Genomic DNA, 115,343 nt, shown 5'->3' on the forward strand with positions numbered 1-115,343 from the left:
CTTTATGTACATTTTTTTTTTCATATTTATAAAATAGTTTATGAAAACAGCCATAAATATTTTTTTCATTATCAAAATCAAAATTATAATAAATTAATTTATAAGAAAAAATTTTTTTTAACCACAAAAATATTACTAAAGAATGGGTGTTACAGGCGATTACATATTTTGGATTGTTTCTGTACAAATATAAAAAGTTGATAAAAAAAAAAAGAAATAAAATTTAATTTATTTAATAAATTATATTTTTTTTGAGGAATTGAATAATTTGATTTGTAGAGGTCTTTTCTTTTTATTAATTTTTTAATTGGCCTTTGATATACAAAATCAAATTTAATTTTTTTAACTTTAAAATAATTAGCTAAGTTTAATAAATTAATATATTGATCAGGATCTGACCAAATACTTATTAAAAAACTACCTTTTTGCATTAGACTTATTAATTTTAAAATAAATTGATGACTTGCAAATATCATCCAAGCTATATTTTGGTTTCCAGTTATTTAAAAACTTGCTAATTTTATTAAAACTTGCATACACAGAGGGCACATCTCCAACTCTTCTTGGATTTTTTTGCAAACTAACTTTTTTTTTTAATATTTTCATTGCATGATAATTAAATTTTTGGCAAAGTTTTTTAACAGAATAGCCTTTCCCAGAACCGATGTTAAAACAATAATAACCGGGTTTTGTTTTTTTTTCTAATAATAGACTGTGGATTTTTGCTAAATCCATTACATGAATGTAATCCCTTACTGGAGTACCATCTTTAGTTTTAAAATTGTTTCCATAAATTTTAAACTTATTTTTTTTATGATATAGTGCAGAAATTAATTGAGGAATTATATTTGATTGATTTGTTTTAGGATTTTCTCCTATTTTAAATGATGGATGCGCTCCTCCTGGATTAAAATATCTTAGAATGAAACATGAAATATTTTTTTTCTTTTTTTGAAAATCCTCAATAATTGTTTCAATCATTAATTTTGAACTTCCATAGGGATTAGTTGGTTTTTGAATTGGATGTTTTTCTGTTATGGGTAATCTTTTTGGATTACCATATACTGTAGCGCTTGAACTAAAAATAATTTTATTAACTTTGCTATTTTCTATTGCATCTAAAAGATTTAAAGTTCCCAATATATTTATTTTATAATATTTATTTGGTTGTGAAACAGACTCCTCTACAGACTTTAAACCTGCTAAATGAATTACTGTATCAATTTTATTTTTGAAAAAAAAATTAACTAATTTTTTTTTATTTAAAATATCACATTTGATAAAGTAAATTTTTTTTGATTTGGAAATTGTTTTTAAAATTTTAAAATTTGATATATAGCTATTCGTCAAATTATCTAATATAAATATTTTATTATTTTTTGAAATTTCACTTGCGATGTGAGTTCCCAGATAGCCCAGCCCCCCTGTTATTAATATATTCATAGTTTATCTCTCTATTATCCAATTATTCATAACTAACACGTCCATATTTGTTCTTAAAAAACAATTAATAGCCTCGGATGGAGTATTGACTATGGGCTCGTTTTCATTGAAAGAGGTATTTAGTAAAATAGGAACATTAGAAAAATCATAAAATTTTTTAATTAAATCATAATATTTTGAATTTGTTTCTCGTGAAACAGTCTGTAATCTTCCTGTGCCATTTACATGAACTACTGCTGGAATAATTTTTTTTTTTTCACTTTTTACCTTAAATACCATACTCATATATGGAACATCATAATCTACTTCGAACCAATCTTTGACATGCTCTCTTAATATTGATGGCGCAAATGGTCTAAAACTTTCTCTTCTTTTTATTTTGAGATTTATAATGTCTTTGATATTTTCAGCTGCTGGATTAGCTAAAATTGATCTATTGCCTAACGCTCTTGGTCCCCATTCCATATTGCCTTGATACCAGCCGACAATTTTCTTATTTAATATTAATTTAGCAGTTTTCTCAAGTAGCTGCTTATCATCATAATTATTAATCGTACCCAATGAACTTAAATCAAATCTATGTATCGCGCTTTTTATAATATCATTTGGATAACCTGGACCAAGGTAGGCATAGTTTTGTTTTTTCAAAGATTTTTTAGAAAGTTTATGATGTAAATATAATGCTGCTCCAGTTGCTCCACCTGCATCACCCGGGGCAGGAGGTATATAAATATTTTTGAATTTAGTAAATTTTAATATTTTTCCATTCGCACTTGAATTCATCGCGCAACCACCAGACAAAGTTAAATTCTCACAATTATATTTTTCATAGATCCTATTTAGTAAATTAAAAAGAGCTTTTTCATATAAATACTGCACAGTATACGCTATGGACTTGTGATAATCAGTTATAGGTTCGTCTACTAGTCGTTGTTTACCAAGTCTGTTTTCAAGCTCAGAAGAAAAAATATCTGATATGAACGGAGAACAATCGTTCCATTCATAATTAATTTTTTTTTTATGATGTTGAAAATATTTTAAGTTTAATTCAAATTTACCATCCTGCTTAATATTGATTAAATCGAAAATTTTTTTTTCTAAATTATTAGAATAAGCAGCTAAACCCATGACTTTGTACTCATCTCCATAATTCTTAAATCCTAGATATTGGGTTATAGCCTGATAAAAGATACCCAAAGAATGAGGGAAAAAAATTTTGCCATCAATATTAATTTTTTTTTTGTTTGCGTATCCCCAGGATGTACTGACAAAATCACCGAATCCATCAATTGATACATTTACCGCTTCTTCAAACTCGCTCGGATAAAAGGATGATGCTAAGTGGCTTAAATGATGCTCTAGATTTATCACTTTTATTTTTTTTAAATCACGGTCTGCTATTTGATTTAATTTTGAGTGTATATTTGTTTTTTTTTTTCTATTTTTAATTTTATCAATTAAGAAACTTTTTTCTGGAATTTTAGTAATTACGTAAAATATTTTTTTTAATATATTTGCATAATTATTATTATTTGTTGCGATATAATCTATATCAGATAAATTTAAATCCATCTCCTTCAGACAAGTTTGTATTGATCTAATTGGAAAACCTGCCCAATGTTTTTCCCTATTAAGTCTTTCTTCTTCAATGGCACAAACTATTCGCCCATCTACCATCAAGCAAGCACTTGAGTCTCCATGGTACGAGTTTATTCCAATAATTTTCATTTTTTTTTAAAAATAATATTTAAACATTTAAAAGTTTTATACACATTTTTCTTAACAGAGTATTGTGGGTATTTTTGATAAGATAGTTTAGAATATTTATTTCTTAATTTCGAGTTTGAAACAAATTTTAATATTTTTAAATAAGCTTTGTGGCTATCCTTAATATTAAAATAATAAGCTGATTTGCCTAGTATTTCTCTTACAACTGGAATATCATTTATTATAATTGGTAATTTTGCTGCTAAAGCATCCAGGATTGAAACTGCAAAACTTTCGCAACTAGATGCAAATAAAAAAATATCATATTCCTTAATTTTTTTTATTATCAGATGCCTGTCTTTTAAACCTTTGTATTCGACATAACTATTGGGCAGACAGAGTTTCCTTTTTATTTTGATAAACTTTTTATAATAATCGAAATCATAAGAACCATAAAAATCTAACTTAAGTTTTATTTTTTCAGAATAAAACTTTTTAAAAATATTTAATAACTCGATTTGATTTTTATAATAATCTAAATTTGATAGATATATAATTTTGATTTTTTTATTTGATTTCTTTGCGATAAAATTATTTTTTTTTATTCCATGCGGTATTATAAAAAAAAAATTTTTTTTAATTTGATATTTTTTTGGTAATTGTTTTATTATTATTTTCTTAACATAATTTGTCAAAAAAAATACTCCACTAGCATTTCTTATTGAATAAAAAAAAGCAAATCTTAATAATAATAATCTAATAATACTAGGAGAAAAAAAATATTTTCTTAAGTTTTGATAATCAAAAGGTAAAAAATTTTGGTTAAGCAGAACATATTTATAGCCTTTTATAAAAAAAGCACCTGATAAACAAAAAATTAAATTAACATTGTGCTTTTTTAAAATTTTTTTTAAAAAAAAAATTTGCCACAAGAATCTTATAAAATAGTGCTTATTAGCAACCTTATTTTCAATTTTTAGAATATGTTTATTTTTTGGTATTAAGGATAAAGTTTTTTTAGATGATAAAATAATTATTTTTTTAAAATTATTTTTTTTAGGATCGGCAGCTTCAACTAAATTTATTAAATGTGATAAGGCTCCTCCTTCTTTGATATTTGTTGCTTCAAAAAAAATATTCATGAGATTAGACTATTTAGCTTTAACACACTGTTTTTAGAAGAGCATATAGATTTATTTATTAAATTTTTAGAATTTTTAGAGTGTATCTCGATAAGTTTTTTATTTTTAATATATTTATTTAAGCTCAAGAAAATTGATTTTGCATTTGGCCTGCACAAAAAACCATTTTTTTTTGACACTAAATATTTAGCTGCATTTGTTTCTTTTGTAGCAATTATCGGAAGTCCTGATGCCATAGCCTCACTAATTACCACGCCCCAACCGTCATATTTAGATGGGAGGATAAAAATATCTGAATTAGAATATTCATGAAATAATTTTTTTTCTTGTAAAAAATTTTTATATTTTATTTTATTATTATTATTAATTTTTTTTATTATATCGTTCTTTAGTGGGCCGTTACCACAAATAATTAATTCTATCTTTTCTTTCTTAAAATTGTCAAAAGCTTTTAATAACTCTAATATTCCTTTTCTTTTTATTAATTGACCTACAAATAAAACCTTTATTGTTTTTTTTGTTTTTTTTTTTATTTTATATTTATCTACATTAATTGAGTAAGGGAAATTGACAGTTTTTTTTTTTAATAACTTTAGATAAAATTTTTTTGCCGATAAACCAACGCATAAGATAATTTTAGCTCTAAAAGTAATAATTTTTATGTATATTTTTTTTAAAAAATTAATTATTAATTTTTGATTTCTAGGAATTTCCAGCCAATATATAATTTTAGTTTTTTTAAACAGAAAAAAAAAATTTATTCTAAAAATATATTTTAACTTATAGCCTCCAATTATAACTATATCAGGATCAAAATTATTAATTTTCTCTTTAATTTCTTTAAATTTTTTATTTTTTAAAATAGGAAAATATTTTGTCGTAAACTTCCACTCATTATTTTTTAATGTTTTTTCGGTAAATATAGATAATATTTTATGAAACTTATTTAATTCTTTTAAAAAATCAATTTGATATGGTGTTAATGTATTTGAATAAAATAGTATTTTCATATTATATTTACAATCTTATCTGAAAAATTAAATTCATTATCATGTGTAATAAGAATAACTGTTTTATCCTTAATTTTTTTAATATTTTCAAGAATTTTAGATCTAGATTCTCTATCAATCGCGTTTAACGATTCATCTAAAATTAATAAAGGTTTTTTTCTAATTAACGCCCTGGCAATTATAATCTTCTGTTTTTGGCCACCGGATAATAAATTACCATTTTCCCCTGCGGTAAAATTTATACCTTGATTTAAACTATTTATTAAAGGCTCCAATTCACAAATCTCAATACATTTTTTTAAATCATTTTCGGAATAAGATTTTATTCCAAATAAAATATTATTTAAAATCGTATCATCTAATAAGAATGCATTTTGAGGAACATAGGCAATGTTTTGGTGCCATGAGTCAAGGTTTTGTTTAATATTTATACCGTCTACTTTAATTACTCCAGTTTTTGGTTCAATCAGACCAAGGATTAATTTAATTAGAGTACTTTTGCCAACTCCACTCTTGCCAGCTATAACTATTTTTTCTCCATACTTAATATCTAAACTAAAATTTTTAATAATATTAACTTTAGTATCATACCCAAAGAATAAATTTTCAATATTTATATTACGAGAAAAATTAATGTTATCACTTAATCTATCTTTGTTTAAAGTATTTTGAGCCTTTGAATCGTTTATCTCATTTTTTAACTTCTCAATTATTGGATTTATAAATCTTATTTGTTGTTTTGAAGAAATTATTCTTGTTATAGATGGGATAATCTTAAATGTAGAGGCTGTGAATAAGCCTAAGATAGGAATAATTTCACTGTTTTGCGAAGTAAAAGCTAAAAAAATTAATAAAGTAATAATTGATATAATAGCAAGTATTTCTATTATAAGTTTTGGTAACGATTGATAAAAATGATGACTCAATAAACTACTTGAGTATTTATTATTAATATCATTAAATTTTTTTATAAAAATTTTATGAGCATTATATATTTTTATTTCTAGAATTGATGAAAAGATATCTTTTAAGAGACTAAATTTTTTTTCTTCATTAATAGATCTATTTTTCCCCCACATTAATATTTTTTGCTTATAAATTTTTAAATACATTAAGGCAAAGAAACCAAATAATAATAATATTAATAAGGTCATCCAAGGGATATAAAAGATTAGAAGTACTGAAATTAATAATATTATAAACGTTTCAAATAAAACTATAGCAAAAGCATTAAGAGTTGTTGTTAAATAAACAACATCAGTATTAATATCTTTAGAATATTGATTGCTATTATTTTGATTGAATAATTTTACACTTTTTTTCAAATGTATTTTTAAAATTTTTTCTGATGTATATAAAATAAACTTTTTTTGAAAATTTGACTGAAGCCAGGAAATAAAAGCTAAATATAAATTTTTTATTAAAAATAATAAAATTATGATGCACGATAAAATAATAAGTTGAAAATTATAACTTAAACTTAAAAAATACATTTCAATAAAATAAATATCGTTAAATTTTTCAACTATTGTATTATCGACCACAAATGACAACAATGGAATAACCATTCCTACACCTAACATTTCAAACAAAGCAGCAAAAAACATTAAGAAAGTTAATAAGATTGATTGAAATTTTAGGCGATCATCAATTATACTGTAAAGGTTAACAATATTTTTTTTACTTATCATTACTAAATATATTTTGGATTTTTTTTAATACTAATTTTATTTTACTGTCACTCGACAAATTTACTTTACAAAAAGTTCCATTAAAATCATCTATGGGTTTATAAAATTTATACTTAATTCCAAAGTTTAAAAAATACCAACCAAATTTTAACATTTTTTTTTTATCAATAATTTTTGGTTTAAACCGTTTACTTAACAGTTTTTTAAGCTCCTTTGAATTTTTGGGTTCGTAAATATAATTACCATCTGAAAATATTCCTTTTCTTAAGGAAATAGTAAATTTTCCCCAATATGTGGACTCTATTGCAATATTGCCTCCATATGAAATAATTATATCTGATGAATCTAGAAGCGCATAGCTGTCATATTTATCTTTGGCACCTATCACTTTAGTATTACAATCTTCTAATGTGTGCCATTTATCTTCGTCAAAATTATTTTTTTTATTTTGACTAACTGGATGCACTCTAATAATTAATTCAATATCTTTTTGTTTTTTTATTAGTATTTTAAGTTTTTTAACAACATCAAATTGATTTGACCAAATTAAATTTTTTATTTGATATTTAACTGACTCGTGCTCATCCTCACTTGCCGTAAAGAAAGTTATCCTTCTTTTTTTTTGTTTTTTAATATCAAGTCCTGATATTTGAAATTTTTTATGATTTTTTTTCAAATCCCACGCAAGCGGCTTACCCAGTCTTCTGTAATTAAAATATTTTTTTGCTTCTTTTATTTTTTTTTCTGTTTTTTGCTTTGAACTATCCCAAAAAGATTTTACTTTTCTATATCTGTAATCTAAATCATGAATATCTTCAGTGAAAATTTCGTATTTATTATAACTTGATCCCCTATCATGTCGCCAAACTTGTTTATTTGCTTCTAAACCAGCTGAAACTATTGGATATGTGGTTGCAAATCTATTATTAAATGTCACAATTATATCTGGATCAATTTTTTTTATAATTTTTTTAGCTCTTAAAAGCACAATTGCAGAGGATTTAAGCAATTTTTTAACAATAATAATTTTTTTTTTTACATCAAACTGGGTATTGTGAAAAAAAGATATCAGTGAAGATGAAACTGCTAATCCAAGTTGATGATTTTGAAATTTAAATTTTTTTAGATCATTTAGGTTTCCATTAAAGCTGTCTGACCATCTATTGATCTTAAAAAATTCATGTTTTGTAATAATATCTGGCATCACAATCTGGATTCCTTTTTGCTCAATGATATTACAGAATTTTTTTAATCTGTTTTTCTTAGAAGATAATGTAACTTTAGATAGAAGGCTCAAATCCCATTCACTCCATGGTAAATTTTCTCCCAACCAAGAAAAGTAAACTTTATTTTTTTTTAACAATGATAACCCAATTTCTCCAGAAGTTTCAAGGTGGGGCTGGTTAAACACAGACTCTATTACTAGAATTTTCATTTACTTCAAATAATTTTAAAAAAATTTAGGTCTTGTTACATGTGGTGTAAAAAAAAATAATATTGATAACTTTATTTTTCAAATTTTATATTTTTTCTAAATTTTTGTTTTTTTATAATAACTTTTTTATTTTCTAATTTTACTTCATATTTATTATTTATTTTATTTTTCTCTAGTTTTCTACAATAATTACTTTCTTGCGCTGATTGTTTAAAATTAGGTACTTTGTAGCAAATTGAAAGATCATTTATTTTATCTAAATTTATGCTATAAGGAATTTTGAGCCTTTTTTTGTCTCCATTAATTAAATATTTTTTTTCAAATTCATAATTTTCTTTAATATAAAAGTTTTTTACTTTTTTGCGTTGCGCCTCAAACTTAAAAAGTAGTCCAATATTTTCTTCACCATTTTCTGTTTGTGGATATGACCTGTTTAAAACTTTAAAACCATTGTATTCTAAATATTTAGTCAAATTTTGCTCAGAAAAGTTATATAAATGGGATAAATAAATAGAATCTGTCCATGATCTAACTGTATTTTTAACATCTGGGACCTCTATGTATAAATATCCTTTGGGCTTTAATATTTTTTTTAATTTATAAATAGCTTTTTTTAAATCTAATAAATGTTCAAAAACATGTGATAAAATAATTAGATCATATTTTTTTTTGGTTTGAAAAGTATAAATATCACCATGTTCTAAATTGATCTTATGTGATTTCCCATAATTTACCCTGGTTTTATCTATATCAATACCCTTTGTAAAAATTCCATTTAATGAAAAATGTTTTAAACCGAGTCCGGTGGCACAGCCTACATCTAATAAATTTTTAAATTTTATAAATTTTTGTAAATATTTAAATAATTTTAAATATCTTATTTTTCTAAATTTTTCATAGCCTAAATTTATTCCACTTTTTTTTTTTAATTGAGTTTTTTCTCTTTTTTTAAACTGATTTTTAAACCATTTTTGTGATGGATGCTCAGTTCTAAAAATTAGTTTACACTCTGAGCAGATTGAAGTTGAAAAAAATATAAACTTATTTTTATAAAAAACATCTGAAATTTTTTTATAATTTTTACAGAAACATAAAGGGCAATGATGCCTTTTGACAATATCTTTTTTTGTTATATTGAAGTATAATGAATTCATTATCAAAATTTACTAATACATGAAAAAAACCCAAATACTAGCTATAATTCCAGCACGGTCAGGTTCAAAAGGACTAAGAAAAAAAAATTTAAAAAAAATTAATAAGCTTTCTCTAGTTGAGCATACAATTAATCAAGCAAAAAAATCAAAATACATATCTGAAATTGCGGTTTCAACGGATTCAAAAAAAATTATGAATACCGCACTAAGATCAGGTGTATGGTGTAAAAAATTACGTTCATCAAAAATTTCTGGTGATAATTCAAAATTATACCATGCAATAAATTTTGTTATTAAAAATATAAAAAGTAAGCCTGATATTATAATTGAATTACATCCTACGCATGTATTCAGAACTTCAAAATTGATTGATGATGCTATTAAAAAGTTTTTAAAAAGTAAAATTGCTGATTCTTTAATTTCAATAATAAAAATAAGAAATACATGTCATCCAGATTATGTAATTTCAAAAAAAAAAGACTATATAAATTTTAATAAATCACCAACAGATTTCAATAGACATTTTCTTATACCCAAATATCAATCATCTGGAATTATATTAATTTCAAAATTTGACAGCTTCAAAAAAAATAAATCGATGGTCGGAAAAAAATGCATAGGTTTTGTTATTGAAGATAAACTGCAACAATTTGATATCAATGATGAAATGGACTATAAATTTTCAAAGTTTATTATTGAAAAATGCATTACTTAAATTTTAGACATTTAGGGCTAGTAACAAAAGATCTGGATAATTGCTTAGATATTTTTATAAATGTTTTAGGTCTTAAAATTATAAAAAAAACTACAGAAAATCAAAAATTTATTGAAAAAATATTAAAAGTAAAAAAATGTAATCTAACTACTTACAAAATTGGAAAAGGGGGCAAAATTTTTTTAGAAATTTTAGATTTTAATAAAAAAATTAAACAAAAAAAATATCTTCTTGATCATCAAGGATTAACTCATTTTGCTTTAACTGTTAAAAATTTAAATACTCTAATAGCTAAACTTAAAAAAAAAAAAGTAATTTTTTTATCTAGGCCTGTCATGTCTATTGATAAAAAATATAGAGTCCTATTCTGTAAAACTATAGATAATATTTTTTTAGAGCTTGTTGAAAAAAAATGAATTTTAAAATTGGATTTATGCAAGGCAGATTAGTTCCATCTGAGAAAAGTGGTGTTCTACAATCTTTTCCATGGAATAATTGGACAAAAGAATTTTTTTTTGCAAGGAAATTGGGGTTAAATTTAATGGAGTGGACAATTGATTATCATAATTTCTATAAAAACCCTTTAATAAATAATAATCAACATTACAAAATTAAAAATTTAGAAAAAAAATATAATGTTAAAGTTGCATCGGTCACTTGTGATTTTTATATGCAAAAACCTTATACGGCAGCTAAAACCAAATATCTAAAAAAGGAAATTAAAAAGAAAATTTATAAAATTATTTATTCATGCAAACAACTAAGTATAAAAAATATAATTATACCTTTGGTTGATAACTCTAGTATTAAAAAAATTTCAGATGAAAAAAAAACTATTAATTTTTTTTTACAATTTAGTGAAGAATTAAAAAAAACTAAAACTAAAATTTTATTTGAAATTGATTACCATCCTAATAAACTTATAAAATTTATAAAGAAATTTAATATGCATTTTGGCATTAATTATGATACGGGAAATTCTTGTTCATTAGGTTATAAAATTAAAAATGAAAAAAAGTACTTTAAGTGGGTGCATAACATACATATAAAAGATAGATTATTTAAAGGTAAAACTGTAAGACTCGGTAAAGGAAATTGTAATTTCTCTTCTTTTTTTAAAACTTTAAAGAAATTAAATTATAATAAAAATTTAATCTTACAAACTGCAAAAACTCAAAAGAAAAAGGAAATAAAGGAATTTAGAGATAATTTAGATTATATAAAACTTTTTTATTAAATGAAAAAAAATATTTTAGTAACAGGATCTTCTTACGGTATTGGTTTTGAAATAGCTAAAAATTTTGCATATCAAAATCATAATATCATTATTTCGGGAAGAAGTAATAGTAATCTCAAAAAAGCAAAAAAAAATATTAAATCGAAAAATTTGATACTACAAAAATGTAATTTTGAAAATGAGTCATCAGTCAAAAATTTTTTTAAAAAATTAAAAAAAAAAATTACCAAAATAGATATTATTATATGCAATGTAGGCTCCGGTAAAACTTCTAAAAGCGGTGAAGAAAACCTTAAAGTATGGAAAAATGTTTTTAGTAAAAATTTTTTCTCAACAACAAATGTAATTGAAAACTATTTAAAGGTTTTTAAAAATAGATCTTCATTAACAAAGATTATTATAATAGGTTCAATTGCTGGAAACTTTAAAGGAAATGCACCATTATCATATAGCCTTGCTAAAAATTGTTTAATTAATTATACAAAATATATGTCACTAATTTTATCCAAAAAAAATATTACGATTAATGTCGTATCACCTGGTCATGTTTTGATTAAAGGGAATAATTGGGACAAAAAATTAAAAAAAGAAAATAATTTAATTAAAAATATTATAAACAAAACTGTTTCCTTAAAAAGATTTTGCAAACCAGAAGATATAAATAATTGCATTAATTTTTTAATTTCAGATAAAGCAGAATACATTAATGGTGTAAACATAGAGGTGGATGGAAATACAAAATAAAATATTTGACATGTCTGATAATTTTTGTTTAGTCACAGGCGCATGTGGATTATTGGGCAAACAACATGCTATAGCTCTTTTAGAAATGAACTCAAATGTAATCCTGGTCGACATAAATAAGTCTAAGGGTCTTAAAATTATTAAAGAATTAAAAAAAAATTATTCAAATAAAATTTTTTACTTTAACTGTGATGTAACCAATATTCCACATATTAAAAAGCTAAAAAAAGAAATTAATAAAAAAAAAATTTATATAAACGTTTTAATTAATAACGCTGCTTTAAACCCACAACCTAAAGATAGAGAAAAAAAAAACAATTGGCAAAAATCAATTGATATTGGTTTGACTGGAGCAAAAAATATGATTGAAATATTTGCACAAGATTTAAATAAAAATAAATCAGGAAATATAATAAATATAGGCTCTGATTTATCAGTAATTGCTCCTGATCAAACAATTTATAAAAGTAAAAAAAATTATAAGCCTGTAAGCTATTCTGTTGTTAAGCACGGAATAGTTGGTTTAACCAAATACTATGCATCACTTTTAGCATCTAAAAACATTAGATGTAATTGTTTATCGCCAGGAGGTGTTTATAATAAACAAGACAGTAAATTTGTAAAAAAACTTATTTCAAAAATTCCACTAAACAGAATGGCAAGTAAGGATGAATATATTGGAGCAATTCAGTTTTTAGCATCCAGCGCTTCAAAATATATGACGGGTCATAATCTTATAATTGATGGTGGAAGATCAATTATATGATTTAAAGAGTCTTTTAATTCCAATATTTTTGAAATACAAAAAATAAACTTTATCAATTAATCTAAAAATGACATAGAAAAATTTCCAAATTAAATTTTTCTTTATTCTATGATTATGGAATGAAAAACCAACATCGTAACTTCCTTTGAAACCTTTTAATTCTTGCCCACCGCACATTTTAAAAAGTGCATATTTTGTTGACCCTAAAATACTTTTAGGTGAAAGTTTTTTTGTCAATTGATTTAAAAGTTGCTGTTTAGATTTTGGAATATACTGACAATTTAAAGTTTCATAGGGTATTCTGTTTAATAGTATGGCTGGTTTTTTATAATATACCGCCTCAATTCCCATATTGCTTCCAAAAGTAATAATTTTTTCTGAATTAAATAGTAGAGAATAAGATGAAATTTTTGAATTAGCAGAAACTATGTTCAAAAAATGATATTTTCTTTCAAGCTTATAAAGATCATCAATATATGGCCATTTAACATTTTTCAAATTTGGATGAATTCTCAACCATAACTTTATTTTAGTTGAATTTTTTCTTTTTAATTTTTTACAAATCCAATCGATTGCTTTGGTTTGATTTTTAAAAATAATTTTATCATAAATCCCTCCTAAGGCAGCATATTCGTCCTCTGAACTATTAAAAATTGTGATATTATTATCGTTCTTATTAAAGTTTTCAGGTAACAGATCATATTTTTGATTTTTTGTATATGATACCTTATCTTGTATTTTTTTTCCTAATCTAAGAGATTTATAATAATAGTTTGTAATTTGTTTTTTTTTATATTCACTAATATTAAAATTATCATAAAAATCCTTAACTCTTTCTGATTGATAATAATAATCTGTCGGTAAATGATTAATATATTCATATACATTTTTATAATTTGGACCTCTATATTCAAGTATAATAACCTTTATCTTTTTTTTTTTGCATAACCTAAATAATGGACGATATTGATTTTGACGGCCATTATAAATAAACGCAACATCAAAAGAATTATATTTTAAAAATTTTTTAAAAAATTTATAAAAATTAATAGTTGTGTTCAAATTTTTTGACGTAATTTCTCTCGCAATTTTTCCTTGCAACAAATGATCTTTAGTATTAGCTACATATGAACTATAAGAAGCTAATCCAATATCAATTTTATCATATCTGAATTTTTTCAACTTTAAATAATTAGAAAAAAAGTAATTTTTTTTTTCAAATTTACCTGTTTTAAATAACTTAAAATTACCCTTTAACCTGTCAAATGCCTTTTTTTTAAATTTATTACATAAATAACATATGCCAGGGTTAGAATATAAATTTATAGAACATGAATAATTTTTACCACCATTACATGTTAAAATTGTTACATTATTTTTTTCAGTTATATGATTTTGAGCTTTTGATAACAAAATTTCAAACTCAGGGTTATTTAGGCTTGTTGGAATATAAAACAAAACTTTCATTGATTACTTAATAAGAGTTTTTCAACTTCATTAAGAATAAAATGCCCAACAAACATATGCATCTCTTGAATTCTTGCTACATTTTTACTTGGAATAATTAGTTGGTTAGTAAAATCTTTAAATTTTTTACATTTTCCTCCATTATTTCCAAGAAATAAAATTGTATTGATTTGTCTAAGTTTTGTAAATTTAAGTAATTCTAAAATATTTTCGGAATTACCCGATGTAGTCAAGGCAATAACAATATCACCTCTTAAATATAATGCCTCAAGATTTCTAACAAATAAATATTTATATCCAAAATCATTAGCACAAGCAGTGATCGTAGACGTGTCCTGAGCTAAAGATATTATTGGAAATGGTTTTCTATTAATTTTAGGATTTAATCTTACTAAAAACTCAGCCGCAAGATGTTGGGCATCAGCTGCCGAACCACCATTTCCACATATAAATACTTTTTTTTTAGACCTTAAAGTTTTATGAATTAATTTAATACATTTAAAAATTTCATCAGATAATAAATACAATTTTGATTTGATTTTAACATTTTCATTAATGTTATAATCTAATGATTTTAGGAATTTATTTTTATTTAATGTGGGCACGTAATTTTTGCGCTATAGGAATTTCTTCTTTAAGTATATCGCCTAATTTTTCTTCTCCAAACGCAATTTCCATTTTTCTTATCATTGAAATTAATTCTTTTGCTCCCCTTGGTTCTAGTGAGGCAGATTGATCAGATCCATACATTGATCTATCAAGAGTTATATGTCTTTCTAATGAACTTATACCTTTAGAAAAGGCCGCCAACGACACAGCTATACCTGTTTCGTGACCGCTATAACCAACTTTGCATTTATATTTTTTTTTTAAAGCATCAATAGTGTTTAAATTGGCATTTTCTGTCTTCATAGGATATGTAGAAACACAGTGCATTAATTCAAATGGGCAAGAATACTCTTTAAAAATTTTTACAGCTTCATCAATATTCTCAGTTGAGCTCATTCCTGTTGAAATAAAAGTATATTTACTCCTTTTGGCAATTTCTTTTAATAAATTTTTATCAATGATCATTGCTGATGCAACTTTATGATATTTTAAGCTGTAATTATCTAAAAATTTTAAACTATTAATGTCCCACGCTGATGCAAACCAATGAATATTTTTTTTTTTACAATATTCATCAATTTCATCATATTCTTTTTTTCCAAATTCCAGTCCTTCTTTTTGATCTCTTTGAGTTTTCCCCCAAGGGCTCTCTCTAGAACTTGAAAGCATAGCTTCATCATAAACTAAGTCAATATCTCTCTTTTGAAATTTTACAGAGTCAAATCCCGCTTCTTTAGCCTCATCTATTAACTTCTTTGCTAATTCAATATCCCCGTTATGGTTTATTCCTATCTCTGCAATTAAAAAAGTGTTCATTTTAAATTTAATTATAAATTGTCTTAGTTTTGTGTTAATATGATAAATAGATATAAATTACAATGAAAAAAAAAAATGATTTAATAATAAAAAACCTATTTTCAATCAATAAAAAAATTTGTGTTGTGACAGGAGCCTCGGGTAGTATTGGAAAAGAAATTTCCAAACTACTTAGGCTTAATGGAGCCATAGTAATAAGAATAGATAAAACAGGAAAAGAAAATTTAAAAAAAAACTATTTCAAAGCTGATATTTCCGACATAAAAAAAATTAAAGAAATCATTAATCAAATTTATAAAAAATATAAACGTATTGATGCTTTGCTTAATATTGCGGGCATTTCTGAAAATAAAAATTATCTAAACAACATCAAAATAAACTTAATTTCAGCTTATGAAATAACTAAACTAGTAACAGAAAAAATGGTTAAGAAAAAAAAAGGTTCAGTCGTAAATTTTACTAGTCTAAATTCTGAAATGGGCTTTAAAAATAATCCAGGTTACGTAGCCTCAAAGGGAGGATTAAAACAATTAACAAAAGCTTTCGCAATTGATTTTTCTAATAAAAATGTAAGGTTTAATAATGTAGGACCAGGCTATATAAAAACTAATATGACATTAAAAAGTTTTAATGATCCCATTAAAAAAAGAGAGAGACTAAACAGAATTATAATGAATAGATTTGGGGTTCCAAATGATTTATTTGGAATTATTGTATATCTAATTTCTGACGCTTCAAAATATGTTACTGGTCAAGATTTTTATATAGATGGCGGTTTTCTTGCTAAAGGAATTTAATTTTTTTGATTTTTATTGAATTTGGTTTATGAATAGCTTTAGATACCATGGCGGTTTCAAGATATTTAATTGGTGTATATAATCGCCTACCAAGTAAATGATTAACTTTTTTTTTAGATATAAATTTAATTCGCACTCTTAAAATAGCATTTTTTAAAGCTATAAAAATAAATTTTTTATCATGTCTAATTATAATTCCAGATTGAAAAGGGTGAAACTTGATTGAACTTCTAACTAAATTTGCATCACTTAAAACACATTTTTTATTATCTAGAAATGTTCTTGCTCCAAGAAATGGTTTATCAAATGATTTGATAAAACTTAGGATTTCTTTTTCTGACCAAGACCAATTAATATAAGAGTGAGTATTGGTATCTATCCTGGGCATGTAGACACTATTTTTCTCTTTTTGATCAATTTCCTTGAATTTTTTTTTAATTATATTTTTTAAAAAAATTTCTAAAGCTTTTTTTTCATACTTAGAGGCTAATTTATAGTAATCAATTGGTTTACTAGAGCGTTTAATTTTAAATTTTTTCTCTACTATAATTCTTCCTTGATCTAAGGCAATTCCTACTCGGTGAATTGTTACAGCTGAATTAAATATATTTGACATGAATTGCCATGTTGTCGTTCCCGCACCTCTTTGTTCTGGCAATTTTCCGATATGTAAATTAAAAATTCTACTTTTTATAAGTGATATAATATCTTTTTTTATTAAAAAAACTGAATTAAGCAAAAGAATAAAAGTATTTGCATCTATGGTTATATTTTTTATGACTTTATATAAATGCTTATAATTTTTTATAATTGTAAATTGTAATTTATTTTTATTTAAAAAAAAATCGAAGTTTTGTTTATCATAATTTATCGGTTTTTTTAAATGAGTATTCTCAGTTAAAATATGTAATTCAAATTTATATTTTTTTTTTAATTCAATTAAGCTCTTAAAAGGATATTCCTCGTTTAGTCTATTACCTCCAATTACTATAAGTTTAATTTTACTATTCATTATAATAATTTAGTTTAATTAGTTCTCGCAAAATCTGTAAATCGATCAAGTCATCACATTCAGTTAAGCTATATTTTTTATTAATATGCATTTTATACAATTTTTTACCCGTCCACTTCCCTTTTAACAAATCTTTAGAGCTCATAAGGTATATAGATCCATCATCCCAAAACCATCCATTCAATTTTTGTCTTGATACATTGTTATATTTACCCCACTCATAATTGTGTAAAATTCTTCCTGTGGCTAAACTATCAACATTATATCTTTTAAATTTTCTAATTGCCTTGTCTATTATTCCTTTGGGTCTTATAGGTGATGTTGGCTGCAAACATAGAATTGCATCAGCATTTGTAATGGAAATGCAATGTTGCAAAACTGAAATTGTAGTTGAGTTATCTTTTGACAAATTTTTAGGCCTATCAATTACTTTGCAATTATATCTTAGAGAAACTCTTTTAATCTCAGGGTCTTCTGTTGATACATAAAAGTCAGATAAAAGCTTTGACTCTTTGGCTGACTTTATTGACCAAAAAATCAAAGGTTTTTTATTTATAATAGCTAAATTTTTTTTCTTTATACTTTTGCTTCCGCCTCGAGCAGGAATTATACAAATAATTTTCACTTTAATTTTAATAAATATTTTATTGTTTTGTGAGTTGAATTAATCATATAATTAAAGTTAACTTCGCTCATCCATTCATGAAAGGGAAATGAAATCATATTATCAAAAAATAAATCAGTATTTTTTAAACTTATTTTTTTTTTATTATACTTTTTAAAAAAATCATATCTATAAAGGGGATAAAACTGAACAATAACCTTAATGCCAAATTTTTTACTCATAACACTAATAAATTTGTCTCTATCAAAATTTAATCCTTCTTTAACTATTCTAGCTGGCAGAAGATGATAAACATTTTTGAAATTTTTTATGTTTTTTTGAAATTTTAAAAAATGGTAAACTTTCATTGACTTTATAAATTTTTTTGCTCGTTTTATTCTTTTAGAATTCAATCTATCAATTCTTTTTATCAGTTTAGACCCCAAATTAGCTTGGACCTCAGTCATGGGAAAATTAAATGGTGTAACTCCTTTGATATCTTCACAAACATCAACCATTGCTGGCTGCCAATATTTTTTTTTTTTTAAAAATTCTCTGTGACCATTATGTCTTAATCCCGGAATAAACTTTTCATACTTTTTGTTATTTACCACCAAAACACCTCCTTCGCCTAAAGTAGTAATGTTTTTTTGAGCATGGAAAGAAAAGACTGCAAAATCTCCAAATGTACCAACTTTTTTATTTTTTATCTTTGCTCCTAATGCTTGAGCACAGTCTTCTATCAAAAGAATTTTTTTACTTTTAATTATCTTTCTTATTTTTAAAATATTTGAAGGTAATCCATAAAGATGTACTACAACTATTGCTTTTGTTTTTTTGCTAATTAATTTTTTTAAATGGTCTTCAGATATTGTCATGGTCTCTAAATCTATATCAGCCCATTTAATATTGGACTTGTATCTAGTAAATGGTAATGCTGATGCACAATAAGTATGAGCTGGTATTATCACTTCATCCGTTGCCTTTAAATTTAAAGATGCAGCAGCTAACTCTATTGCGCTGGCACCACTTGTTACACCAAAGACTTTGCCCTTAGTACCTAGATATTTTTTAAAATCATTCTCAAATTTTTGTAAATATTTACCTTGTGTTAGAGGGTCAGCTCGATTCATAACTTCGATAACTGCCTTTTTTTCAGTTGCCGTAAATTTATGAGACCTGGAACTCCAATTTATTTTAAAATTATTTTTCATTAATAGAGAGTGAAAGTTATACAAATATTGTATATAATTAGAACAAAAAAATGCATATAGCCAAAAATATTTTAAAAAAAATTGATAAATTTTTTTTTAATAAATATTTTCAAGACATTATTTCTAGAAATACATTTGGTAACTTTAAACTAAACAAAAATAACCTAAAAGATATACAAAGATGGATATTTTTCTTTGAGCATATAAAAAAAAATAAAATTTCTGGTAATATTGTGGAATGTGGAGTTGGTAATGGGGTTAGTCTTTCAATAATCTGTTATTTAAAAAATTATTATGAAATGGAATCTATCAAAATTTATGCTTGTGATTCTTTTAAAGGTTTTCCAAAACCAAAAAAGTTAGATTTTTTTAAGAGAAAACACAATAAAGGAGATTGGTCACATACTAACATAGAGTATGTTAAGCGAAATTTGAAGTCTTTTGGTATTGATGATAAAACAATTAATGAAATAAGATTTATTCCTGGATATTTTGACACAACATTGAAAAATTTAAACACTAATAAAATTTGTATTTTACACTTAGATTGCGATCTATATGACTCATATAAAACTTGTTTCAAAGAATTAAAGCAGAATATTTCTGAGGGCGGGATAATAGTATTAGACGAGTATTTTGAGGATAATACTAATAATCCATTTCCTGGTGCTATTATTGCTACAAATGAGTATATAAAAGAAAATAATGCTTCTTTATTATATAAAAATAACAAAGGTTATATTATTAACTAACCAGAATGTATTTAATAAAAAAAAAAATTTATTCAGCAATTAATAAGGCCTTTAATTTAAAAGAGTATTTAAAACTTAAAAAAAAAAAACAGGCTCTTTTAAATAACTACTCTTCGGAGGTAATTGATAAAAAAAAAGGATTTAAATTTTTGGAAGACATAAAACTTAATAGTCAATTAAGAGATGAACTTTTAAGTTATATTGAAAAGAAAAATATAGAATTACAAAAAGATAAGAGTAAAAAAAAATTTTTAATTAATATATTAGATCAAAATGAAATAAATGAACTTCCTAATCTAATAAAGTTTGTACTTTCAAATCAAATATTGAAGCTTACTTGTGATTATTTAAATGAGGTACCTTTTTTAGCTAATGTGTTTTTAACAATAAGCCCTCCAAATAAAACATTAGAGTCAAGTCAGCTATATCACTTGGATACTGAGGCAGAAAAAAATATTAAATTTTTTTTCTTGTTAAATGATGTAGATGATAAAAATGGGCCATTTACTTTTATTGACAAAGTCAATTCCAAAAAAATTATTAAACTTACTAAATATGATGGTACACGATTAGATGATCAAAAAATACATCTTAGAAACAAAGATTATAAATCTCTTGAAAATGTTTTTGTTGGAAAGTCTGGATCAGGGTTAGCTATTGATACGGCAAATTGCCTACATTATGGATCAAGAAATATGTCAGAAAAAAGAATAGTATTAATAATATACTTCACGACTCATTTCACTAGTCATTATTATTCTCATAATTTTTATAAAAAAATTGATACATCTGAATTAACTGAAATCCAAAAAAATTCTATCAATCATTTTAAAAAAGAAATATTTACAGACAAAAACTTTTTTAAATTTAATCACTGAAAAATCTTAGCTATAAATGGAGAGTTAATTAATATTTTCCTAGTAAAATATGTCTCTCCAAAACTTGACCAATGATCAAAATCTGAAAATGTGAATTTTTTTTCAACAAAAAAATCTTTATCTAATTCAAAATCATACAAATCTATTAATGAAACATAATTAATAGAGGAATTTTTCAAGATATTGTATATTTCCTTATCAACAAAATTTATATTATAATTTACAAAATTTTTATATTTCTTAAAATTTTTAGTAAAAGTATAATCAATTAAAATATTTGGTTCTATTCTAGGTCCCAACCAAACAATTTTTTTTGAATCAATTTTGTTTAAATAATCTAACGCTTTCAAAATATCATTTCTTTTAATAGGTAGAGATTTATTGCCATATAAAAAAAAACTACCTGCCTGATGATAAATTATCGTATCGATCTTATCTTTGTTGGAATTTATAAAATTCTTAATATTATCAAAATCACATCCTTCATAACCTAGAGGTCTCGGATTATGAAGCCTGCATCGACCTCTGGAAATACTTACAATAAAAAAATCCTCAGATGTTAGTTTTGTAATACCGTTATAAAAGTCCATTTGATGACTATCTCCAAATAAGAAAATTGCTTTTTTATTAAGTTTTATAAAACAATTATTAAATCTTTTTTTAAAGTCATTATTTAACTTTTTGTACCAAAACTTACATTTATGATTATCAAACATATTATTATAGCCATTATCTAATTTTGCGAGTTGTGTTTGTTTATAAATAATTTTTTGATTTTTATCTAATTTAGAAATAAAATTCTTTTTATTATCTTCAAGTGAAAAATTTAAACTTAAAATTAATGCTAAATAAATTGCGATAAAAATAAATATAAATCTAAAAAAATTTTTTGACTCAATTTTTTTGAAGTTTCGAAAAGGTTTCTCAATATATTTCCAAGTTAGTATTGAAATAAAAAAAACTAAAGTAAAAATAAGCAAATAATCGATTTTAGAAGAAATTGAGAAAATTATTTTATAAAAATTTAATATTGGAATATGCCACAAATATAAACCATATGAAATAAGACCAATAAATACTAATAGCTTATTTGATAAAACTTTATAAATGTACGTATTCATGTCACAAAAAAGTATAACAATTACACATCCAGTAATTGGTAAAATTGAAATTAAACCAGGTGATAAAGTGTCTTCAGTAAAAAGAAAAATTGATAAAATAATAATAAAAAAACCAAATAGAGAGAGGTAATTTTTATAATTATTATTTATATTTTTTAAATTATAAAAGTTATAGATTAGCGCTGATAAAACTCCAAAACAAATTTCAAAAGTTCTAAACGGTAAAAGATAAAAATTTGCGCTTGGGTGAAAACGTGAAGTATAGACAGAAATAGATAAGCCTGCCAATATTACTATTACAATTAAAAATAAAATTCTTTTTTGAAAAAAATTAAAAAAAAATAAAAATAAAAGAGGGAACAGAATATAAAATTGCTCTTCAATTGATAAACTCCAAGTGTGAAATAAAGGATTGAGCTCAGTTCCAATTTCAAAATAGCCACTTAGTTTCCAAAAATAAAAATTTGAGAATAAAAATGTTGAAGATAAAGATGAGTCAATAATTTCAAGGAAGTAATCTGGTGAATATAAAGTTTTAGAAACAACAGTAGTTATAATAATTACAAAAAATAAAAGGGGTAAAATTCTTCTTGCTCTTCTTTCATAAAAATTTTTTAGTGAGAATTTTTTTTCATTTATATCCTTTAAAACAAGCGAACAAATAAGATAGCCTGATATGACAAAAAAAATATCAACTCCAATATAACCTCCATTAAAATAAGGAAAATTAAAATGATAAAAAATAACAGGTAAAATACAAATTGCTCTCAGTCCGTCAATTTCTATTCTGTACAACATGAATAAATCTATTAAAATTATTGTCTATTTAATAATTTAAAATGTAAATAATTTACACTAACTTCAGCTGATCTGCATAAATTTTTTGTGTAATTTTTTTTTAAAAATTTTGAAAATTTGCTTTTACTCCCGGACATCTAATGCTTTATAGTCATGTGATATTATACACTCACATTTAGTAATCACTAAAAAAATAGATTAAAACTGAAATCATTGAAGAATATCAATCCGTATTTAAATAAATAAGTGAATATTTTTAATATTTGTTGTTGTGGAAAAAATACTCTTTGAGATTATTAAAATGTTTTTTTATTCCACTGGCTTGTTTTTATTAGCTTTTTCCAAAATTACATCTGTTAACTAACTTAGTGTGGGTCAGATTTCCTTATAGATATCGTGTTTATTGGGTAGACCTTCGAATAAGTTAAAAATTACTTAATTTTCAAAAAAAAATTTTAGTTTTGTATTCTCATAATAAAAAATTTTTTCAGTGCATAAATCAAGCCAATTGGGTTATTAGTACTGGTCAGCTGCACGCATTACTGCGCTTCCACATCCAGCCTATCAACCTGGTAGTCTACCAGGACCCTAAAGGAAGAACTTGTTTTGAGGCGAGTTTCCCGCTTAGATGCTTTCAGCGGTTATCTCTTCCGTACATAGCTACCCGGCACTGCAGCTGGCGCTACAACCGGTCCACCAGTGGTACGTTCACCCCGGTCCTCTCGTACTAGGGGCAACTCCTCTCAATTCTTCTACACCCATGGCAGATAGGGACCGAACTGTCTCACGACGTTCTGAACCCAACTCACGTACCACTTTAATTGGCGAACAGCCAAACCCTTGGGACCTGCTCCAGCCCCAGGATGTGATGAGTCGACATCGAGGTGCCAAACACCCTCGTCGATATGAACTCTTGGAGGGTATCAGCCTGTTATCCCCGGCGTACCTTTTATCCGTTGAGCGATGGCCCTTCCATTCAGAACCACCGGATCACTATGACCGTCTTTCGACTCTGCTCGACTTGTCAGTCTCGCAGTCAGGCAGGCTTATGCCATTGCACTCAACGATCGATTTCTGACCGATCTGAGCCTACCTTCGCACGCCTCCGTTACTCTTTGGGAGGCGACCGCCCCAGTCAAACTACCCACCATACAGTGTCTTGCAGCCGGATGACGGCTTGCAGTTAGATATCAAAAATAACAAAAGAGGTATTTCACTGATGACTCCATTCTAGCTGGCGCCAGAACTTCAAAGTCTCCCTCCTATGCTACATATGTCATTTCTAATACCAATGTAAAGTTGTAGTAAAGGTGCACGGGGTCTTTCCGTCTAACCACGGGAACTCCGCATCTTCACGGAGAATTCAATTTCGCTGAGTTGATGTTGGAGACAGTGGAGAAATCGTTACGCCATTCATGCAGGTCGGAACTTACCCGACAAGGAATTTCGCTACCTTAGGACCGTTATAGTTACGGCCGCCGTTCACTGGGGCTTCGGTTCAATGCTTGCACATCTTGCCTTAACCTTCCAGCACCGGGCAGGCGTCAGCCCCTATACATCCACTTACGTGTTAGCAGAGACCTGTGTTTTTGATAAACAGTCGCTTCTCCCTAGCTTGTGCCGCCCAAATCTAGTTGCCTAAACATGGGCCTTCCTTATTCCGAAGTTACGGAAGCAATTTGCCGAGTTCCTTCAACATCATTCTCTCAAGCGCCTAGGTATACTCTACCGGTACACGTGTGTCCGTTTCGGGTACGGTCTAATGGTGGAGCTATTTCCTGGGACTCATTCACGGCAACTCCAATCCAATAAGGAGTTACAATTTACTGAATCCGTCACTACCACCTGGTTCAGGAATATTTACCTGATTCCCATCGACTACGGCTTTCGCCCTCGCCTTAGGGGCCGACTAACCCTGCGAAGATTAGCTTTACGCAGGAACCCTTGTACTCTCGGCGACAGAGTCTTTCACTCTGTTTGTCGCTACTCATGTCAGCATTCGCACTTCTGATACCTCCAAAAGCCCTCACGGGTCTTTCTTCAACGGCTTACAGAACGTTCCGCTACCAGATATAAAGTCCGAAGACTTTATAAATTCACAACTTCGGTACGTAATTTTAGCCCCGTTACATCTTCGGCGCAAAGTCTCTTAATTAGACCGGTGAGCTGTTACGCTATCTTTAAAGGATGGCTGCTTCTAAGCCAACCTCCCGGCTGTTTTGGAGTCTTCACATCCTTTCACACTTAATTACGATTTCGGGACCTTAGTTGGTGATCTGGGTTGTTTCCCTCTCGACTACGGACGTTAGCATTCGCAGTCTGTCTGCTGAGGAACAAATAAGAGTATTCGGAGTTTTATTAGGGTTGGTAAGAATTTCTTCCCCCTAGCCTATTTAGTGCTCTACCCCTCTTATTCTATAACTCAACGCACTACCTAAATAGTTTTCGCGGAAAACCAGCTATCTCCGATTTTGGTTGGCCTTTCACCCCTAGACACAAGTCATCCCAAGCCATTTCAACGGCAACGGGTTCGGTCCTCCAGTAAGTGTTACCTTACCTTCAACCTGCTCATATCTAGATCAATCGGTTTCGGGTTGTAATTCATGCAACTAACGCCCTATTAAGACTCGCTTTCGCTTGGCCTACACCTAACGGCTTAAGCTTGCTACATAAATTAAGTCACTGACCCATTATACAAAAGGTACGTCATCACTCACAAGGAGCTCTGACTGATTGTAAGCATTCAATTTCAGATTCTATTTCACTCCCCTAATAGGGGTTCTTTTCACCTTTCCCTCACGGTACTAGTTCACTATCGGTCACTGAAGAGTATTTAGGCTTAGAGGATGGTCCCCCTATCTTCAAGCAAGATTTCTCGTGTCCCGCTTTACTCGTGTGCTAATTATGTTTTTACCCATACAGGACTATCACCTTCTATGGTTAGCCTTTCCAGACTATTTTGGTTATTCATAATAAGCCGCTGGCCTATTCCGCGTTCGCTCGCCACTACTGACGGAATCTCAATTGATTTCTTTTCCTCCGGGTACTTAGATGTTTCAGTTCTCCGGGTTGCCTCTTTAAACCTATGTATTCAGTTCAAAGTAACTCATAAGAGTTGGGTTTTCCCATTCGGAAATTTTCGGATCAAAGTTTTCATACAACTCCCCGAAACTTATCGCAGTATAACACGTCCTTCGTCGACTTTCAGTGCCAAGGCATCCATTAAATGCTCTTAAACGCTTGATATATGCACAGAAAAAATTTTTCTGTTCATTGAATTTTTGAAAAAATAATTTCTTAAAAATAAATTTCTAAAAAATTAAGGATAAAAAAATTAAGATTATTCGTATTTACAATTTTAAAAGAGTGTCTCTAGGTTTGGTGGAGGATAGCGGGATCGAACCGCTGACCTCCTGAATGCAAATCAGGCGCTCTCCCAGCTGAGCTAATCCCCCAGAAAAAATGGTGGGCCGAGAAAGACTTGAACTTTCGACCCCACCCTTATCAAGGGTGTGCTCTAACCAACTGAGCTACCGGCCCGCATTATTGAGCTCATTACAAACACCAGAGTTAGAAGAGAAACGAGGACGGTCAACTTATCGATGTTAAGTGAGAACTTAAAAACAAGTTTTAAGTTATCCTTAGAAAGGAGGTAATCCAGCCGCAGGTTCCCCTACGGCTACCTTGTTACGACTTCACCCCAGTCGCCGATCATACCGTGGTCACGCACTTCCCGAGGGTTAGTGACATGCCTTAAGGTAAAACCAACTTCCATGGTGTGACGGGCGGTGTGTACAAGACCCGGGAACGTATTCACCGCTCCGCGCTGATGAGCGATTACTAGCGATTCCAGCTTCATGCACTCGAGTTGCAGAGTGCAATCCGAACTGAGGCAGGTTTTTGAGTTTAGCTTAACGTCGCCGTTTAGCATCTCATTGTCACTGCCATTGTAGCACGTGTGTAGCCCAACACGTAAGGGCCATGAGGACTTGACGTCATCCCAACCTTCCTCCTGCTTATCACAGGCAGTCCTACTAGAGTGCCCAGCTTAACCTGATGGCAACTAGAAGTAGGGGTTGCGCTCGTTGCGGGACTTAACCCAACATCTCACGACACGAGCTGACGACAGCCATGCAGCACCTGTGTTCTGTCCGGCCGAACCGAAGGAATCCATCTCTGGAATCCGCGACAGACATGTCAAGTGTTGGTAAGGTTCTGCGCGTAGCTTCGAATTAAACCACATGCTCCACCGCTTGTGCGGGTCCCCGTCAATTCATTTGAGTTTTAACCTTGCGGTCGTACTCCCCAGGCGGATTGTTTAACGCGTTAGCTGTGATACTGAAAATAAATTTCCAACATCTAACAATCATCGTTTACGGTATGGACTACGAGGGTATCTAATCCTCTTCGCTACCCATACTTTCGCACCTCAGCGTCAGTGTTATCCCAGAAAGCCGCCTTCGCAACTGGTGTTCTACATAATATCTACGAATTTCACCTCTACACTATGTATTCCGCTTTCCTCTGATAAACTCTAGCTAAATAGTTTTAATTGCAATTCCAAAGTTGAGCTTTGGGCTTTCACAATTAACTTACTTAACCGCCTACGCGCGCTTTACGCCCAGTAATTCCGAATTACGCTAGGTCCCTTCGTATTACCGCGGCTGCTGGCACGAAGTTAGCCGGACCTTATTCTTCGGGTACAGTCATTATCTTTCCCGACAAAAGAGCTTTACAACCCAAGGGCCTTCTTCACTCACGCGGCATCGCTGCATCAGAGTTTCCTCCATTGTGCAAGATTCCCCACTGCTGCCTCCCGTAGGAGTCTGGGCCGTGTCTCAGTCCCAGTGTGGCTGATCATCCTCTCAAATCAGCTATAGATCGTAGCCTTGGTAAGCTTTTACCTTACCAACAAGCTAATCTAGTGCGGGCTCATCTTTCGGCGATAAATCTTTCTCCGTAAGGACTTATCCGGTATTAGCACAGGTTTCCCCATGTTGTTCCGAACCAAAAGGCAGATTCCCACATGTTACGCACCCGTCTGCCGCTAGGTACAAGTACCTCGCTCGACTTGCATGTGTTAGGCGTGCCGCCAGCGTACATTCTGAGCCATGATCAAACTCTCAAGTTTAATAACGGCGTACACAAGCTTTGTGTATTAAATACACCACTCGTACAAATTACTATTTGTATAAGTTTATTATAAGCGTGTACGACAAATTTTTTTTGACAAATATAACCGTCCACGCTTCTCTTCTATAATTTACGTTTTTAAAGAGCTCAACAAAACTGTGAAAAATCTCTTAACCGGTAAAAGATTTTTTTCAGTTTTATTTAAAATTATTAGCTAAACACCTGAATAATTTAAATTATTCGGCGCTAGGAAGCTGCGTAATATATGAAAACTAACCTAAGTCAAGCAGTCATAATTAACAAAAAAACGTTGATTTATAAGGGTTTTTTGACAACATTTTTCTTTAAAATCAACTCATAGTAGATAAATAATACAAACTAACTTTTTAAAAATATGGTTCAGAATCTTAACAAAAAAAACTTAAAATTCATTGTTTCTGGATTAATTTTTTTAATCATCTCAGTTTTTTTTTTTTTAAATCAAAATTATTACAACAAAAATAAAGAAATAAAAAATTATACAGAATTCAAAAATGAATTAACAAATTTTCATTCATTAATAAAAGATAAAATTCAAAACCAACATAATAAAAAAACTATTGGTATCAAAAAAGGGCAAAGTCTTAATTCAATACTGAGTGAAGCAGGCGCTTCCCAAAAAGAAATTTTTAATATTTCTAAAATTTTAAGGCAATACATCAGCCTGAAAAAAATTAATGCTAATCAAATTTTTCAGGTTTTAACTAATAAAGATAATGGCGAAATTATTAGACTTACTGTCAATCTAGATAACATAAATTCTTTACATATTTTTAAAAAGGATAACAAATTTGTAGCTAATAAAATTGAAAAAGTTCTCTATAAAAAAACTGTTCTTGGTGAGGGATTAATTAAATCAAGTTTATTCCAAGCCGCTCAAAAAGAAAATATTGATGCTGAAGTTGTGGTAGATTTTGCAAGAATATTTGGTTTTGAAATTGATTTTCAAAGAGACATTAGAAAAAATGATATCTTTCAAATTGTTTATGACAAATATGTAGATGACGATGGAGAGCTTCAAAAAAATGGTGAAATTATTTATGCTTATATGAAAAATAGAGGAAGAGAAATTGCGCTTTATCGCTTTGTAGATCAAAAAGGTATTCCCGGGTATTATCAAACAAATGGAAAAAGTATCGAGAAAGCTTTAATGAAAACCCCTATCAACGGTGCTCGATTATCTTCTACTTACGGCATGAGGAAGCATCCAATCCTTGGTTATAATAAAATGCATAGAGGAACAGATTTTGCCGCTCCAAAAGGAACTCCTATCATGGCATCAGGTTCGGGAATAATTGAAGTGGCAAAATGGAATGGTGCATATGGTAAGTATATAAGGATAAGGCATAACTCAAAATATAAAACTGCATATGCTCATCTAAATGGATACGCGAGAGGAATTAAACGAGGAGCAAAAGTTAGACAAGGGCAAATAATTGGTTATGTCGGTAGCACAGGAAGGTCGACTGGTCCTCATTTACATTATGAAGTTTTAGTAAATGGAAAAAGAAGAAACTCACAAAGACTCAAACTACCTTCAGGTAGAACTTTGAGAGGTGAAGATAGAGAAAAATTTGAAATCTCTAGAATTAAAATTGATGTAATGAGATCTAATTTAGTAAATTAACTATTGTCTGCTTTTGCAACAATCGTATCACTATTTTCAATTTCAGAATTTTTTTCTTCAGTATTTTCTGAATTTTCTTCTTCAATATTATTTTCAGAAGACGCTACATCATCATTAGAATTTTCGTTAGATGTATTTGATAATTCTGAAGGCGGTGGCATCATTCTTGCAAAGTGATCTGCATGTTGAAAATAGTTTTCCGCTAAGATTTTATCACCTGAAGCCAAGGCTTCTGAAGCTAATTTGTTATACTTTTCAAATAATTTTGATGCATTTCCATTGAATCTCACTCTTTGGTGATTAAATGAACGCCCCTGATCATTTAATTTAATAACTTGTGATGGCCTTGAACCATTGTGTCTTCGACCATTTCTTCTATTGTTATTTCGTCCTCTAGGACGTCTATCAAAATTCGCCATTTAGTTGGTTTTTTATAATTTATAATAATTAATTAAAATCTTATTTAAGATATCCCTAATGACCATAAATTTATGTTATTGTAAAGTTTAATTTTTTACCTTTTTAGCTAACAAACACCGTATTTGATTATTAATTAGTTTATACTTAGAGACTACAATAAAACCATTTAAAATTAATAATTTATTAATTTGCATAAACTGATTGTCTCCAATTTCAAAAGCAAAGTAACCATTCAATTTAATATTATTTTTAAATTTTTTTATTATCTCTTTATAAAATCTTAAGCCTTCTTTGTTATCTCCAATTAACGCTTCTTTTGGCTCATATTTTTTTATTCCAGGATCTAAATTAATATAATCAGATAATTTAAGGTATGGCGGATTAGAAATAATTAAATCAAATTTTTTATCAGTTTTGTAAGTAAAAATGTTCTCTCTTAAAAGTTTAATCCTATTTGTAAAATTGTAATTATTTAAATTTGTTTTAGTGTTTAAAATTGCATCTTTTGAAATGTCAATACCAGTGCCTACAGATTTTTTATAATGTTCCAATAAAGATATGCTGATACAGCCTGAACCACATCCAATGTCTAAAAATTTAAGTTTCTTTTTTTTATTTATCTCTTTTGTAACCATTTCAATCAAAACTTCTGTTTCAGGTCTTGGTATTAAGACTTTTTTTGAGACATCTAAATCAAAATTCCAAAAGCTTTTTTGATTTATTATTTTAGATATAGGTTTTTTTGATATTCTTTGATTAATAAAATCTTCAAATTTACCTCTTTCTTCATTATTTAATTCTTCTTCAGTATTTAAAAATAAATCCAATCTATTTTTTTTCTTTAAGACATGCGCCAATAAAATTTCTATATCCAGTTTATATGTTTGAGATGCACTAGATAACAAATTGTATGAATTTTTTAAAACCTGACCGATATTCATTAACTTTAACTTTCCAATTGCTGTTCCTGAAATTGAATTTGTAATGCATCAGAAATTTCTGAAAACACATCACCAGATAAAAAATCAGATAATTTATGAAGTGTTAAATTAATACGATGATCCGTCACCCTACCTTGCGGAAAGTTATAGGTTCTAATTCTTTCAGACCTGTCGCCAGAACCGATTTGTGATTTTCTTGCAGATGACCTTTCTTTTTCTAATTTTGATCGCTCAAGTTCATAAAGTTTTGATCTTAAAATTTTTAATGCTTTAGCTTTATTTTTGTGTTGTGATTTTTCGTCTTGTTGGGAAACAACAATTCCACTTGGGATATGAGTAATTCTTACAGCACTATCAGTTGTATTAACTGATTGTCCACCTGGTCCACTAGACCTAAATACATCAATCCTAAGTTCATTCTCGTCAATTTTTACATCTACATCTTCTGCCTCAGGCAAAACAGCAACTGTTGCTGCAGATGTGTGTACACGTCCTTGCGTTTCTGTTTTTGGAACTCTCTGAACTCGGTGTACACCAGACTCAAATTTTAATTTTGAAAATACATTTTTACCCGTGACTGAAAAAACAACTTCTTTATAGCCTCCAGCATCGCTGTCAGAAATACTAATTATCTCGGTTTTCCAACCGTTGTTTGAGGCTACTTTTTGATACATTTCAAATAAATCTCCAGCGAATAAAGACGCTTCTAAGCCACCAGTTCCAGCACGAATTTCAATAATGGCATTTTTTTCATCAGCTTCATCTTTTGGTAACATGAAAATTTTAATTTTAGTTTCAAGCTCATCTATTTTTTCTTTAATTTCATTTAGCTCTAATTCAGCCATTTCTTTTAACTCTTTATCAGCAGATTTATCTTCTAGGATCTTTTCAGAACCTTCTTTATCCTCAACCATTTTAATATAGTTTTTTACGTCAATAATAATATCTCCAATTGAAGAATATTCTTTTGAATTTTTAACGTAAGTATTTTTATCTATATCAGTCTGAGAGAGTGTTTTTTCTAACGTCTCATATCTAGAAATAATTTCTTTAACTTTATTAATTGGTAACATTTTTACTTTTTCTTATTTCTTCTGCTTTATTCTCAACTAGTTTTACAATATGTTTGACAATATCATCGCTTGGAACTTTGTGATCTTGAAGACCTGAAAGATACACCATGTTATTTCCTTTGCCACCACCGGTTAAACCAATATCTGTTTGTGCAGCTTCGCCTGGGCCATTAACGACACATCCAATAATAGAAAGTGTCATAGGTTCTTTTATATGAGAAAGTTTTTTTTCTAAGATTTCAACGGTTTTAATTACTTCGAAAGCTTGTCTTGCGCATGAAGGGCAAGATATAATTTTTACACCTCTATTTTTTAAACCAAGACTTTTAAGAATTTCTAATCCAGCCTTTACCTCCTCCACGGGGTCTGCAGATAAAGATACTCTTATCGTATCTCCGATACCCTCTAATAATAATAAACCAAGACCAATTGATGATCTAACTGTTCCAGAAAATAAACCTCCAGCTTCTGTAATTCCAAGATGTAAAGGGTAATCACATTCCTTAGCTAACAACCTATAAGACCCCACTGCTAAAAAAATATCTGATGCTTTAACGCTAATTTTAAAGTTCTCAAAATTATTTTCTTCTAGTAAAGCAATATTTTTTTTAGCACTTTCAACTAAAGCCTCGGGACATGGTTCTTTATATTTTTCTAAAATTTCTCTTTCTAACGATCCCCCATTAACTCCTATTCTAATTGAACAATTATAATCTTTAGCAGCTTGAACTACCTCTGCTACTCTATCTTTAGAACCAATATTGCCTGGATTTATTCTTAAGCAACTAGCTCCTGCTTTTGCTGCCTCAATTGCTCTTTGGTAATGGAAATGAATGTCAGCAACAATAGGAACATTAACCTGTTTAACTATTTCCTCTAGCGCTTTTGTAGATTCTTCATCTGGACAAGAAATTCTTACGATATCTGCTCCAGCTTCATGAATTGCATTTACTTGATCAACCGTTTTTGAAACATCAGTAGTTAGTGTATTTGTCATAGATTGAACGGATATTGGATTAGATCCACCAATCTTTACCTCACCAACAGAAATTTCTTTTGATGCTCTTCTTTTAATATCTCTAAATGGTCTTACCGATGTCATTTTTTAATTTAATCTAATTCAAATGCAGAATGCAATGTTTTTACAGCTAGCTCTGTATTTTTATCATCTATTAACACCGAAATTTTAATTTCTGATGTTGAGATTACTAATATGTTTATGTTTTTTGAGGCTAAAGCGTTAAACATCTTAAACGCAACTCCCGGATAAGTTATCATTCCAGCACCAACAATTGATATTTTTGATACTTTATTGTCAGTTGAAAGTTTATCATAACCAATATCAGATTTAAGACCGCCAAGGATAGTCTCAGTTTTTTTTAAATCATCTCTTTTTATAGTAAAAGTGACATCAGTTTTTTGAGTTTCAGCTGAAATATTTTGAACAATCATATCGACTACAATATTCTGATCATTAAGGGGTTTAAATATTGCAGAAGCTACACCAGGCTTATCTTTTACGCCTACCAGAGTCACTTTTGCATCATCTCTGGTATATGCAACACCAGTAATTACTTTGTCATAAGAAATTTTATCTTCAGCTAAAATTTGTGTTCCATCTTTTTCAGGAGCAAATGTAGACTTTACATATATCTCAACATCATTCATCATTGCTTTTTGAACTGAAGAGCTTTGCATTACTTTTGCGCCTAATGTTGCCATCTCTAACATCTCATCATAAGAAATTTTCTCAATTTTTTTTGCTTGATCACAAATATCAGGATTAGTAGTAAAAACTCCTTCAACATCTGTATAAATTTCACATCGTTCTGCATCTAGTGCTTTTGCTAAAGCGACCGCAGATGCGTCTGATCCACCTCTTCCGATTGTTGATATTCTTAATTTTTCAGAAACACCCTGAAAGCCTGGAACAACAACAACGTGATCATTATTTAAATTTTCTAAAATAGGTTTTGAATTTACAGATACAATTCTACTATTTTTATGTTGACCTTCTGTAACTATAGGAATTTGCCAACCCAGCATCGATCTTGCTTTTATACCTTTGTCTATCAAGCAAGCTGATAAAAGTGCTGAAGTTACCTGTTCACCAGATGATAAAAGAACATCATATTCTTCATTAGAGAAATTGCTTGAAATAGCTTTTGATTTGTCAACCAAATCATTCGTAACGCCAGCCATAGCAGATACAATCACAGCTATTTTAAAACCTTCTTTTTTTTTATTTACAATTATATCGGCAACATTTTTAATTCTATCGATATTAGCAACAGAAGTACCGCCAAATTTCATTACGATTGTCGTCATTTTATTATTTAAAATTTGTACTTAAATACTCTTCAGTTATAAATTAAACAATACCAACGACGAAAAATATGCAAACAAAAAACACAGCAAATAAAGAAGAAATAGAAAAGTTTAATAAACTCGCTGAAGAATGGTGGAATCCAAAAGGTAAATTTGCACCATTGCATAAATTTAATCCTGTAAGACAAGAATATTTAGTAAATGAAATATCAAGTCAATTCGCAAAAGACTTAGATCAAAGTAACCCCTTCAATAATTTAGATATACTTGATGTAGGCTGTGGTGGTGGACTTTTATGTGAACCGCTTTGCCGCCTTGGCGCTAATGTTACTGGCATAGATGCTGCAAAAACAAATATTGAAGTAGCCAAAATTCATATGAAACAAAATGATCTAAAAATTAATTATATCAACATTAAGCCTGAAGAAATTATAAATCAAAAGTTTGATGTCATTTTATGTATGGAAATTATTGAACACGTTGAAGATGTAAATTTTTTTATTGAGAGCTGTGTAAACTTGTTAAAACCTAATGGAATTATTTTTTTTGCTACTTTAAATAAAACACTTAAGTCATTTGCCTTGGCTATAGTTGGGGCTGAATATATTTTACGTTGGCTTCCAATTGGAACCCATGATTGGAAAAAATTTATATCACCAAACGATATAGTTAATAAAGTTTCAAAACATCTTCTTACCCATATAGAAACTAAAGGTGTTACCTTTAATCCCTTTAAAAATAAATGGAGTTTAAGTAATGATACTGATGTAAATTATATGTGCTACTTTAAAAAAAATTAATTATTTGCCTTATCAATCCAAGGGACAGTATTTACTTCAATTCCTTCGTCCAAAAGCTCCTCGGTTTGTTCGGGAGTAGCTTTTCCATAAATACTTCTTACATTTTTTTTGTCATAATGAATTGATCTAGCTTCAGATACAAAATTATCTCCAACGTATTCTGCATTTTTTTCAACGTAATCCCTTAGATCTCTTAATTTCTTGTTTACTGTTTTATAAAATTCTTCTTGCTTGTTTTTTTTTGTATCAACTTTTTTAGAAGCAATTTGAGGTGCCATTAATTGTTTAGAAATATTATTTGATTTTCCGCACTGGCAAGAAAGCATTTTTTTCTTTTCTAAGCGTTCATATTCTTTTGAACTTGAAAACCAACTTTCAAATTCTACTCCACATTCACATTTCAAATGATATTTAATCATACAATTAAAGTAATATTGAAAAGTTTTTTTTCAATGTTTAAATTATTTTTTTTCAAAAAATAAAATAACGCGTCCTAAGGTAATCCCAAACTTTTTAACTTTTGCAATATTTATTAAGTAACCATTCTCTTGCAAAAACATCCAGTCGTCAAATTTTACATTTAAAGTACTATTTCCAACTTTTAATTTAAATCCATATTTCCAGTTAAATGCATTTCCACTCACTGAACCACTTGCGGTACCAATAACACCATCAGCATATCCAGAATAATGATTTGGATTATTCTGATCTTTCGTTAATTTCCATTCTCTATAATCCTTGGTTCCATCGTCATAAATAAAATCTTCTTTTAAAATTAAATATTTTCCGTCCCAAGATCCATCAATAAAAACTTTAAAACTTTTTTTTATATTTCCAAAACGATCTTCAAATACACCTCTGGCAATAGTTTTTCCGTTAAAATACTCTTCCAACTTTAAAATAGGTTTTTTATCTTTGTAATCTTCTAGTTTCATATTTGAACAAGCATTAATCAAAAGAAAAATAAAAAGGTAAATAATATTTTTCATATCTCATAATACCCATCTTTTAATCTTTTTAAAATCAATAAACCACCGTCTAAAAACTTTTTAGGATAAGGGCCTTTAATATTTAGCCAAGAAAAATCTTTTGTATCCTTGTTTCTTATTTTTCCGTGCCATTTTTCTATGCAAAAAACACTCATCATGATAAAATTTTTTTTATCATAGGTATGATTGACTAAATCCAAATTAATTAAATCTTTTATTTTAATTCGAATACCCAATTCTTCAAAAAGTTCTCGCTTTATAGCCTCTTCAAAAGTTTCGTTTTTTTCTAATTTTCCTCCAGGAAATTCCCAATAATCACCAAAATATTTTTTTGAAGGTCTTTTTGTAAAAAGAATTTTTTTATTTTTTTTTAGTATACAAACTGAAACAAAAGTAAAATTCACTTAATTTCTATAATCTGCATTTATTGAAATATACTTATGAGTAAGATCGCAAGTATAAGCTGTAAAAGTCGATTTCCCCATACCAAGATCAACCGACACTTTTATTTCACATCCTTTCATATATTTTGAGGCTAAACTTTCTTTATAAGCTTTTGAAATATTTCCAGATTTAAAAATAATTTGATTACCTAATTTTAAATTTATTTTACTAATATTTGTACTGACTTTAGATTTTCCTATAGCCATTAAAATTCTACCCCAGTTTGGATCTTCTCCTGCAATTGCAGTTTTAAACAATTGTGAATTTGCAATCGAAAAAGCTATTTGCTTTGCATCTTTTTTGTTTTGGGCTCCCGTTACATCAATTTCTATTAATTTGCTTGCTCCTTCGCCATCTATTGTAATTTGTTTTGCCAAAGACATCATAACTTCATTTAATTTATTCTCAAAAATTCTATATTCTTTTGATTTTAAATTAGTAATTTTTTTATTTTTTGCTTTTGCAGTAGAAAAAATTAAGACCATATCGTTTGTTGATGTATCCCCGTCAACACTTATTGCATTAAATGTTTTTTCTAAATTATTTTTTAAAGCTACTTTTAATAGCTGATTTGAAATATTTAAATCTGTAAAAATAAAACCAAGCATTGTTGCCATGTTAGGAAATATCATGCCAGAACCCTTTGCTATTCCAGCAATATTTATTTTTTGCTTTTTGATTTTAAATGATTTGCTACTTAACTTTGCTATTGTATCTGTAGTCATTATTGCTTTAGCAGCCTTAATCCAAATATTACTGGATGAAGATTTCATCTTATTTATTAAGTCTGGTATTTTTTTTTCTATCTTTTCAATTGGAAACCTTTCGCCAATAACTCCAGTTGAAGCACAGTAAAACTCTTTGTCTTTCAATTTAATTTGATTGGATATTTTTTTTTGAATTTTTTTTATAGAATTTAAACCTTGTATCCCAGTTAAAGCATTTGCATTTTTTGTATTAACAAATAGAGCTTTAACCTTGTTTGATTTTGACAATTTATTCCATTTAATACATTCTGCAGCAGCTGTAGATTTCGTGAATACGCCTGCATGATTAGCTCCATCTTCAAAATAAAACAAACAAAGATCATTTCTCTTCTTTTTTTTATAAAGATTAGCGCTATTAGTTGATATTTTTAGACCTTTAATGTTTGGAAGGTCTACAAAAAGGCCATCTTTTTTTAGAAAATGACTTTTGAAAAATTTTTTTAATTTTAAATCCATTAGTTTAAAAGTTGATATTTTTAGGGTTTATAAGATACATAAGCAGAATTTACTATTATTAAAAAAGCACTTAACTATGAAACTTAATTTCTTAAATAAATTATTTGGTTCTACAAATGATAGAAAAATAAATGCTTTAAGACCAATTATTGAAAAAATTAATGGTTTAGAAAAAGAAATAGAAAAATTATCCGATAATAATTTTGCTGAAAGAACTAATAATCTTAAAAAAATAGTAAGTGATAATGGAGATTTAGATAAAGTGTTACCTGAAGCTTTTGCTCTAGTCAGAGAAGCAAGCAAAAGGACTATTGGCCAAAGACACTATGATGTTCAGTTAATGGGTGGAATTGTTCTCCATCAAGGGAAAATTTCTGAAATGAAAACTGGTGAAGGTAAAACTTTGGTTGCCACCCTGGCAGCTTATTTAAATGCTTTAACTGACAAAGGCGTTCATATTGTAACTGTGAATGACTACCTTGCTAAAAGAGATTCTGAGTGGATGGGACAAATTTATAAATTTTTAGGTTTAACCGTTGGTTGCTTAACTAATGAAACTCCTGATGAAGATAGAAAAAAAATTTATCAATCAGATATAGTTTATGGAACTAATAACGAATTTGCTTTTGACTACTTAAGAGACAATATGAAACTTTCGTTAGACGAAATGGTTCAAAGAGAGTTTAGCTACTGTATTGTTGACGAGGTTGATAGTATATTAATTGATGAAGCTAGAACTCCACTTATAATATCAGGGCCAACTGAAGACTCATCAACTGAATATTTTTTGTGTAATAAAATTGTAAATGAATTGAGTGAAGATTTTTACCAAAAAGATGAAAAAGATCGAAATATAACTCTAACTGATCTTGGTGTTGATGCAGTTGAAAAAAAATTAGCAAATGCAAATTTGCTTCAAGGCGATAACTTTTACGATCCTAGAAATATTTCACTAGTCCATCATATAAATCAATCCCTTAAAGCAAATAAATTATTTCAAAAAGATAAGGACTACATTGTAAGAGATAATGCTGTTCAAATTATTGATGAATTTACAGGTCGTGTTTTAGATGGAAGAAGATATTCTGATGGTCTTCATCAAGCCATCGAGGCTAAGGAGGGTGTTCCAATACAAAATGAAAATCAAACTTTTGCATCTACGACATACCAAAATTATTTTAGACTTTACAAAAAACTGTCTGGTATGACTGGGACTGCGATGACAGAAGCTCAAGAGTTTTATGATATTTATAAACTTGATGTTGTTGATATGCCGACAAACGTTCCGGTTAAAAGGTTAGATTTAAATGATCAAATTTATAGAACTGAAAAAGAAAAGGTAAATGCAATTATAGAAAATATTAAAGAGGCAAATAAAAATGGCCAGCCTGTTTTAGTTGGAACAACCAGTATTGAAAAATCAGAAGAACTTTCTAACTATTTAAAGAAAAATAATTTAAAACATAATGTTTTAAATGCCAAACAGCACGAAAAAGAAGCTTCAATCATTGCGCAAGCTGGAAGATTAAAAGCAATAACTATTGCAACCAATATGGCTGGGCGTGGTACTGATATTCAGCTTGGTGGTAACTTAGAGCTTAGAAAATTAGAAGCATCTGACAAAGATCAAGAAGAAATTAATTTTAAAGAAGAAAAACAAAAAGTCATGGATGCTGGTGGTCTATTCGTTATAGGAACTGAAAGACACGAAAGTAGAAGAATTGATAATCAATTAAGAGGTCGATCTGGTCGACAAGGTGATAATGGTAAATCTATTTTCTTTTTAAGCTTAGAAGATGATTTAATGAGAATTTTTGGGTCTGAAAGAATTGACTCAATGTTGCAAAAATTAGGCTTTAAAGAAGGCGAAAGTATCGATCACCCTTGGATCAATAAGGCATTAGAAAAAGCTCAGCAAAAAGTTGAGGGTAGAAACTTTGATATTAGAAAATCATTATTACAGTTTGATGATGTTATGAGTGATCAAAGGCGTGTAATTTATGAACAAAGATTAGAGATTCTTAAGACTGAGGATATATACCGTACTACAAATAATTTCTTTGAAGATGTTTCTAACGATATAATTGACTACTCAAAATTACCAGTGGAAAATTTAGATAAAGGAATTCTAAAATCAAGAATTGAAAGAATTTTAGGAGCTAAATTAAATGATACAGATATTGATAACTTCATTCAACTTAATCAGGACGAAAAGATAAATAAGTTAAAAACAAAATTTGAAGACAAAAGGAAAGATAGGATTAGCAAAGTTGGGGATGAGGTAAACAAAGATATTGAAAAGAAAATATTTTTACAAAATTTAGACTTTGAATGGCGTAGTCATCTTCAATATTTAGAACAATTAAGACAAGTTATTGGTCTACGTGGTTATGGTCAAAAAAATCCAATTGACGAGTATAAAAGAGAAAGCTTTAATTTATTTCAACAACTTCTGGAAAAAATAAAGGAAAATATAGTTATCTTTCTATCAAATATTGAAGTTACTATTGCAGAACAAATGCAAAAAGAACTTTCAAAAAATGTTTCAAAAGTCAGTAGACCAGAGGGTTGCTTGCTTGAGAATTCTGATAAGAATAAAATCTCAAGAAATGAAAAATGTCCTGCAACAGGTAAAAAATTTAAATCTTGCTGCGGATCTCTAGTTTAAGAAAAAAAATAGCCCTAATAATGTAGCTATAGATATTAAAAGAGTTATATAAATTGCTTTTTTATTTTTATTAAAATTATCTTTTATCTTTCTGTTACTGAAACCATCAAAAGAAACAATATCGGCTGGTAAATTATTACCAACATTTTTAAACTTCTCTGTTCTTTCATTCATAACTTCATTTGAAGATTTAGATTTGTAATATTGGATATGACTTAAAATTTCTTGCTTTATTTTAGTAGACATTAAATCTGGATTTCTATGAGCTCCACCTTTTGGTTCATTCAAAATACCATCAATAATTTCACATTTATAAAGATCTTGAGCAGTTAAATGCATTGCCTCGGCAGCGTCTTTGGATTTCGTTGCGTCTTTCCATAATATGGATGCGCATCCTTCTGGAGAAATTACGGAGTAAATAGAATGTTCTAACATTAAAACTTTGTTCGACGTTGCCAAAGCTATAGCGCCTCCTGAGCCTCCTTCGCCAATTACGATTGAAATAATTGGAACTTTCAAACCTAAACAACAATTAATTGATTGAGCTATTGCTTCCGCCTGCCCTCTTTCCTCAGCACCCTTTCCCGGGTAAGCACCTGGTGTATCTATAAATGTAACAACAGGAACATTGTAATTTTCAGCCAATTTCATGAGCCTTATACATTTTCTATAACCTTCAGGTCTCATCATTCCAAAATTTCTCTTAATTCTTGACTGAGTGTCATTTCCTTTTTCCTGGCCAATGACCAAAACTGACTCACCGTTTATTTTTGCAAAGCCAGTAATCGCGGCATCATCCTCTCCGAAATTTCTATCACCAGATACTTGCTGAAAGTTCTCAAAAATAGATGAAATATAAAATTCAGCTTTAGGTCTATTTTCATGCCTAGCAATTTTAGTTTTTTTCCAACCATCAAGATTAGAGTATATTTCATCAATTTTTACTTTGATCTTATTTTCTAATTCGTCGATTTGAGAATTATTTACAGACGAAAGGCCTCCCTCTTCATTAAAAGGGTGTTTTAACTCTTCTAAGTTTTTATCAAGTTGTTCAAGATCTTTTTCAAATTCTAAATATTGCATTTTTTATAAGCTAAATTCGCTGTTTATAAATGTAGTTTTTAAACTATCTAATTTTATATTATCAAAAATCTTTATTATAGCCAAAATATCTCTAGTATAATTATTCTTAGTTTCATCCAAATCTGCAATAAATAATAAAGTTTTAAGTATCGCCTCGTCGTTTAATTTTTTTTCGATAGAATTAAATATTTCATTCGGTATATAAATTTCTTTATTATATATTACATCAGACATTGATTTAGGTAGATCGATTTTTTGTACATTTAAAATGTTGATTAAAGCGATATCTTTATTAGTTAATTTATAACTTTTTTCTTTAATTTTTTTATCAAAATCTCCGAGAAGATTTAAGATTTTCTTTTTATCTTTTTTAGTTAATTTATTATCAAGTAATTTTTTTATTTCTGAAGAAAAAAAATAATTATTATTAATGCTTTTGTCTTTATTTTCTTCAGATATTTTAAAGTTGTTAATTTTTTCTACAATTTTTTGATCAATCAAATCAGGGTTTGTTGAATAAATCTTTTCTAGTTCTAAATAATAAACTGGTTCAGCAATTTTTTCTAAACCGTTAACTGTTAATTTATCTTTAAAATTATTTAAAATCTTTAATTTGATATCAGGTTTTTGAGCAAGTAACATTGCTTGATATAAAATTGCATGAGACTCGGGACGTCTCAAATTTTTTACAGCATCTTCAACTTGAAATAACTGGTTAAATGAAAAATTATATTTTTTATAAATATCTAAAATGTTTTTATAAGGATAAAGATCTTCATTAACTGAACGTTCTAAAAAAATTACTAAATCATTTAATTCCTTTTTTTTATCTGGAGATGTATTTTTCATTGCTTCATCTAAAAGTTTATTAGCTAAATTACTTTTAAAAAAATAATTTCTTAATTCTTTAGATTTTGAAAAATTATTATATTTTAATTCAAGACTATCATTCGTGATAAGAGTAAGGTGTGTATAGAAAACATTATCAAAATTTATATCACTCTTTTGATCACTTATACCTGTAAGAAAATTTACCTTTCCAACAAAAAAATTATCCAAAGAAGATGTTTCTCGCGTTAACTCAAGTTGAGACTGGGCTTGTTTAATCTTTTTATTATTTATTAAACAAAAAATTTTATATTTTTCTAAATCAATACTCTGGACATCTACAGTCATTAACTTGGTATAACTACACGCTTTATCTATTTGGCCTAAGGATAAATAATGAGTAAACAAAAATTTTAATAATTTAGCATTTTTATTAATGATTTTGTTCTGATCAATAACCTGATCAATAAGTTTCATCTTTTGATTATTTATTAACCAATCAGCAATAAAGCTTAGATGTCTCTCTCCTTTATCTTCAAAAACATTTATATTTGATTTTGAAAATAATACTTTTTCTGAAACAGCAACTAAACTGTTTTTTTCTTTATTTAATAATGTCTCGAAAACTCTGCTATATAAATTATTATCAACATCAGACCAAAAATTTAAGTTTATTTTCGTATCCTCAGGTTCGTATAATCCAAAAATAAGTTCCTGATCATTTATTTCTTCAGATTGACTAATTTCATTTACACTTAAATTTAATTTTTCTTTATCAAAAGTAGTTTGGGGTAAATCTTTATTTAAATTATTTTCTGAATTTTCGATTTTTTTATTTTGGTTTTCCTTAATAGTTATTTCTTGAGACTGTTTCCATATATCTTTAGGCTCACTCAAAACTAAAGATGATGAGGATACAAAAATAGATAAAATTAAAATTCTTTTACTTAACTTTAACAGCGATATCATTAGGTAAGGTTTTCTTACTTGCTTTTGTTTCTGGTGATATATCTAAATAATTAACTAAGTACATTGCTCCATAAACAATTAATACGATAGGAAATATTTTTTTAAGTATAAAATTTTTAATCATTAAGAATTAGTTTTATAAACATTTTAGTCAAAAATATGTTATTAAATTAATATTATTCAGCACACAATGTTAAAAACAATAGTTTTAGTCGGAATGATGGGCTCTGGTAAAACCTCTATTGGTAAAGAGCTTGCAAAATCACTAAATATTAACTTTATTGATAGTGACAAGGAAATTGAGCTTAAATGCAAAAAAACGATTCCTCAAATTTTTGAAACAAAAGGTGAAACATATTTTAGAAAAATTGAAGAAAAAATTTGTGTTAAACTTATAGATGGTAATCCAAAAGTTTTGTCACTTGGGGGTGGTGCTTTTTTAAATAGCGCTATAAGAAGAAAAATCAATAAACTAGGTCTTTCAATATGGATTAGTCCCAGTTTAGAAACTATTTATGAAAGGCTTAGTAAATCAAGAAATAAAAGGCCCTTGTTAAACTATAAGAATTTAAAAAGATCTATTAAAGAAATTTATGACAATAGAAAAGAACAATACAATAAAGCCAATTATACAATTAGAACAAAGTCTGATAACAAAAAAAATATCGTAAAAAAAATTATAGAAATATTATGAAAACACTAATTGTAAAAACTTCTTCAAAAAAATACCCAATTTATATTGGTCAAAATATATTATCAAAATTTAGTTTTTTTAAAAAAAAACACCTTAAAAATACAAAAAATATTTTAATAGTATCCTCAAAAAAAATTCCAAAAAAATATATGTTAACTTTAAAGAAAAATACAAAAGGAATTAAATATTACACTATAATTTTGCCAGATGGCGAAGTTATAAAACAGGATCACTTTTTAATCAAAATCACAAATTTATTATCTAAATGTAACTTTGGTAGAAATGACTGTGTTATTGCAGTAGGCGGAGGTGTGATTGGTGACCTTGCAGGTTTTGCATCAAGTATATTTAAAAGAGGGATTAATTTTGTTCAAGTTCCAACAACTCTTCTTTCTCAAGTAGACTCATCTGTTGGGGGTAAAACTGGAATAAATAATAATTTTGGAAAAAATCTTGTTGGAACTTTTTTTCAACCTAATTTTGTTTTAATTGATATTGATACTCTTAATACTCTTCCAAGAAGAGAGATGATTGCAGGTTTTGCTGAGGTTTTAAAGTATTCACTAATTTTAGATAAAAAATTTTTTAATTGGTTAATTAAAAATGGAAAAAAAATTATAAATAAAAAATCTAAAAATCTAATTACCGATGCTATTTACACTAGCTGCAAACATAAAGCTTATGTAGTAAAAAAAGACGAAAAAGAAAAAAATTTGAGAGCGATATTAAATTTTGGACATACGTTCGCACATGCGATCGAAACTGTAACTGGATATTCTAAAAAGATAATTCATGGAGAGGCTGTACTTATTGGAATGGCTGTGGCTTCAAGATTATCAAATCAAATGGGATACTTAAAAGGGCACGAACTTGAAAGTATTTTATCTTTATATCAAAAATTAAAATTAAATTTCCAGTATAAGAAATTTGTGAACTCGAAAAATATCAAGAAAGTTTTTCAAATTATGAATAACGATAAAAAATCTGATGGAAAAAAAATTAAAATAATTCTTTTAAAAAAAATTGGTTTATCTATAATTAAGGAAACAACATTGAAAAAAACATTTATTCCCTTAATTCAAAAAGATTTAAAAGATGGAATTTACTAATTATTTACCCATTTTTTACATCGCTATACTCATCGTTATCTCAGGGATGTTTTCTGGTTCAGAAACATCCGTAACGTCGGTAAATAGAAGTAAGATTCATAAACTTGCGAACAAAGGTGATCGAAAAGCTAAAAAGCTCCTAAAACTAATAGATAATAAAAATGATCTTATTAGCTCTATTTTAGTTGGTAATAATATAGTGAATATTCTTGCATCAGTTTTAGCAACTGCAGTTTTAATTGAATACTTTGGTAGTGATGGAATTTTTTATTCTACTCTTGTAATGACTTGCTTAATTGTAATTTTTGCAGAAGTTTTACCTAAAAATATTGCTTTGATAAAAGCAGACCGATTTGCTTTATTTTTTTCAACTCCATTAACAATTTTTGTAAAAATATTTTATCCAATAAACTTGATTTTAAAATTTCTAAATCACACAACATACAAAATATTTGGAATTGATCATAAAAATTCCACGAATTCAGTGACCGAAGATATACGTAATATGATTGATATGCACGAAGATGAAGGAGACTTGCATAAAGACGAAAGTGAAATGATCAATGCAATTCTCGACTTAAAGGAAATTACAGTTGAAAAAATTATGACTCACAGAAAAAATATATTTTCTTTAAATTTAAATGAAACAAAAAAAATATATTCAACTATTGCTTCCAGCTCGTTTAGTAGAATACCTGTATGGAAAGATGACCGGAATAATATTTTGGGAATTATTCACGCTAAAAATATTTTAAGTAATTTAGATGATGATGGTAAAATAAGCTTAGAAAAAGTTAAACAAGGTATTATTAAACCGTGGTTTATTCCCGAAACCACAAAAGTAAAAGATCAACTTAATGAGTTTATTAAAAGAAAAGAAAAGATTGCATTTGTAGTAGATGAGTATGGAGAACTAATGGGACTAATATCATTAGAGGATATAATTGAAGAAATTGTTGGAAACATCTTTGATGAAAAGGACTTCTCTACAATTGGAATAAGAAGAATAAATGAAAATCAATATAGAATAAGAGGAGATGTAAATATTAGAGACATTAATCGTGAGCTAGATTTAAATCTTTCAGAAAATGATGCTTCAACACTAGCTGGTTATATTATTTTTAAAACAGAAGCTTTGCCTGAAGTCGGCCAAACATTTAAGTTCGATAACATTGTTTATGAAATTTTAAATAAAAATAAAAATCAAATTACTCAAATAAAAATTATATTAGAAAAATCTACTAAGCATTAATAATTTCAATTTCTAAAGCATGGATAAAGCCCTTCATTTCTTCTGAAAGACATGAATAAATCTTTTGATGTGATTTAACTTTCGGTAGTTCACTTAATTGCTTATCTTTAATAATTAATTTGAAATGACTTATGCCATTATTTGGAGATTGTTGATGATTTTGGTGTAAATGAGAATTGTTAATAACCTCAACATCATTAATTCCTAAATTATTTAAAAGTTTTTTTTTAATTAATGTTTCGGCATTCATGATTATTTTATATTATATATCGTTTATGAAAAAAAGTTGCGATAAAATAAATTGTTTTGAACGTGGTTTTAAAGAAGTACTGATAAGAGATAAAAAAAATAAAGAATACAAAGTATTATGTCAGCATCACTTTGAACAATATACAAAAAACCAAGACCTAAATTGTAATTGGGATTCTTGTAAACAACTTGGCGAGTTCAAAGCTCCAACTAAGGGTGAAGGTGACTATCTATGGTTTTGTGAGGATCATATTAAAGAATATAATAAAAAATGGGATTTCTTCGAAGGTATGTCTCAAGCGCAAATAGAAGACTTTGTGTTTAAAGATATTATTGGACATAGAAAAACACAAAAATTTGGATCAATGGATACTTTTTTTCATGAATTATGGAACAATGCTATTGAAGATGAATTGTTAAATCTTTCAAAATTTAAAAATACCTTAAATCAAGAGAACCAAAAATATACTGACAAACAAATTGCAGCTTTAAAAAAAATGAATCTTAAACCAAATATTACTTGGTTAGCGATAAAAGAACAGTTCAAAAAACTTGTTAAAAAATATCACCCTGATATGAATGCGGGCGACAAAAAATACGAAGAAAAACTAAAAGAAATTACAATCGCATATTCGTATTTAAAAACATCGCTAAGCGATAAACAAAAGGTAGCTTAATTAATGTTTGCTGAACAACCAGATTTAAAGATTTCTGTTAAACAAACTTTTAATATTGATACAGATATAGAAGTCCCAGCTTTTTCTGACAAAAATGATTATGTCCCGGAAATAGATAATAATTACATCTTTGATAAAGAAACTACTTTGGCAATTCTTGCCGGTTTTTCAAATAATAAAAGAGTAATGGTTCAAGGGTATCACGGTACAGGTAAATCAACACACATTGAGCAAGTTGCAGCAAGATTGAATTGGCCTTGTGTTAGAGTAAATTTAGACAGTCACGTAAGCCGTATCGATTTAATAGGTAAAGATGCAATTGTGATTAAGGATGGAAAACAGATTACAGAATTTAAAGAAGGCATTTTGCCTTGGTCACTACAAAATCCAGTAGCACTAGTTTTTGATGAGTACGATGCTGGGAGACCAGATGTAATGTTTGTTATTCAAAGGGTTTTGGAAACCGAGGGTAAGTTTACACTTTTAGATAAAAATAAAGTCATAAAGCCAAATAATTCTTTCAGATTGTTTGCAACTGCAAATACAATTGGGCTTGGAGATACAAGTGGACTTTATCACGGAACCCAACAAATTAATCAGGGCCAAATGGACAGATGGAATATTGTTACAACTCTAAACTATCTTGATCCCAAAAAAGAAGAGGCAATCATTCTAGCAAAGTGTGAGTTTTTAAACTCAAATGACGGTAAACAAATTATAAAAAATATGGTGCAAGTTGCGAATCTGACTCGAAATGGATTTGCGAATGGCGATATATCAACTGTAATGAGTCCAAGAACGGTTTTAACATGGGCCGATAATTATAAAATTTTTTCTGATTTAAAACATTCTTTCAAGGTTTCATTTTTAAACAAGTGTGATGAACTAGAAAGACCTATCATTTCAGAATATTATCAAAGATGTTTTGGAGAAGATGTTTTGTCAACAGAAGATAAAAATTCCAAACCTAATGGCTGACCATCCAAATTTAGAAAAATATAAAACTGCAATTCACTCTACAGCAAAAGCAATTGCGAGAAGTAATTTAAAGGAAAAAAGAGAAAAATTTGAAAAAATTACTAAACCGAAAATTTTATCTTCCGAAAATAAAGGAGAGATTCTAGAGGCAAGAGTCTTGGCAGATAGTGAGGCTTTAAAAATAAAATATAGTGATGAAAATATATTAAACAAAAATCTTCCAACGGGAACAATTAGTAAAACTATTTATAATATTGCTGAGAAAATCAGATATGAAAAAATTGGCTCAGATCAATACAAAGGTATTAAAAGTAATTTAAATAATTTTTATCAAAAAAAAATTTCGGAAAGCAATGTACATTCACAAAATTTTATTGCCGATGCATTTGAAGCATATCTACGTGGCAAGGTATTAGATTTTAGAATTCCAGAAAATAAAAAAGAAGATTTTAAGAGATGGAATGAAATTTTTGACAACAAAGTTTCTGATAAAATATCATCATTAACAAAAAGCTTAAATGATCAGGAGACATATGGCAAAAAAGTGCAATCAATTATCGATGATCTAGAAATTCAAGACCAAAATCAAAATCCACAGAACGCGCAAAATGAAGAGGACAATGAAGATAATAATAAGGAGCAAGATAGCGAAAAACAAGAATTACAAGAACAAGAAAATCAACAATCTCAAAACCCTGAATTTGATATGGAAAATCTTGTTCCAGAAATAGATTTTGACCCAAGTTTAAATGATCAAGAAATTGCTTTGGAGGATAGTGATGATGAAGATATACAAACTACCAGATCTCAAAAGCAAGCATCAAATGATAATAAAAAATATAAAATTTTTACAAATCAATTCGACAAAGTTTTAGAAGCAAATGAACTTATAACAGACGAAGAGATTTTTAAATTGAGAAACAATCTTGATATCCAACTATCATCTCTACAATCTTTCATCTCGAGACTTGCAAATAAATTACAAAGAAAACTTTTAGCTAAACAAAATAGGTCATGGAATTTTGATCTTGAAGAAGGATTATTGGATGCATCTAAGCTACCTAGAATTATTATGGATCCATTTAATTCTCTTTCTTACAAAAAAGAAAAGGATATTGATTTTAAAGATACGGTTGTAACCTTACTGATTGATAACTCGGGATCAATGAGAGGAAGGCCAATTACTATAGCAGCGATTTGTGCAGATATACTATCTAGAACGTTAGAACGATGTTCAGTTAAAGTTGAAATTTTAGGTTTTACCACCATGAACTGGAAAGGTGGAAAAAGTAGAGAGCTTTGGATGAAACATAAAAAAGAAAGTCCTGGGCGATTAAATGATCTTTGTCACATTATTTATAAGTCTGCAGATACACCGTGGAGAAGATCTAAAAATAATTTAGGGCTAATGTTAAAAGAAGGAATTTTAAAAGAAAATATTGATGGTGAGGCAATTCTTTGGGCTTACAACCGCCTAAAAAAAAGAAAAGAAGAAAGAAAAATTATTATGGTTATCTCTGATGGCGCTCCTGTTGATGACTCTACGCTTTCAGTAAATTCTCCAAGTTATTTAGAACAACATTTAAAAAGAGTAGTGCAATGGATCGAAAATAATTCTGATATAGAAATTAATGCAATCGGAATTGGGCATGATGTAACTAACTATTATGAAAAAGCTATCAAAATTGCAGATGTTCAAGAACTAGGTGATGCAATGGTAGATCAACTTGTAGACTTATTTATTAACTCACCTACTAGAAAAAGAACCTTGAATTAACTCTAAATTTTTGACCATCAACCTAAATGGTACAAGCATTAACATTGCAATTATAATCTTAACAACAAAATCACCTAGCGCTAAAGTTATCCATGGAACTTCGGTACCGTAAAATGCAATTGAGAAAAATAAAAATGTATCAACGGCAGATGAAATAATTGATGATAAAAATGGAGGTATAAACCATAACTTATGATCTCTTAATTTATTGAAAATATTTGCATCCAGCAATTGTGCTATTAAAAAAGCTATCCCTGATCCAATAACAATTCTTAGTGAAATTAAATTAAATTCACTGACTGAAAAAAATAAAGAAATTAAAATTCCCCAAACAAAACCTACATGAATTACTCTTTTGGTGAAATTGATCCCATGAAGTCTATTTGCTATATCGGTAACTAAAAAAGCAACCGGATATGTGAAAGCTCCCCAAGTTAAAACATCATTAAGATTTAAAAAATTAAATGGAAATTGAACTAAATAGTTAGATGCCAAAACAATTAGCATCATTGATAGAATGTAAGGTATTAGCTTTTTATTAATCAATTAGCTTTGACTTTTGTTTTAACCATTAGAGCTTTCTTCAATTTTTTTATTCTTGGTGCTAAATTTTTATTTTTTGCTCTAATTAAAAACTGATCAAGACCACCTCTAAAATCAACAGCTTTTAAAGCTCTTGTTGAAATTTTCAAACTAACATTCTTTTTTAATAACTCGCTTTTAAGAGAAACTTTTTTTAGGTTAGGAAAAAACTTTCTCTTAGTTTTGTTATTAGCGTGAGACACCTTATGTCCACTCATCGGTCTTTTGCCAGTTAATTCACATATATTTGCCATAGGTGGTCAGGATATATTTCCTTAAAATGTTTTGGTCAAGGTGTTTTTAGAGCCATTTTATGCGCTCTGTCCGTTTGACAATTAATAATTAGAGGCATAATTGTAATTAAATAATAAACAATGTTAAATGTTTGATTTTTACTTACCGATTGCAGAAGTAACAATTAATATTCCATTATTACTACTAATTAGTGCCGCCGTAGGTTTTTTAACAGGTTTACTAGGAATTGGGGGCGGATTCCTAATGACACCTATATTAATTTTTTTAGGAATACCCCCTGTATATGCAGTTGCAAATGGAGCAAATAATATCTTGGCTGCATCAGTATCTGGGTCATTAGCTCATTATTTTAAAAATCACATCGATGTAAAAATGGGAGTTTTAATTTTAGTCGGTGGTCTCATAGGATCAATCATAGGTGTTGAAATTTTTATTTTCTTCTTAAAAAAAGGGACAATTAATAGTCTGATATCTATTTCATATTTCATATTACTAAGCTCTATAGGACTAATGATGTTTTATGAAAGCTTGAGTGAAATGAGAAGAATTAGAAACAATAAATTCATTAAAAGAAGAATGCATCAACATTATTGGATACACAATTTACCCTTTAAAGTAAGAATTCATGCTTCAAAGTTATATATTAGTGCTATTGGTCCAATATTTTTTGGAATACTTATCGGCCTGATATCATCATTGCTTGGTGTAGGAGGAGGTTTTATCCTCGTTCCAATCTTAATTTATATAATCGGTATGCCAGCTAAACTCGTTCCAGGTACATCACTTTTTGCAATGATATTTGTTATGATCATAGTAACTTTGCTTCACGCAATAGCAAACTATACTATCGATATTTATCTTGTATTCATATTAGCGCTTGGCTCTGTCGTTGGTGCGCAACTAGGTTCAATTATAAGCAGTAAACTTGCTGGTGAAGAATTAAGAGGTTTACTTTCAATTTTGATTTTAACTTTTGGTTTTAAATTTGGTTATGATTTATTCTTTTCTAAAATTTTACCATCAATGAATATTGCCAGTACTATTACTCCAGAATTTAATAGTTTTACAAATTTAATTATAAATGTTTCACAAAATTATCCGGTAATTTATGGAATAGTATCTGTGAGTATAGCTATAATAGTAGGAATTGCAGTCGCATACTCATTCAAAAAAGTATTGTAATGAATCAACTAAGCTTTGTTAAAACATTATGCTACTCAGGAGCAATTCCCTTTTACATTCTTGCTATTATAAGTTTTCTTTACAAGAATTTTTTTATCTTTGATCTTTTCTCGATATATTCGTTAGTAATTTTAAGTTTTTTATTTGGCTCAAGTTGGTTAATGACTATTTTTTTTGAAAAAGAAAATGTTTCGAAAAAATTAATTTTTTTCATCGTAATCACACCTGTGTTACTAATTTTTGTAGAAATATTTATCCAAATACAAATTAAATTATTTATTTACTCATTGTGTTTTTTTGGGATCTATCTAATTGATAACAAATATCTTAAAAACTTAGACTATTTAAAAATTCGAAAAAACTTAACAATACAAGTTATATTAAATCACATGCTAATTTTAATTAGCATTTATACCGACAGCTTCTGAAATATTTTTTAAACCATCTTGTTTTAAGAGCTCTACTAATTCTTTATTAATATTAGAAGCTACATAAGGGCCTTTAAAAACCATAGAAGTATAAAGTTGTACTAAATTTGCTCCGCATTTAATTTTTTCATAAGCCGTTTTTCCATCATTTACTCCACCTACGCCAATAATAGGAATTTTGCCTCTTAAATTTTTGTAAAAATTCAAAATAACTTTGTTCGATACTAAATTAATTGGGCTACCAGATAAGCCACCAGCTTCTCTTTTGTTTTCATCGAATAAATCTTCTTTTCCTTCAATAGAAGTATTTGTTAAAATTAGACCATCAATTTTTTTATCCAAAAAAATTTCAGATAAATTATTAATTTCTGAAATGTCAATATTGGGTGATAGTTTAAATATAATAGGTTTTATTTTTTCATTTTGATTTCTAAAATTTAGTATTGCATCAATTAGATTAATAATTTTTTCTTTATCATGCAGTGATCTTAGGTTTGGTGTATTCGGAGATGAAATATTAATGGCTATATAATCAGCTTGATCATAAAATTTTTCTAAACATATGAGATAGTCATCATTTTTAGTGGCATTTTCTTTATTAGGTCCAATATTAATGCCTAAAATTCCATTGTTCAAATTATTAGCAATACGATTGAAAATTTTTTCCATACCTTCGTTTGGAAAGCCAAGTCGGTTAATAATAGCTTTGTCTTGATTTAATCTAAATACTCTTGGCTTTGAATTTCCCTCTTGAGGTTTTGGTGTAATTGTACCAACCTCTACATAACCAAATCCTAATTTGTAGATAGAGTTATAAACTTCTGCATTTTTATCAAATCCAGCTGCTAGCCCTATAGGATTTTCAAACTCAATACCAAAAACTTTGGACCTCAATTTTTCATGAGGTTTAAATTTAAATAAATCAAATGGAATGATATTTGTTTTTAAGAATTTTATTGCTAATTGATGTGCAACTTCTGGGTCAGTTTGTTTTAAAAATGAGTTAAAAATATCATAAAACATTCTATCTTTTTAAACTGTCCTCTAGCAATTTAATAGTTTCTTCACGTCCAAAAAAGCTGATAAACGAACCCATTCTTGGTCCTTGTTCATCTCCAAATACAATTTCATAAATTGCTTTAAACCAATCTCTTAATTTTTCTTTTGGATAATAATTTTTTCCAACTGTAAAAACTTCAGTTTGTATCTCTGAGGGATCTTTCCCATCTGGCATTTTTTTTAAGACTTCAATTAAATCCATTATTGCTTTTTTCTCGTTTTCATTTGCAGGCCTATATTTTTTTGAAGGCTTTACAATGTCATTAAAATATTGAATTGCATTTTTAGTTAATTTTTGAAGTATAGGATGATCTTCTTTAACAATATTTGAACTATAGTTATTAATAAACTTCCATAAAACTTCTTCATTTTCAGCATTACTTGCACTGACTAAATTCAAAAGCACACCAAAGGAAATTACATTCTTTTCTTTAGGGGGAGAGCCATTGTGAACGTGCCATACTGGATTACCTAATTGCTCTTTGATTTCTTGACCGTCAAATTTTTCTAGAAAAGTTAAATATTCATCTACTGCTTTAGGAATAACTTGCGGATAGAGTTTTTTAGCTCTTTGTGGATTTTGATACATATATAATGCTAAGCTTTCTTGGGTTGCGTATTTTAACCACTCTTCAATAGTAATACCGTTCCCTTTTGATTTTGAAATCTTCTCTCCTTTTTCATCTAAAAATAATTCATAAGCAAAACCATTTGGTATTGGGCTTCCTAATGTTTTACAAATTTGACCTGATAGTTCAGCACTTGGGATTAAATCTTTTCCATACATTTCAAAATCAACTTTAAGTGCTGACCATCGCATTGCCCAATCAACTTTCCATTGTAATTTACAAGCACCATCAGTAACTTTAGTTTTAAATTTCTTTCCATTGTTATCAAAAACTACCTCATTTTGTTTTTCATCAATCTCAACAATTGGTATCTCTAAAACTTTGCCAGTATCTGGACAGATAGGTAGAAAAGGGCTGTACGTTTTCTTTCTATCACTACCAAGTGTTGGTAAAATGATATTCATTATCTTTTCATAATTTTTTAAAACATTGATTAGTTCATTATTAAATTCACCGCTCTTATACATTTGAGTTGAGCTTTTGAATTCATAATTGAAATTAAATTTATCTAAAAACGTTTTTAACATTGCGTTGTTATGTTCACCAAAACTTGGAAATTTTTCAAAAGGATCTGGAACTGCAGTTAAAGGTTTATTTAAATTTTTTTCTAATAAGTCGCTATTAGGAATGTTCTCTGGAACTTTTCTAAGTCCATCCATATCATCTGAAAAGGTAAATAATTTTACTGGAATATCAGAAATTTTTTTAAATGCCTGAATGACCATAGTTGTTCTACAAACTTCTCCAAAAGTTCCAATATGAGGTAATCCGCTCGGGCCATACCCGGTTTGAAATAAGACATGACCTTTCTTTTCTAATGCTTTTCCTTTTCTTTTAAGAATTGCTCTTGCTTCAACAAATGGCCATGCGTTGGAGTTTAAATATTCTGAACTCATAAGTATTTTGTTTATAGGCTAAAATTAGCTTTTTTCAAATTACAAACATTTCAAAAGTTGTCTAAAAAAAATATTAATATAATTTCATTTTAACTGCTTCGAAATGAATTCTGGATTAAAAACTACTTTCCTAATTATCGGATATCTAATTATAATCTTATCTGGTTTCATGATTATTCCTCACATTGTTGAAATGACAATTGGTGATAAATCGCAACACTTTCTAGTAACTGGAATTTTGTCAGCATTTATTGGAACGCTATTAGTATTAATAAGCCAAACCAAAGATAGATCTTTGAATGTCCAACAAGCTTTTTTAATGACAAATCTTGCCTGGTTATCTATTTGTTTTTTTGGAGCTATACCTCTATATTTTTCATCACTTGATTTAACTTTTACGGATGCATTTTTTGAGAGTGTATCTGGTATCACCACCACAGGATCTACAATACTGCCAGACATTGAAAGAGCTTCAAAGGGAATTTTGGTTTGGAGATCATTGCTTCAATGGCTTGGGGGGATTGGTATTATCGTTATGGCAATTACTATTTTGCCGTTGTTAAATATCGGTGGAATGCAGTTATTTAGATCAGAAGGTATGGAAGTTGAAAAAGTAGTTCCAAAGGTTACTGAAATTGCCTTATCAATCACAAAAATTTATATTTTCATCACCATCTTATGTTCTTTGGCTTATTGGCTTGCCGGCATGAATGTTTTTGATGCAATAAATCATGCTCTAACGACAGTATCAACTGGTGGTTACTCTACTCACAGTCAATCTATCGGTTACTTTAATAGTTCACTAATAGAGGTGGTTGCTATCATATTTATTATTACAGGGAGTATCCCTTTTTTAGCTTACATAAAATTTACAAGAGGAGATTTGTTTGTATTTTTTAAAGATAAACAAATAATAGGTTTTTTTTTAATTTTAGTTGGGTCAATTTTAATCATCGCAGTTTACTCATACATAGATAGAGGTGACGCTTTAATTTTAGCACTAAGAGATGCAGCTTTTAATGTAACATCTATTATAACAGGAACTGGGTATACAACTAAAGATTTTAGTGCATGGGGAAACTTTTCTGTTTTTTTCTTTTTAGTTTTAATGTTTGTGGGTGGTTGCTCTGCTTCAACAACTTGCGGAATAAAAGTTTTTAGATTTCAAATTATTTTATCTTTTATTGATCAGCAGGTTAAAAAAATATTTTATCCTAATGGGGTGTTCCCAATAAAGTACAACAACCAAAATATTAATGATCAATTTTTAACTTCGGTTCTTGCTTTTGTTTGTCTCTACATATTTATATTCTTTATTTTAACACTTTTACTATCGCTTACTGGATTAGATTTAATTACTTCTGTTTCAGCGGCTGCAACCTCAATTTCAAATGTAGGTCCAGGACTTGGTCATGTCATTGGACCAGATGGAAATTTTTTTATATTATCTAATAGTGCAAAGTGGCTTTTAAGTTTAGGAATGCTGCTTGGTAGACTAGAGTTACTTACTGTTTTAGTTTTATTTTTACCTGCTTTTTGGAGAAATTAATCTGACAAGCACCAATCAATAATCGCCTTTTGACCGTGCAATCTATTTTCTGCTTGCTGCCATACTAAAGATTGTTTCCCATCAATAACAGAAGAGGTAACCTCTTCTTCTCTTGCTGCTGGTAATACATGTAGATAAATTGAATCTGGTTTTGCAAGACTCATTAATTCATCATTAACTTGGAAATGTTTCAAATCACTCTTTTTCTTTTTAATATCAACTTGATCACCCATCGAAACCCACTTGTCAGACATAATACAATCAGCTTCAGCTACACCTTTTTTTGCATCATGAAAAAGGTTAATTTTTCCACCTTGCTTTTCTGCCCAATCTAAAACTTTTTTTGATGGTAAGTAATTTTTTGGAACACAAATATTAAGTTCAAAATCAAATTGAACTGCTGCTTCTATTGCAGAATTCGTAACGTTATTTCCATCTCCAACCCAAGCAACTTTAGCCCCTTTAATTGAGCCTTTTTGTTCTTCAAATGTCATCACATCGCTCAAAAGCTGACATGGATGACTTGAATTTGTTAACCCATTAATTAGAGGAACTGTTAAAAGTTTTGACAAATCAATTAATGTTTGGTGCTCAAAAGTTCTAAACATTACAATATCAGAAAAGCCTGAAATCACTTTTGCAGTATCTTGTACACTTTCTTCACCTTTTCCAAGATGCATATCATTAGCGTTCATTACAATTGTCTCTCCACCTAACTGTCTCATTGCAAGATCAAAGGAAAGTCTTGTTCTAGTTGAAGGTTTTTCAAAAACCATTAGCAATAATTTATATTTACCATTCGATGGTTCTGATACGACTACTTTACCTTCTTTGCTTTGCTTTGCTTTTCTTCTTTTTGCTTCAGAGAGAATATGATGCAAATCTGATTTTGGAATTAAAGATAAATCTAAAAAATGTTTCATTTTAATTTTTCACACACTTTCTCAATAATTGAAATAGCTTCATCGATTTCTTTTTCTTTAACGATTAAAGGAGGTAATAATCTCACTACATTTTCAGATGCTTTTACAGCCAACATTTTATGCTCAAATAGCTCATTTAAAAATTTAGCATTATCTGATTTAAGTTTTATACCTCTTAATAATCCTTTGCCTCTTACTTCTTCAATAACACTTGGGTATTTTTCTTTTAATTTTATAAGCTGAACTTCAAAATATTCTCCAATTTTAATAACATTTTCTAAAAATCCTTTTTCTAAAATAATATCTAAAACTGCATTCCCTACGCTCATTGCCAATGGGTTACCGCCAAATGTAGAACCATGATTTCCAGGTTTCATTCCACTTCCTGCTTTTTTATTAACTAGACAAGCACCGACTGGAAAACCCCCGCCAATTCCTTTGGCAATTGGAACTATATCAGGCTCAATTCCTGCCCAATCAAAAGCAAAAAACTTTCCTGATCTTCCAATACCACATTGAACTTCATCTAAAATTAATAAAAGATCATGTTCATCACATAATTTTCTTAGACCTTGTAAACATTGATCTGGAATAATTTTTATTCCACCTTCACCCAGAATAGTCTCAACCATAATAGCTGCTGTATTTTTATTAAGTGCTTTTTTTAAAGCTTCATGATCTCCAAAATCAACTTGGTCAAAACCTTCAACTTTTGGTTCAAAGCCTTTGATATGATCAGGATTATTTGCAGCAAATAAAGAAGCTAACGTTCTTCCATGAAAGGCACCTTTGAAAGTTATAATTCTATTTTTTTCAGGATGACCTTTTTCAAAAAAATATTTTCTAGCAATTTTAATACTAGCTTCAGTTGCTTCAGCTCCTGAATTCATAAATATAACGTAATCTGCAAAAGTATTTTCAACTAATCTTTGAGCAAGTCTTTCTTGTTCTGGAATTTCAAAAGCATTTGAAACATGCCATAATTTTGCAGCTTGTTCTTGTACAGTTTTAACAAGATGATCATGGCAATGACCCAATGCATTTACAGCAATACCAGATACAAAATCCAGGTATTTATCGTTAGACGTAGAAAACAAATAACAACCTTTTCCATGAGAAAAGGATACCGGTCTTCTTGCATATGTTCCAAGAATTGCACTCATAATTATTAAGCTTTAATTTTATAACCCTTTTTAAAAAGAAGATAACATAAACCAATTAAAATCATGTTACAAACAAACAAAATTAGCATTCCAAAATAAACATTAGAATCTGATTGGCCTAAAAATCCGTATCTGAAACCATCAATAATATAAAAAAATGGATTAAATTGACTAATCGTATGAATGGGGCCTTCTAATCTATTTATTGAAAAAAACGTTCCAGATAAAAATGATAATGGGACAACAATAAAATTTGTAACAGCTGCCATGTTATCAAATTTTTCAGCCCAAAGACCTGCAATAAAACCAAGTGCTGCAAGTAAGCAAGAACCTAGAATACCAAAAACTATCACATAAAAAATATGTGCAAATGGAATTTTAATAAAAAATAATGAAACTAATATTGAGAAAAAACCAACAACCAAACCTCTAGTTATACCACCTAAAATTAAAGAAAATGTTACTTCACCAGCTGATAATGGAGGGAATAAAATATCGACGATATTTCCCTGAACCTTGGAAATCATTAAAGATGAAGATGTGTTTGCAAAAGCATTTTGCATAATTTGCATTGCGATTAATCCTGGGACTAAAAATACAGTAAACTTATGTCCAAGCACATCAGTTCTTTCAGAACCTATGGCCAAGCTGAATACGGTTAAAAATAATAATAAAGTAACAATAGGTGAAACAATAGTTTGTACCCATACTTTAAAAAATCTTTGAACTTCTTTTAAATATAAAGTGTAAAAACCAACCCAGTTCACATAACCAAACCTTCTTACACCAATCTTATATTTGTATTGAATAGCGCTCATGACTTCTCATTATCAGTTAATTTATAAAAAGGCTTAAAAAATGTGGATATATAAGGTTTTTTCAAAAAAAGGCTATTTTTACTACATTTTTTCATCAACATCTTGTGTTCAATTAAATTGAGTATGCAAGATATGGTTAATATAACACCTGACATGGCTTGGACAGACGAAAAAACAGAACAACTTAAAAAACTTTGGGCGGAAGGTCATACAGCTAGTCAAATCGCAAGAATGCTAGGTGATGACATTTCAAGAAACGCGGTGATTGGAAAAGCTCACCGTTTAAATCTTGCAGGTAGAACTCAATCAAGAATGATTTCATCTCCAAGAATTAATAACGCTCAGTTTCAACAAAAAAAAGGTCCAGTTCAAAGAAGAACGAGAAGACCTAGGGGTCTAAGAGCCATAGTGATTGAAAAAGATTTTGAACCTGAAAATCCAGTAAGTTTAGAAAACTTAACTGATAAGACTTGTAGATGGCCAATTGGTCACCCTGATGAAAAAGATTTTTATTTCTGCGGAAGAACTCCTATGGATGAAAGAATTTACTGCAAACTTCATGTGCTTCATGCTTATCAACCTCGTGGTCAAAGAACTGAAGAGGCTCAAAAAACAGTTGAAGAAGTTCCAAGCTTCATACAGAAAAAAGTAAAAAGCGCTTAAATAAAGGCTTATTTGGGTTCGTTTGTCCATTTAACCTTTAAATGGGTTTGTTTCCCAACTTATTTCTTCAATCGGCCCTGTTTGGTTTTTGCAAATTTACGATTAATTCTCCATCGCTGGTCATCTCTTACAATATAACCACAACAATTTTTTGATCCGCATTTGCAAGGAAATTGTCTAAAATCTTTATCGTATCCAAAACCATAATCGTAAGAAAGCTCATCTCCCTTTTTAATATCTTGGATGGCTATAATCCAAATTTTTCCTTTAATAATATCAACTTCACAATTTGGATCACACGTATGATTAATATATTTTGCCGTATTAGATTTAGTGTCACCATCAAGAACGGTTTTTTTATTTAGTGTAAATAAATAGATCGCTTTAGAATTATCAAACCGATCATCTTCCTCGACTTGTTTATGGGTATATTTTTTGCCTTTATATTCAATAACCTTATCACCCTTTTTAAAATTCTGTCCTGCAAAAAGACCCCAGTTATTAATTCCTGATTTTTTTCTTATAAATTTTGGCATTTAACAAATCTGTAACAAATCCATAATAGTTTGGAGCTATGAAAAAAGTATTATTTCTTTGTACAGGGAACTCTGCAAGATCTATTATATCAGAATGTCTATTAAATCAATTGGGAGAAAATAGATATCAAGCATTTAGCGCTGGATCAAAACCCACGGGTAAAGTTAATCCATACTCAATAAAAGTTTTAGAAAAAAATAATATAAATCATGAAAAGATTTCAAGTAAAAGCTGGGATGATTTTTCAGATACAAAGTTTGATACTATTGTTACAGTTTGTAACAATGCAGCAAATGAAACATGCCCTGTTTATCCTGGATCGCCAAATAAATTACATTGGGATCTGGAGGATCCTGCTGCTTTTAATGGAAATGATGAAGAGAAATTAAATGAATTTCAAAGAATATTTGATCAAATTCATGAACGTATTAAAAAGGAGTTTCTTAATATATGAAACATATAGATAAATATGTATCAGAGTTTTTAGGTACATTAATTTTATTACTTGCAATTGTTGGGTCAGGCATGATGGGGCAAGCTATGACTCAAAATGAAGCAGTTGTTCTGTTGGCAAACTCATTAGCAATTGGTTTTACTCTTGTTTTTTTAATTATTACTTTTGGAAAAAGATCTGGTGCTCATTTTAACCCCGCAGTTACATTAGTAATGTTACTACTTGGAAATATTAAATTAAAGAGATCTGCCGTTTATATTTTTATGCAAATTTTAGGTGCGTGCACAGGCGTAATTATTGCAAACATTATTTTCGGCTATGATGCAGTCGAACTGTCCACAAAGTATCGAAATGGAAATCATATCTTATTTTCTGAATTAATATCAACATTTGGTCTATTAATGATTATTTTACTTAATCAAAAAAATAAAACTGAAATTGTAGCTGGTTTAGTAGGATTGTATATTGGGGCAGCAATTTGGTTTATGTCATCAACTGCTTTTGCAAATCCAGCAGTATCTATTGCAAGGACTCTGACTAATACTTTCACTGGCATACATTATTCAAATATTATTTACTTTATTATTGCACAACTTATTGGTGCAGTTTTATGTATGATAGTCCTTAAAAGAATTTACAAAATTTAACTTTATTATAAGATAATAAATATTTTAAAAAAATAGGGGGCATAAATGAAAAAAAAAATAAAAAAACAAGAGAATAAAAAACAAAAAGTTTTAAAAACAGTAAGCAAACTTAAAAGTAAGATTGCAGCTCAAGAAAAAAAGATTTCTAAAATTGAAGTGAAAATAGCTAAGCTAGAAAAAAAAGCAGCTGAAAAAAAAGCAAAAAAACAAGCTAAGTCAGCTTCTGCTCAAACATCTTCAACATCATTAAATAACTAATTTTTAAGAGTAAAGAATTTTGAAGTCCAACTCCATCTCCTTGGACAAGGACTTCAATCTTTTTTGAACAGATTTAGTTACAATCTGACTATGTTGGTTAGGTACAGAAAGTATAATTGTATTCCCTTTTTTAGATAGTGATAAATTATCGAGAAATATAGTTGATATTGCCGCTATACCTGAGGCTAACCTTAATGCTGCACCAACTTGTCTTGCAATCAAAATTTCATTATTTGAAAGTAAGCTTACATAATCGCGATCAGGATAATATTTGACAGAACAATGTCGCCAAAACCCTGCCAAAGCTACTTTTACTCGATCACTATGACTGAGAGATAACGCAGGTGTATTTAAGATTTGTGCAAAAACAAGTTCTGCCTTTTGAAAAGCTCCAAGTCCCCAATCCATATTACTTAAAGAGCATGTTGGTTTTAATAACCTTACTGGAAAATTTTCATTATCCTTAAAAATATCTTTTATAAAATTATAGTATTTTAAATAGTTTTCTCCATAATCGCCTGTTCTAAATGCAGAATAATCAATAAAATTATTTAGTAGATCATGCTCTGTCAATTTGTATCCTGACTTGACGATTAATGTTCCTTCTCTTACACCAGATATTGAGCACTGTAATTTTTCTGGTGCTATCATCAGCAGGAGCTGTTTTAAAATGTTTGTCGCAATAGGAATATAATTTGTCCTTGATTTAGTTATCTGATCAACTTTTAAAGAGCTAAGCTTTTTTTTATCATCTAAACTTAAACAAAGATCCAAAGCTTCCTCCCCAGTAATTTGATACTGGTGCAAAACATTGAGTGGATATTTTTTTAAAAAAATGTCTGCCTTGAGCAATGTTCTCCAAACCCCACCAACAACATATAAATTTTTAGCTTTAGTTTTTTTTAACCAACTAATGCTTGATAAGTTTTCACTAATTATTTCGCTTATTTTTTTTGTTTTTTTCTTCTTTGGTCTATTAAATAATCTCAGAACACCTATGGGCAAAGATGCCTTTTTTTCAATTAATCCATTTTTTACTTTTGCAAGCTCTAAGCTTCCGCCCCCAAGATCAGCTACAATACCATCAACCTTTTCAAATCCTAAGATTACTCCTAATGCGGATCGTTCAGCCTCTTGCTCACCAGTTAATATTTCTACCTGATTATCAAAAATTTTTTCAACTACACTTTTAAAATATGGCCCATCTTTAGCATCTCGAACAGCTGCAGTTGCAAAAATATTAATATTACTTACCTTCGAGTTATCTAAGATATTTTTAAATCTTTCCAAAACACTTACCGAATACTGAACGCCTAAAGGATCTAATTTTCCTGTAAGCTCCAGTGAATTACCCAAAGAACAAACTGCTTTTTCATTAAATATTGGAATTTGAGATTTTTCAAAATCTTCATATATAAGCATTCTGATTGAGTTGGAGCCAAGATCTATAACTGCTTCTTTTTTTGCTGAAAAAATTTTTTGTTTAATAACTTTTTGTAACAACATTTAAATTTTTAGATTCTTTATCTTATCTTTGATAATTGATTTGCCCTGACCAGACAAGCTTGGATTGTTCATAAAATATTCATGTGCAGAAAAGCTATTTTTACTTGCTTTCACTTTATGATATTTCTTGTCTTTTAACTCCCAGCTTAATTTTTCATCCTTAAAATTAGCCATCATAATCTGATCTAAAACCTGAGCGTGCACAGTCTCATTCTTTATGATTAGCATAATTTCTAATCGTCGATCTAAGTTTCTCGGCATTAAATCAGCAGAGGATATATAAACTTTGTTTTTTCGTGATGGCATAGCTTCTCCATTACTAAAACAGTAAATTCTTGAATGCTCTAAAAACCTTCCAACAATACTTTTCACATAAATATTTTCTGACATTTTTTTAACGCCAGGTTTCAAACAACAAATACCTCTAACAAATAGATGTATTTTTACTCCATGCTGAGAGGCTAAATAAAATCTGTCAATAATTTTAGGGTCGACCAATGAATTCATCTTTGCCCAAATTTCTGCGTGCTTACCTGCTTTTGCATTTTCTATTTCTTGATCAATTAAATCATTTAATTTTGGTCTTAAAAATTTTGGTGCAAGAATTACATGATCTAATTTTCCTGGATCACCATAACCAGTTACAAAATTAAAAAACTTTTCAATATCATTGGCATAATTAGGATCCGCACTAAATAACGATAAATCTGTATAGATTTTAGCATTAACTGGATGATAATTACCTGTTCCAATATGCACATACTTTTTTAGAGTTTCATTTTCTAATCGTACAACCAAACTTGATTTTGCATGAGTTTTTAAATGAACAAAACCATAAACCACCTGAACGCCAGATCTTTCTAAGGATTTTGCAAGACTAATATTTGCCTCCTCATCAAATCTTGCTTTAATTTCAACTACAGCTGTAACTGATTTTCCTTTTTCAGCTGCTTTTTTTAAAGCTTTAACAATTGGTGAATCCAAAGTTGTTCTATATAAAGTTTGTTTTATTGCCTGTACATTAGGATCATCTGCTGCTTGGTTTAGAAATTGAATAACTGCATCAAAAGTTTCGTAGGGATGATGAACAATCATATCTTTAGAGCTTATTGCTTTAAAATAGTCTCCATTAAACTGGTTAACTCTTTCAACTTGTCTTGGATTAAATTTTTTAAAATAAAAATCTTTTTTACCACCAATTAAAATTTGTGAAATTTCATGGGTACCAACAAATTCTTCAATTTCATCTACGGTCTCTTCATCGGCTTTTATTTTTTTGATTAAAAATTTTTTTAAATTATGATCTGATCCTTTTCTTAACTCTAACCTTACAATACGTCCTCTTTTTCTTTTTTTTAATGCTTTTTCGTAAAAAACGACCAGATCCTCTGCTTCTTCTTCAACTTCAATATCACTATCTCTTGTAACTCTTGCAGATAAATAATTTATTATTTCATAACCTGGAAAAAGCTCTGTTGCAAAGGAACTGACTGTTTCCTCTAATGATACATAATTTTTAACTGCATCAACATTACTTACATCATAAAATCTCTTTAAATTTTTCGGCAAAACAATAATTGAATAAATAGATTTTTTTTTACCTTTCTTTTGCATTTCCATTAATAAAAAATGTCCTTGATTAAATAAAAATGGAAATGGATGCGACGGATCAATGGCTTGGGGAGTTAAAACTGGCGAAATATTATTTCTGAAAACTTCTAATAGTTTTGTTTTTTCATCTTCATTTAGTTTGTTAAAGCTTTTAAAAAATATTCTTTGTTTTGATAATTCTTTTTTTAATTTTGACCAAATATAATTTGATTTTTTTAATAACTCGGATGATTTGATTTTTATTTTTTTTAATTGCTCCTTGGGAGATAATCCATCTATTGTTTCGTGTTTAATTTTTTCTTTAATTTGTGCATATACACCTGCTACACGAACCATATAAAATTCATCTAAGTTATTGGAGGCAATTGATAAAAATCTTACTCTTTCAAAAAGTGGCAGATCAGTATTGCCTGCTTCGGATAATACCCTTGAATTAAATTCTAACCAGGATAGCTCCCTATTATTATATCTTTTTGTCATAAATTTTTAATTATTTAATAATATAATCTAGAAATGTTAATTTTATATGTCATGAGACATGCAAAATCTAGTTGGGAAGATCCAGATTTACCTGACTTTGAAAGACCTTTAAACAAAAGAGGTCGGCATAATGCTAAATTAATGAGAAAAATTATGAAGAATAAAGAAATGTTTTTTGATTTTGCCTATATATCTGGATCTCAACGAACAGTGGATACTTTTAAATATATAAAAGACTTAAATTTAAAGAAGAAAAAAATAAAAAAAGATCATTATTTAGCTTCGCCAAAAAATCTACTTGAGTCAATTCAGTCTACAAAAGATAAATATAAAAGTGTTTTAATTCTAAACCATGAGCCAGCGGTAAAAAATTTGACATTTCAATTATGCTCTAAGTTAAATGATGACGGGGAAAATTTAATTAAAAAATTTAGTACTGCAGGCATTGCAACAATTATTTTTAAAAAAAATTCCTGGTCAGAAATAAAATTTGGTGATGGTTTGCTTGATGGATTTATTAAGCCAAAGGATTTTTACTGACTATCTAAAGCATATCCAGCAGATCTGACGGTTCTGATTAAATCATCCTGATCGTCTAAATTAATGGCTTTTCTTAGCCTTCGAATATGCACATCAACCGTCCGACTTTCTACATAAATATCATTACCCCAAACTTGGTTAAGCAATTGCTCTCTGGAATAAACTCGTGTTGGATTTTTGATGAAAAAATTTAATAAATTATATTCTGTTGGTCCCAGTTTAATCTCTTTGTCTCCGCGATAGACGCGTCTTGCTAATCGATCAATTTTTATATCCTTAAAAGAAACTATATCTTCAGTTAATGAAGGCTTAACTCTTTTTAATAAAGCTTTAATTCTTAAAATAAGCTCTTTTGTACTGAAAGGTTTAGTAACATAATCATCTGCTCCAGTCTCAAAACCACGTATTTTATCAGTTTCCTCTGACTTCGCCGTTAACATGATGACTGGTATTGATTTTAATTTAGTGTCTTTTTTGATTTGTTTACAAATGTCAATACCAGATAAATCTGGTAGCATCCAATCGAGCAAAACTAAATCTGGAAGATTTTTTTTAATTAGCTCAAAACCTTCTTCTCCTGTCTCTGAAGCTAGGACTTTAAAACCCTCTTTTTCCAGGTTGTACTGTATCAAAGTTGAAATAGATTTTTCATCTTCTACAACCAAAACTGTTGCGCTCATAAAAAATTATTGTCCAGATACTATATCTGACTCCCCTTTAGGTCTATCGCCCTCTAGGTAATTTCCAGTAACCAAAAAATAAACTGTTTCAGCAATATTTGTTGCATGGTCACCTATTCTCTCTAAATTTTTTGACATAAACATCATTTGGGAACATGCTGCTGCTCCACCTTCGTTAGATTTTTCAATGCATTTTAAAATTGAATTCATGCATACGTCAACCAAAGCGTCGATTTCTTCATCCGCATACCACACCTGCTCTGCGAGTTTAGCATCTCGGTTTAAAAAAGCATCTAAAACCAGTTTAACATTTTTTTGAACTTTCTCAGAGGCAGCCTGAAAATTTTTATTTATATCATTTAAAATATCCTGATCTAAATGACGCGATCGTTTTGCAATATTTTTTGATAAATCTCCGATACGCTCTAAGTCTGAAGAAATTTTCATTGCAGATACCGTTTCTCTTAAATCAACCGCTAAAGGTTGGCGCATAGTAAGTAGGTTTACAACTTGTTGTTCTATACTTTTTTCTAAATCATCAATTCGATCATCTTTGCCAACAATCCTGTCTGCAAATTCTTGGTCTTTTTTTATTACAGCCTCGGTTGCATCTTTTATTTGCCTTTCAGCCAAAGAGCCCATTTTTGCAATAGTATTTTTTAAAATACTCAATTGTTCATCATATGATTTTACAATATGTTCATTCATAAGCTTAACCAAACCTTCCTGTTATATAATCTTGAGTCATTTGGTTCTCTGGATTTTTAAATATTTTGTCCGTAGAATCAAATTCTATTAATTTGCCTAAATGAAAAAAGCCCGTGTGTTGCGAAACTCTTGCAGCTTGTGCCATAGAATGGGTTACTATCGCTATGGTATACGATGATTTAAGCTCATCAATTAAAGTTTCAATCTTTGCCGTTGCAATTGGATCTAATGCAGAACATGGCTCATCCATTAAAATAACTTCTGGATTAATAGAAATAGCACGAGCAATACATAGTCTTTGTTGCTGACCACCTGATAAACCTGTTCCTGGTTGATCTAAGCGATCTTTCACCTCTTCCCATAAAGCTGCTTTTTTTAAACTTGTCTCAACTATTTCATCCATATGTGTTTTGTCTTTTGCTATTCCGTGGATAGTTGGACCATATGAAATATTTTCGTAAATACTTTTAGGAAACGGATTGGGTTTTTGAAATACCATTCCTACTTTTTCTCTTAATTGAACTACATCAACTGATTTGTCATAAATATTGTAGCCATCAATTTCTATATTTCCTTGAACTTTACAAATATCAATCACGTCATTCATGCGGTTAAGACATCTTAAAAAAGTTGATTTTCCACATCCTGAAGGACCAATGAGTGCCGTAACTTGCTTTTCAGCCACATTTAAATCTACATCAAATAAAGCTTGCTTGGGGCCGTAAAATACTGAAACACTTTTGGCGACTATTTTATTACTCATATTTACCATTTCCTTTCAAATTTTTGTCTAGCCCATACTGCTAGAGAATTCATAATAATTAAAAATGCAATTAGCAACATGATTGTTGCAGAAGTTTTTTCAACAAAACCTCTTTCTGCAGACTCAGACCATAAATAAATCTGAACTGGAAGTGAGGTTGACGGATCGGTGGGAACACTTGGAACATCGACAACAAATGCTACCATTCCAATAAGCAAAAGCGGTGCTGTCTCACCTAAAGCTTGGGCCAGGCCAATTATTGTTCCAGATAAAGTACCTGGCATTGCTAGTGGAACGACGTGATGCATTACAGTTTGCACCCTTGAAGCACCAACAGCTAAAGCACCCTCTCTAATAGAAGGCGGTACTGCTTTTAAAGAAGCTCTACAAGCAATGATAATTGTTGGTAGTGTCATTAAAGATAAAGTAATTCCGCCAACTAATGATGTTGATCTAGGTAATCCGAATACACTTAAAAGCATACCTAATCCTAAAAGACCAAAAACAATTGATGGAACTGCTGCTAAATTATTAATATTAATTTCAATTATATCAGTAAGAGTATTTTTAGGAGCAAACTCCTCAAGATAGACAGCTGCCATTAAAGCAATTGGAAAGGCAATAATTAAGCATATAATAATTGAAAAAAATGATCCAATCACTGCACCAGCAACCCCAGCGACTTCTGGGTCTCTAGAATCACCATGAAAAAAAAAGTAATTACTAAAAGCTGTACTAATTTTACCTTGTTCAACTAAGTTATCATAAACATTTAACTGGAAGTTATTTAACCTTCTTCTATCTTCTGGAATATTCCTCGGAAAGTTTCCTTTATGTAATTGATCAAGATCATCGGACGCTGTAAGCTCAATGGTAACTTTCTTACCCAAATATTTTGGGTTATTTAATAAATAATTTTTTATTTCTTGTTCATAATTTCCACTCAATAAAGTTTTTACACTTTTCTCTTCTTCATCATTTGAATATGGAAATAAACCTGTTGCAGCTTTATATGTTACATCAAAAAATTCAGCATCTTTTATTTGCTTTAATGTTGGTTCTTTGACATCTCCTAATTCTAAAAGTTCCTTATTAAAGTCAACTTCTGTCATAATAGTAGTTTTTATAAATGCGGTACTTCCAGTAGAAAAAACTTTAAATAATAATAAAAATACAAAAAATATCGAAATTGCAATTGCGCCTAAACCTAAAAACTTAAAACGCTTTTCAGCTGCATATCTTTTTTGCAATCTTTGTTCTCTAGTCATATTTCTCTCGATATTTTTTTACAATTCTCAAAGCAATAAAATTTAAAATTAATGTTAAAACAAATAGTGTAAGCCCAAGAGCAAATGCGGATTGTGTTTTTGCACTTGTAAACTCCTGATCTCCAACCAAAATCATAACAATTTGCGTAGTTATTGTTGTAGTTGCCTCTAGAGGATTGATCGTTAAATTTGCCGCTAAACCTGCAGCCATAACAACAATCATTGTTTCTCCAATAGCTCTGGAAACTGCGAGTAAAATTGATCCAACTATACCTGGTAATGCCGCTGGAAAAATTACTTTTTTTATTGTTTCAGATTTAGTTGCCCCCATAGCATATGATCCTTCTCTCAAAGACTGGGGTACTGCATTAATTACATCATCTGATAAAGAAGAGACAAATGGAATAATCATAACGCCCATTACCAAACCAGCTGCTAATGCACTTTCTGATGATACTTCTAGACCAATCGAGTCTCCAATAACTCTAAAGAACGGTCCAACAGTTAAAGCTGCAAAAAAACCATAAACAACAGTTGGAACACCTGCTAAAATTTCAATAATTGGTTTTCCCCATTTTCTCTGCTTACTAGTTGCATACTCTGCAAGATAAATACCTGAGTAAAGACCAATAGGTACGGCAACACACATAGCAATGAAAGCAATAAAAGCAGTACCAGCAAATAATGGCACAGCACCAAATGCTTCCTTTAAATCTTTTGCCTCTTGAGGGGTTAAATTTGTTGGATCGCTTATAAAAGCTTTTTGTGGGGACCAACCTAAACCAAAAAAGAAATCAAGAGGATTTATTTTTGTGAAAAATTGTATGGTCTCAAACAGTAGCGAAAAAATGATACCTATTGTTGTAAGGATTGCAGCTACAGAAGATAGAAATAAAATTATAGTTAAAGTTTTTTCTACCCCCTCTCTTGCATGTACATTTTTATTAATTTGCCTAAAGGCAAACAATGAAGCTGCAATGATAGTACAAAAAAATAAACTAACTTTAGCTCCTTGTGAAATTGATAATAAATTTTTATAAGTAATTGCCCCTGCTTCAATTCCTTTGGTGACTTGACCTGAAAAATTACCTTGGGAGAACGAAATGATTTGAGAATATATTAAATTTAATTCATCTTGAGATATCTCATTTAAAGATGAAATTTGAATTTTATTTTCTATTAAATTTTTTAAAATAATAGGTTCAAAGACTGTCCATATTGCAATTATTAAAAAAGCTGGAAGAGCACACCACAATGCCTGATAATATCCATAAAAATGCGGTAATGCTTTTGGTCTTAAATCACCTTTTTCAGTAACTTTTTTTATTCTTGATTTTCCAAAATAGAAACTTGTGAAACCAAAAAGGATTAGTGCTAAAATAAGTAAAGAATTCAAAATATCCTCAGAGGTTTTTTTATTTCATGAGGGCCTAATTATACAGGCCCTCATTGATAATGCTAGATTAGTTTAACTTAATAGTAGTTAATTTAGTTCCAGCAGTTCTTGTCTTTTTGTAAGACTTGCTATCTAGAGGTACTAATCCAATATCAGTTAAATAACCTTTTGGACCCATAGTTCCTTTAGAAGTGAACTCTTTCAAGTATTCTTTGATACCCGGTACAGTTCCAATATGAGCCTTCTTTACATAGAAGAATAATGGTCTTGCAATCGGATAAGAGTAATCTTGAATAGATGCTAAAGAAGGTTTTTTACCTTCAATTTTAGTTGCTTTAATTTTATCTTTGTTAGCAACTAGGTAAGAATAACCAAATAAGCCGAACATGTCTGGATCAGCAGCTAGTTTGTTAACGATTAACGTATCGTTTTCACCAGCTTCAACAGCTAAACCATCTTCTCTAAGCTTTCTGCAACCTTTTTTAGCTTTAATACCTTGTGCTTTATAAGCAGCTTTTGCAGCTTTGGTACAACCTTTACCCATTACTAATGAATTCCAAGCATCTCTAGTTCCAGAAGTTGGTGGAGGTACTAAAATTTTGATGCCTTTATTTGGTAAAGACTTATCAATATCACTCCATTTTTTGTAAGGGTTTTTTACCATTTTACCGTTGATCTCAACATCGTGAGCTAAAGCTCTCCAAAGTTGCTCTTTGGTAAAGTTCATGTCTTTTGCTTTCACTGAATGAGCAAAAGAAATACCATCGTTACCTACAACGATTTCAATGATATCTTTCACACCATTTTTTGCACATAGAGCTTTCTCTTTTGATTTAATTGCTCTTGATGCATTAGTGATATCAGGATGTTGAGTTCCAACACCTGCACAAAATAGTTTCATTCCTCCACCAGTACCAGTAGATTCGATAACTGGAGTTTTGAAACCAGACTTACCAAATTTTTCAGCAACAACTGTTGCATAAGGGTATACTGTAGATGAACCAACAATTTTGATTTGATCTCTTGCAGAAGCTGCACCTGAAATAGCGATAGCAACTAAAAGAGAAAGTACAAAGTTAAGTTTTTTCATTTTTTTCCTTAAATTAAAGTTTAATGTCTGCGCTAAATACTAATGTCTGGTGGCAGTAATATTAAACAATTGTTACAGTTTTGTTAAAATGCTCACTGAATAGTTGTATTATTAACAACTTTTATGTCACTTTTTTCCTCAGATAAATTGCCATTGCATGAAACTGGCAACACAGCTTTTGATAATGCATATTTATTTGTAGGTCTTAATACCACCTCTAAGATAACCAATTTGACTAGAGATTTTCTATAATCTTCAGGTAGAGTCCAAGGCTGGTTTGAAGGTGGATAAAATTTTTCAACTAAATACGATGCAACTTGAGATTCAGACAATGATGACTCTGGCTGTCTCCTTAAAAGGTTATATCTCACATTATCGAAAATCTCTCTGCATTTATTACTTGAACTCAAATAATCATTTTCACCAAGACCTTTGCTCATTGGTATTGAAATTGAAGCAATAACTGCTGTTTTTCTCCAATTATATATAACCGACATCTCAACCTCTTCTTTTCTATCTCCTATTAAATTTGTTAATAACCTTGATGTATATCTGCTTATAATTCGATCAATTGATCGCTCCATATCTCTTTCTAGATTAATAATACCTAAATCCAGATAATTTAATGGACGTTGCATTAAATTTGTAACAACATCTTTTTGATCTGATTTTAAAATATTGGGAAATAAAAATATTGACGATACTAAAATAAAAATACTAATCTTTTTTTTCATATATCGGTAAGTGAACTATAAACTCAGTTCCCTCATTTAGTCTACTATTAATTTCTAAATCTCCCCTATGTTGATTAATAATATGTTTCACTATCGCTAAGCCAAGACCCGTTCCTTGAATAAGATTCTTTTTTGCATTTGCGGTTCTAAAAAATCTTTCTGTGACACGATGTATTTCATCTTTTGGTATTCCAATTCCTTGGTCTTTCACATGTATACTTACGGACCCTTTTAATAATTTATCTTCATTTTTATGTAAAAATAACTCAACTGCTGAATGATCTTTTGTATATTTAATTGCATTGTCATAAAGATTTTGAACTACTTCAGAAATTTTATCATAATCACCCCTTACAAGTGGAATCGTATCATTTTTAACGATTTTTATATCTAAGCATTTTTTTTCGGCCAATTTATTTGGCATCCTTTCTAAACTCTCAAAAATCTCATTAATATTTACTTTTGAATTAGGTTGAACATGTTCTTGCATCTCTATACGGCTTAAAGACATCAAATCTGAAATTAATATTTCCATTTTATCAGCTTGCTCCTGCATAATTTTAATAAATTTCTGTTGAGCTACAGGATCATCTTTGGCTGATGAAGAAATTGTCTCTAAAAACCCTTTAATAGATACTAATGGTGTTTTTAATTCATGACTAACATTTGCAACGAAATCAGATCTTAACTTTTCAGATTTTTTAAAGTCAGTATAATCTTTAACGACTAACAAAACATTTTTTTGACTAAGTGGCACAATAGTCAGTCTAAAAAAACTATATGTTGGTAAATTAATTTCAAACTCGAGATATTCATTAATTCTTCTGTTTCTTGAATTTTCAATTTTATCTAAAAGGTCAGGGGCTCTAATAAAACTAGATAAATCTTTACCAATAACATCGCCGTAGTAACTTTTTGCTGCCTGATTTGCTGCAGAGATAGTATTAAAAGAGTTTATAAATAGAATATAGTCTTCAATTTGATTAATTAATTGATTTTCTAAATCTTCGGCAGTGAAAACTTTTGAAGAATTTATAACATTTAAATCTTCCGTATTTTTTTTTCTTTTTATTTTTTGATCTTTAATCTTAGAAGCAAAATATAATAGAGCGCTATTTGATATACACAAAATTACTAACGAAATCAGTTCTAACTTTCCAAAAAAAAATAAAAGCACTAGTGCAAGGAAGTTAAAAATTAGAATAATTTTCATATGTACTAATCTTTTACATTATTTCGCAAAAAGTCATAATACTGAAACAATACTTTCATCATATTGAAACCAAATCAGATTACTAGGTTTTCCATGTCTACTGAGCAATTAACAAAAGTTCCTTTTGTCAAAAAAGTAAATATTATTACATCAAACTTTTTTGTACCTAAAATTGATTGTTATTTTGCTGAAAATAAAAAAGAAATTAAAGCCGCTCAACGCCTTCGCTATAAAGTTTTTTTTTCTGAGCGAGACAGAAAAATAATTAGTTTAAAATACTTTAAAAAAGACTCTGATCGTTACGATCAGTATGCTGACCATTTAATCGTTACTCATCGAAACGGCAAATTTTCTAAAAGCAAAGTAATTGGCACTTATCGATTACTAAATAGTAAATCAGCAAGATACTGTGGTTTTTACTCCAAAGAAGAATTTGATATTGATAAAATGTTAAAGTCACATTCTAATGAAAACCTTTTAGAATTAAGTCGTTCTTGTATTCATAAAAATTTTAGAAAAAAAAATGTATTACAATACATGTGGAAAAAAATTCATCATTATATTTTAGATCACAATATTGATGTACTGTTTGGAATGGCAAGTTTTTTAAATGAAAAACCAGAGGAAATTAAAACGGAATTAACTTATTTATATAAAAAATTTTTAATGGATGAAAAAATAAAAGTTAAGGCTTTAGATAAATATAAGATTAATATGAATATTGCAGATTTAAATAATGTCTCTGAATTATCGATTGTTAAAAACCTGCCAACTTTGGTAAAAGCGTATTTGAGACTAGGTGCTAAAATCGGAGATGGAGCAGTAACTGATAATATTGTAAAGACCACAGATATTTTTGTATATTTACCTTATAAAAATATTAGCAAGACTTACCTTAAAAAATTTATATAAGAATAAAAGTGAAATCGTTAATAGCTTGGTTGTTTGGTTTTTCATATTTAAAAAAATTATATCAAAAAAATTATAATAACCTGGATCTAAAAAATAATTTTTGGCAAAAAACATTAGAGCTTTTCAATATTAAATATTCTATTCTAAATAACGAAAGAATATCAAGAAGTGGTGCTACAATTATTGTGTGTAATCATCCTTTTGGATTAGTTGATGGTCTAATTATTGCAGATACTGTTGCAAAAATAAGAAATGATTATCGTATTCTTATAAACGATGAAATATCACAAGTAGATCATATTAAAAAATATCTATTTCCTCTCAAACTTGATGGAAAAAAAGAGTCCATAAAATTTAATTTAAAATCAAAAAATGATGCAATCAAATATTTAAATAATGGTGGTGCTTTGATCATTTTTCCATCTGGGGAGGTTGCAACGCGTGAAAAAGTATTTGGTAAAGCCATAGAAAAAAAATGGCAATCTATTCTCGGTGCAATTATTCGAAAAACTGAAGCTACCATATGTCCTGTATATTTTCAGGGCGAGAACAGTTTTTTATTTCATTTAATTGGAATTATACATTACCCTCTACGAAGAATTTTATTTGCAAGAGAATTAATTAATAAAAAAAATAAATTTTTTAAAGCAACATGTCTGCCAAATCATAATGCTTCACAATTTATTGGAATGGGAAATTCTGAGATTGCAAATGAACTCAGAAAATTCACTCTAAAAGGTGAAAAATCTTTTAATAATTAGAAACACAATTTGTTTCAAATATTTTTGCACATTCTTCCCAAGTATATTGACGTGCAAACTGTCTGCATTTTTCTTTATCTATCTTTATGGCTTTAAGAGCCGAAGTTTTTAAATCGTCATCAAGTGTATCAATTTCTGTTCCGCCCGTAATATCAATTGGTCCTGGAACTTTATAAGCTGCTATTGGAAGACCGGCGGCTAAAGCTTCGATAAGAACAATACCAAAGGTGTCTGTTTTACTTGGAAAAACAAATACATCACTTGAAGCTAAATAATTAGAAATTTCTTTATCACCAAGCATTCCAGTAAATATCACATTTGGATATTTTTTTTTAACTTCATTCATTTGAGGCCCATCACCAACAACTATTTTCGTACCTTCAATATCTAAATCTAAAAATGCTTTTATATTTTTTTCTATAGCTACTCGTCCTACGTAAATCCAAACAGGTCCTTTGAAATCTTTAATCTTTGTTCCGCTACCAAAAACATTATGATTTACACCTCTTGTCCAAACTTTTAATTTATCATTATCAAAACCATTTTCTGTCAATTCTCTTTTCATTGTTTTTGTTGTTACTAAAATACTCTGAGAATGTTTATGAAAATATCTCATAAACCGATAAGAAAAACTAATCGGTATCTTTGTTCTTGCATAAACATATTCTGGAAATTTTGTGTGATAAGAAGTGGTAAATTTTATATTATTTTTAATACAGTATCTTCTTCCAAAAAAACCAAGTGGACCTTCGGTTGATATATGCACTACTTGAGGATTGTATTCTTTAATTTTTTTATAAAGCTTTGGCCAAACATTTAACGCTAATTTAATTTCAGGATAAGTTGGCATAGGAATTGTGATAAATTCATTTGGGGTAATATAATTAACCTCGTGACCCTTTAACTTAAGTTGTTGACCAAGATTATCCATGGTTCTCACAACGCCATTTGTTTGTGGATACCAAGCGTCTGTGATGATTAATATTTTATAATTTTTCACTCTGTTTAAGAAACAACCCTGATTTTTTCCTTTTGATTTTCCTCAAATTGCTCCTCAACATAAAGATCATTTAGAATCTCTTTACGCTTATCTAACCAATGAATTAACTCGAATTTACCATCAAAGTGTTCAACAAGTGCTGTACAACTTTCTACCCAGTCACCACAATTTTTATATTCAATATTTTTTATCTCTTCCATCGTTGGATGATGAATATGACCGCAAATCACGCCATCTGCTTTTTGTTTTTTCGCAGTTTCTACAACCATTGTTTCAAATTCACTTACAAATTTAACAGCATTTTTTACTTTAAATTTTAAATATTTAGATAAAGACCAATATTCTTTGCCAAGACGTCTTCTAAAGTAGTTTAGATAACGGTTAAAAGAAATTAGAGTTTCATATGCAAAAGCACCTAAAACTGAAAGCCATTTTGCATAACGAATAATTCCATCAAATTGATCACCATGAACTACCCAATATTTTTTTCCATTTATTCCTTCGTGTATTAATTGATTGAGCATCTCAACATTTCCAAGATTTATTGGAATAAATTTTCTTAATATTTCATCATGATTTCCTGCAAGATAAAAAACTCTTGTTCCATGTCTTGCTTTTCTTAAAATCTTTTGAATGACATCATTATGTTGTTGAGGCCAGTACCATTTATTTTTTAATGCCCAGCCATCTACAATATCTCCAACTAAATATAGATTTTCTGATCGAGTATATTTAATAAATTCTAGTACCATATCTGCCTGACATCCTTTAGTACCCAAGTGAATATCGGAGATCCATATTGACTTATATTGTAAAATTTTTCCGTCTATTGATTTTAAAAAAGGTTTTTTTTTTATCATAAGCAAATCACTACTATTGGTTGAATCATATTTATGTTACAGAACTGTTAAATTTTTTTTAAAAAAATAAAAAATATGAGCAAAATTGGCATTATTTACAATCCAAACGCAGGAACGGGGAAAATCAAAAAGCTTTTAAAAATTAAAGAGCATTTGGATTTAAATCATTCTGTAACTATCTTCGATACAAAAAAACCAGGTGACGCAACAGAAATTGCAAGAAGAGAGTCTGGTAATTTTAATATTATTGTAGCTGCTGGTGGAGATGGCACCATTAATGAAGTTATAAATGGAATTCAAAAAGATACCGTACTAGGCATCATTCCTCTAGGGACTGCAAATATTCTTGCCATAGAAGCTGGTATCAAAAATGACATAAAATCAATTTGTAAGTCTATTGAAAAAGGCATCACTAAAAAAATTTATATTTCAAATATTAATAACAAGAAATTTTTTTTAATGGCAGGAATTGGATATGACGGCGACATTGTACATAAAATGCATCCATCTCTTAAAAAAATATTTGGAAAGGCGATGTTTGGTTTTTTAGGGTTGCTCGAATTTTTTAAATTAAAAAAATATAATATTAAAGTTGAGACAGAAAATGAGACTGCATTTGGAAACTGGGTTTTAGTAACGAATTCAAAACATTACGCAGGGCCTTATAAAATAACAAAATCTACAAGTATTTTTAATGATAATATTGTTTGTTATGTTTTTAATGATCTAAGCCGCCTTGGTTTTTTATATTATATTTTTCTTATTTTGTTTTATGGAGATTTAGGTAGATCTACAAAAATAACTAAAATTATTTCAAAAAATATCAAAATCTCATCTAAAGAAAAAATAAACGTACAATGTGATGGTGAAAAATATGGGAATTTACCTATTGAGATAAATTTTTCTTCGGAGAGTGTGAATCTTTTAACCGCTTAAACAATTAAAGTAATTGCCAATAACACCATACCAACAATTACAAGCAAAACAGGGACTGCTTTGTTAAGGGGTAAATTTGAAAGACTCATTAAAATTCTTTTGGCAATTGGTTATCAATTGAAAGTGTACTACCACCTCTTAATGTGATTGCAATCATTATAAGCATCCACATTAATGGATATTCATATCCACCTTTGACCCATAAAAATCCGTTTTGAAAGTGCACAACAAAAGTTGCTACGAATAAAACTCCAACTAACTGTGCTGAAAAAATTCGTGTTAACAAACCAAGCGCAACACAAATTCCACCAACAAATTCTATAATACCAACATACCATGCAAAAAAGACAGATGGTTCTATTGAAATAGATGAAAAAAACTTTGCAGTTCTTTCTATTCCTCCATCATTAAACAATTTTCCATAACCATGAGGAATCATCATGACACCAGCTGCTATTCTTATAATTGGATAGGCTAATGGTGACAGCATATCGTAAATAGGTTGTAAAGGCTTGATTATTGAACGCGTTGTTCTACTTACTGGTATCATAATATGATCAATGTATATTACAAAAATGATTTGGTCGATCATTTTTACAGTCATTTTAGTAGCTTTAAGTTTAAAAATTCATGGTTTAACACTGAATTATCTCAGTCAAAACACAGCAAAAAAGTTTATTTATAAAGACTTTGTAAAAATCTCTGCATTTTTAATTGGGTCTCATTTAGTCCAAATTATTTTATTCGCTTTATACTATTACATATCTTATCAGACTCATCCTGATCAAAATCTTTTTGGTGGAAACTTATCAGGTAATTTTTTAGACTTTTTTTATTACTCCATAAATTGTTACACAACGCTTGGAACAGGAGATATTTTTGCAAATGGACCAATGCGCATTGCAACAGGTTTAGAGGCATTAATTGGACTAGTTCTTATCGCATGGACGGCAACATTTAAACTGAGTTATTTATTTAAAAATAAAAACTAAATTTAAGACTTTGGAATAAATTTTAAAGCAACACCGTTATTACAATAACGTTTGAAAGTTGGTCTTGGTCCATCATTAAAAACATGACCATGGTGACCTTTGCAAGTTGCACAGTGATATTCAGTTCTTGGATACAAAAGCTTATAGTCCGTTTTAGTTTTTAAATTTCCTTTATAGAAATCAAAAAAAGATGGCCATCCTGTACCAGAGTCATATTTCATAGATGAATGAAAAAGTTTTGTATTACATGCAACACAAACATATTCACCTTCGCGCTTCTCGTTATTTAATGGACTTGTAAAAGGTCTTTCGGTGCCCTCTTTTCTTAAAATTTTAAATTGTTCAGGCGTTAAAATTTTTTCCCATTCTTCATCTGTTTTTATTATTTCTTTTAAAGCAGAAAATACAGATGTTTGGCTAAAACCTATAAGCAGTAGAGATTGTGCAATAATTTTTAAAAATGTTCTTTTGTTCATTTATGAATATTTTCTTTTATCAATAAATCCAATTAAATCACTTTGTTCTTTAGTCATTTTAGTATTTTTTAAAGCTGCATACATAGATTGTAAATCATCTAAAGTATCTACATCGACAAGTAAAAAATCACTTTTCTTTAAATTATATAAATGTTTTGTAAAATCATTTAAAACTGTACTTGAAGAATAATTCACTCTTGTAAATTCAGCTTCTAAGTTTTTTAATTTAGTAGAAAAACAACAATACCCTCCATCCTTTGTACCAATGATGTAACTGTCAAATTTGGAAAGGTAATTTACAGAGTCACTTAAATGTTTTGATGTGAGTTCTGGTATATCTGATCCAGATAAAACTATTCTATCCGCAAACGGTGCACAAATTTCATAAACTTCGTACATCGACTTACCAATGTTTTCTTCATTAATATCTAAAATACTAAATTTAGATAAACCTAATTCTTCAATATAATCTCTATTTGGACTGTTATTAATAATAACAATTTTATTTCCATCTTTATCTAGAGATAAAATGTTTGATTTGACGATGTTTAAACAATGAAGATTAAACTTATCAACTAGCCCTTGGTCTTTTAAAGTCTCTCTAAGTCTTGTTTTTGAGTCTTTTGATTTAGGGTCTTTCATAAAAAAACAAAAAATATTCTCAATTTTATTTTGTTTAAATTTTCTGGCCTGAGTTATGGTTTTAAATAATGTCTTTGTTGTTTGCCAAAATGAACTTTCTTCATATTTTCTAGCTGAGGTAATAATTTCTCTAGTAATTTCTTTAATTTCAATGCCTAAAGCTTTAGCATCCCATACAAACTTATGGTCTTCACCTTCTTTTAAACTTTCATCAAATCTACCAATTAAATTAAATAAATTTTTATGAATTAAAAAAGACTGGTCTCCAAAGGGTAAATCAAAGTTTTTAGATCTAAAATTTGCACCAGATGCATTAATAGTATTTTTTTTATTATCAAAAGCGAGTTTAAAATAATTTAACTGTTTTTTTTGAACACGATCTAGGTCTTCTCTTTGAATTTTATCAATCTGACTATCAATATGTAAAAACCATAAATAATTATTCTCAGCTTTTAAAGCTCCAGCGTTTAGTGATTTTCCTCGTGTTGAATTTGGAACTTTGACTAATTTATTAATATTTAAATTAATATCATTTAACACATCAATAGATAATTCGTTATCAGCATCAATGGCTAAAATGATTTCATGGCCTGAAAATTTATCTTTTAATTTTTTTAATAATGAAAAATCTTTTTCATCTTTAGAGGCTATAACAATAATTGAAAATGTTTTATGTAGTGCCACTTAAATCACTCTTTCAATAAACCAATAAATACCCACTAAGGCTATTAATATTGATAATGTATTTGTAAAATATTTTTTATACCAAGGTTTTTCTTTTATCCAGTATGCAAAACCAAAATAGCAACCCACAATGACAAATAGCTGTCCTATCTCAACCCCAACATTAAATGAAATTAAACTGGTTACAAAATGAGCTTGTGACAATCCAATCTCACTTATAACACCAGCAAAACCAAGTCCGTGAAGTAGTCCAAAAACAAACACAACCATTGGTCTCCAAAGCGAGATATTTTTTAAAAAAATATTCTCAATTGCAACGTATGCAATGGATAAGGCAATAATAGGTTCAACAATCTGAGGTGAAATAGATAGTATGTTTAAAACTCCTAAAAAAATTGTAATCGTATGAGCGAGCGTAAAAGCAGAGACCTGGATTAATAACGGTTTAAATTTTGGCGAAAATAAAAATAAACCAATTACAAATAAAATATGATCAAGACCTTTTGGAACAATATGAAGAAATCCAATAGTTAAATAATTATATATTTCTGCAAACAAGTTTTGATCTTTGTTTTTTGTTATTGAAAAATTTTTTGAGACTGAATTGATTTGTAAATATTCAGTATAAACAATTTCTTTTTGTGGATTTGACACTCTAAGAATAACCGGGCCGTAATCTTTTATCCAACCAAACTGTAAGTTATTTTTATCTATATTTGATCCAGAAATTTGAATTAAAGTCTCTCGTGAAAGATTTAAATCTCCAATTTTATCTATTTGAACATCATTAATTTCAAACGGTATTTTTAACTCATTTTGATTTAGAGAAATGTTATCTTTGAAATTCACTAAAGATTTTTTAAACACTTCTAATAATTGTTCAGCGGGTAATTTTCTTAAACTGTTATAATAATCAGAATTTTTAGACTCATCAGTATCTGAATGTGATGGATCAATATTAGCCAGAATAGCTTCTAAATTAAGTTGAATACTTAATTTAAAATTTAACTTATTATCTTTTTCAATAAATTGAAAATTTGCAATAGATGGTTTTAATTCATGAGAAAAAACTATAGAGGGAATAAATAGAAGAATAAATAATAAACGCGCCATATGAAAATTTATTTAGTAGTAATAATATATTTTTTAATTAATTCAAATTCATTGAATGCGCATGAGCTTTGGTTAGAAGCTGATCAATATCAATTAAAGGATAGTGAAAAGCTCATTGCAAATATCAAAGTCGGACAAGATTTAGTAGGTGAAAGTTACCCTTATTTGTCACAAGAAACAGAGAAGCTTTTTTTAGTATCAAAAAAAGGTTTTAAAAAACTAAATCAAATCGATGGCGATTACCCTGCAATACAACAATCTGTGAATTATAGTGGAATTCAATATTTGTACTATCAGTCAAATAAAGAGTTTCTCAAATATCAAGATTATAAAACCTTTATTGAATTTACAGATGAATATGATTTGAATTATGATTTAAAAAATAAAAATATTCCAAGTGAGATCTATCAAAGATTTGCGAAAATAATTTTTAATGGTGAATCAAATAGTTTTTTTAAAACCAAACAAAATCTGGAATTTGAAATAGTTAATCAAAATGATCCTTATCAAAATCATCTTTCAGAAATACAAATTTTTCTTAAAAAAAAACCATTTATAGATAAAAAGTTTGTTGTTTTTTTTAAAAATGAAAATGCATTTGAAAGAAAAATATATCAAACAGATGCAAATGGGTTTGCAAAAATAGATAGCTCTAAAAAGGGATTATATTTAATAAGCGCTGTTCACTTGGAAACACTAAATTTAATAGACCAAATTAAGTATAAAGCAGATTATTATAGCCGCTGGGCAAGCTTAACTTTTAGAAAAAACTAATTAGAAAAATAAATATTTTTATAATACGAAACGGCTTTTTGTTTAGTGTTATCAGTATCTGTCATAATCGCAACGCCATCAATTTCTCCAAGTTCAAGATCTAAAAACTTTTTAAAATGCTCTTTAACGTTAAGCTTAACTGTAACCCATGAATTTACTTTTGTATCAACTAGTGATGAAGCGACATAATCAATAATTTGTTTTCGGTAAGGACCCGTCCAATGGCTATTTGTTTTTTCATTGCTAGAAAAAACATAGTTCATTACTTTTTTCTGCCAAGGTAAAGAGCCGGTTTCTTTTATTACCGATACACGAGCCGCAAAATCATGCCCCTTTTTACTGTTTTCTTTTATACCGGGAATTCCCTGTTCTACTTTCCAGGTTATATTTAAAAAAGGTGTTTTATTTAAATCTACTTTGATTTCTCTTCCAAGACCTGATGCTTGTCCTTCAGCTTCTGCCTTTAGGCAACCATTGCTTTCTATTTTTAAGTTAGCATCTGCACTATTTTTACTTTTAAGTTTAAATAAATCAGAATTTTCTGAAGCAACACATGTACCGTTTTGATCTATTAAAATGCTGTAATCAGTCTTCTTTTTTATACTATGAGATTTAAGTTTAGATAGCTCTCCTTGTGTAAATTCGAAAATTACAACCTTTTCATTTGAATATGACTTGGAAGATAAAAAAATTAATAATACAAAAAAAAATAAAATATTTTTCATTTACCACTCCATATTAATGTTTTTTATTCTTCCATAACTTTTCATCTCATCAAGGCATTCTTCAACGCCAATTCCACTTAATTTCCAACCACCAAATGGAGCGCCAGGGTATCTTCCTGCTGCATTCACCCATATATAACCAGACTCTATTTGATCAGCCACATTTTTAGCTTTATCCATATCATTAGTTACAATGTAACCCGTTAAGCCGTATTTCACAGAATTTGCCATTTTAATAACTTCCTCTTCATCATCCCATTCTAAAACTGAAACTACTGGACCAAAAATTTCTTCATTTGCAACCGTCATGTTTTGGGTCACATTATTCAAAACTGTTGGTTTAATAAAAAATCCGTCTTTTAATTTTTGATCTTTGATATCATAACCACCTGTATAAAGTTCAGCTCCTTCTTGAATTGCACCATCGATGTAAGACTTTATTCTATCGTATTGTTTTTTTGATACTACAGGCCCTACATCTGTAGCTTCTTCCCAAGGTAAACCTATTTTTAACTTTTCAATTTTTTCTTTAAGAATTTCTAAATATTTTTTTTTCAAAGATTTATGAATAAATACTCTAGTTGGCGACGTACAAGATTCTCCCTTGGCATCAAAACGCATTCCCTTTAATGTAACCTCAACAATTTTTTCTGGATCAGCATCACTAAATGCAATTAAAGGATTTTTTCCACCAAGTTCTAAACTTACTTTTTTTAATAAACTTGATGCAGCCTCATTAATTTTAATTCCAGTCTCAACAGAACAAATGCCTGCTATCCTTCCAATATCAGGGTGTCTGACTAAATAATCTCCAACTTCATGATCTCCACAAATAATACTGACTAATCCATCAGGTAAAACATCTTTAATAACTTCTGAAAATTTTAAAGCAGATAATGGAGCTTGTTCAGAATTTTTTATTATAATGGCATTACCCATCAAAAGAGGTGCAGCTAATTTTTCTAAACACCATCTAAAAGGTCGATTAAATGCATTAATTTTTAAAACAATTCCGTAAGGTTGATATTTGGTAATATTTGAATGATTAATTTTATTTGAAAAAGTCTCATCTTTAATTTCATCTACCTGGTCACAAAAATACTTAACATTTTTTATAGCAGACTTAATATCATTACGAGCAAATCTGATTGTATTACCAACATTATAACAATCTATTTTTGCATACGTTTCTAAATTTTTTTCTGCAATATCACAAAGTTGCAATATTTTTTTTGCTCTATCTTTAATATTAATTTTAGCCCATTCCTTTTGAGCTTTTTTAGCACCAGCAATTGCTTGGTCTAAAATATTTTTTGGAACAATTTTTACTTCAGATAATACTTGACCAGTTGCAGGATTAATAATTGATAAACTTTTTCCTTCATCAAACCATTTTCCATCAACATAGGAGCCTTTTAAATTTAATTCGTTTTCCATATTTTCCTATTGGCGCGCCCGGGAAGATTCGAACTCCCAACCTTCTGATCCGTAGTCAGACGATCTATCCAGTTGATCTACGGGCGCAATTAATCGTTGTAATATCATTGTTTTGCCTCAATTAAATTAAAAAATATTTATTGTTAATTTTTAAGATAAGAGTAATTACCGAAAAAAAATGAGTTTGATTAAAGAGAATATTAAGGATCTTCTACCATCCTCTACACTTTTAATTAATGAAATGTGTAAGGAGATGTCTAAAGCTGGTAAGACAATTTATCAGTTTGGATTTGGGCAATCTCCATTTCCAGTACCTGAAAAAATTGTTGAAGCTTTAAAAGTAAACGCACATCAAAAAGATTATCTTCCATCTAAAGGATTATTTGAACTTAGAAAATCAATAGCCGGATTTTTAACAAGAAAAGGTTACAAAAATTTAAATCATGAAAATATAATTATAGGTCCTGGTTCAAAGGAATTAATGTTCTTGCTTCAAGTTGCGTTTGACGGTGAAGTTATTTTGCCTGTTCCAAGTTGGGTTTCTTACGCACCTCAAGCAATTATTGCTAAAAATAAATATCATTGGATCCAAACTGAAAAAGAAACTAATTGGCATATTTCCCCTGAACATATTGATCAAATTGCATCAAAAATCGAAAGCAAAAATAAACTCATTATTTTAAACTCTCCAAATAATCCATCTGGAACAAATATTCATTTATTAAAAGAGTTAGGCGAAGTATTTACTAAACATAATATTACTGTCTTGTCAGATGAAATTTATTCTGAACTTTATTTTAAAGATAACTATAAATCTATTTCACACTTTCATGAAAATACGATTGTAAGTAGCAGTTTAAGTAAATGGGCTGGAGCTGGTGGTTGGAGAGTGGGATATTTTGCTGTACCAAATAATTTAATCGAGATTTTTGAAAAACTTGCTGTACTTGGAACTGAAACATTTAGCGCCGTATCTGCACCTACGCAATTTGCAGCCATTACTGCTTATGAAGAAGATCACTCTGAATACTTAAATAAATCTAAAAAAATTCTACACATCATTGCTCATTATGTTTACGAGCAATTGAAACAGCTTGATGTTGATATGATTGAACCAGAGGGCGGTTTTTATTTAATGCCAGATTTTACAAAAATGCTTCATAAAAAATTTAAAAATTCAAAAGATTTTAGTAAAACTTTATTAGATGAAGCAGGTGTTGCGGTACTGCCTGGGTCTGATTTTGGCTTCCCAATTGAAAAATTAATATTTAGACTGAGTTATGTTGACTTTAATGGTGCAGAATTTTTAAAAGTTAAAGACACGGATATTACTGAAGAAAATTTACCAAAATACGCTCCAAAAATTGTTGATGGTGTTCAACAAATTATCAACTTTGCAAAAAAATACGCATAACTCAACGGTTGATATCATTACTCGGCTATAGTATTTTTCCTCAAACTTTAATTAATTAAGGGGGACAATAATGAAAAAGCTATTTGCTTCTTTCGCGTCAGCTTTAGCAATTTTTGCTTTTAGTTTACCTTTCAGTACTTCTGTAAAATCTGCAGAATTCTTTACAATTGGTACTGGTGGTGCAACTGGAGTTTATTTCCAAGTTGGTAACGCTATTTGTAAAATGGTTGCAAAGCTACAATCTGCCGAGCACGGTAGAAAAAAAGGAACTGACAAAGCGTACAGATGTGCGGCTCCATCTTCAGGTGGATCAACATATAATATTGGTCAGATCCAACAAGGCGAGTTTCAATTTGGTGTAGCTCAGTCTGACTGGCAGTATCATGCATATAATGGTTCTAAGCCAGATAAAGTAAAACCTTTCAAAGATCTAAGAGCGGTATTTTCTGCTCACCCAGAGCCTTTTCAAATTATCGCAAGAAAAGGATCTAAGATCAAAGATTGGAAATCTTTAAAAGGAAAAAAAGTTAACATTGGTAACCCAGGTTCTGGTCAAAGAGGAACTTTTGAAGTGCTAATGGAATCTCACGGTGTAAACAAAAGTTATTTTGGTTCATCTTCTGAGTTAACTTCATCTGAGCAATCAGGTGCACTATGTGATAAAAAAATTGATGCTTATGGTTATACTGTAGGTGTGCCAAATGCTGGTGTTGCTCAAGCAACTGATGGCTGTGGTGCTTACATTATTAACCTAACAACTCCACAAGTTAAAAAGCTAGTTGCGGATAACCCGTTCTATGCTTTTGCAACTATTCCAAAAGGAACTTACAAAACTTCAAAAAAAGATGTAACAACTTTTGGTGTGATGGCGTCTGTTGTTACAAGCGCAAGTGTTTCTGAAGAAATGGTATACAATGTAGTGAAAGCTGTTTTTGAAAATCTTGATGATTTCAAAAAACAACACCCTGCATTTGCAAACCTTGATCCTAAAAAAATGATCAAAGATGGTTTGTCTGCACCATTACACCCAGGAGCAGTTAAGTATTATAAAGAAAAAGGCTTAATGTAGTCTTTTGATATTAAAAGGCCCAGTTAATAAACTGGGCCTTTTTTTTATACTCCTTTAAAAAACAAAAGTTTATAATTCTCATCATGTCAAAAGAAGAAATTAGAACTGCACCAGACCAATTTGAAAATATTGATGACGAAGGTGGAGTAAAAAGAAACCTTAAAGGTTTTAATCTAAAACTTGTTGCAGGAATTGCAATTTGTTGGACGTTGTTTCAGTTGTGGTACGCAAGTCCGTTTCCATTTCTTTTAAACTTTGGAATTTTTATTGATTTGCCTGCTAGAGCTATACATTTAGCTTTTGCATTAATTTTATGTTTTTTAATTTACCCCTCTAAAAAATCAAATTCTAATCAACCTATAAAATATTATGATTATTTATTTGTAGGGCTTTCTATTATTACAACTTTTTATATTGTCTTTGACTACGAAGGTTTAGTTAACCGTCAAGGCGTCCTTGCAAACATCAATTTATTTGGAATTAAAATTCCATATGAAATGATATTAGGTGCTGTTGGTATGATTTTGTTGCTTGAAGCAACCAGAAGAGCAATTGGATTACCTTTAGTTTTTATCGCTGTCATATTTATAATTTTTTCAATTTTTGGTCAGCAAATGCCAGATCTTATTGCCCATGCAGGTTTATCGATTACTAGATTAGTTGGATATCATTGGCTTGGAGGGGAAGCTATTTTTGGTATTCCCATAAGTGTTTCTGTTGGTTTTATTTTCTTATTTGTTTTATTTGGATCTATTTTAGATGCAGCAGGCGGTGGTAAATATTTTTTAAATTTAGCATTTGCACTAGTTGGAAAAATGAGAGGCGGACCTGCAAAAGCTGCTATTTTAGCTTCTGGTTTAACCGGTATGATCTCTGGATCATCTGTAGCAAATACAGTTACAACTGGAACTTTTACAATTCCTATTATGAAAAAAACTGGTCTGCCTGCAGTTAAAGCTGGAGCTGTTGAGGTTGCAGCATCTGTTAATGGACAAATCATGCCGCCAATTATGGGCGCTGCAGCTTTTGTAATGGCGGAACTACTTGGTATTCCTTATCTAACTGTTGTTACTCATGCTTTTTTACCAGCTGTAATATCTTATATTGCACTCTTTTATATTTCTCACTTAGAGGCATTAAAGTTGGACATTAAAGGTTTGCCTGAAAAAGATATTCCTCCTTTAAAAGAAACATTTTTAAGTGGTATTCATTACTTAATTCCAATTGGTGTTTTAATTTATTTACTATTAGTGATGAATTGGACTGCCGCATCATCAGTATTTTATTCAATTATCTCATTAATTATTATCATTATTGTTAAAGAATTAATTACTTCTAAAAAAGAAAGCCAAAATTCAAAAGTTGGTTTCATTAATGCTTTTAACAAAATTATTACGGGTTTTGAAAAAGGTGCAGTTAATATGGTAAGTGTTGGTATCGCAATTGCAACTGCAGGAATTATTGTTGGTGCTGTTTCATCAACGGGTCTAAGTAATAATCTTGTTATTATCGTTGAGGCGATATCTGGTGGAAATATTATTTATCTTTTAGGTCTTACTGCTTTTCTTTGTATTATTTTAGGAATGGGATTACCTACGACTGCAAACTATCTGGTTGTTGCAGCTCTTATGGCAAACGTTGTGGTTGAGGTTGGTAGTGCATCAGGCTATGTATTCCCGCTTATCGCAATTCACTTATATGTTTTTTATTATGGTTTAATGGCAGACGTCACGCCGCCTGTTGGACTTGCTTCCTATGCAGCTGCAGCGATATCAAGAGCAGATCCAATCAAAACAGGTATTCAGGCTTTTTGGTATAGTTTGAGAACAGGTATTTTGCCAATTGTATTTATTTTTAATAATGAGCTTTTACTTATTGGTATTGAAAACTGGTTCCATGGTGTTGTTGTCATGATCACATCTTTAATTGCAATATTAGTATTTACTGCAGCAACACAAGGATGGTTTATTAATAAATTAAAATGGTATGAAATTATTGTATTCTTACTTATTTCTTTAGCGTTATTTAGACCAGGATTAATCATGGACCAATTTTACCCAGAGTTTAATCAAGTCAAACTCAATACAAAAATAATTAATGAAACTAAATTTCAATCTGATCAAAAAGTGCAAATTAAAGTTACAAGACAAACAGCCTACGGACCAAGATATAAAATGTTTGAAATACCTAAAGATTCCTTTGATCAGTCTTATTCATTAGAAGAGTACGGTATTAATCTAGTCACAAAAAAAGATAGTATCATTATTGATACGCTTAAATGGAATGGTATTGCAAAAAAATCAGGTTTTGAAACTGATGATATTTTAACTGAAATTAAAATCGAGAATAAAAATCGTCCAGATAAAGATATTGTTTATCCGTTTGCTTTATTGGTCTTGGGGTTATTTGGATGTTTAAACTATAGGAAACAAAGTATCAGATAGTTTACAAGACTCACAAATCATAAAGCCATAAAGTAAATAATTTGCGTAAACGGTCTCATTTTCTTGATCACACTTTTCACATTTTTTGATAATTTTTTTATTCAATGATTTGGAAGTCTTTTTCATATTTATTTGAAAGATTAATTCCTAAACCAGGAGTATTTTCATCTAAATCGATAAAACCATTTTTTGGCTCCGGATCACCTTCAAATATATAATAGAAAAGTTCATTACCTATCTCAACATCATGAACAGGAAAAAACTCTGAGAATGGACAATTTAAATTAGCCATTGTTAAATGATAATTATGCATTTGACCTGCATGAGGAATAACAGGCACTTGATAAGCTTCTGCTAAAGCATTAATTTTTTGTGCTGCTGTAATTCCACCAACTCTATTTGTGTCATATTGAATATAACTCACAGCCTTAAGATCTAACAGTTGTCTAAAGCCAAATAATGAGAATTCGTGCTCTCCACCTGAAATTGGTATCATATTCATATTATTGAGTTCAGCATACCCATGAATATCATCTGCGATCACTGGCTCTTCTAACCACTTTGGTTGGAACTTTATTAACTTGGGTAGCATATGTTTTGTATATTCTAAATTCCATCCCATATAACACTCCAACATTAGGTCTGTGTCATATCCAACAACCTCTCTTACAGCTTCAACTAACTCTAAATTTTTCTTAACTCCATCAGGGCCATCTTTTGGTCCCCAGCCAAAACGCATCTTGAACATTTTAAAACCTTGATCGACATAACTTTGGGCTTCTTTTTTTAAATCTTCAATTGGCTGGCTATATAATTTTGAAGCGTAAACAGGAATTTTTTCCTTAGTTCTTCCACCTAATAACTTGAACACTGGTTTATTAGTTAATTTTCCTAGTAAGTCCCATATAGCAATATCAACTGCGGATATGGCAGTCATTCCCACACCCTTTCGTCCCCATGCTAATGTTCTTCTGTACATTTTTTCCCAGAGATAAGCATAATCAAAAGGATCTTCATTTAATATTAAAGGCGTTAGATAATGATCAATTGTTTTCTTTACAACTTGTGGTGCTAAAGCAGAGTTACCAATTCCAACCAAACCATCATCGGTTTCAATTTCACAAGTTAACCATTCATGAAATCTGAATGAACCCATGTTATCACCTTTTTCATATAATAGGTCAGATGCATTGGTGCAAAAATTACTTTGTGGAGGTACTGTTTTACCTTTCCATTGATAGACTTTTGTTTTTACCGATTTGATTTTTGTCATTAATTAATTTGAGTTCCTGAATTCATTTTTACTGCTAACTTAAATGAATTAATCGTTGGCTCTAGATTAGCAGTATTAGTTCCAACAATATCAAAAGCAGTTCCATGAGCTGGAGTTGTTACAGGAACAGTTAATCCGCCTGACACTGTTACCCCTCTATCAAAACCAAATGCTTTCAATCCACATTGTAAAGCATCATGATACATTCCCACTATGCAATCATGATTCTTGTTTTTAAATGCGGTTATAAAAGAAGTATCGCACGGCAAAGGCCCGTCTGCATTAATTCCCATTTTTTTAGCTTCTTCAATAGCAGGTATAATTTCATCTTTTTCTTCAGTACCAAATTCAGCATGAGGGTTAAGTGCTTGGACAGCTATTCTAGGATTTTTAATTCCGCTCATTTTTAAAGTTTGATCTAACAACTTAATTGGTTTTAAAATGTTTTCTTTTGTAATGTTCTCTGGAACTTCTTTGATTGGAATATGTGATGTTACACGAGCAGTCCAAAAATTATCTACAACATTAAATTCACAACAAAATTCTTTCATTTCAAGTTTATTCTGCATGAAATCATGCTCATCATTGTACTGACAGCCACCCATCATTAAACTTGTTTTGTTCATAGGACCAAAGTTGATTGCATCAATTTTCTTTTCTTTTGCGAGATCTAAAGCATAATCCATAGCTTCAAGAACGCTTTTTCCAGACTCAGCAGAAACTTCTCCATGTTTATAAGTTCTGTTTGTTCCCTTTGAAATATCTAAAAAGAACTTTGTTTTATCATCAAATTGAACTTCGTTGAAATCTGTAACAAATTTAAAATCAACTTTTTTTCCAGATATATTTTCACCATCTTCTAATATTTTTTTTTCACCAATTACAACTACATTGGCTTCATTAGAAATATCTTCGTTTAGTAATCTAACAACTAACTCTGGACCAATACCTGAAGGATCGCCTAATAAAACTGCTACTTTTTTTTTCATAATTTAAACTCCCTGGTTAATAATTCTTAATTATTCTTAATTCAATCATTTATTCTTTTTCCTTATATTAGGAAAAATTAAAGCAACAACCGATAAAATAAAGAAAGTTACAACAATTGGTCTGGTAAAAAACAAAGTCCAATTACCATCAAAAATCACTAAAGATTGTCTTAATGTTAGTTCAACTAATTGCCCAAGTATTAAACCAATAATAACAGGCACAACAGAGAAACCAAACTTTCTCATTACATATCCAATAATTCCAAAACCAATCATTAAGAAAACATCAGTAAAAGATTGATTTAAAGAATAAGTTCCACAAACAGATAGTGTAAATATCATTGGCCATAATAATCGATTAGGAATTAATGTTATTCTTGCAAAAATTTTTGCGCCAAAAAACCCAAAAATAAAAAATAGAATATTTGCAAAAAACATTGCACCAAATATTCCATATAAAAATTCAGGTTGTTCTTTAAACAAATCTGGTCCTGGTCTTAAACCATGAATGATTAAGCCTGTTAAAATAACTGCAGTTGTAGCGCTACCTGGAATTCCAAGAGCAAGTGTTGGAACCATGGCTCCACCTGTTGCTGCATTATTTGCAGTCTCAGCTCCTGCTATTCCATCAATCGCACCTTTGCCAAACTCTTCAGGTTTTTTTGACCATCTTTTTGCCTCTGAATATCCTATTAAAGAAGCAACGGTTCCTCCTTCGGCAGGAAGAATGCCTATAAAAGAACCAATTCCAGATGATCTTAAAATCGTTTTAAAACAATATTTAAAATCATCTTTAGATGGAAGTCTTACAGCTTTCATCGCTATTCTTTCAAAAATTTGATTTGTTAAATTAGATTGAACTAATAATTCACTCATAGCAAACATACCAACTACAACTGGAATAAACCCAATCCCCTCAGTCAACTCATTTACACCAAAAGTAAATCGATCGATTGATGCCATTATATCTTTTCCAACAGTTGATAATAAAATACCAAATGCACCAGCGATTAAATTTTTAATTGGACTTCCTTCTCCGATAGAAGCAAGCATTGTTAACCCAAATATAGCTAAAGCAAAATATTCAGGTTGACCAAACTCATAGGCAATATTTGCTAAAATAGGTGCAAAAAGAACTAATACTACAACGCTGAATAAACCGCCAAATGCGCTTCCAAAAGTTGCCATACCTAGCGCTCGACCCGCTTCTCCTTTTTGCGCCAAAGGATAACCATCTAAACAAGTTGCAGCTGCTGCAGGCGTACCTGGGGTATTAATAAGAACTGCTGTAATCGCACCTCCATATGTTCCTGCACAATAAATTGCAGTTAACAAAACAATTGCCGACAAAGGGTCTAGGGTAATTGTAAATGGAAGAATTAATGCCCCTCCTGTTGTTGGACCAAGTCCAGGCAAAACTCCTAGGATCAATCCAAACAAAGTTCCTAAAAAAAGAATAATTAAAAGCTTGGTGCTTAAAATTGGTGCAATCATGTAGGATAAATTTTCAATCATTACCAATTATAATAAAGATTAGTTAATATGCCTGGTGGAAACCTTAATCCAAGCACACCTTCAAATAATAAAAAAACTAAAATTGGAAATACAATTGATAAAAAAAGATTTAATAATAAATTTTTTTCACCCCAAAAATAAGTTATTGCAATTGAACTTAGCATTAATGCCAATATCAGATCAACTTTTAGAGCTATTAGTGGAAAAATAATAAATATGCCTACAGTTTTATAAAAAATTCTACTTTGCTTTTCATAATCTTTTTTGGGCCGGCTAAAATAAAAATAAACTAATAGTAAGTTAAGTGAAAAAATTAGCCCAAGTAGAATTTTCGGAAAAGTTGCAGGTTGAATTCCTCTTACCAAAATTGGCGGAACCTCATCAAAATAAAAAGTTGTTACAAACAAAAAAATTGAAAAGCAGAAAATAAAAAATAATAAAATTAGTTCAGAACTAAAAAGGGCGGATAAAAATCCGCCCTTTTTTTCAAATGAATTACTATTCATTCGTTATAGTATTACTTAATGTAACCTAAAGCTTTTAACTGAGCAGTCATTTCATTAAGCATTTCTTCCATCTGCTTACCCCACTCATCAGCTCCAACTACACTTGACTGATCCAGTCCAATTTCAGTTAAGAAATTTTTGTAATAGTTGTGGCTCATTCCTTTTAACATACCTGCTTCAAGTCTTTTTACTTGATCTGCTGGAGTTCCTTTTTTAGTTACGAAACCTCTTACAGTAGATAAAGAAACTGGAATCCCAAGTTCTTTAGCAGTTGGTACATCTTTAAGTTTAGCCATTCTTTTATTTGCTAGAACAACTGAAACACAAAGTTTACCTTCGTTAATTTCTGTTAGTGCTTCACCTAAATTTAAAACACCTACATCAATATCACCTTTGATTAAGTTTGTTTTAATAGGTCCAACACCTTTATAAGCAACGATTTTAGGATCTTTTAATTTACCCTTCTTAGTAAATGCAACTGCACTCACATCATCGATACCACCTGTATGTGTTGTTCCATAAGAGAAAGATTTTTTCTTTTGTTGGCTTACAAATTTCTTTGCATCCTTAAAGCTACTCTTACAGTTCACAACAAATAATTGTGGATCATCAGTTCCTCTTGCTAAAGGAACCATGTCGCTTAATTTAACTTTTGTTTTACCAAGTGCCATAGAAACAGCATGACCTGTTGTCCAAGTCAAAATAGAATTACCGTCTGCCGGTTGTGACATTAAGTAATCCATTGATGCAGCTCCACCGCCACCTTTTTTGTTTACTAGTTGCATGTCTTGCTTAAGAACTCTTCTTGTTCTTAAAAGCATCATTCTAGTAGTAACGTCAGTACCACCACCAAAACCAGCGTGAGTGATTGATTGAATAGCTTTTTTACTATGCGATCCAGCTTCAGCTTTGTTCAGGTTGATATCTAAAAATGGTACGTCAAAGACTAATACTAAAGCTAAGAAAGCTTGAAGTATTCTTGATTTTTTCATTTTTTCTCCCCGTTAAGTTTCAGGTAGATAAGCAAAACTGAGAACTATTATCAAGTAGAAAAGTGACGCTTAATGTTAAATGTTGCGTCGCAAATTAATTCAAACTTATTAGATTTTTAAATTTAACAATTTCTTTTGATTTAATTTTTAACTTATTCTTTAAAGGCATAACAAAACTATCTGAACTAATTTCAAAAATATCACCATCCTGTGCTTTGATGCCGTCAGAAAAACTTAGCGTTGCTGTTCCAAAGTAATGGATATGTAAATCACCAGGTTTTCTAAAAATTTCATATTTGAAATGATGATGCTCAAGATTTTCTATAGAGTGTGACATATTTTTTTCGCCACTTAAAAAATCTTTTTCCCAAATAACTTTATTATCTCTAATAATTTTTGATTTACCTTTTACCTCGCTAGGGATGCTGCCCAGGTTAATTTCGGGTCCAAAAGAACATTGGCGTAATTTTGAATGAGCCAAATATAAATAGTTTTGTTTTTCCATAACGTGGTCGGAAAATTCATTACCAATTGAATAACCTATTTTCACAACTTCTTCTTTTTCATTAATCATATAAATACCAACTACTTCAGGCTCTTCTGATCCATCTAAAGAAAAGTCTGGGATATAAATCGTTTCCGTAGGCGCAGAGATATTGTCTCCATTACCCTTGTAAAACCATTCAGGTTGGGCTCCAATATTACCTTTTTCTGGCTTTCCACCCTCAATTCCAATTTTAAACATTTTCATTGAATCTGTCATTTCCTCTTCTTTTGTAGCATGCATTTTGTTTCTAGAATCTGCGCTGCCAAGATGGGTCAGTCCTGTGCCTGTCACATAAAAATGTGATGGATCTTTATGAGTAATAGGTGGCAAAAGCGAGTTTGAATTATATATTTCTTGATAATCTAAAATTTCATTTGACTTATTACTTTCAATTAAATTTTCAATTTTTTCACCGCTGTTAATTGCTTCATTAAATAAATCATATGATAAATTAAAATTTTTTATAATATTAACTTTGTCATTTTCTACGTAACCAACGTTACATTTATTATCTTTTAGGAATTGAATTATTTTCATAATTAGTTAGAACCTACATCAATTAATTATGAATTTAAATGGAAATTTAATTATTGGTTTAAAAGAAGAGACTGGAAGTGAGAAAGAAGTCTCTGCTAAAAACCCATCTACAAATGATACATTATCTCCTGGATATAAAGGAGCAACTGAAAAACAATTGGAGCATGCTTGTGAGTTAGCTAATAATGCATTTTATAAGTATAAAAATACTAGTTTTGAAGATAGAGCAAAATTTTTGGATACGATTGCTGAAGAAATAGAGACTGTTAAAGAAACTTTGTTAAAAATTACCCCTGAAGAAACAGGTTTGCCTGAGGCAAGAATTACAGGCGAAACAGGAAGAACAGTTGGTCAATTAAGAATGTTTGCTGAATTTATTAGAAATTCGAAACATACTGATGCTACTATTGATGAAGCATTACCTGACAGACAACCTCTTCCAAGGCCAGATCTGAGATTAAGAAATGTTGCTATAGGTCCAGTTGCAGTGTTTGGAGCAAGTAACTTTCCCTTGGCATTTTCAGTGGCAGGAGGTGATACAGCTTCGGCCCTGGCGGCCGGTTGTCCAGTCATCGTAAAAGCTCATAGTTCTCATCCTAGAACTTCAGAAATTATTGGAAGATGTATTCAAAATGCTGTTAAAAAAAATAATTTACCTGATGGAACTTTTTCACTGTTATTCGGTTCAGGTAATATTGTTGGACAAGGTTTAGTTAAAAATAAATATATCAAAGCTGTAGGTTTCACAGGATCAAGAAACGGTGGATTACAAATCGTTAAAACAGCTCAAAGTAGAAATGAGCCAATTCCGGTTTATGCTGAAATGAGCAGTATCAATCCAGTATTTGTGTTTAACTCTGTTCTAGAAAATCCAGATAAATTTATTGAAGGTTTTTTAGTTTCTTTGCAGATGGGTGCTGGTCAATTCTGTACAAATCCTGGTTTAATTATTACACAAAATTCAAAGAATTATGAAAATTTCAAATCTAAACTTGCAGAAAAAATAAAAGAACAAAACAGCCAGACTATGCTTAGCAATGTAATTGCAAAAGCATATGAGGAAGGTGTCTCAAAGTTTAAAAGTAAAAACAATATAACACTAGTTGGTGAAGGCAAAAAAAATGGCAACGCTAATCAATGTATCCCTCATTTATTTGAAACAAGCGCTAATGAATTTAAAAAAGATCAAGAGTTATCGGATGAAATATTTGGTTCTACTTCATTAATTATAAAATGTGAAAATGATCAAGATTTCAACGAAATTGCAAAAAAAATAGAAGGTCAGTTAACTATTTCATTTCATTCGAATAATGTTGAAGAGGTATCTGAAGAATTTATCAGTTTAATAGAAGATAGAGCCGGTAGAATTATTTATAACCAATTTCCTACTGGAGTTGAGGTTTGTCATGCCATGGTGCACGGAGGACCTTTCCCTGCAACGTCTGATACAAGAACTACATCGGTAGGATCTAAAGCTATTTTTAGATTTTTGAGACCAGTATCATATCAAAATATTCCTTCTCAATTATTACCTAAAGAAATAAAATAAATATAAATCGTTTTTTATTTTATGAACTGGATTGTTACATCAATACTTGGTGCTTTTTTTCAAAATGCACGATCAAGTATTCAAAAAAAATTAAACTCAGAAATATCCTTAATGGCATCAACTTATGTGAGGTTTGCATTTGCACTTCCAATTATTTTTTCTATTTTTTACTTTTATTACGGAAATTATGATTATTTTTTATCAGCAATTCAAAGTCATAATTTTATTCTATATGTGATCCTAGGTTCTGTATTTCAAATCACGTTTACCTTTTTATTTTTATATCTTTTTAAATTTACTAATTTTTTAGTTGGTACTGCATTAAGCAAAACTGAGGTTATTCAAATTGCTTTTTTTGAATTTATAATTTTAAAAGACCACCTTAGTATATATGCAATTTTTGGAATAATCATTTCTACCTTTGGTGTTATTATTTTTTCAACAAAAGATCTTAAAAACATTCTTGATGGTTTTTTTTCAAAATCCACAATTGTTGGAATTTTTTGTGGAACTTTACTAGCGCTGAGTATTGTTTTTTTCCGTGGATCAATGGAATTTATAACGTTTACAGAAAAAAATTTTGATAAGGCTTTAATTACGCTTCTTGCTGCCACAATTGTGCAAACCACTTTGATAACGATCTATCTTTTATTTTTTGAAATAAACCAATTTCATAAAATTAAATCAAACATAAAGTTAAGTTTTTTAGCTGGATTATTTGGTTTTGCAGCAACAGTATTTTGGTTTTATTCTTTCTCATTAGTCCAAGCTGCTTTGGTAAGAACTGTTGGTCAAATAGAACTTTTGTTTAGTTATATTTCTTCAAGATTTATGTTTAAGGAAAAGATTAGAGCTATTGAGATTGTCGGAATATTAATTTTTATATTAGGACTGATCTTAGTGATTTTTAACAAATAAACTCAAGTTATCTTTAAACTCACTTACTATTTTTAATAACTCATTACCTTTATTAGTTAATTGTATTCCATTTTTCATATGTCGACTAAATAACTTAAATCCTAAATCTTTTTCTAAACTCATAATATCTCGACTAAAACTCGATTGAGATTTATTTAAAACCTTTGAGGCACGGTTAAAACTTTTGTATTTTGATATTTCTTTAAAGGTCTCTAATTTTTTCCAATTCATAGCTATATTTTAATAAAATGAATTAAAATTAATAATATTGTTTATGCAATTCAGTTATGACAAAAATAAAAAGGCCCAGATTTTAAGTCTGGGCCTTTTATTAGATAAATTAAACTAACTATGTTTAATCTCTTATTGAGTATGCAATAACTCCGATTTCAGCTACGTCTGTACCTTTAGTTTCGGCTTCTTTACTTACTCTAATTCCAAATGTACTTGCCATCACCTTCCAAATTACAAATGATACTACGAAGACAAAAGCTATAACACTAATCACTCCTAGGAACTGTGCCCCAAAGTTAGTGTCGGCATTTGATAAAGGAACTGCTAATGTTCCCCAAATTCCAGCGAACATGTGTACAGGAATTGCTCCAACTACATCATCAATTTTTAATTTGAATAGTAGTTTAGTTCCCAACACAACGATTGCACCACCAATTGCTCCAATAATAATTGCAGCACCAGGTGTTGGCGCTAATGGTTCAGCTGTAATTGCAACTAATCCTCCTAAAGCACCGTTTAACATCATAATAACATCTGTCTTACCTGTTAAAAATCTAGTGATTAGTGCATTAGCAATTACACCACCACAAGCAGCTAAGTTGGTGTTGATGAAAATTTTTGCAACAGCTGTTGCATCATCCACAGTACCTAAAGCTAATTGTGATCCACCATTAAATCCAAACCAACCAAACCAAAGGATAAATACACCGATAGTTACTTGTGGAATTGATGAATTTGCAAATGGTGGCATAGGTTTATCACCAGATCTTGCAAATCTCCCAAGTCTTGGACCTAAAACAATTGCACCAGCTAAAGCTGCAGCACCACCAGCAGCGTGAACAAGAGTTGAACCAGCAAAATCAGAAAAACCAGCTTTTGCTAACCAGCCTCCGCCCCACTGCCAACCCATTTCGATTGGGTAAATTACACCAGTTAAAATTGCTGCAAAAATAAAGAACGGCCAAATTTTAATTCTTTCAGCTAATGTACCTGAAACAATTGATACAGTTGTTGCACAGAATACCATTTGGAAGAACCAATCAGATCCGTCTGAGTAACCAGTATCTAATTTTGATCCATCGCTCCAAGGGATGAACGAACCAATGTATCCACCTTCAGGAATACCGTATGCTAAATTATATCCTCCAAGCCAGAACATGATTCCAGCAATAGAAAATAAACCAATATTTTTTGCCGCAATAGTTGATACACTTTTAGATGTTACCATCCCTGATTCCAACATTGCAAAACCTGGCGCCATAAACATTACTAGAAAACCACATATTAAGAATAATAATGTATTAAAAATATATTGTGTTTCAGCCCCTACCTTGCTTTCGGCAGAAAAACTGGGTTCTACTAGGAATATTAAAGCGAACAGTGCAAAAGATAAGTAGTGACTTATTTTTTTCATTTTATTCTCCTTAAATTAAATTTTGTTGTTATGCGGAATTTAGATAGTTGGCGGTTACAAAAAAGCGCTAATCTGGATAACCAGCATTACAAAAATTAGATATCTAAAAACGGAATACTTGATTTGATGATATAGAATGTTTTGGTGTGCTTAAATTTAACTAACAGGGGACATGAAGTGAGCAAACTCAAGCACACACCTAAGTCCTATTCGTATTCGTTTCTTTTTTGAATCAAAAATTTCCTAATTCACCCAATACGAGTCTTTAGATAAAATTAAATCGCTATTTTTTTAGCTTTTTCGATATATTTTTCACGCAACAATTTAGTGAATTTTCCTGGTTTTCCATCTCCAATTGTCGACTTATTGATTTTGATTACCGGTGTAACAAAAGTTGTAGCACTTGTTACAAACGCTTCATCTGCGCTTTGTGCTTCGTTAATTGTAAAATTTTTAAAATCTACTTTGTAATTTAATTCCTCTGCACATTCGATAACTGCTTCTCTCGTAATTCCTCTTAATATTAAGTTATCAAACTGCCTTGTAATCACAGTTCCTTTTCTAATGATCCATGCATTATTAGATGTTCCTTCAGTAATATATCCATTTCTAACCATCCAAGCATCATCAAAACCTTTTTCAACTGCAGAGGATTTAGCAAATGAGGGATATAAAAGTTGTACTGTTTTGATGTCACAACGTTTCCATCTCATATCATCAATGGTCATAACTTTAATTCCTTTTAAAGCTGCATCATTTTGGAGTAGGTCTTTAACTTGTGTAAACGCTGTAACGGTTAACTCTGTTTTTTTGTCTGGAAAATCAAAACTTCTCTCAGCTACACCGCGTGAGACTTGAAGGTAAACTACACCTTCTTTCAAGTTATTTTTTTTTACTAATTCTCTGTGAAATAATTCAAGATCCTTATGGTCTAATAATTTTGGATAATTTAACTCTGTCATTGATCTATCAAGCCGTTTCATGTGATTTTTAAAATCTATTAATTTGCCGTCTAATACTGAAGTTACTTCATACAATGCATCACTAAAAAGCAAAGCACGATCAAAAATTGAAATTTTTGCCTGCGCTTCATCAAGATACTCGCCGTTTAAATAAACTGTTCTTCCCATAATCAGACGGCTTTTTTAAATTTTTTATCTAAGTAATCAACTAAATCATTTTGCTCAAAAATATTTCTTTTTAACAATTGACTATTTTGGCTTGGATAATCAGTTCTAAAATGAGTACCGCGACTTTCTTTTCTCTGTAGTGCGGCATAAGTGATAAGTTTGGATACAAGAAGCATATCTTTTAACTTTGCAGATAACTTATCTGCTTCTCTTTCTATTCGAAGAAACTCTATAAATGCTTGGTTTAAAGTAGATTCATTTCTTTCTACTCCAACAAATTTATTCATTGCAGATCTTAATTGCCATATATATTTCTTAGCTCTAATTTTGCTTATTGTTTTCTCTTTGGGAATATAATTTTCTATATTAATTAATTTGTGACTCTGTTTTGGAGGTTCAGAATTTATTTTATTAGCAATTCGTCTTGAGAAAACAAATGCTTCTAAAAGAGAGTTGCTTGCTAAACGATTTGCACCATGCGCTCCTGTTGAACTACATTCGCCACATGCCCATAATCCTTCAACGCTTGTTTTTCCATCAATGTCAACTTTGATGCCACCCATATGATAATGAGCTGCGGGTATAATAGGTATCAAATCTTTCATTGGATCAATAGAAGCTTGTTTTAAATAGTATGAAGCTGTTGGAAACATTGATTTAAAATCAATTTTAAAATGTCTACAATCTAAAAAAGTGGAATGACCTTTGAGCTTATGATTATGAATTGATCTTGATACAATATCACGAGGAGCGAGCTCGCCTAAATCATTGTCATCAAATACAAATCGATGATTATTTTCATCAACAATAAAAGCACCTTCTCCTCTTATGGCTTCTGTTAATAATGGCGCTGGATCAATTCCAACATCTAAAGCTGTTGGATGAAATTGAACGAACTCTAGATCGACAAGTTTTGCGCCAGCTTGGGCAGCCATGGCAATAGCTTCTCCATATACATCTCTAGGATTGGTCGTATGAGCATAAATGCTTCCTAATCCTCCAGTTGCAAGAATAATGTTGGGCGATTGGAAAAATACAAAGTTATCAGCAACTTCATTTTTATGAATATGCCCCATTATTCCATGACATTTATTATCTTTTTGAATGATGTGATCAACAGAAACATCTTCAACAAAGGTAATATGCCCTTGTTGTTTTGCATAATCGATGAGGTGACTGACTAAATATTTACCTGATTGATCTCCATTAATTTTTAATACTCTTCTATAAGAATGCGCAGCTTCTTTAGATAATGTGAATTCATCATTATCCTTATCAAATCTTACTCCAATTTTTTCTAAAAATTTAACTACATCCAAAGCATCATCAGTAATAACTTTCACAGCTTGTTCATTGCTTAGTCCGGAACTGGCTTTTAAAGTATCCTCGAAGTGTTTTTTTGGACTATCTTCTTTTGTTACCGCTGCCGCAATACCACCTTGCGCCCAAGCACTGGATGACATTTCCCCTAGTTTACGTTTCGTCACTAAAGTTACTTTTCTTGGATATAATGAAATAGCAGTCATTAATCCTGAAATTCCAGAGCCAACTATAACAACATCAGATTTATAAATACTTTCCATTGATAAATTTTAATATATATGGGTGTTTATGAAAACTTTTTTAGTCCTTTTAGTGTCCTTTTTTTTATCACTCAACGCTTATGCCGCAGGAAGTGATGATGACAATACTGTTGTTAAACCAAGAGCGTATAAAAAAGCTGTAAAACTAATTAAAAAAGAAAATTATTCAGAAGCTGTAAAACTGTTAGAGGAAATTTTACAAAAAAATAAATATCAACAAGATCCTGATATCTTGAATGAATATGCCTTTGCTTTGAGAAAAAGTGGCGACCTTTCAAACGCTGAAATAAATTATAACAAAGCTTTAAAAATTGATCCAAACCACAAAGGAGCCCTAGAATACTTAGGAGAACTCTATGTCGATACAAAAAGAAAAGATAAAGCTAATTTAATTTTGGTAAAATTAGAAAATTGTAAGTGTGAGGAATATTCTGAGTTAAAATCTTATATTGCTAATAACTAGTTAGCTGCCTCTAGTAACCTTAACACACATTCACCAAATTTTTCTGTCTTTGGCTTAAAACCCAAATCCTCACATTGTTTTTTATATTTATCTAAATTTACATTTGAAGATTTACTTTTTTCTTTTTTTGGACGGTCTATATCTTTACCAACTTCTTTTAGAACTTTAGCAAACTCATACTTTGAAAAATTTATAAATTTTATAGAACATTTTTTTGTGTCAGAAATTTTTAATTCTTTACCGTCTTCTGTTTTTAAGTTCTTGACTTTAGTTTCATTGCAATGATCTAAAGCCATATTTATAAAAGTATCTTTTGGTAAATCTGTATCATCTACAATTTTAGGTTTTAAATAATTACATTTTTGTAAATTTAATGGACCGACGATCAAACCTTTTTTACCTACACATTTTGATTTTTTATCTCCAAAAAAATGGTGTTTGCTATTGTAGATATGTTGATTGACGGTTTCTTTTCCATTAACTGTCATTTTTTGTGACAATAACGCTAAATATTTAGGTTTTATTTCTAAATGCTCTTCAAGCTTAAACCAGTACGCTTTGGTTTTCGAATAATCGTCTGCGTATGCATCCTTTTTATTATATCCTAAATTTACTAATTCTTTGTAATCATCAGGTCCTAATCTCTTTTCCGCAAAGCTAGGAGAGGATAAAAATACTATAAAAATAAATATAATTCTAAACATCTGCTAATTTTTGTATCAATTGACTTTACATAGTCAACATAGTTAAATAATAACATGTACAATCATATTAAAGTTACTCCTAATAAAAATAACGTCGGCGCAATCATTGAAGCTGAATTGTCAAAATTTAATAATGACATTATAGAAGAAGTTAAAGATGCATTGGCTGAATACGGTGTAGTTTTTTTTAGAAATCAAAAATTAGACTCAGAAACTTATATTAAGTTTGCAAAACAATTTGGTCCTCTAGCTGAATATCCGATGCTTGAAGGTTTAGAAGGTCACCCTGAAATTACTGTTGTTGAAAAAAAACCAGATGAACAAATTATGTTTGGAGAAGGTTGGCATACAGATTCTACATATACAAAAGAGCCACCAAGATTTACGATGTTATATTCGATTAAAACTCCTGAAAAAGGTAAAGGAAATACTCTTTTTGCATCCCAATATAGAAGTTACGAAACTCTTGATGATAGCATGAAAGAAAAATTAAAAAATTTGAAAGCAGTTTTTAGCGCTGATGGTCCAATTTCAAAAACAAGAAATAATAGAGTAAAAGAAAAAGGAACAGGAATTGATCCAAAATCACTAAGCGCAATTCATAATATTGTTAAAGAAAATGAAAGAAATAAAAAAAAATCTCTTTATCTGTCACCAGGTCATGCAATTAAAATTTGCGATATTGATGATGAAGAGAGTAAAAAATTAATGAAAGAATTAGTTGAACATCAAACTAAAGATGAATTTATTTATGGTTTTGAATGGGAGCCAAATTGTTTAGCCTTATGGTCAAATTATTCAGTGCTTCACAATCCTGTAAATGATTTTAATGCACACCGTGTGATGCATAGAATTACTATTCAGTAATTACCAAGGTAACTCAGATCCATCCCAATTAAAAAACTTTCCAGTTTGAGATTGATCAACTGAATTAATAATTTTAACCAAGTGTTTTGCAGACTCTTCTGGTTCTTGAATCTTAAGATTAGTTTTTTGGAATGGTTGAGATAAATTTGATTTAACTGTTCCAGGATGAAGAGCTAAAAATATTGCCTGCTTATTTTTTACCTTCATTTCTATCGATGCTGTTTTTATCAGTTGATTTAAAGCTGCTTTTGAGGCGCGATAAGAATACCATCCACCAAAACCATTATCACTGATTGACCCAACTTTAGCTGACAAAGTTGCAAAAACTGATTTATTTTCACTATCAAGCAAAGGAACAAAATGCTTAATTAAAAGCGCTGGTCCAATTGAATTGATTAAAAAGTTTTTTTTTGCAAAATTAATATCGATACTTTTTAGAGTTTTTTCTGGCATTGAGTCATCATGATGGAGAATTCCTGTTGCATCAAATAAAATTGAAATTGGCTTATTTTTGTTTTTTATAAACTCTGTAGTTTTTATGATTGTATTTTCATCATTAAAATCGATTGAGGGATTAGTTTTGGTTCCGATTTTTAAAACTTCCTCAAACCCAAGTTTTTCTAATTCATTTGCAATAGCATTTCCTATTGCTCCTGTTCCACCAACAATAACTGCTAAATTTTCTATATTCATAAAAAAAAGGCCGTAATTAATATTACGGCCTTTTTAAAATTAATCAAACTTATGCGTTTAATGCTTGATCTAAATCAGCAATGATATCATCTGGATGCTCAATACCAATTGACAATCTTACATAACCTGGCGTTACACCAGCTTTAAGCATATCTGCTTCACTTAACTGCGAGTGAGTTGTACTTGCTGGGTGAATAGCAAGAGATCTTGCATCACCAATATTTGCAACATGGTAAAGCATTTTTAAATTATCAATGAATTTTTTACCTGCTTCTAATCCACCTTTAAGCTCGATACCCATTAAAGCACCATTTCCACCTTTGAAGTATCTTTTCGCTCTATCTCCTATTTCACCTTCGTGAAGAGATGAGTAAATTACTTTATCGACTTTAGAGTGTTTTAATAAAAAGTCTTTTACCTTTTCAGCATTAGAACAATGTTGCTTCATTCTTAAAGCTACTGTTTCTAATCCTTGAATGATTTGAAAAGAGTTAAAAGGACTGATTGCAGAACCAAGATCCCTTAATAAAACAACTCTTGCTCTGATAATAAAAGGAATATTAGCGCCAGTTAATTGTGGAACTGCATCTCCCCAAACTGCACCATGATAAGATGCATCAGGTTGCCAAATATTTGGTTGTCTATCTTTATTAACAGACCAATCAAATTGACCTGAGTCTACAATAATTCCACCAATACTATTTCCATGTCCTCCAATAAACTTAGTAAGTGAATGCATAACAATTGCTGCTCCGTGTTCAATTGGCTTGCAAATTACGGGGCAAGATGTGTTATCCATAACTAGAGGAATACCAAGTGGCTTTCCAATATCTGCAACTTCCTTGATTGGAAAAACTCTTAAAGATGGGTTTGGAAGAGTTTCTGCATAAAACAATCTTGTTTTATCATCAACTGCTTTTTTAAAATTTTCTGGATCAGCTGGATCTGCATAACGAACTTCAATGCCCATAGCTTTTAAAGTATTGTTAAATAAGTTTACTGTTCCACCATATAAATCAGTTGAAGCAACTACGTTATCACCTGCATTACATAAATTCTGAATTACAAATGCAGACGCTGCTTGACCTGAACTTACGCATAAGCCAGCAACTCCACCTTCTAATGCAGCTACTCTTTCCTCCAACACATTATTGGTTGGATTCATAATTCTTGTATAAATGTTACCAAACTCTTTTAGACCAAATAAATTTGCAGCATGTTCTGCAGAATTAAACTGAAATGAAGTTGTTTGGTGAATTGGAACTGCTACAGAAGTTTGACTTTCGTCTCTTCTAAAAGTTCCTCCATGAAGACCTATCGTCTCTGGATTTTTGCTTTCTGTTGTCATTGTTTCTCCTTAGTTATTCATTTTAGTCAAAATGATTATCTAAGCTTTTGGGTAGTACGCTTTAGCTGTATCTTAGTCCGCAAGCTGTCTCAAATCGACATCGAGTTTGTATATTTTTTATGAATTTGAATCAAGTAGTTGTTTAATTTTTTTTCTAAATTTCTCGTCTACTGTAAAATAATGACCCTGCTCTTCATGGAGAGATTCACCTGTAGAGTGATATTTTTTTAAATGCTGATAGAAAGTTTTTATATCTACCTCAATTTCATTTTGGCTATCATCTAAAATTTTTACTTTTTTCATTTCAATATTTTATACCTTCCAAAATTATGTCTAGAGTCTATTGGAATAAAACTATTAAAACATTTTTTATAATCTTTTAATAAATCTATCGTAATTCTTTGATAGAAACTTATAAATTTCTTAAGTTGATTATTATTCATCCTCAATTTTTTTGGAATTTGTTGCTCTTGTTTTTTTCTCCAATAAAAAACTTGATTAAATGAAGGGATTTTTAAAAAGATTGAAAAATCAGATTTTTTATAAATTAAAGATGCGTATTTCTTGCTCACCTGATTCACATGATTTCTCCATTTCAAATTTTTGTCTAATAATCTTTCCATTTGATTTACAGGTTTTTTTAATCTTGAGATAGAACTCCCCTGATAACCGACACACCATCCTTCTAAAATAAAAACATCATATGGAAAATTTAGATTTATAAATTTTGATTTTAAAATATCATCATGCCCTTTAGAGAATAACGGTAATTTAAATTTATTTTTTTTCTTAGATTTAAATTTTTTTAGAACTTCTTTTAATAATTTAAGATTATGAGTACCTGGTACACCTCTAGTTAAAAATAGATTTGAAATTTTATTAGATAAATTTTTCCTATCTTTTTTGGCTAAATAAAAATTATCAATGGATAAGACAAGCACCTTAAGCTTATTTTTTTGTAGCTCACTTTTTACATGAGATGAAAATGTAGTTTTGCCTGACCCTTGAGGGCCAGAGATTAAACAAAAAATATTTTTTCTTTTCTTTCTTAAATCAATAATTTTATCGGTAACTTCTTTAACCGTATTTAAATAGGATTTGTTGATCACTTATTAATACAATTTTGGCTGTCGAATTTTTCAACAATATCTTTTTTTGGATTAATATAGAATCTTCTCTCGCAAGTTATGATTAACTGGCTTTTTTTATAAACATAAATTTTATAAGGAGAATTAAAAATAATATTAGTAGGCTCGCCTAGTCGCTCTTTTAATGATGAGCTCTTTTTCCCAAGATATTGTTCGAGTATAAATTTTTCTTTTTCTTGAGATTTAGAGATTTCTTTATCAACGTAAGCACATTGGGTAGTAAAGAATATTAACGTGAGTATTGTTAATTTTTTAAAAATATTCATAACCTTATTTTATATTTTTTAAAAACAAATGAAATACGATTTTGCGATTATTGGTAGTGGAATAATTGGGTTAACACTTGCTTTTAAATTAAAACAAAAATTTAATAACTCTAAAATTGTTATTTTCGAAAAAGAACCAAATTCCATCTCTCATGGCTCAGGTAGAAATAGCGGCGTTCTTCACAGTGGAATTTATTATGAACCAGGATCTTTGAGAGCAAATCTTTGTGTGACGGGTGTGAAAGAACTTAAAGAATATATTAAATCTGAAAATCTTTGGATTAATGAGTGTGGCAAGTTACTACTTCCAACTTCAGAATACTCTTATTCAAATTTAGAAAATTTATTTAATCGAGCCAAAAAAAATGGTGTTGAAATTAATAAAATTAAAAATGAAGAGATAAAACGAATAGAGCCCAATACGAATTGTCAGTTTGAATATGGTTTGCATGTGCCATTTACCTCTGTTGCAGATCCTAAAGAAGTTTCAAGATCATTGATTGAAAATTTAAAAAAAATGAATGTTGAAATTAATTATAATTCTAAGATTTTAAAAATTAGTGAACAAAAACTATTTACTCAAAATTACACTATTGAAGCTGGACATATTTTTAATTGCGCCGGTTTATTTGCAGATGAAATCGCTAAAAACTCTAACCTAGAATTTCGTTACAGCTTTTTACCTTTTAAAGGAAAATATTGGAAAATTACAAACAAAAGTTTTAAACTTAATCATTTAGTTTATCCCATTCCAGATCTTAGGTATCCTTTTTTAGGTTTGCATTCTTCACATAATCGACAGGGAGATTTTTATATTGGGCCAAGCTCAACGCCAGTATTTGGGCGTGAACAATATAATGGAATTTTAGGAGATAATCTTAAAGAAAGTATTAGTTTAATTTTTAACTTTAGTAAAAAAATTATCTTTAATGAAAACAAACTTCGCACTTTAGCATTACAAGAATTATCCTTGTTAACAAAGCGTGGTTTTTTTAATCAAATAAAAAAAATGTTTAATAATATTAATCCAGATGATCTTGAATTATCTGATCAAAAAGTAGGTATACGCTCTCAAATCTTCGATCCTCAAAGTAAAAATCTTGTTAATGATTTTGTTGTTATTAATCAAAAAAATACAACTCATGTACTTAATGCTATAAGTCCTGCTTGGTCAGCTTCTTTTGCCTTTGCAGACCATTTAATAAATGAAGCAGCATTATAATGATACCAATTATAAATCACCCTGATTATGTTGCTCAAATAGGAGATGATCATCGTTTTCCAATTAAAAAATTTGGTGAATTAATAAAATTACTTAGAAAAAAAAATATAGCGACAAAGTATAATACTTTTGAGCCTGATGAAGTTTCAGTAACAACTCTATTAAATGTTCATACTGAGGAATATATTAATAAAATTAACAATTTATCATTAGATAAAGATGAAATAAGAAAACTTGGTTTTCCATTAGTTAAAAGTGTCAGAAGAAGATCTTTTGTTGCAACAGGCGGTACCGTTCTGGCTTCAAAACTTGCGGTAAAACATAAGCTAGCGTGCAATACTGCGGGTGGCTCTCATCATGCATTTTCAAATCAGGGTAACGGTTATTGTGTTTTTAATGATGTTGCTGTTGCTACTAGTTATTTAAAAAAAAAATATAAATATAAAAAAATTTTAATTTTAGATTTGGATGTGCACCAAGGAGATGGGACTGCTAAAATTTTCGAAAGTGATGACAGTGTTTTCACTGTGAGTATTCATTCTAAAAAAAATTATCCATCAAAAAAACAAAAAAGCAATATAGATATTGAGCTTGAAGATGGAATTAAAGATGAAGAATACCTTAATGTTGTGAACCAATTACTTCAAAAAATTGGAGACATTCAATTTGATTTTGTTTTTTACGTCGCTGGAGTAGATGTTCATTTTGAAGATAGATTGGGTAAATTAAATATTACTGAAACTGGAATAAGAAATAGAGAAGAATTAGTCATTAATAATTTTTTTAAAAGAAATATACCTTTATGCGGTGTCCTTGGAGGAGGGTATAACCATAATTTCGAGCAATTAGTTAATTTGCACTCCATTCTTCATGAGACTTGCAAAAAAATTTTGGAAAATTAAAAAATTGTAACTAATTCCTCAGATGATGTAGGGTGAACAGGGACAGTCTGTCTTAGATCATTAAGATACAATCCTTTTTGAAAGGCAATTGCCAATGATTGAATAATTTCAGCTGCACTCTCTCCAATATAAATTAAACCTAAAACTTTTTCTGATCTTGGATCATACATAACCTTTATAAATACTTTGCTTTTTTTATTTTTCATAAAAGAGTACTTGAGAGGACCAAACTCAGTAGTTAATATTTTATACTTTTTCTTGAGTTTAATAAGATCATTTTCCCCATATCCAATTGATCCGACTTCTGGCTGGGTAAAGATTGCAGATGCGACTTTATTATAATCTAATGTTAATTGAGGTTTTTTGCCCCTAATATGATCAAATAAAATCATTGCCTCTCTAATAGCAACTGGTGTTAAATTTTTTCGATTAGTCACATCGCCAATAGCATAAATAGACTGGTCGTTTGATCTTGAGTTATTATTAACTTTAATTGCTCTTTTTTTATCTAATTTAATTTTTGTATTTTCTAAATTAAGACTATCTATATTTGCCGATCTTCCGATTGCATAAATTAATAAATTTGTTTTGATTGTTTTTTTATTAGTAACAATATTGATTTTTGTTCCGGATTTTTTAATCTCTTTTAATGAAGTTTCGTTAAAAACTTTTATTCCTTTTTTTACAGCATACTCTAAAATACGTTTTCCAATATCTGGATCAAATTCATTAAGAACTGTCTTTTTTCTTATAATTAAATTGACTCCATAATTTAAATTTTTCAACAAAAACGCAAATTCTAATGCAATATAACCACTGCCAACTATTGATATATTTTTTGGTAATTTTTTTAATTCAAAAAATTGATCTGAACTTATACCAATTTTTGATCCTGGGATATTTGGATAATTTGGTTTTGAACCTGTGGCTACTATTATTTTTTTAGCACTAATAATTTTTTTACCTCTTTTTAACAGAATTTTTTTTGACGATAAAAATGACCCATGATCTTGGATTATTTCAACACCAGCTTTTTTTAAATTTTTAATATAAATTTTATTTAATCTTGAGATTTCTTTATTTTTATTTTTTACTAAAGTTTTCCAACTATGATTTGATTTTCCAACACTCCAACCATAAGTCTTGGCATCAATTACCTGGTCGATAAAGTTAGAAGCATAAACATATAATTTTTTAGGTACACATCCTCTTATTACGCAAGTGCCTCCAACACGACTGTTTTCCAAAATGCAAACTTTTTTACCAGTGCCAGCCATTAATCTTGCAAAACGCACGCCTCCAGAACCAGCGCCAATAACAATGAAATCGTACTGTTTTTTCATAATGTATTTTTTTATATAATTATATTATGTTATAAGTCCATATGCCTTCATTTGATGTCATTAGCAAAGTAAATCAACAAGAATTAACAAATGCGATTTCAAATTGTAATCGTGAAATATCAACACGTTTTGATTTTAAAGGCCTACATATTGTCATTGAAGCAAACCAAAAAGAAAACACGATAACTGTAGTTGCTCCTGATGATTTAAAATTAAAACAAGTTAATGATTTACTAAAAGGTCATTTAGTTAAAAGAAAAATTGATCCAAGAATTTTTGATATTCAAACAGCTGTTGAAGCATCAGGGTCATCAAAAAGACAGATTATAAAGATTAAAGAGGGAATATCACAAGAAGCTGCTAAAAAAATTATTGCGGAAATTAAAAAAACTAAAATCAAAGTTCAGGTCAAAATACAAGGTGACGAACTACGTGCAGATGGCAAAAAGAAGGATGATCTTCAAGAAGTAATGCAATTTATAAAAAGTATTGATATTGGACAACCTGTCGAATTTACTAATTTTAGAGATTAATGAGTAAACGTTACTCTGGAAAATCAAGAAAAGATAAAAAATTTAATAAGAGAGCTAAACTAAGTAAAAAGGGGAAATCTAAATTAAAAAAGTAATTGATTTAAATTTTAATCAAGCTTAAACATACCACCCAATGCAAAAAGAATTAGCAACACTGTCTAAAAAATTAGCAAAAGCCTTTAATACTAATTCGCTTATAGCCCCTTTACCTTCTAAGTTTTGCAAAAATACAAAAAATGCAAATTTATTAAGAGTTGCGTCGGAGAAATTGATTAAAAGTCCAGTCATTGGTTTCAAGGCAGGTGGTACTGGAAAAGCAATGCTAAAAAAATGGAAAGAAAAAGAACCTTTTTATGCTTCTATTTTTAAAAAAAATCTTGTTAAAACTAATTCTAAAGTAAAGCTTTCAAAAAACACTTTTGGAATTGAACTTGAAGTATTTTATTTTCTAAAAAAGAATGTTTTAGAGTCAAAATCAAAAATTACAGAAAAAAATATTGGGCGTTATATTGACGGTATGGGACCGTGCATTGAGCTTGTTGGATATAGACAAAGAAAAAAAGGTGTGTCTTGTCTTGGAGATTTGACTGCTGACTTTGGTTGTAATGTAAAATTTATTATTGGAAAAAAGCAAAAATATAAAAAATTAAAATTTAATAATTTGCCAACTACCCTTTTTAATAAAAAAAGTGGTCAAACAGTTAATGGAAATACAAAAGCAGTTTACGATAGCCCATTAAAATCACTAGTTTGGTTAGTTAATCGCGCAAGAAAAGACAAAGTCACTATAAATAAAAATTTCTATGTATTTACCGGTTCAACAGTTGGTGTTGTTCCGATACTTAAAAAAGGTTTATTTGAAGGCCAAATTAAATCTTTAGGAACTGTAAAAACAACAGTTCAATAATTATTTTTTTAATTTTCTCTCTTTATCAAACATAATCGCCAAACGATCTATAATATAATCGGAAGCTTCAAAAATATCTTTGGGCTGAAAGTTTTTAGCATTTCCAATATCAGTCTTATCATCTAGACAGATAGGATTTTTTAGACGTTGAGTTACATCCTCTCCTTCGACGTATAATAATATTAAATAATCTTTATCTGTGGGTGCATCATCATTTCGAATTAAACATTCTCCGCTCTCTGAAATATTATCTATGAATCTTAAAGGTGATCTTTTTTTGGTAATATATCTTTTGTTAATCTGAAAAACGATTGATTTCATGTTTCTTGAAAATCTTTCTAAACGTTCGACTAATTTTTGTTTGAGTGCGTTTTCAGCTTTCTCAGCTTCTAAAATTGCCCTTGCTTCCTCTCTACTTTTCCTTCTAACTTCTAATTCTTCAAGTTGTTTTTCCCTTATTTTTTGGCGATATTCTTGATATCTTTGGCGTATTACGGCAAATCGATCTCCAACTTTCCATAAATGATCTTTAAGTTGATAAATTTTCTTTCGCTCTTCGAGCTTTATATCTTTGACAAGTTGTAGTCTAAATTTTTCACGATCTCGTTCCTTTTTTTCAAAAAATTTTTGCTCTTGTTTCAAAAGCCTTTCAAGATTTTGAATATCTCTTTTTGTTTGTTTGATTTTTAATTTTTCTAAATAAATAAGAAATTTTATTTTGAGGCGTCTAAAATATTCATAAACTTTTTCTTTTAATTTTTCGAGAAAAGATGGTTTTTGAATAGTCTTTATTTTTTTAATTTTTTTCTTTTTGGATTTTTTTTTCTTAAGTTTTTTTTTCTTGAGTTTAAATATTTTTTTAAACCTTTTTTGCTTTTTAAGTTTATTTTTTTTTAGTTTCTTTTTTGTTTTTAAACTTGATTTTAGGGATTTTTTTTTCTTTTTTAAATTTTTTTTCTTTCTAATTTTGGATGTTTTTTTTTTAATCTTTTTTTTCTTTTTTATTTTTAAAGGTTTTTTTTTAACCTTCGTTTTTCTTTTTTTAATTTTTTTCTTTTTAGCCATTAGATTTTTTT

112 protein-coding genes, 3 tRNA genes and 2 rRNA genes (1 of these 117 running past the window's edge) are annotated in these 115,343 nt (G+C 29.5%); 41 read left to right on the forward strand and 76 right to left on the reverse strand.

Translation table 11 applies throughout. The features are described from left to right. Window positions 1-417: 417 nt before the first annotated feature. The 7 genes from galE to ACTTAT_RS02380 all read right to left on the reverse strand — a co-directional run bounded on the left by galE (window position 418) and on the right by ACTTAT_RS02380 (window position 9,582). Entirely contained in the window at window positions 418-1,443 is a 1,026-nt protein-coding gene (galE, locus tag ACTTAT_RS02350) for a UDP-glucose 4-epimerase GalE (protein ID WP_440679462.1), read from the reverse strand. 3 nt (window positions 1,444-1,446) lie between these two features. After that, window positions 1,447-3,171, reverse strand: a complete 1,725-nt coding sequence (locus ACTTAT_RS02355) for a carbamoyltransferase family protein (protein WP_440679463.1) — start codon at window positions 3,169-3,171, stop codon at window positions 1,447-1,449. After that, window positions 3,168-4,292, reverse strand: a complete 1,125-nt coding sequence (locus tag ACTTAT_RS02360; RefSeq protein WP_440679464.1) for a glycosyltransferase — start codon at window positions 4,290-4,292, stop codon at window positions 3,168-3,170. The genes ACTTAT_RS02355 and ACTTAT_RS02360 overlap by 4 nt, the downstream gene beginning before the upstream one ends. After that, window positions 4,289-5,302, reverse strand: a complete 1,014-nt coding sequence (locus ACTTAT_RS02365; protein WP_440679465.1) for a glycosyltransferase — start codon at window positions 5,300-5,302, stop codon at window positions 4,289-4,291. The genes ACTTAT_RS02360 and ACTTAT_RS02365 overlap by 4 nt, the downstream gene beginning before the upstream one ends. Next, window positions 5,299-6,993 carry an ATP-binding cassette domain-containing protein gene (locus ACTTAT_RS02370; protein ID WP_440679466.1) on the reverse strand — a complete coding sequence of 565 codons (1,695 nt, stop codon included), beginning with the start codon at window positions 6,991-6,993 and terminating at the stop codon, window positions 5,299-5,301. Before ACTTAT_RS02370 ends, ACTTAT_RS02365 begins: the two co-directional genes overlap by 4 nt. Next, a complete protein-coding gene (locus tag ACTTAT_RS02375) occupies window positions 6,983-8,428 on the reverse strand; it encodes a hypothetical protein (protein WP_440679467.1) in 1,446 nt (481 codons plus the stop codon). The genes ACTTAT_RS02370 and ACTTAT_RS02375 overlap by 11 nt, the downstream gene beginning before the upstream one ends. Window positions 8,429-8,499: 71 nt before the next feature. Next, a complete protein-coding gene (locus tag ACTTAT_RS02380; protein ID WP_440679468.1) occupies window positions 8,500-9,582 on the reverse strand; it encodes a class I SAM-dependent methyltransferase in 1,083 nt (360 codons plus the stop codon). 19 nt (window positions 9,583-9,601) lie between these two features. On the opposite strand from ACTTAT_RS02380, the gene ACTTAT_RS02385 reads away from it, so the two are divergent. The 5 genes from ACTTAT_RS02385 to ACTTAT_RS02405 are packed head-to-tail and all read left to right on the forward strand — an operon-like array spanning window position 9,602 to window position 13,044. Continuing rightward, on the forward strand, window positions 9,602-10,297 hold the full coding sequence (locus ACTTAT_RS02385; RefSeq protein WP_440679469.1) for an acylneuraminate cytidylyltransferase family protein: 696 nt from the start codon (window positions 9,602-9,604) through the stop codon (window positions 10,295-10,297). Next, window positions 10,285-10,713, forward strand: coding sequence for a VOC family protein (locus ACTTAT_RS02390; protein ID WP_440679470.1), 429 nt, complete (start codon window positions 10,285-10,287; stop codon window positions 10,711-10,713). Before ACTTAT_RS02385 ends, ACTTAT_RS02390 begins: the two co-directional genes overlap by 13 nt. After that, complete coding sequence (locus ACTTAT_RS02395) at window positions 10,710-11,534, forward strand: sugar phosphate isomerase/epimerase family protein (RefSeq protein ID WP_440679471.1); 825 nt, start codon at window positions 10,710-10,712, stop codon at window positions 11,532-11,534. Before ACTTAT_RS02390 ends, ACTTAT_RS02395 begins: the two co-directional genes overlap by 4 nt. After that, window positions 11,535-12,278 carry an SDR family oxidoreductase gene (locus ACTTAT_RS02400; protein ID WP_440679472.1) on the forward strand — a complete coding sequence of 248 codons (744 nt, stop codon included), beginning with the start codon at window positions 11,535-11,537 and terminating at the stop codon, window positions 12,276-12,278. Then, window positions 12,262-13,044 (forward strand): SDR family oxidoreductase, encoded by a 783-nt coding sequence (locus ACTTAT_RS02405; protein ID WP_440679473.1) that lies wholly within the window; start codon window positions 12,262-12,264, stop codon window positions 13,042-13,044. The genes ACTTAT_RS02400 and ACTTAT_RS02405 overlap by 17 nt, the downstream gene beginning before the upstream one ends. Here the strand turns inward: ACTTAT_RS02405 and ACTTAT_RS02410 are convergent. The 3 genes from ACTTAT_RS02410 to ACTTAT_RS02420 are packed head-to-tail and all read right to left on the reverse strand — an operon-like array spanning window position 13,033 to window position 15,936. After that, window positions 13,033-14,511, reverse strand: a complete 1,479-nt coding sequence (locus tag ACTTAT_RS02410; protein WP_440679474.1) for a capsular polysaccharide export protein, LipB/KpsS family — start codon at window positions 14,509-14,511, stop codon at window positions 13,033-13,035. The genes ACTTAT_RS02405 and ACTTAT_RS02410 overlap by 12 nt on opposite strands. After that, window positions 14,508-15,116 (reverse strand): D-sedoheptulose-7-phosphate isomerase, encoded by a 609-nt coding sequence (locus ACTTAT_RS02415; RefSeq protein ID WP_440679475.1) that lies wholly within the window; start codon window positions 15,114-15,116, stop codon window positions 14,508-14,510. Before ACTTAT_RS02415 ends, ACTTAT_RS02410 begins: the two co-directional genes overlap by 4 nt. Then, entirely contained in the window at window positions 15,100-15,936 is an 837-nt protein-coding gene (locus ACTTAT_RS02420) for an N-acetylneuraminate synthase family protein (RefSeq protein ID WP_440679476.1), read from the reverse strand. Before ACTTAT_RS02420 ends, ACTTAT_RS02415 begins: the two co-directional genes overlap by 17 nt. A gap of 62 nt (window positions 15,937-15,998) precedes the next feature. Here ACTTAT_RS02420 and ACTTAT_RS02425 point away from each other — a divergent pair, with 62 nt between their 5' ends. Then, entirely contained in the window at window positions 15,999-16,733 is a 735-nt protein-coding gene (locus ACTTAT_RS02425; RefSeq protein ID WP_440679477.1) for an SDR family oxidoreductase, read from the forward strand. On the opposite strand, the gene ACTTAT_RS02430 is transcribed toward ACTTAT_RS02425, so the two are convergent. The 3 genes from ACTTAT_RS02430 to ACTTAT_RS02440 are packed head-to-tail and all read right to left on the reverse strand — an operon-like array spanning window position 16,720 to window position 19,563. Continuing rightward, window positions 16,720-17,745: a formyltransferase family protein gene (locus ACTTAT_RS02430; RefSeq protein WP_440679478.1), complete on the reverse strand. Its 1,026-nt coding sequence runs from the start codon at window positions 17,743-17,745 to the stop codon at window positions 16,720-16,722. The two genes, ACTTAT_RS02425 and ACTTAT_RS02430, sit on opposite strands and share 14 nt — an antisense overlap. Further along, a complete protein-coding gene (locus tag ACTTAT_RS02435) occupies window positions 17,738-18,370 on the reverse strand; it encodes an acylneuraminate cytidylyltransferase family protein (RefSeq protein ID WP_440679479.1) in 633 nt (210 codons plus the stop codon). The genes ACTTAT_RS02430 and ACTTAT_RS02435 overlap by 8 nt, the downstream gene beginning before the upstream one ends. Continuing rightward, on the reverse strand, window positions 18,367-19,563 hold the full coding sequence (locus ACTTAT_RS02440; RefSeq protein ID WP_440679480.1) for a DegT/DnrJ/EryC1/StrS aminotransferase family protein: 1,197 nt from the start codon (window positions 19,561-19,563) through the stop codon (window positions 18,367-18,369). Before ACTTAT_RS02440 ends, ACTTAT_RS02435 begins: the two co-directional genes overlap by 4 nt. A gap of 50 nt (window positions 19,564-19,613) precedes the next feature. On the opposite strand from ACTTAT_RS02440, the gene ACTTAT_RS02445 reads away from it, so the two are divergent. Together ACTTAT_RS02445 and ACTTAT_RS02450 are read left to right on the forward strand one after the other, a co-directional pair. After that, window positions 19,614-20,315, forward strand: a complete 702-nt coding sequence (locus ACTTAT_RS02445) for a TylF/MycF/NovP-related O-methyltransferase (RefSeq protein WP_440679481.1) — start codon at window positions 19,614-19,616, stop codon at window positions 20,313-20,315. Window positions 20,316-20,320: 5 nt separating this feature from the next. Beyond that, the gene (locus ACTTAT_RS02450) at window positions 20,321-21,193 is read left to right on the forward strand and encodes a hypothetical protein (RefSeq protein ID WP_440679482.1); all 873 of its coding nucleotides are present in this window, start codon (window positions 20,321-20,323) and stop codon (window positions 21,191-21,193) included. On the opposite strand, the gene ACTTAT_RS02455 is transcribed toward ACTTAT_RS02450, so the two are convergent. From ACTTAT_RS02455 to ACTTAT_RS02475, 5 genes are all read right to left on the reverse strand, one after another. Then, window positions 21,187-23,112, reverse strand: coding sequence for an acyltransferase family protein (locus ACTTAT_RS02455; RefSeq protein ID WP_440679483.1), 1,926 nt, complete (start codon window positions 23,110-23,112; stop codon window positions 21,187-21,189). The genes ACTTAT_RS02450 and ACTTAT_RS02455 overlap by 7 nt on opposite strands. A gap of 495 nt (window positions 23,113-23,607) precedes the next feature. After that, a 23S ribosomal RNA gene (locus ACTTAT_RS02460) occupies window positions 23,608-26,358 on the reverse strand. A 133-nt stretch (window positions 26,359-26,491) separates the two neighbouring features. Further along, window positions 26,492-26,567 (reverse strand) — tRNA-Ala (locus ACTTAT_RS02465). A gap of 8 nt (window positions 26,568-26,575) precedes the next feature. Beyond that, window positions 26,576-26,652 (reverse strand) — tRNA-Ile (locus ACTTAT_RS02470). Between the two features lie 105 nt (window positions 26,653-26,757). Beyond that, a 16S ribosomal RNA gene (locus ACTTAT_RS02475) occupies window positions 26,758-28,243 on the reverse strand. Together the 16S and 23S rRNA genes with 2 tRNA genes alongside form the textbook arrangement of a ribosomal RNA operon. Window positions 28,244-28,639: 396 nt before the next feature. On the opposite strand from ACTTAT_RS02475, the gene ACTTAT_RS02480 reads away from it, so the two are divergent. Further along, the gene (locus ACTTAT_RS02480) at window positions 28,640-29,911 is read left to right on the forward strand and encodes a M23 family metallopeptidase (protein ID WP_440679484.1); all 1,272 of its coding nucleotides are present in this window, start codon (window positions 28,640-28,642) and stop codon (window positions 29,909-29,911) included. Here the strand turns inward: ACTTAT_RS02480 and ACTTAT_RS02485 are convergent. The 5 genes from ACTTAT_RS02485 to ACTTAT_RS02505 form a co-directional block, all read right to left on the reverse strand. Next, on the reverse strand, window positions 29,908-30,330 hold the full coding sequence (locus ACTTAT_RS02485) for a DUF4167 domain-containing protein (RefSeq protein ID WP_440679485.1): 423 nt from the start codon (window positions 30,328-30,330) through the stop codon (window positions 29,908-29,910). The genes ACTTAT_RS02480 and ACTTAT_RS02485 overlap by 4 nt on opposite strands. Before the next feature lie 87 nt (window positions 30,331-30,417). Further along, window positions 30,418-31,272, reverse strand: coding sequence for a peptide chain release factor N(5)-glutamine methyltransferase (prmC, locus tag ACTTAT_RS02490; RefSeq protein ID WP_440679486.1), 855 nt, complete (start codon window positions 31,270-31,272; stop codon window positions 30,418-30,420). A 5-nt stretch (window positions 31,273-31,277) separates the two neighbouring features. Beyond that, window positions 31,278-32,345, reverse strand: a complete 1,068-nt coding sequence (gene prfA, locus ACTTAT_RS02495) for a peptide chain release factor 1 (protein WP_440679487.1) — start codon at window positions 32,343-32,345, stop codon at window positions 31,278-31,280. Next, entirely contained in the window at window positions 32,332-33,447 is a 1,116-nt protein-coding gene (ispG, locus tag ACTTAT_RS02500) for a flavodoxin-dependent (E)-4-hydroxy-3-methylbut-2-enyl-diphosphate synthase (RefSeq protein ID WP_440679488.1), read from the reverse strand. Before ispG ends, prfA begins: the two co-directional genes overlap by 14 nt. A gap of 8 nt (window positions 33,448-33,455) precedes the next feature. Further along, window positions 33,456-34,673, reverse strand: a complete 1,218-nt coding sequence (locus tag ACTTAT_RS02505; protein ID WP_440679489.1) for an aspartate kinase — start codon at window positions 34,671-34,673, stop codon at window positions 33,456-33,458. Window positions 34,674-34,741: 68 nt separating this feature from the next. Here ACTTAT_RS02505 and ubiG point away from each other — a divergent pair, with 68 nt between their 5' ends. After that, the gene (gene ubiG, locus ACTTAT_RS02510) at window positions 34,742-35,473 is read left to right on the forward strand and encodes a bifunctional 2-polyprenyl-6-hydroxyphenol methylase/3-demethylubiquinol 3-O-methyltransferase UbiG (RefSeq protein ID WP_440679490.1); all 732 of its coding nucleotides are present in this window, start codon (window positions 34,742-34,744) and stop codon (window positions 35,471-35,473) included. Here the strand turns inward: ubiG and ACTTAT_RS02515 are convergent. From ACTTAT_RS02515 to argJ, 4 genes are read right to left on the reverse strand one after another with little or no spacing between them, the layout of a single operon-like run. Then, window positions 35,470-35,892: a DUF1178 family protein gene (locus tag ACTTAT_RS02515; RefSeq protein ID WP_440679491.1), complete on the reverse strand. Its 423-nt coding sequence runs from the start codon at window positions 35,890-35,892 to the stop codon at window positions 35,470-35,472. The two genes, ubiG and ACTTAT_RS02515, sit on opposite strands and share 4 nt — an antisense overlap. Window positions 35,893-35,934: 42 nt before the next feature. Continuing rightward, window positions 35,935-36,462 (reverse strand): DUF3833 domain-containing protein, encoded by a 528-nt coding sequence (locus ACTTAT_RS02520; RefSeq protein ID WP_440679493.1) that lies wholly within the window; start codon window positions 36,460-36,462, stop codon window positions 35,935-35,937. Continuing rightward, complete coding sequence (locus ACTTAT_RS02525) at window positions 36,459-36,866, reverse strand: NUDIX domain-containing protein (protein ID WP_440679494.1); 408 nt, start codon at window positions 36,864-36,866, stop codon at window positions 36,459-36,461. Before ACTTAT_RS02525 ends, ACTTAT_RS02520 begins: the two co-directional genes overlap by 4 nt. After that, entirely contained in the window at window positions 36,867-38,129 is a 1,263-nt protein-coding gene (argJ, locus tag ACTTAT_RS02530) for a bifunctional glutamate N-acetyltransferase/amino-acid acetyltransferase ArgJ (RefSeq protein ID WP_440679495.1), read from the reverse strand. A 76-nt stretch (window positions 38,130-38,205) separates the two neighbouring features. Here argJ and secA point away from each other — a divergent pair, with 76 nt between their 5' ends. Continuing rightward, window positions 38,206-40,797 (forward strand): preprotein translocase subunit SecA, encoded by a 2,592-nt coding sequence (gene secA / locus ACTTAT_RS02535; RefSeq protein WP_440679496.1) that lies wholly within the window; start codon window positions 38,206-38,208, stop codon window positions 40,795-40,797. Here secA and ACTTAT_RS02540 read toward each other — a convergent pair. Continuing rightward, window positions 40,789-41,880, reverse strand: a complete 1,092-nt coding sequence (locus ACTTAT_RS02540) for an acetyl-CoA carboxylase carboxyltransferase subunit alpha (protein WP_440679497.1) — start codon at window positions 41,878-41,880, stop codon at window positions 40,789-40,791. The two genes, secA and ACTTAT_RS02540, sit on opposite strands and share 9 nt — an antisense overlap. A gap of 3 nt (window positions 41,881-41,883) precedes the next feature. Next, the gene (locus ACTTAT_RS02545) at window positions 41,884-43,677 is read right to left on the reverse strand and encodes a hypothetical protein (RefSeq protein ID WP_440679498.1); all 1,794 of its coding nucleotides are present in this window, start codon (window positions 43,675-43,677) and stop codon (window positions 41,884-41,886) included. A gap of 190 nt (window positions 43,678-43,867) precedes the next feature. Here ACTTAT_RS02545 and ACTTAT_RS02550 point away from each other — a divergent pair, with 190 nt between their 5' ends. Genes ACTTAT_RS02550 through ACTTAT_RS02560 form a run of 3 tightly spaced genes read left to right on the forward strand, consistent with a single transcriptional unit; the run spans window position 43,868 to window position 46,732 of the window. Beyond that, window positions 43,868-44,371, forward strand: a complete 504-nt coding sequence (locus tag ACTTAT_RS02550) for a shikimate kinase (RefSeq protein WP_440679499.1) — start codon at window positions 43,868-43,870, stop codon at window positions 44,369-44,371. After that, window positions 44,368-45,480 carry a 3-dehydroquinate synthase gene (gene aroB, locus ACTTAT_RS02555; protein ID WP_440679500.1) on the forward strand — a complete coding sequence of 371 codons (1,113 nt, stop codon included), beginning with the start codon at window positions 44,368-44,370 and terminating at the stop codon, window positions 45,478-45,480. The genes ACTTAT_RS02550 and aroB overlap by 4 nt, the downstream gene beginning before the upstream one ends. Further along, entirely contained in the window at window positions 45,467-46,732 is a 1,266-nt protein-coding gene (locus ACTTAT_RS02560; protein WP_440679501.1) for an HlyC/CorC family transporter, read from the forward strand. Before aroB ends, ACTTAT_RS02560 begins: the two co-directional genes overlap by 14 nt. Here ACTTAT_RS02560 and ACTTAT_RS02565 read toward each other — a convergent pair. Then, a complete protein-coding gene (locus ACTTAT_RS02565; RefSeq protein WP_440679503.1) occupies window positions 46,722-46,982 on the reverse strand; it encodes a BolA family protein in 261 nt (86 codons plus the stop codon). The genes ACTTAT_RS02560 and ACTTAT_RS02565 overlap by 11 nt on opposite strands. A gap of 25 nt (window positions 46,983-47,007) precedes the next feature. On the opposite strand from ACTTAT_RS02565, the gene ACTTAT_RS02570 reads away from it, so the two are divergent. From ACTTAT_RS02570 to ACTTAT_RS02580, 3 genes are read left to right on the forward strand one after another with little or no spacing between them, the layout of a single operon-like run. Continuing rightward, complete coding sequence (locus ACTTAT_RS02570; protein ID WP_440679505.1) at window positions 47,008-47,658, forward strand: J domain-containing protein; 651 nt, start codon at window positions 47,008-47,010, stop codon at window positions 47,656-47,658. A gap of 3 nt (window positions 47,659-47,661) precedes the next feature. Further along, window positions 47,662-48,636, forward strand: coding sequence for an AAA family ATPase (locus ACTTAT_RS02575; RefSeq protein WP_009360632.1), 975 nt, complete (start codon window positions 47,662-47,664; stop codon window positions 48,634-48,636). Next, window positions 48,629-50,413 carry a cobaltochelatase CobT-related protein gene (locus ACTTAT_RS02580; RefSeq protein ID WP_440679600.1) on the forward strand — a complete coding sequence of 595 codons (1,785 nt, stop codon included), beginning with the start codon at window positions 48,629-48,631 and terminating at the stop codon, window positions 50,411-50,413. The genes ACTTAT_RS02575 and ACTTAT_RS02580 overlap by 8 nt, the downstream gene beginning before the upstream one ends. Here the strand turns inward: ACTTAT_RS02580 and ACTTAT_RS02585 are convergent. Beyond that, on the reverse strand, window positions 50,384-50,923 hold the full coding sequence (locus ACTTAT_RS02585) for a queuosine precursor transporter (protein WP_440679601.1): 540 nt from the start codon (window positions 50,921-50,923) through the stop codon (window positions 50,384-50,386). The genes ACTTAT_RS02580 and ACTTAT_RS02585 overlap by 30 nt on opposite strands. Before the next feature lie 32 nt (window positions 50,924-50,955). Next, window positions 50,956-51,249 carry a 50S ribosomal protein L28 gene (gene rpmB, locus ACTTAT_RS02590; protein ID WP_440679506.1) on the reverse strand — a complete coding sequence of 98 codons (294 nt, stop codon included), beginning with the start codon at window positions 51,247-51,249 and terminating at the stop codon, window positions 50,956-50,958. Window positions 51,250-51,376: 127 nt separating this feature from the next. On the opposite strand from rpmB, the gene ACTTAT_RS02595 reads away from it, so the two are divergent. Together ACTTAT_RS02595 and ACTTAT_RS02600 are read left to right on the forward strand one after the other, a co-directional pair. Next, window positions 51,377-52,432 carry a TSUP family transporter gene (locus tag ACTTAT_RS02595; RefSeq protein WP_440679507.1) on the forward strand — a complete coding sequence of 352 codons (1,056 nt, stop codon included), beginning with the start codon at window positions 51,377-51,379 and terminating at the stop codon, window positions 52,430-52,432. Further along, window positions 52,432-52,860 (forward strand): DUF3429 family protein, encoded by a 429-nt coding sequence (locus ACTTAT_RS02600; RefSeq protein ID WP_440679508.1) that lies wholly within the window; start codon window positions 52,432-52,434, stop codon window positions 52,858-52,860. The genes ACTTAT_RS02595 and ACTTAT_RS02600 overlap by 1 nt, the downstream gene beginning before the upstream one ends. Here the strand turns inward: ACTTAT_RS02600 and ACTTAT_RS02605 are convergent. Together ACTTAT_RS02605 and ACTTAT_RS02610 are read right to left on the reverse strand one after the other, a co-directional pair. Next, on the reverse strand, window positions 52,831-53,883 hold the full coding sequence (locus tag ACTTAT_RS02605) for a quinone-dependent dihydroorotate dehydrogenase (protein ID WP_440679509.1): 1,053 nt from the start codon (window positions 53,881-53,883) through the stop codon (window positions 52,831-52,833). The two genes, ACTTAT_RS02600 and ACTTAT_RS02605, sit on opposite strands and share 30 nt — an antisense overlap. 1 nt (window position 53,884) lies before the next feature. Next, complete coding sequence (locus ACTTAT_RS02610) at window positions 53,885-55,444, reverse strand: lysine--tRNA ligase (protein ID WP_440679510.1); 1,560 nt, start codon at window positions 55,442-55,444, stop codon at window positions 53,885-53,887. Window positions 55,445-55,547: 103 nt separating this feature from the next. Between ACTTAT_RS02610 and ACTTAT_RS02615 the strand changes: the two genes are divergently transcribed. After that, window positions 55,548-56,993, forward strand: coding sequence for a TrkH family potassium uptake protein (locus tag ACTTAT_RS02615; protein ID WP_440679511.1), 1,446 nt, complete (start codon window positions 55,548-55,550; stop codon window positions 56,991-56,993). On the opposite strand, the gene argF is transcribed toward ACTTAT_RS02615, so the two are convergent. The 3 genes from argF to ACTTAT_RS02630 are packed head-to-tail and all read right to left on the reverse strand — an operon-like array spanning window position 56,990 to window position 59,897. Beyond that, window positions 56,990-57,916 carry an ornithine carbamoyltransferase gene (gene argF / locus ACTTAT_RS02620; protein ID WP_440679512.1) on the reverse strand — a complete coding sequence of 309 codons (927 nt, stop codon included), beginning with the start codon at window positions 57,914-57,916 and terminating at the stop codon, window positions 56,990-56,992. The two genes, ACTTAT_RS02615 and argF, sit on opposite strands and share 4 nt — an antisense overlap. Continuing rightward, window positions 57,913-59,079, reverse strand: coding sequence for an aspartate aminotransferase family protein (locus tag ACTTAT_RS02625; RefSeq protein WP_440679513.1), 1,167 nt, complete (start codon window positions 59,077-59,079; stop codon window positions 57,913-57,915). Before ACTTAT_RS02625 ends, argF begins: the two co-directional genes overlap by 4 nt. 5 nt (window positions 59,080-59,084) lie before the next feature. Further along, a complete protein-coding gene (locus ACTTAT_RS02630) occupies window positions 59,085-59,897 on the reverse strand; it encodes an ABC transporter permease (RefSeq protein WP_440679514.1) in 813 nt (270 codons plus the stop codon). Between the two features lie 153 nt (window positions 59,898-60,050). Here ACTTAT_RS02630 and ACTTAT_RS02635 point away from each other — a divergent pair, with 153 nt between their 5' ends. Then, window positions 60,051-60,560 carry a GcrA family cell cycle regulator gene (locus ACTTAT_RS02635; protein ID WP_440679602.1) on the forward strand — a complete coding sequence of 170 codons (510 nt, stop codon included), beginning with the start codon at window positions 60,051-60,053 and terminating at the stop codon, window positions 60,558-60,560. 59 nt (window positions 60,561-60,619) lie between these two features. Here the strand turns inward: ACTTAT_RS02635 and ACTTAT_RS02640 are convergent, their stop codons facing one another. Continuing rightward, entirely contained in the window at window positions 60,620-61,096 is a 477-nt protein-coding gene (locus ACTTAT_RS02640; protein WP_440679515.1) for an SET domain-containing protein, read from the reverse strand. Window positions 61,097-61,134: 38 nt separating this feature from the next. Between ACTTAT_RS02640 and ACTTAT_RS02645 the strand changes: the two genes are divergently transcribed. From ACTTAT_RS02645 to ACTTAT_RS02655, 3 genes are read left to right on the forward strand one after another with little or no spacing between them, the layout of a single operon-like run. Then, entirely contained in the window at window positions 61,135-61,551 is a 417-nt protein-coding gene (locus ACTTAT_RS02645) for an arsenate reductase ArsC (RefSeq protein ID WP_440679516.1), read from the forward strand. After that, the gene (locus ACTTAT_RS02650) at window positions 61,548-62,198 is read left to right on the forward strand and encodes an aquaporin (protein ID WP_440679517.1); all 651 of its coding nucleotides are present in this window, start codon (window positions 61,548-61,550) and stop codon (window positions 62,196-62,198) included. The genes ACTTAT_RS02645 and ACTTAT_RS02650 overlap by 4 nt, the downstream gene beginning before the upstream one ends. 45 nt (window positions 62,199-62,243) lie before the next feature. Next, a complete protein-coding gene (locus ACTTAT_RS02655) occupies window positions 62,244-62,456 on the forward strand; it encodes a hypothetical protein (RefSeq protein ID WP_440679518.1) in 213 nt (70 codons plus the stop codon). A 3-nt stretch (window positions 62,457-62,459) separates the two neighbouring features. Here the strand turns inward: ACTTAT_RS02655 and ACTTAT_RS02660 are convergent, their stop codons facing one another. Both ACTTAT_RS02660 and ACTTAT_RS02665 read right to left on the reverse strand, forming a co-directional pair. Next, on the reverse strand, window positions 62,460-63,962 hold the full coding sequence (locus ACTTAT_RS02660; protein ID WP_440679520.1) for a Ppx/GppA phosphatase family protein: 1,503 nt from the start codon (window positions 63,960-63,962) through the stop codon (window positions 62,460-62,462). Next, the gene (locus ACTTAT_RS02665) at window positions 63,963-66,053 is read right to left on the reverse strand and encodes an RNA degradosome polyphosphate kinase (protein WP_440679521.1); all 2,091 of its coding nucleotides are present in this window, start codon (window positions 66,051-66,053) and stop codon (window positions 63,963-63,965) included. It lies immediately after the preceding gene. A 33-nt stretch (window positions 66,054-66,086) separates the two neighbouring features. Between ACTTAT_RS02665 and ACTTAT_RS02670 the strand changes: the two genes are divergently transcribed. Next, complete coding sequence (locus tag ACTTAT_RS02670) at window positions 66,087-66,593, forward strand: SixA phosphatase family protein (RefSeq protein WP_440679522.1); 507 nt, start codon at window positions 66,087-66,089, stop codon at window positions 66,591-66,593. On the opposite strand, the gene phoB is transcribed toward ACTTAT_RS02670, so the two are convergent. The 8 genes from phoB to ACTTAT_RS02710 form a co-directional block, all read right to left on the reverse strand. Beyond that, a complete protein-coding gene (gene phoB, locus ACTTAT_RS02675) occupies window positions 66,587-67,273 on the reverse strand; it encodes a phosphate regulon transcriptional regulator PhoB (protein ID WP_440679523.1) in 687 nt (228 codons plus the stop codon). The two genes, ACTTAT_RS02670 and phoB, sit on opposite strands and share 7 nt — an antisense overlap. 6 nt (window positions 67,274-67,279) lie before the next feature. After that, a complete protein-coding gene (gene phoU / locus ACTTAT_RS02680) occupies window positions 67,280-67,981 on the reverse strand; it encodes a phosphate signaling complex protein PhoU (RefSeq protein WP_440679524.1) in 702 nt (233 codons plus the stop codon). A 4-nt stretch (window positions 67,982-67,985) separates the two neighbouring features. Then, window positions 67,986-68,744, reverse strand: coding sequence for a phosphate ABC transporter ATP-binding protein PstB (gene pstB / locus ACTTAT_RS02685; RefSeq protein WP_440679525.1), 759 nt, complete (start codon window positions 68,742-68,744; stop codon window positions 67,986-67,988). A 2-nt stretch (window positions 68,745-68,746) separates the two neighbouring features. Further along, window positions 68,747-70,012 (reverse strand): phosphate ABC transporter permease PstA, encoded by a 1,266-nt coding sequence (gene pstA, locus ACTTAT_RS02690; RefSeq protein WP_440679526.1) that lies wholly within the window; start codon window positions 70,010-70,012, stop codon window positions 68,747-68,749. Further along, window positions 70,005-71,408, reverse strand: a complete 1,404-nt coding sequence (gene pstC / locus ACTTAT_RS02695) for a phosphate ABC transporter permease subunit PstC (protein ID WP_440679527.1) — start codon at window positions 71,406-71,408, stop codon at window positions 70,005-70,007. The genes pstA and pstC overlap by 8 nt, the downstream gene beginning before the upstream one ends. Window positions 71,409-71,475: 67 nt before the next feature. Further along, window positions 71,476-72,498, reverse strand: a complete 1,023-nt coding sequence (locus tag ACTTAT_RS02700; RefSeq protein ID WP_440679529.1) for a substrate-binding domain-containing protein — start codon at window positions 72,496-72,498, stop codon at window positions 71,476-71,478. A gap of 92 nt (window positions 72,499-72,590) precedes the next feature. Beyond that, window positions 72,591-73,232 (reverse strand): hypothetical protein, encoded by a 642-nt coding sequence (locus ACTTAT_RS02705; protein WP_440679530.1) that lies wholly within the window; start codon window positions 73,230-73,232, stop codon window positions 72,591-72,593. Beyond that, the gene (locus tag ACTTAT_RS02710) at window positions 73,216-74,445 is read right to left on the reverse strand and encodes a sensor histidine kinase (RefSeq protein WP_440679531.1); all 1,230 of its coding nucleotides are present in this window, start codon (window positions 74,443-74,445) and stop codon (window positions 73,216-73,218) included. The genes ACTTAT_RS02705 and ACTTAT_RS02710 overlap by 17 nt, the downstream gene beginning before the upstream one ends. A 93-nt stretch (window positions 74,446-74,538) precedes the next feature. Between ACTTAT_RS02710 and ACTTAT_RS02715 the strand changes: the two genes are divergently transcribed. Together ACTTAT_RS02715 and ACTTAT_RS02720 are read left to right on the forward strand one after the other, a co-directional pair. Continuing rightward, window positions 74,539-75,357: a GNAT family N-acetyltransferase gene (locus tag ACTTAT_RS02715; protein WP_440679532.1), complete on the forward strand. Its 819-nt coding sequence runs from the start codon at window positions 74,539-74,541 to the stop codon at window positions 75,355-75,357. Window positions 75,358-75,365: 8 nt separating this feature from the next. Then, the gene (locus tag ACTTAT_RS02720) at window positions 75,366-76,118 is read left to right on the forward strand and encodes a 1-acyl-sn-glycerol-3-phosphate acyltransferase (RefSeq protein WP_440679533.1); all 753 of its coding nucleotides are present in this window, start codon (window positions 75,366-75,368) and stop codon (window positions 76,116-76,118) included. Here the strand turns inward: ACTTAT_RS02720 and ACTTAT_RS02725 are convergent. Then, window positions 76,108-77,118: a glycosyltransferase family 4 protein gene (locus ACTTAT_RS02725; RefSeq protein WP_440679534.1), complete on the reverse strand. Its 1,011-nt coding sequence runs from the start codon at window positions 77,116-77,118 to the stop codon at window positions 76,108-76,110. The genes ACTTAT_RS02720 and ACTTAT_RS02725 overlap by 11 nt on opposite strands. 5 nt (window positions 77,119-77,123) lie before the next feature. Then, the gene (locus tag ACTTAT_RS02730) at window positions 77,124-77,978 is read right to left on the reverse strand and encodes a UDP-2,3-diacylglucosamine diphosphatase (RefSeq protein ID WP_440679536.1); all 855 of its coding nucleotides are present in this window, start codon (window positions 77,976-77,978) and stop codon (window positions 77,124-77,126) included. 75 nt (window positions 77,979-78,053) lie between these two features. Between ACTTAT_RS02730 and ACTTAT_RS02735 the strand changes: the two genes are divergently transcribed. Continuing rightward, entirely contained in the window at window positions 78,054-78,914 is an 861-nt protein-coding gene (locus ACTTAT_RS02735; RefSeq protein WP_440679537.1) for a diacylglycerol/lipid kinase family protein, read from the forward strand. Between the two features lie 88 nt (window positions 78,915-79,002). Here the strand turns inward: ACTTAT_RS02735 and ACTTAT_RS02740 are convergent, their stop codons facing one another. After that, window positions 79,003-79,464 carry a DoxX family protein gene (locus ACTTAT_RS02740; RefSeq protein ID WP_440679538.1) on the reverse strand — a complete coding sequence of 154 codons (462 nt, stop codon included), beginning with the start codon at window positions 79,462-79,464 and terminating at the stop codon, window positions 79,003-79,005. 10 nt (window positions 79,465-79,474) lie between these two features. On the opposite strand from ACTTAT_RS02740, the gene ACTTAT_RS02745 reads away from it, so the two are divergent. Further along, window positions 79,475-79,906: an ion channel gene (locus ACTTAT_RS02745; RefSeq protein ID WP_440679539.1), complete on the forward strand. Its 432-nt coding sequence runs from the start codon at window positions 79,475-79,477 to the stop codon at window positions 79,904-79,906. Window positions 79,907-79,908: 2 nt separating this feature from the next. Here the strand turns inward: ACTTAT_RS02745 and msrB are convergent, their stop codons facing one another. The 3 genes from msrB to ACTTAT_RS02760 are packed head-to-tail and all read right to left on the reverse strand — an operon-like array spanning window position 79,909 to window position 82,821. Next, on the reverse strand, window positions 79,909-80,382 hold the full coding sequence (gene msrB, locus ACTTAT_RS02750) for a peptide-methionine (R)-S-oxide reductase MsrB (protein ID WP_440679540.1): 474 nt from the start codon (window positions 80,380-80,382) through the stop codon (window positions 79,909-79,911). Continuing rightward, complete coding sequence (locus ACTTAT_RS02755) at window positions 80,383-81,708, reverse strand: DUF2064 domain-containing protein (RefSeq protein WP_440679541.1); 1,326 nt, start codon at window positions 81,706-81,708, stop codon at window positions 80,383-80,385. Further along, window positions 81,709-82,821 carry a HupE/UreJ family protein gene (locus ACTTAT_RS02760; protein ID WP_440679542.1) on the reverse strand — a complete coding sequence of 371 codons (1,113 nt, stop codon included), beginning with the start codon at window positions 82,819-82,821 and terminating at the stop codon, window positions 81,709-81,711. It abuts the gene before it with no gap. On the opposite strand from ACTTAT_RS02760, the gene ACTTAT_RS02765 reads away from it, so the two are divergent. Next, window positions 82,822-83,595 (forward strand): DUF4198 domain-containing protein, encoded by a 774-nt coding sequence (locus ACTTAT_RS02765; protein WP_440679543.1) that lies wholly within the window; start codon window positions 82,822-82,824, stop codon window positions 83,593-83,595. Here ACTTAT_RS02765 and ACTTAT_RS02770 read toward each other — a convergent pair. The 3 genes from ACTTAT_RS02770 to ACTTAT_RS02780 all read right to left on the reverse strand — a co-directional run bounded on the left by ACTTAT_RS02770 (window position 83,592) and on the right by ACTTAT_RS02780 (window position 85,844). Continuing rightward, window positions 83,592-84,320: a DUF3047 domain-containing protein gene (locus ACTTAT_RS02770; RefSeq protein WP_440679544.1), complete on the reverse strand. Its 729-nt coding sequence runs from the start codon at window positions 84,318-84,320 to the stop codon at window positions 83,592-83,594. The two genes, ACTTAT_RS02765 and ACTTAT_RS02770, sit on opposite strands and share 4 nt — an antisense overlap. Further along, complete coding sequence (locus ACTTAT_RS02775) at window positions 84,321-85,757, reverse strand: aldehyde dehydrogenase family protein (protein WP_440679545.1); 1,437 nt, start codon at window positions 85,755-85,757, stop codon at window positions 84,321-84,323. A gap of 10 nt (window positions 85,758-85,767) precedes the next feature. After that, window positions 85,768-85,844, reverse strand: a tRNA-Arg gene (locus tag ACTTAT_RS02780). A gap of 91 nt (window positions 85,845-85,935) precedes the next feature. Between ACTTAT_RS02780 and ACTTAT_RS02785 the strand changes: the two genes are divergently transcribed. The 3 genes from ACTTAT_RS02785 to ACTTAT_RS02795 all read left to right on the forward strand — a co-directional run bounded on the left by ACTTAT_RS02785 (window position 85,936) and on the right by ACTTAT_RS02795 (window position 90,684). Continuing rightward, window positions 85,936-87,171, forward strand: a complete 1,236-nt coding sequence (locus ACTTAT_RS02785) for a pyridoxal phosphate-dependent aminotransferase (RefSeq protein WP_440679546.1) — start codon at window positions 85,936-85,938, stop codon at window positions 87,169-87,171. 70 nt (window positions 87,172-87,241) lie between these two features. Continuing rightward, window positions 87,242-88,240 carry a TAXI family TRAP transporter solute-binding subunit gene (locus ACTTAT_RS02790; RefSeq protein WP_440679547.1) on the forward strand — a complete coding sequence of 333 codons (999 nt, stop codon included), beginning with the start codon at window positions 87,242-87,244 and terminating at the stop codon, window positions 88,238-88,240. Window positions 88,241-88,323: 83 nt separating this feature from the next. Continuing rightward, entirely contained in the window at window positions 88,324-90,684 is a 2,361-nt protein-coding gene (locus ACTTAT_RS02795) for a TRAP transporter permease (protein WP_440679548.1), read from the forward strand. 97 nt (window positions 90,685-90,781) lie between these two features. Here the strand turns inward: ACTTAT_RS02795 and ACTTAT_RS02800 are convergent, their stop codons facing one another. The 6 genes from ACTTAT_RS02800 to araD1 form a co-directional block, all read right to left on the reverse strand. After that, on the reverse strand, window positions 90,782-91,957 hold the full coding sequence (locus ACTTAT_RS02800; RefSeq protein WP_440679549.1) for an L-rhamnonate dehydratase: 1,176 nt from the start codon (window positions 91,955-91,957) through the stop codon (window positions 90,782-90,784). Further along, entirely contained in the window at window positions 91,957-92,946 is a 990-nt protein-coding gene (locus tag ACTTAT_RS02805; RefSeq protein WP_440679550.1) for a 4-hydroxythreonine-4-phosphate dehydrogenase PdxA, read from the reverse strand. Before ACTTAT_RS02805 ends, ACTTAT_RS02800 begins: the two co-directional genes overlap by 1 nt. Before the next feature lie 45 nt (window positions 92,947-92,991). Then, complete coding sequence (locus ACTTAT_RS02810; protein ID WP_440679551.1) at window positions 92,992-94,461, reverse strand: tripartite tricarboxylate transporter permease; 1,470 nt, start codon at window positions 94,459-94,461, stop codon at window positions 92,992-92,994. After that, entirely contained in the window at window positions 94,461-94,967 is a 507-nt protein-coding gene (locus ACTTAT_RS02815) for a tripartite tricarboxylate transporter TctB family protein (RefSeq protein WP_440679552.1), read from the reverse strand. Before ACTTAT_RS02815 ends, ACTTAT_RS02810 begins: the two co-directional genes overlap by 1 nt. 11 nt (window positions 94,968-94,978) lie before the next feature. Then, complete coding sequence (locus ACTTAT_RS02820; protein ID WP_440679553.1) at window positions 94,979-95,959, reverse strand: Bug family tripartite tricarboxylate transporter substrate binding protein; 981 nt, start codon at window positions 95,957-95,959, stop codon at window positions 94,979-94,981. A 94-nt stretch (window positions 95,960-96,053) separates the two neighbouring features. Next, complete coding sequence (gene araD1, locus ACTTAT_RS02825) at window positions 96,054-97,043, reverse strand: AraD1 family protein (RefSeq protein WP_440679554.1); 990 nt, start codon at window positions 97,041-97,043, stop codon at window positions 96,054-96,056. Window positions 97,044-97,071: 28 nt separating this feature from the next. Between araD1 and ACTTAT_RS02830 the strand changes: the two genes are divergently transcribed. Both ACTTAT_RS02830 and ACTTAT_RS02835 read left to right on the forward strand, forming a co-directional pair. Beyond that, complete coding sequence (locus tag ACTTAT_RS02830) at window positions 97,072-98,592, forward strand: aldehyde dehydrogenase (NADP(+)) (protein ID WP_440679555.1); 1,521 nt, start codon at window positions 97,072-97,074, stop codon at window positions 98,590-98,592. Between the two features lie 21 nt (window positions 98,593-98,613). Beyond that, a complete protein-coding gene (locus tag ACTTAT_RS02835) occupies window positions 98,614-99,510 on the forward strand; it encodes an EamA family transporter (RefSeq protein WP_440679556.1) in 897 nt (298 codons plus the stop codon). Here ACTTAT_RS02835 and ACTTAT_RS02840 read toward each other — a convergent pair. The 4 genes from ACTTAT_RS02840 to ACTTAT_RS02855 form a co-directional block, all read right to left on the reverse strand. Further along, on the reverse strand, window positions 99,490-99,741 hold the full coding sequence (locus tag ACTTAT_RS02840) for a LysR family transcriptional regulator (protein ID WP_440679557.1): 252 nt from the start codon (window positions 99,739-99,741) through the stop codon (window positions 99,490-99,492). The two genes, ACTTAT_RS02835 and ACTTAT_RS02840, sit on opposite strands and share 21 nt — an antisense overlap. 124 nt (window positions 99,742-99,865) lie before the next feature. Beyond that, a complete protein-coding gene (locus ACTTAT_RS02845; RefSeq protein WP_440679558.1) occupies window positions 99,866-101,158 on the reverse strand; it encodes an ammonium transporter in 1,293 nt (430 codons plus the stop codon). A 275-nt stretch (window positions 101,159-101,433) separates the two neighbouring features. After that, window positions 101,434-102,288, reverse strand: a complete 855-nt coding sequence (locus ACTTAT_RS02850; protein WP_440679559.1) for a D-amino-acid transaminase — start codon at window positions 102,286-102,288, stop codon at window positions 101,434-101,436. Between the two features lie 2 nt (window positions 102,289-102,290). Next, entirely contained in the window at window positions 102,291-103,871 is a 1,581-nt protein-coding gene (locus ACTTAT_RS02855) for an L-aspartate oxidase (protein WP_440679560.1), read from the reverse strand. Window positions 103,872-103,899: 28 nt separating this feature from the next. Between ACTTAT_RS02855 and ACTTAT_RS02860 the strand changes: the two genes are divergently transcribed. Next, the gene (locus tag ACTTAT_RS02860; RefSeq protein ID WP_440679561.1) at window positions 103,900-104,334 is read left to right on the forward strand and encodes a tetratricopeptide repeat protein; all 435 of its coding nucleotides are present in this window, start codon (window positions 103,900-103,902) and stop codon (window positions 104,332-104,334) included. Here the strand turns inward: ACTTAT_RS02860 and ACTTAT_RS02865 are convergent. Then, window positions 104,331-105,038 carry a hypothetical protein gene (locus tag ACTTAT_RS02865; RefSeq protein ID WP_440679562.1) on the reverse strand — a complete coding sequence of 236 codons (708 nt, stop codon included), beginning with the start codon at window positions 105,036-105,038 and terminating at the stop codon, window positions 104,331-104,333. The genes ACTTAT_RS02860 and ACTTAT_RS02865 overlap by 4 nt on opposite strands. Window positions 105,039-105,092: 54 nt before the next feature. Here ACTTAT_RS02865 and ACTTAT_RS02870 point away from each other — a divergent pair, with 54 nt between their 5' ends. After that, a complete protein-coding gene (locus ACTTAT_RS02870; RefSeq protein ID WP_440679563.1) occupies window positions 105,093-105,905 on the forward strand; it encodes a TauD/TfdA dioxygenase family protein in 813 nt (270 codons plus the stop codon). Here the strand turns inward: ACTTAT_RS02870 and ACTTAT_RS02875 are convergent, their stop codons facing one another. The 5 genes from ACTTAT_RS02875 to ACTTAT_RS02895 all read right to left on the reverse strand — a co-directional run bounded on the left by ACTTAT_RS02875 (window position 105,906) and on the right by ACTTAT_RS02895 (window position 109,360). Beyond that, window positions 105,906-106,598 (reverse strand): SDR family NAD(P)-dependent oxidoreductase, encoded by a 693-nt coding sequence (locus tag ACTTAT_RS02875; protein ID WP_440679564.1) that lies wholly within the window; start codon window positions 106,596-106,598, stop codon window positions 105,906-105,908. It abuts the gene before it with no gap. A 49-nt stretch (window positions 106,599-106,647) separates the two neighbouring features. After that, window positions 106,648-107,946, reverse strand: a complete 1,299-nt coding sequence (locus tag ACTTAT_RS02880; RefSeq protein ID WP_440679565.1) for an O-acetylhomoserine aminocarboxypropyltransferase/cysteine synthase family protein — start codon at window positions 107,944-107,946, stop codon at window positions 106,648-106,650. A gap of 117 nt (window positions 107,947-108,063) precedes the next feature. Next, window positions 108,064-108,249: a hypothetical protein gene (locus ACTTAT_RS02885; protein ID WP_440679566.1), complete on the reverse strand. Its 186-nt coding sequence runs from the start codon at window positions 108,247-108,249 to the stop codon at window positions 108,064-108,066. Beyond that, window positions 108,246-109,055 carry a uridine kinase gene (locus ACTTAT_RS02890; protein ID WP_440679567.1) on the reverse strand — a complete coding sequence of 270 codons (810 nt, stop codon included), beginning with the start codon at window positions 109,053-109,055 and terminating at the stop codon, window positions 108,246-108,248. Before ACTTAT_RS02890 ends, ACTTAT_RS02885 begins: the two co-directional genes overlap by 4 nt. Next, window positions 109,052-109,360 carry a hypothetical protein gene (locus ACTTAT_RS02895; RefSeq protein ID WP_440679568.1) on the reverse strand — a complete coding sequence of 103 codons (309 nt, stop codon included), beginning with the start codon at window positions 109,358-109,360 and terminating at the stop codon, window positions 109,052-109,054. Before ACTTAT_RS02895 ends, ACTTAT_RS02890 begins: the two co-directional genes overlap by 4 nt. A gap of 28 nt (window positions 109,361-109,388) precedes the next feature. Between ACTTAT_RS02895 and lhgO the strand changes: the two genes are divergently transcribed. Then, window positions 109,389-110,582, forward strand: coding sequence for an L-2-hydroxyglutarate oxidase (gene lhgO, locus ACTTAT_RS02900; RefSeq protein ID WP_440679569.1), 1,194 nt, complete (start codon window positions 109,389-109,391; stop codon window positions 110,580-110,582). After that, window positions 110,582-111,484 (forward strand): histone deacetylase family protein, encoded by a 903-nt coding sequence (locus ACTTAT_RS02905; RefSeq protein ID WP_440679570.1) that lies wholly within the window; start codon window positions 110,582-110,584, stop codon window positions 111,482-111,484. Before lhgO ends, ACTTAT_RS02905 begins: the two co-directional genes overlap by 1 nt. Here the strand turns inward: ACTTAT_RS02905 and ACTTAT_RS02910 are convergent. Next, complete coding sequence (locus tag ACTTAT_RS02910) at window positions 111,481-112,827, reverse strand: FAD-dependent oxidoreductase (protein WP_440679571.1); 1,347 nt, start codon at window positions 112,825-112,827, stop codon at window positions 111,481-111,483. The two genes, ACTTAT_RS02905 and ACTTAT_RS02910, sit on opposite strands and share 4 nt — an antisense overlap. A 41-nt stretch (window positions 112,828-112,868) precedes the next feature. On the opposite strand from ACTTAT_RS02910, the gene ACTTAT_RS02915 reads away from it, so the two are divergent. Both ACTTAT_RS02915 and ACTTAT_RS02920 read left to right on the forward strand, forming a co-directional pair. Next, window positions 112,869-113,360: a YajQ family cyclic di-GMP-binding protein gene (locus ACTTAT_RS02915; protein ID WP_440679572.1), complete on the forward strand. Its 492-nt coding sequence runs from the start codon at window positions 112,869-112,871 to the stop codon at window positions 113,358-113,360. Between the two features lie 133 nt (window positions 113,361-113,493). Continuing rightward, a complete protein-coding gene (locus ACTTAT_RS02920; RefSeq protein WP_440679573.1) occupies window positions 113,494-114,267 on the forward strand; it encodes a fumarylacetoacetate hydrolase in 774 nt (257 codons plus the stop codon). On the opposite strand, the gene ACTTAT_RS02925 is transcribed toward ACTTAT_RS02920, so the two are convergent. Beyond that, a complete protein-coding gene (locus tag ACTTAT_RS02925) occupies window positions 114,268-115,332 on the reverse strand; it encodes a hypothetical protein (RefSeq protein ID WP_440679574.1) in 1,065 nt (354 codons plus the stop codon). It abuts the gene before it with no gap. Then, window positions 115,325-115,343, reverse strand: partial view of a DsbA family oxidoreductase gene (locus ACTTAT_RS02930; protein WP_440679575.1) — the final stretch only. Its footprint extends 605 nt past the window's final position; only the last 19 of its 624 coding nucleotides appear in the window; the start codon falls outside the window, past its right edge — the gene reads right to left on this strand; its stop codon occupies window positions 115,325-115,327. The genes ACTTAT_RS02925 and ACTTAT_RS02930 overlap by 8 nt, the downstream gene beginning before the upstream one ends.

The organism is Candidatus Pelagibacter sp. HIMB1517 (genome assembly GCF_052047895.1).
Classification (GTDB): Bacteria; Pseudomonadota; Alphaproteobacteria; order Pelagibacterales; family Pelagibacteraceae; genus HIMB114.

What these genes read in the sequence shown, in the direction of transcription:
- prmC (WP_440679486.1), bottom strand. Translation starts at nt 31,272, where the DNA reads ATGAATATCGGTCAGGTTTTAAAAAATTCATACAATTTGTTATCTAGT.
- ACTTAT_RS02520 (WP_440679493.1), bottom strand. Translation starts at nt 36,462, where the DNA reads ATGAAAAATATTATTTACCTTTTTATTTTTCTTTTGATTAATGCTTGT.
- ACTTAT_RS02580 (WP_440679600.1), top strand. Translation starts at nt 48,629, where the DNA reads ATGGCTGACCATCCAAATTTAGAAAAATATAAAACTGCAATTCACTCT.
- ACTTAT_RS02595 (WP_440679507.1), top strand. Translation starts at nt 51,377, where the DNA reads ATGTTTGATTTTTACTTACCGATTGCAGAAGTAACAATTAATATTCCA.
- ACTTAT_RS02865 (WP_440679562.1), bottom strand. Translation starts at nt 105,038, where the DNA reads ATGTTTAGAATTATATTTATTTTTATAGTATTTTTATCCTCTCCTAGC.
- ACTTAT_RS02710 (WP_440679531.1), bottom strand. Translation starts at nt 74,445, where the DNA reads ATGAAAATTATTCTAATTTTTAACTTCCTTGCACTAGTGCTTTTATTT.
- ACTTAT_RS02545 (WP_440679498.1), bottom strand. Translation starts at nt 43,677, where the DNA reads ATGATATCGCTGTTAAAGTTAAGTAAAAGAATTTTAATTTTATCTATT.
- ACTTAT_RS02775 (WP_440679545.1), bottom strand. Translation starts at nt 85,757, where the DNA reads ATGGAAAACGAATTAAATTTAAAAGGCTCCTATGTTGATGGAAAATGG.
- ACTTAT_RS02840 (WP_440679557.1), bottom strand. Translation starts at nt 99,741, where the DNA reads ATGAATTGGAAAAAATTAGAGACCTTTAAAGAAATATCAAAATACAAA.
- ACTTAT_RS02440 (WP_440679480.1), bottom strand. Translation starts at nt 19,563, where the DNA reads ATGAAAAATAATTTTAAAATAAATTGGAGTTCCAGGTCTCATAAATTT.
- ACTTAT_RS02845 (WP_440679558.1), bottom strand. Translation starts at nt 101,158, where the DNA reads ATGAAAAAAATAAGTCACTACTTATCTTTTGCACTGTTCGCTTTAATA.
- ACTTAT_RS02820 (WP_440679553.1), bottom strand. Translation starts at nt 95,959, where the DNA reads ATGAAAAAATCAAGAATACTTCAAGCTTTCTTAGCTTTAGTATTAGTC.
- ACTTAT_RS02640 (WP_440679515.1), bottom strand. Translation starts at nt 61,096, where the DNA reads ATGCCAAAATTTATAAGAAAAAAATCAGGAATTAATAACTGGGGTCTT.
- ACTTAT_RS02700 (WP_440679529.1), bottom strand. Translation starts at nt 72,498, where the DNA reads ATGAAAAAACTTAACTTTGTACTTTCTCTTTTAGTTGCTATCGCTATT.
- ACTTAT_RS02625 (WP_440679513.1), bottom strand. Translation starts at nt 59,079, where the DNA reads ATGAGTGCAATTCTTGGAACATATGCAAGAAGACCGGTATCCTTTTCT.
- ACTTAT_RS02365 (WP_440679465.1), bottom strand. Translation starts at nt 5,302, where the DNA reads ATGAAAATACTATTTTATTCAAATACATTAACACCATATCAAATTGAT.
- ACTTAT_RS02905 (WP_440679570.1), top strand. Translation starts at nt 110,582, where the DNA reads ATGATACCAATTATAAATCACCCTGATTATGTTGCTCAAATAGGAGAT.
- ACTTAT_RS02485 (WP_440679485.1), bottom strand. Translation starts at nt 30,330, where the DNA reads ATGGCGAATTTTGATAGACGTCCTAGAGGACGAAATAACAATAGAAGA.
- ACTTAT_RS02375 (WP_440679467.1), bottom strand. Translation starts at nt 8,428, where the DNA reads ATGAAAATTCTAGTAATAGAGTCTGTGTTTAACCAGCCCCACCTTGAA.
- ACTTAT_RS02405 (WP_440679473.1), top strand. Translation starts at nt 12,262, where the DNA reads ATGGAAATACAAAATAAAATATTTGACATGTCTGATAATTTTTGTTTA.
- ispG (WP_440679488.1), bottom strand. Translation starts at nt 33,447, where the DNA reads ATGACATCGGTAAGACCATTTAGAGATATTAAAAGAAGAGCATCAAAA.
- ACTTAT_RS02805 (WP_440679550.1), bottom strand. Translation starts at nt 92,946, where the DNA reads ATGAAAAAAAAAGTAGCAGTTTTATTAGGCGATCCTTCAGGTATTGGT.
- ACTTAT_RS02390 (WP_440679470.1), top strand. Translation starts at nt 10,285, where the DNA reads ATGCATTACTTAAATTTTAGACATTTAGGGCTAGTAACAAAAGATCTG.
- ACTTAT_RS02560 (WP_440679501.1), top strand. Translation starts at nt 45,467, where the DNA reads ATGGAATTTACTAATTATTTACCCATTTTTTACATCGCTATACTCATC.
- ACTTAT_RS02540 (WP_440679497.1), bottom strand. Translation starts at nt 41,880, where the DNA reads ATGCAATATTTAGAATTTGAAAAAGATCTTGAACAACTTGATAAAAAC.
- ACTTAT_RS02810 (WP_440679551.1), bottom strand. Translation starts at nt 94,461, where the DNA reads ATGATTGAAAATTTATCCTACATGATTGCACCAATTTTAAGCACCAAG.
- ACTTAT_RS02575 (WP_009360632.1), top strand. Translation starts at nt 47,662, where the DNA reads ATGTTTGCTGAACAACCAGATTTAAAGATTTCTGTTAAACAAACTTTT.
- ACTTAT_RS02600 (WP_440679508.1), top strand. Translation starts at nt 52,432, where the DNA reads ATGAATCAACTAAGCTTTGTTAAAACATTATGCTACTCAGGAGCAATT.
- araD1 (WP_440679554.1), bottom strand. Translation starts at nt 97,043, where the DNA reads ATGAAAATAATTCAATTCCTAAAAGATAATAAATGTAACGTTGGTTAC.
- ACTTAT_RS02450 (WP_440679482.1), top strand. Translation starts at nt 20,321, where the DNA reads ATGTATTTAATAAAAAAAAAAATTTATTCAGCAATTAATAAGGCCTTT.
- ACTTAT_RS02745 (WP_440679539.1), top strand. Translation starts at nt 79,475, where the DNA reads ATGTATATTACAAAAATGATTTGGTCGATCATTTTTACAGTCATTTTA.
- ACTTAT_RS02665 (WP_440679521.1), bottom strand. Translation starts at nt 66,053, where the DNA reads ATGACAAAAAGATATAATAATAGGGAGCTATCCTGGTTAGAATTTAAT.
- ACTTAT_RS02915 (WP_440679572.1), top strand. Translation starts at nt 112,869, where the DNA reads ATGCCTTCATTTGATGTCATTAGCAAAGTAAATCAACAAGAATTAACA.
- secA (WP_440679496.1), top strand. Translation starts at nt 38,206, where the DNA reads ATGAAACTTAATTTCTTAAATAAATTATTTGGTTCTACAAATGATAGA.
- ACTTAT_RS02655 (WP_440679518.1), top strand. Translation starts at nt 62,244, where the DNA reads ATGAAAAAAAAAATAAAAAAACAAGAGAATAAAAAACAAAAAGTTTTA.
- ACTTAT_RS02855 (WP_440679560.1), bottom strand. Translation starts at nt 103,871, where the DNA reads ATGGAAAGTATTTATAAATCTGATGTTGTTATAGTTGGCTCTGGAATT.
- ACTTAT_RS02835 (WP_440679556.1), top strand. Translation starts at nt 98,614, where the DNA reads ATGAACTGGATTGTTACATCAATACTTGGTGCTTTTTTTCAAAATGCA.
- phoU (WP_440679524.1), bottom strand. Translation starts at nt 67,981, where the DNA reads ATGAATGAACATATTGTAAAATCATATGATGAACAATTGAGTATTTTA.
- ACTTAT_RS02785 (WP_440679546.1), top strand. Translation starts at nt 85,936, where the DNA reads ATGAGTTTGATTAAAGAGAATATTAAGGATCTTCTACCATCCTCTACA.
- galE (WP_440679462.1), bottom strand. Translation starts at nt 1,443, where the DNA reads ATGAATATATTAATAACAGGGGGGCTGGGCTATCTGGGAACTCACATC.
- ACTTAT_RS02730 (WP_440679536.1), bottom strand. Translation starts at nt 77,978, where the DNA reads ATGATAAAAAAAAAACCTTTTTTAAAATCAATAGACGGAAAAATTTTA.
- ACTTAT_RS02870 (WP_440679563.1), top strand. Translation starts at nt 105,093, where the DNA reads ATGTACAATCATATTAAAGTTACTCCTAATAAAAATAACGTCGGCGCA.
- ACTTAT_RS02400 (WP_440679472.1), top strand. Translation starts at nt 11,535, where the DNA reads ATGAAAAAAAATATTTTAGTAACAGGATCTTCTTACGGTATTGGTTTT.
- prfA (WP_440679487.1), bottom strand. Translation starts at nt 32,345, where the DNA reads ATGTTACCAATTAATAAAGTTAAAGAAATTATTTCTAGATATGAGACG.
- ACTTAT_RS02765 (WP_440679543.1), top strand. Translation starts at nt 82,822, where the DNA reads ATGAAAATTTATTTAGTAGTAATAATATATTTTTTAATTAATTCAAAT.
- ACTTAT_RS02735 (WP_440679537.1), top strand. Translation starts at nt 78,054, where the DNA reads ATGAGCAAAATTGGCATTATTTACAATCCAAACGCAGGAACGGGGAAA.
- ACTTAT_RS02885 (WP_440679566.1), bottom strand. Translation starts at nt 108,249, where the DNA reads ATGAAAAAAGTAAAAATTTTAGATGATAGCCAAAATGAAATTGAGGTA.
- ACTTAT_RS02670 (WP_440679522.1), top strand. Translation starts at nt 66,087, where the DNA reads ATGTTAATTTTATATGTCATGAGACATGCAAAATCTAGTTGGGAAGAT.
- ACTTAT_RS02610 (WP_440679510.1), bottom strand. Translation starts at nt 55,444, where the DNA reads ATGAGTTCAGAATATTTAAACTCCAACGCATGGCCATTTGTTGAAGCA.
- ACTTAT_RS02455 (WP_440679483.1), bottom strand. Translation starts at nt 23,112, where the DNA reads ATGTTGTACAGAATAGAAATTGACGGACTGAGAGCAATTTGTATTTTA.
- ACTTAT_RS02570 (WP_440679505.1), top strand. Translation starts at nt 47,008, where the DNA reads ATGAAAAAAAGTTGCGATAAAATAAATTGTTTTGAACGTGGTTTTAAA.
- ACTTAT_RS02790 (WP_440679547.1), top strand. Translation starts at nt 87,242, where the DNA reads ATGAAAAAGCTATTTGCTTCTTTCGCGTCAGCTTTAGCAATTTTTGCT.
- ACTTAT_RS02875 (WP_440679564.1), bottom strand. Translation starts at nt 106,598, where the DNA reads ATGAATATAGAAAATTTAGCAGTTATTGTTGGTGGAACAGGAGCAATA.
- pstA (WP_440679526.1), bottom strand. Translation starts at nt 70,012, where the DNA reads ATGACTAGAGAACAAAGATTGCAAAAAAGATATGCAGCTGAAAAGCGT.
- ACTTAT_RS02585 (WP_440679601.1), bottom strand. Translation starts at nt 50,923, where the DNA reads ATGATGCTAATTGTTTTGGCATCTAACTATTTAGTTCAATTTCCATTT.
- ACTTAT_RS02385 (WP_440679469.1), top strand. Translation starts at nt 9,602, where the DNA reads ATGAAAAAAACCCAAATACTAGCTATAATTCCAGCACGGTCAGGTTCA.
- ACTTAT_RS02630 (WP_440679514.1), bottom strand. Translation starts at nt 59,897, where the DNA reads ATGAGCGCTATTCAATACAAATATAAGATTGGTGTAAGAAGGTTTGGT.
- ACTTAT_RS02505 (WP_440679489.1), bottom strand. Translation starts at nt 34,673, where the DNA reads ATGACGACAATCGTAATGAAATTTGGCGGTACTTCTGTTGCTAATATC.
- ACTTAT_RS02445 (WP_440679481.1), top strand. Translation starts at nt 19,614, where the DNA reads ATGCATATAGCCAAAAATATTTTAAAAAAAATTGATAAATTTTTTTTT.
- phoB (WP_440679523.1), bottom strand. Translation starts at nt 67,273, where the DNA reads ATGAGCGCAACAGTTTTGGTTGTAGAAGATGAAAAATCTATTTCAACT.
- ACTTAT_RS02705 (WP_440679530.1), bottom strand. Translation starts at nt 73,232, where the DNA reads ATGAAAAAAAAGATTAGTATTTTTATTTTAGTATCGTCAATATTTTTA.
- ACTTAT_RS02740 (WP_440679538.1), bottom strand. Translation starts at nt 79,464, where the DNA reads ATGATACCAGTAAGTAGAACAACGCGTTCAATAATCAAGCCTTTACAA.
- ACTTAT_RS02425 (WP_440679477.1), top strand. Translation starts at nt 15,999, where the DNA reads ATGAAAAAAAAAAATGATTTAATAATAAAAAACCTATTTTCAATCAAT.
- ACTTAT_RS02645 (WP_440679516.1), top strand. Translation starts at nt 61,135, where the DNA reads ATGAAAAAAGTATTATTTCTTTGTACAGGGAACTCTGCAAGATCTATT.
- ACTTAT_RS02760 (WP_440679542.1), bottom strand. Translation starts at nt 82,821, where the DNA reads ATGGCGCGTTTATTATTTATTCTTCTATTTATTCCCTCTATAGTTTTT.
- ACTTAT_RS02395 (WP_440679471.1), top strand. Translation starts at nt 10,710, where the DNA reads ATGAATTTTAAAATTGGATTTATGCAAGGCAGATTAGTTCCATCTGAG.
- ACTTAT_RS02895 (WP_440679568.1), bottom strand. Translation starts at nt 109,360, where the DNA reads ATGAATATTTTTAAAAAATTAACAATACTCACGTTAATATTCTTTACT.
- ACTTAT_RS02715 (WP_440679532.1), top strand. Translation starts at nt 74,539, where the DNA reads ATGTCTACTGAGCAATTAACAAAAGTTCCTTTTGTCAAAAAAGTAAAT.
- argJ (WP_440679495.1), bottom strand. Translation starts at nt 38,129, where the DNA reads ATGGATTTAAAATTAAAAAAATTTTTCAAAAGTCATTTTCTAAAAAAA.
- ACTTAT_RS02920 (WP_440679573.1), top strand. Translation starts at nt 113,494, where the DNA reads ATGCAAAAAGAATTAGCAACACTGTCTAAAAAATTAGCAAAAGCCTTT.
- ACTTAT_RS02360 (WP_440679464.1), bottom strand. Translation starts at nt 4,292, where the DNA reads ATGAATATTTTTTTTGAAGCAACAAATATCAAAGAAGGAGGAGCCTTA.
- ACTTAT_RS02850 (WP_440679559.1), bottom strand. Translation starts at nt 102,288, where the DNA reads ATGGGAAGAACAGTTTATTTAAACGGCGAGTATCTTGATGAAGCGCAG.
- ACTTAT_RS02770 (WP_440679544.1), bottom strand. Translation starts at nt 84,320, where the DNA reads ATGAAAAATATTTTATTTTTTTTTGTATTATTAATTTTTTTATCTTCC.
- rpmB (WP_440679506.1), bottom strand. Translation starts at nt 51,249, where the DNA reads ATGGCAAATATATGTGAATTAACTGGCAAAAGACCGATGAGTGGACAT.
- ACTTAT_RS02860 (WP_440679561.1), top strand. Translation starts at nt 103,900, where the DNA reads ATGAAAACTTTTTTAGTCCTTTTAGTGTCCTTTTTTTTATCACTCAAC.
- aroB (WP_440679500.1), top strand. Translation starts at nt 44,368, where the DNA reads ATGAAAACACTAATTGTAAAAACTTCTTCAAAAAAATACCCAATTTAT.
- ACTTAT_RS02430 (WP_440679478.1), bottom strand. Translation starts at nt 17,745, where the DNA reads ATGAATAGTAAAATTAAACTTATAGTAATTGGAGGTAATAGACTAAAC.
- ACTTAT_RS02480 (WP_440679484.1), top strand. Translation starts at nt 28,640, where the DNA reads ATGGTTCAGAATCTTAACAAAAAAAACTTAAAATTCATTGTTTCTGGA.
- ACTTAT_RS02615 (WP_440679511.1), top strand. Translation starts at nt 55,548, where the DNA reads ATGAATTCTGGATTAAAAACTACTTTCCTAATTATCGGATATCTAATT.
- argF (WP_440679512.1), bottom strand. Translation starts at nt 57,916, where the DNA reads ATGAAACATTTTTTAGATTTATCTTTAATTCCAAAATCAGATTTGCAT.
- ACTTAT_RS02635 (WP_440679602.1), top strand. Translation starts at nt 60,051, where the DNA reads ATGGCTTGGACAGACGAAAAAACAGAACAACTTAAAAAACTTTGGGCG.
- ACTTAT_RS02420 (WP_440679476.1), bottom strand. Translation starts at nt 15,936, where the DNA reads ATGAACACTTTTTTAATTGCAGAGATAGGAATAAACCATAACGGGGAT.
- ACTTAT_RS02370 (WP_440679466.1), bottom strand. Translation starts at nt 6,993, where the DNA reads ATGATAAGTAAAAAAAATATTGTTAACCTTTACAGTATAATTGATGAT.
- ACTTAT_RS02410 (WP_440679474.1), bottom strand. Translation starts at nt 14,511, where the DNA reads ATGAAAGTTTTGTTTTATATTCCAACAAGCCTAAATAACCCTGAGTTT.
- ACTTAT_RS02795 (WP_440679548.1), top strand. Translation starts at nt 88,324, where the DNA reads ATGTCAAAAGAAGAAATTAGAACTGCACCAGACCAATTTGAAAATATT.
- ACTTAT_RS02515 (WP_440679491.1), bottom strand. Translation starts at nt 35,892, where the DNA reads ATGATTAAATATCATTTGAAATGTGAATGTGGAGTAGAATTTGAAAGT.
- ACTTAT_RS02605 (WP_440679509.1), bottom strand. Translation starts at nt 53,883, where the DNA reads ATGTTTTATGATATTTTTAACTCATTTTTAAAACAAACTGACCCAGAA.
- ACTTAT_RS02650 (WP_440679517.1), top strand. Translation starts at nt 61,548, where the DNA reads ATGAAACATATAGATAAATATGTATCAGAGTTTTTAGGTACATTAATT.
- ACTTAT_RS02830 (WP_440679555.1), top strand. Translation starts at nt 97,072, where the DNA reads ATGAATTTAAATGGAAATTTAATTATTGGTTTAAAAGAAGAGACTGGA.
- ACTTAT_RS02880 (WP_440679565.1), bottom strand. Translation starts at nt 107,946, where the DNA reads ATGACAACAGAAAGCAAAAATCCAGAGACGATAGGTCTTCATGGAGGA.
- ACTTAT_RS02380 (WP_440679468.1), bottom strand. Translation starts at nt 9,582, where the DNA reads ATGAATTCATTATACTTCAATATAACAAAAAAAGATATTGTCAAAAGG.
- lhgO (WP_440679569.1), top strand. Translation starts at nt 109,389, where the DNA reads ATGAAATACGATTTTGCGATTATTGGTAGTGGAATAATTGGGTTAACA.
- ACTTAT_RS02925 (WP_440679574.1), bottom strand. Translation starts at nt 115,332, where the DNA reads ATGGCTAAAAAGAAAAAAATTAAAAAAAGAAAAACGAAGGTTAAAAAA.
- ACTTAT_RS02565 (WP_440679503.1), bottom strand. Translation starts at nt 46,982, where the DNA reads ATGAATGCCGAAACATTAATTAAAAAAAAACTTTTAAATAATTTAGGA.
- ACTTAT_RS02660 (WP_440679520.1), bottom strand. Translation starts at nt 63,962, where the DNA reads ATGTTGTTACAAAAAGTTATTAAACAAAAAATTTTTTCAGCAAAAAAA.
- ACTTAT_RS02550 (WP_440679499.1), top strand. Translation starts at nt 43,868, where the DNA reads ATGTTAAAAACAATAGTTTTAGTCGGAATGATGGGCTCTGGTAAAACC.
- ACTTAT_RS02815 (WP_440679552.1), bottom strand. Translation starts at nt 94,967, where the DNA reads ATGAATAGTAATTCATTTGAAAAAAAGGGCGGATTTTTATCCGCCCTT.
- ACTTAT_RS02910 (WP_440679571.1), bottom strand. Translation starts at nt 112,827, where the DNA reads ATGAAAAAACAGTACGATTTCATTGTTATTGGCGCTGGTTCTGGAGGC.
- ACTTAT_RS02800 (WP_440679549.1), bottom strand. Translation starts at nt 91,957, where the DNA reads ATGACAAAAATCAAATCGGTAAAAACAAAAGTCTATCAATGGAAAGGT.
- msrB (WP_440679540.1), bottom strand. Translation starts at nt 80,382, where the DNA reads ATGAACAAAAGAACATTTTTAAAAATTATTGCACAATCTCTACTGCTT.
- pstB (WP_440679525.1), bottom strand. Translation starts at nt 68,744, where the DNA reads ATGAGTAATAAAATAGTCGCCAAAAGTGTTTCAGTATTTTACGGCCCC.
- ACTTAT_RS02355 (WP_440679463.1), bottom strand. Translation starts at nt 3,171, where the DNA reads ATGAAAATTATTGGAATAAACTCGTACCATGGAGACTCAAGTGCTTGC.
- ubiG (WP_440679490.1), top strand. Translation starts at nt 34,742, where the DNA reads ATGCAAACAAAAAACACAGCAAATAAAGAAGAAATAGAAAAGTTTAAT.